This is a genomic window from Rhizobium sp. NXC24 (genome assembly GCF_002944315.1).
Classification (GTDB): Bacteria; Pseudomonadota; Alphaproteobacteria; order Rhizobiales; family Rhizobiaceae; genus Rhizobium.
Genome location: NZ_CP024311.1, coordinates 1740859 through 1856201, shown reverse-complemented (window position 1 = coordinate 1856201; position 115343 = coordinate 1740859). Strand labels below are relative to the sequence as shown.

Genomic DNA, 115343 nt, shown 5'->3' with positions numbered 1-115343 from the left:
GCCAGCCCTTCGTTTACCCGAAGAACGACCTCGATTATGCGTCGAACTTCCTGCGCATGTGCTTTGCCGTGCCCTGCGAAGAATATGTGGTCAACCCGGTGCTTGCCCGCGCCATGGACCGCATCTTCATCCTGCACGCCGATCACGAGCAGAATGCGTCGACATCGACGGTTCGCCTCGCGGGCTCTTCCGGCGCCAATCCCTTCGCTTGCGTCGCCGCCGGCATCGCCTGCCTCTGGGGTCCCGCTCACGGCGGCGCCAACGAAGCTGCGCTCAACATGCTGACGGAAATCGGCACGGTTGACCGCATTCCGGAATATATCGCCCGCGCCAAGGACAAGAACGATCCGTTCCGTCTGATGGGCTTCGGTCATCGCGTCTACAAGAACTACGATCCGCGCGCCAAGATCATGCAGAAGACGGCGCACGAGGTTCTCGGCGAACTCGGCATTAAGGACGATCCGCTGCTCGACATCGCGATCGAACTGGAGCGTATCGCGCTGACCGATGACTATTTCATCGAGAAGAAGCTTTACCCGAATGTCGACTTCTATTCCGGCATCACGCTGAAGGCTCTCGGCTTCCCCACGACCATGTTCACGGTGCTGTTTGCGCTTGCCCGCACCGTCGGCTGGATCGCCCAGTGGAACGAGATGATCGAAGATCCGGAACAGCGTATCGGCCGCCCGCGCCAGCTCTATACCGGCGAACCGCAGCGCGAATACGTTCCGGTTTCCAAGCGTTAAGCCGAAGAAGCGAGACAACAAAAAACCCGGTCAGAAATGGCCGGGTTTTTTCTTGGACAGGACATCGAGAACGATCGCCGCGGCCTTTTCGCCGGGCGGCTCCTCGGTCTGCATCCGCTGCCAGACCAGATCGTAACCCTGAAGCATGGCTGCACGCTCGGGCGTATCGCTCGACAGCCGCTCCATATAGCGCGCCAGCAGACCGGGGCGCAGCACATCGTTGATCAGTTCGGGCACGACGGCATAGTCGGCAATCAAATTCGGCAGAGCTGCCGTCCAGGTCTTGATGCGCGAGAGTACGAATCGGGCAAGCCATTCCGTCTTGTAGGCCGAGACGACGGGAACGCCCGCAAGGCCCAATTCCAGCACCACGGTGCCGGAAGCCGCCATCGCCGCATCCGCTTCCGCGAAAGCGTTCCATTTGGCATCCTGGCCGACGAAGACATCTGGCTTGACGCGCCAGTTTTCAAGGAGGGAGCGCACCAATGCCTCCTGTCGCGGAACGGTCGGCAACACGTAACGAACGCGATCGTTTCGCCGGCTAAGCTCCGTTACCGCCTGCTCGAAAACCGGCAGAAGCTGACGGATTTCCGAGGAACGCGAACCGGGAAGCAACAGGATCGTCTTTTCTCCGTCAGGCGCGCCGAAAGGGCGAAGCGCACGCCGGCGGCGGGTTTCGACCAAGCTCGAATCCACCGTCAGCCGATGGCCGACATAGGTCGTGGCCGGCCCCGCCAAGCGCTGCATCGCTGCCGGCTCGAACGGCAGGATGGCGAGGACATGATCGACATAGGCGAGCATTTTCTGCGCGCGATATTCTTTCCACGCCCACACGCTCGGGCAGACATAGTCGACGACCGGCAAGTCCGGCAGCGCCGCGCGCACCTTCTTGGCAACGCGATGGGTGAAATCCGGGCTATCGATGATCAGGAGCACGTCCGGCTTGGCTGCGATAATGGCGTCCGTCGTCTGGCGGATGCGGGCAAGCAGTTTCGGCAGTCGCTTGATGACCTGCGCAAAACCCATGATCGACAGTTCGGAATAATCAAAAAGCGAACGCAGACCCTGTGCTTCCAGGGCATCGCCACCAACGCCGATCAGTTCGACGGCGCCATCGTAACGTTGCTTCAATGCCGCGACGAGATCGCCGCCGAGCAGATCGCCGGAGACCTCGCCGGCTACGACGGCAAGCTTTAACGGCACACCGCTCACATAAAGCCCTCCGCGCTAAGGCCGCGATCGATGCCGCAGACGAACAGCCCGGCTTCGTCGGCAGCCGCAATGACCGCTTCGCGCTCCAGCACCAGCGCCCTGCCCGCCTCGACGGCGACGCCGGCAAGGCCGGCCTTCTTTGCGTTGAACACGGTCGAAACCCCGATCGACGGAAGGTCGGCGCGCACGTCCTGCTGCGGCTTGCAGAGCTTCACCAATACGCCCCGGCGACGCGCCGATATGCGCCCTTCGGCTCGCAAACCGGAGACGCGCTCGATCATCTTGTCTGTGCCCTCGGCGCCCTCCAGCGCCACGACACGGCCGCCGACGCTGACGGCACCCTGCCCGACATCCAGCAATCCAAGGGCAATGGCTGCCTTCGCTCCCTGCGCGATATCGCGCAGATCCTCTTCCGATGGCGAGAAACGGCCGAGCGGCCCGGTGGTCGCCAGCAGATCCGGCGCGATCTCATGCGCGCCGACGACGCGGACACCGCCGGCCTCGATCAAACGGATAACCATCTGCAGCACAGCATTGTCGCCGCCGGAAAGAAGGGTGCGGATGGTCGACGGCAATTCCTTGATCACGCGCCAGGTCGGACGCACATCGCGCCAGGGCGGACGACGCGCGACAGCGCCGGACATGACGACCCGGTCGACTCCATAGCGGCGAAACATGGCCTCCAGGCCGGCAAAATTGCCGACGCCGAGATTGGCATGATCGAAAGCGGACCAGTCGCGATCCGCCTCATCCGTCAGCGCAATGATAACGGGATTTTCGCCTGCCTGCCGGGCGGCATCGGCAACATAGGCCGGCAAAAAGCCGCTGCCTGCGATGATCGCCAGCCTGCCCGCATGGTTTTGACCGCTCGCGGCCACCTCAGCCCTTACCGCGATTGGGTGACGACAATGCGCGATCACTTTCGGCGGCGATGAAATCGAGGATCTCGATCACTTCCTTACAATCGGCATATTCTTCGCGGATCGCCGCCGCATTGTCGCGGATCGAGCCTTCGCCTTCGAAAATGCTCTTATAGGCGCGACGAACCGTATGGATGACCGAGCGCTCAATTCCGGCGCGCGTCATGCCGACAATATTGAGACCCGAGAGTACGCCTGGATTTCCGTTCAGCATGCCATAGGGAATGACGTCATAGCTGGCGGCCGAAAGACCGCCGATGAAGGCTTGACGGCCGATGCGGGTGAATTGATGCACCGCGCAGCCACCGCCGAGGATGGCGCGGTCTTCGACGGTGACATGCCCGGCCAGCATGACATTGTTCGACATGATGACGTTGTTGCCGACGCGGCAATCATGGGCGACGTGGGAATTGGCAAGGAACAGGTTGTTGTTGCCGATGATGGTCTTGCCGCCGTAGTCGGCGGTACCGGTATTGATCGTCACGCCTTCGCGGATCGTGCAATTCTCGCCGACGTCCAGCGTCGTCTCTTCGCCGCCGTGATGCACGCTCTGCGGATCGCCACCGACGACCGCCATCGGGAATATCTTCGTGCCCTTGCCGATCGTCGTCCGGCCGGTCACAACCACATGCGTCAAGAGCTGAACAGCATCATGCAACACGACCTTGGGGCCGACATGGCAGAACGGGCCGACGACGACATTCTCGCCGATGACCGCTCCATCCTCAACGACCGCGAGCTTATGAATGCGCGCGCTTTTTGCAATACTGCTCATGCCTGCTCTTGGTCCTTCCGTACGATCATCGCGCCGATATCGGCCTCGGCAACCAGCGAGCCATCGACCTTGGCGTCGCAATGGAACTTCCAGATCGTACCGCGCTGCTTCAGCTTGACAACGTGGAATTCAACACGATCGCCAGGTACGACCGGCTTGCGGAAGCGGGCATTGTCGATCGTCATGAAGTAGACGAGATTGCCGCCGATTCCGTCCTTGCGGGCGCAGATCGCGCCTGCCGTCTGCGCCATACCTTCGATGAGCAGAACGCCCGGCATGATTGGCGATCCCGGGAAGTGGCCGGTAAACTGCGGTTCGTTTGCGGTGACGTTCTTGATGCCGATCGCGGAATTATCGCTATCGATCTCGATGATCTTGTCGACCATCAGGAAGGGATAGCGATGCGGCAAAAGCTTCATGATCTCGATGACGTCTGCCGACGACAGCGACGTCTTGGCTTCTTCAGTCATGCTCCGCACTCCCGTCCTTCTTTTCTCTGGCTCCTGACCGTTTTGCGATCTCCGCCGACTCTCTTAGAAAATCCCACAATGGCCGTGCCGGAAGGCCCGCATAGCGCTCGCCCGCCGGAATGCTGTTCATCACGCCGCTTTTGGCACCGATCTGAACACCGTCGCCGATATGAATATGGCCGTTCAAGCCCGCCTGACCACCGATCTGCACACCGTCGCCGATCACCGTGCTGCCGGCAATGCCGACCTGGCTGACGATCGCGCAGTGGCGGCCGATGCGGACGTTATGTCCGATCTGCACCTGATTGTCGATCTTGGTGCCCTCGCCGATGACAGTGTCATCCATGGTGCCGCGATCGATCGTGGTATTGGCGCCGATCTCGACATTGTCCTGAATGATGACACGGCCGATCTGCACGATCTTCACCATACCACGCGGGCTTGGCGCATATCCAAAACCATCCTGGCCGATACGCGCGCCATTGTGAATGATGACGCCATTGCCGAGGTAGGAGCAAAGCACGCTGGCGCCGCCGCCGATCGTGCAATTGCGCCCGATCTTGACACCCGGCCCGATCATCGCGCCGGCTCCGATGCGCGTACCCTCCCCGATCTCAGCACCCGGTCCGATAACCGCGCACGGCTCAACGCCGACGTCAGCCTCAAGCTTGGCGGTCGGATCGATGAAGGCCGCCGGCGAAATCAGCGTTGGCGCAGAGGTCAGTGCAACCGGACGCATGGCTTGCGGATGCAGCAGAGCGCCCGCCAGCGCGAAATCCGTGTGCGGCTTTCTGGAAAGGAGGACCGGGATATGCGCGGGAACGAAAGACTTCAGCGCCGGCAAGCAAATGATCGCCGAAGCCCGACAGGTCTCCAGTTCCGCACGATTCTTCCGGGAGAGAATGTAGCAAACGTCGCCTTCGCCCGCCCGGTAGACGGGAGCGATGGACTTGATGACGACGCCGGCAAAGGCCTCGTCAGCAAGTTCCGCCCCAAGATACTCGGCCAGCGCACGAAGGCTGACGCCATCATGGGACGGGAAAAAATCGATATGTTCCATAAGCACCAGCTCCAGAACGGTGTTAAGCCCGCAGTTCTGGGCTGCCGATATCAGAACTGGTTGGCGATGCCAAACCGGAAATTCTCAGTCTTGTCGTAGTCTTCCTTGAGAACCGGCACGGCATAGTCAACTCGGATGACGCCGAAGGGCGACGACCAGATCAGGCCCGCACCCAACGAAGCACGGATCGAGCTGTCGTTGTGCAGTACGTCACCGAAGAGGTCAGCCTTGTTGCCGTAGAGCGTACCCGCATCGGCAAAGGCTGCGACGCGCAGACCGATATCCTGCGGAACGCCCGGCATAGGCATGCTTGCTTCAGCCGAAGCCGTGAAGTAGGTCGTGCCGCCGAGCGCATCGCCATGCGACGAACGCGGACCGATACCGGCATTCTCGAAGCCGCGGATTTCACGGCCACCGAGCGTGAACTGATCGAAGACGTTCAGGTGATCGCCTGTCGGCATGACATAACCGGCGCCAACCGTCAGCGAGCCGATGATGTCGGCTTCGTCGCTGATCATCTTGTAGTAACGCGCCTTGCCGCTCAGCTTGTAGAAGTCGGAGTCGCCGCCCAGACCCGCATATTCATGCGTGAACTTGGCGATGATACCTTCGCGCGGCAGGTTCTGATCGTCGAGCGTGTTGTAGGTAAAGGTCTGCGAAATCGTCGACTGCACCCACGGGCTGTTGTTCACGAGATTCAGATACGGAGCCGACAGATTGTTCTCCCAATCGTCGGTGCCATCATACTGAAGACGCTTGTAGTTGTAGCGCAGGGTCGTCGCCAGGTTCTCGGTGATCGGCGCGGTGACGCGCAGCGAGAAGCCTTCTTCCGAATAATCGTAGAAATCGTCGCTCGAGGTCTGGTTCCTGAAGATGTCAAAGCCGGCAGCCAGACGATAGCCGAGGAAATAGGGCTCGGTGAACGAGATGTTATAGGTACGGTTGCCTTCCGTGCCGGCACCTGCGGCGATACGGATGTACTGGCCCCGACCGAGGAAGTTCTTTTCTTCGACCGAAGCTTCGAGCAGCAGACCGCCGTTGTTGCCGACGGCGTAACCAGCACCGATACCAAACGAACCGGTCGGCTGGTCTTCGACGTTGACGATCACGACGACGCGATCCGGAGCGCTGCCCTGGGCCGTGCTAATGTCAACCTTGGTGAAGTAGCCGAGGGCGTCGAGGCGACGCTTGGCGCGGGTGATCATTTCCTGGTTGAAGGCATCGCCTTCATTGAGATCGAACTCGCGGCGAATGACGTAATCACGCGTGCGGGTGTTGCCGCGGATTTCGATGCGCTCGACATAGGCGCGTTCGCCCTGATCGACCAAATATTCAATACCTATCGTGTGGCCGGTGAGGTCACGATTGCCGCGCGGCGTGATGCGGGCGAACGGATAGCCGGCCGCAGCAACGCGCTTGGAAATGTTCTCGATCGAGGTCTGGATATCCTTGGCGCTGTAGACATCGCCCTTGTGGGTGATGACCAGGCTCTTCAGGTCGTCCGCATTGATGCCCTCGACCGTCGACACCACGTTGATGTCGCCATAGGTGTAGCGCGGACCTTCATCGACGTTGAAGTTCAGCGTGTATTCGTTGTTCTGCTCGTTCAGCGTCGCATCGGCACTGACGATGCGGAAGTCGGCATAACCGTGATTGTAGTAGAACTGACGCAGCGCATCCTGGTCCGCCTGCTGGCGCTCGGCGCTATAAACGTCCTTGCGGGTCAGGAACGACAGGAAGTTCGACTTCTTGGTGCTGATCACCGAAGCAAGACGGCCGCTGCTGTAAGCCTGGTTGCCCGAGAAATTGATCTTGTCGATCTTGGTGCGGTCACCTTCGTTGATGACGAAGGCCACGTTGATGCGGCCCTCAGCGACCGGAACGGTCTGCGTCGTCACCTGGACTTCATTACGGCCAATTGCGGCGTAAGCGTCCTTGATGGTCTTGATGTCGGCCTGGACCTGGGTTTCGCTGTAAGGACCGGCGGCATGGGTCTGAACGATGCCCTGGAGCTTGTCGTCCTTGATCTTATGGTTGCCGTTGAAAACCACGGCATTGATCAACTGGTTTTCCTTGACGGCAATGACCAGCGTGCTGCCAGAGACAGTCATGTTTACATCGGAGAAGTATCCGGTGGCATAAAGTTGCTTTACCGAATTGTCGATGTCGGCTGGCGAAAAGCTCTTGCCGGGCTTGATCGTGATATTGTCGCGAACAGCCTCTGCACCAACGCGTCCAGCTCCCCTGACATCGACCCGCTGTATGACAGCGGCTTCTGCGACTGAGGCAGAAGCAAGGGTGATAACACCAGCGCCCGACGCAACAACACCTGCAGACAGCGCTACCGCCGACACTGCGTTCAATAATCTTGAACCAGCCTTCATTTTCACTTCTTACCTTTTTATCAGTCGTCCCCAGCCCCGAGCGAACCCGATTCCGGCCACGTGTGTCGTTTTACCCGCTTTTGACATACAAGCAAGGGAGCAAGTTAATTTCTGTTTACTTCATTTCAAACCGTGGCTCATTCGCCACTACAGCTTTGAAACATCGTAAATAAATCGTAATTTCCTCTCTAAATGCCCCATCAGCCTATCCTGGAGCTGATGTCATTCCATGTCGCAAACACCATGAGTGACAGCACCATCGCAAAACCAATTCGGAAAGCGATGTCTTGTGCCCGAGCACCCAATGGTTTTCCCCTCACGGCTTCAATCGCATAGAACATCAAGTGCCCGCCATCAAGTACCGGCACCGGCATCAAATTTAATAACCCAATGGAAACAGAAAGTATGGCGGCGAATTGGAGCACCGCCGAAAAGCCCAGGGTTGCCATTTGGCCGGAAAGCTGAGCCACCCGAATGGGGCCGCCGAGCTGATCCGCCTTCATGTAACCGCCGATGACATTGCCGAGATATTCGAAGGTGCCGGACACGATGCTGCCGGTCTGCCTGACGCCTTCGCCCAGCGCCTGAAACGGGCCATATGCCTCATAACGGAGCTTGAAGGGCTTCTGGCCGTCGGTAATCCCGATGCTGTTGATCTCCATCTCGTTGCCGAAGGCATCCGGCTCTTCGGTCTTCTTCGGAGTGACCTGGACGTCAAGTGTCCCGCCGCTACGCTTGACGGACAACGTCACGGGCTTGTCCTGACGGGACGCCACATAACGCTGCACTTCGCCGATGGAATCGATCACACGCCCGTCCACGGAGAGGATACGGTCGCCAAGCGCGATGCCAGCCTCTTGCGCTGGGCTATCCGGTGCGATTGAAGCGACGAGCGGGTCGATCGGCGAAATGCCGATGCTGCCGACGTCCTTCTTCTTTCCGGAAGCGTCTGTCGCGGTCAATGTTTCCGGCACCATCGGAAAATCGCGCGTCTGGCCGTTGCGTTCGACCGTCAAAACGAGGTTTTTTCCAGCGCGATCGGTGACATAGCGGGCGATATCATAATAGGTCGCGACATTATTGCCGTCGACGGCGATCAGGCGATCGCCCGCCTGCACGCCCGCCTTCGCTGCCGGTCCGCCCGGCTCGATCGCCGTTACCAGCGGATCGACGAGCGCGATGCCGATGCGCCCCATTTCCATCTTGTTGCCGAACTGATCGGTGTCTTCCACGAGTTTCGGCACGATGCGGAAGTCGCGCTTCTGACCGTCGCGTTCGACGGTCAGAACGATATTGCGACCGGGCCGCAGGCCGACATAACGCTGCACCTCGTCGAACGTCGTCACCTTGGTGCCGTCGATCGCGACGAGACGGTCGCCGCGTTCGATCCCCGCTTCAGCGGCGGCACCGCCGCGCATGACCACGGCCACGACCGGATCGGCGACGGTACGACCATAGACGCCGAAGAGAACGGCGAAGATTGCGATGGCGAGAATGAAGTTGGCGATCGGACCTGCCGCGACAGTTGCGGCTCGCTTCCACAGCTTGGCGCCGGCGAAAGACCGGGCGCGCTCCTCTTCCGTCATGGCCGAGAGCTGATCGACATCGGTCTTGCTGGAGGCATCCTCGTCGCCGAAGAAGCGGACATAGCCGCCGAGCGGAATGACCGATAGCTTCCAGCGCGTGCCGTGGCGGTCAGTGAAGCCGGCGACTTCCGGACCGAAGCCAATCGAAAAGGCCATAATACGGATGCCGGACCAGCGCCCGACCAGATAATGACCCATTTCGTGCACGAAGACGAGCAATGACAGAACGAAAACAAACGTGATGACGTTGTTCGTCAAGAAGCCGATGATGCCTGCCACGCTACCCATGCAACGATCCTGTTCGCGTTGATTTCAGACACCGAGCAGAACGCCGCCCAATGACATAGTCTCGCCGCTCATTGTCAGTGATATTACGATAGCCAACAAAAACGCCGCAAAACAAGCAAAAATTAGTCCATCGACCCTGTCCATGACGCCGCCATGGCCGGGAATCAGATGGCTGGAGTCCTTGACGCCGAAGCGGCGCTTGATGAAAGACTCGAATAAATCGCCAATTTGACTGCAGATTGACAAAACCAGCGTAAGCGCAGGAATCCATAAACCATCTGCCGAGAAAAAGCTCCAGACGACCGCTGTTCCGGCCACCACCGCGGCGATGGCGCCGCCGATGGCGCCCGACCAGGTCTTGCCAGGCGATATGCGCGGCGCAAGCTTGGCGCCGCCGATGGCGCGACCGACGAAATAGGCAAAGATATCCGTTGCCCAAACGGTGGCGAAAATGAACAGCATCAGCACGAAGCCGCGCAGATCGTCATCCCGAATCTCGGCAAGGGCGATCGCCGTCAGTCCCGCATAGAATATTCCACCGGGCAACCACCAGCTTTTATGGCGCACGGCAACCATGATCGCCGTCACCGCCACAAAGATGACCAAAACCTCGAGGGAATAGACGGATTCCGCCATCAGCGTCGCGCCGGCTATGAGCACCAGGCCCAGCCAGCCAAGCGCATTGCCCTGCGGATCGCGGCCATGCAGGTCCGTTATCGTCGACCATTCGTAATAGACGAGCAGGCCGATCGCCGCCGCCAGAATACGAAAGCTCAGACCGCCATACCAGGTGGCAGCTAGAACGACTACGGCAAGAACGATGCCGGAAATGATGCGCAGCCTGAGTTCGCGGCTCATCAGGACCCCACGGCCGCCGCTTGTTTGGCGGAAAGACCGCCAAAGCGTCGATCACGCGCAGCGTATTTTTCCAGCGCGGAGAAGAACAGGTCGCGGCTGAAGTCCGGCCAATATTCCGGCATGAACATGAATTCCGAATAGGCGGCCTGCCAGAGCAGGAAATTCGACAGCCGTTCTTCGCCGCTGGTGCGGATGATGAGATCGGGATCGGGAATTCCGGCGGTATCCAGCCGTGCATCGATCAATTCGGGACGGATGTCCTGCGGGCGCAGGCGCCCGGTCTCGACATCCTTGGCGAGGCTGACGAAAGCACGGGTGATCTCATCGCGGGAGCCGTAATTGAAGGCGATTACCAGCGTCAGCGCCGTGTTGTCCTTGGTGGTCTCTTCAGCTTCGATCAACAACGGCAGGATATCGCTGCGCAGATTGTAGCGGTCGCCAATCACGCGGATGCGAACATTCTGGCGATGCAGTTCTGCAAGATCCCGGCGAATGAACGCCTTGAGCAGACCGAGGAGATCGCTCACCTCGGTTTCCGGACGACGCCAATTCTCCGAGGAAAAGGCAAAGAGCGTCAGATATTTTATACCGACATCGCCCGCCGCCCGTACGGTTTCGCGCACAGCCTCCACGCCCTTGCGGTGGCCCATGGTGCGCGGCAGACTGCGCGCGTTGGCCCAACGCCCGTTGCCATCCATAATAATGGCCACGTGATCAGGTATGGCAGAGAACGTGGGAACTGTCATATGGATCCGGTTTCGTTCGGCAGGAAAATGCTCTAGGGCTTCAAATCTAGCGCACCCTCGCCGCTTTCAATATTTCCCCATTGAAAGCGGGATGCTCTAGCGTGCAATCAGACCTGCATGATTTCCTTTTCTTTGTCGGCTAGCAAGCGGTCGATGTCGGAAATCGTATCGTCCGTCATCTTCTGTACACGCTCGGACTGGGCACGGCTTTCGTCCTGACCGATTACACCGTCCTTTTCGGCCTTTTTGAGACCGTCCATGCCATCGCGGCGGACATGGCGAATCGCCACCTTCGCCTTCTCGGCATATTCATGGGCGACCTTGACCAGAGAACGGCGGCGCTCCTCGTTGAGTTCCGGCAACGGAATACGCAGATTTTGGCCATCGACGATCGGGTTGAGGCCGAGATTGGATTCGCGGATCGAGCGCTCGACGGCGCCGACCATCGACTTGTCCCAAACGGAGACGGTCAGCATGCGCGGCTCGGGCACGGTGATGTTGGCAACTTGGTTCAGCGGCATGCGCGAACCATAGGCTTCAACTGTGACCGGATCGAGAATGTTGGCGGACGCGCGCCCGGTGCGCAGCGAGGCGATATCGCTCTTGAATGCCGCGATGGCGCCGTCCATGCGGCGCTTCAGTTCCTTGAGGTCGGTGCCTTCACTCATGTTTTTATACTCCCGTGTAATAGGCGGCGCCGGGAAGGCCCGGTGCCACAGGAACGTCAATTGTCGGATACGATGGTCTTACGACCGCCGCCGGTCAAGATTTCTGCGAAACCGCCCTTTTCATGAATGGAAAAGACGATGATCGGAATTGAATTTTCCCGTGCAAGCGCCACGGCGGCCACATCCATGACGGCGAGGCCCTTTTCCAGCACTTGGCTGTGGGTCAAATGTTCGAAACGCTCGGCGTCCGGGAACTTCTTCGGATCGGCGGAATAGATGCCATCGACCTGCGTTCCCTTGAAGATCGCTTCCGCACCCATTTCGGCGGCACGCAGCGCTGCGGCGGAATCGGTGGTGAAGAAGGGATTGCCGGTGCCGCCAGCAAAGATCACCACGCGGCCGAGCGACAGATGATAGAGCGTCGCACGCTGCGAGAAACTCTCGCAGATCTCCGGCATGGAAATGGCTGAGAGCACCACTGTATCGATATCCAGCTTGCGCAGCGAGGTGGCCAGCGCCAGAGCATTGATGACGGTGCCGAGCATGCCCATGTGGTCGCCGGTCACGCGGTCTCCGCCCTTGGAGGCCACGGCAACGCCACGGAAGATATTGCCGCCGCCGACGACGACGCCGACCTCGACACCCATTTCGCGCGCTGCGGCAATATCGGATGCAATGCGGTCAGCGACGGTAACGTCGATACCGAACCCCTGGCTGCCCATCAGAGCTTCGCCGGAGGCCTTGAGCAATACGCGCTTGTAGATCGGCTGGGACATTGTCGCTCCTTGAAGTGATCGCGGGGTAATAATTGTGAATGCCGGATACACGAAGGGCACCGCGTTGTCACGCGATGCCCACGGGTTTCCCCTGATATGGTTTCACCTATCTGGGATATGGTTTCGTTTCGTCAACAGACGAAATGAATTCGTTGATCAGCCCTTGGCGGCAGCGGCGACTTCGGCAGCGAAGTCGGTCTCTTCCTTCTCGACGCCTTCGCCGAGAAGCAGACGAGCCATGCCGGTGATTTCGATCGGCGCGCCGGCGGTCTTTTCAGCTTCCTTGAGGGCAGCGGCGACGGTCAGGTCCGGATTAATGACGAAAGCCTGCGACAGAAGAGCGACTTCTTCGAAGAACTTGCGCATGCGGCCTTCGACCATCTTTTCGATGATGTTGTCCGGCTTGCCGGAGGCGCGGGACTGCTCGATGAAGACGTTACGTTCGCGTTCGGCGACGGCAGCGTCAACTTCTTCCGGACGGATGGCGAGCGGGTTCGTAGCAGCAATGTGCATGGCAACCTGGCGGCCGATCGACGTCAGAACGGCCTTGTCACCGACCGACTTCAGGGCAACCAGAACGCCCAGCTTGCCGATACCGTCGCCAGCAGCGTTGTGAATGTAGGTCGCCACGACGCCGTGCTCAACTTCCAACTTGACCGCACGACGAAGCGCCATGTTTTCGCCGATGGTTGCGATCGCGTCCTTGATGGTGTCGGCGACCGGCTTGCCGGAGGCGGGATAGGTCGCAGCCGAAACGGCTTCGACAGTGCCGTTGGTGGACAGCGCAACTTCGGCGATGCCGCGAGCAAGATCCTGGAAGGCATCGTTACGGGCAACGAAGTCAGTTTCAGAGTTGAGCTCGACGACGACGGCCTTGTGACCGGCGCCGGCAATGGCGACCAAGCCTTCAGCGGCGGTGCGGCCGGACTTCTTGTCGGCCTTGGAGATGCCCTTGGCGCGCAGCCAGTCGATCGCGGCTTCGATATCCCCGTTCGTCTCCGTCAGCGCCTTCTTGCAGTCCATCATGCCTGCGCCAGACTTTTCGCGCAGTTCTTTCACCAGTGCAGCCGTAATCTCGGTCATAAGCTTCCTCTTGTCGGTTCATACGGTGCGGCAAACGGCGTTAAGCCGAAGAGGCACCGATTTGAGGGACGAAATGTACCCGTAAGTATGACAGCGTTATGAAGCAGCGTCATACTATGGAATTCTGTTTGGAACGTGCCTGGATTTTCCGCCCAGGCGAGGCGTTACCAAAAACGTGATAAGGCCGCTCGAACTCCTAGAAGTCGCAAACGGCCTTATCCCGGATATCAATACGCTCGGGCGGACAAGCTTTTGTCCGCCACAAGACGCGATCAGGCTTCGGTGCCGTCCACCAGAGTCGGCTCGACCGGAGCTTCGACGGAAGCGCCAAGGTCGCGGCCGGATGCGCTCTGCTGGCGGGCGATGCCGTCGATGGCAGCGCGCGAGATCAGGTCGCAGTAGAGAGCGATCGCGCGCGAAGCGTCGTCGTTGCCCGGGATCGGATAGTCGATCAGGTCCGGATCGCAGTTCGAGTCGATGATGGCGACGACCGGAATGCCGAGGCGCTTGGCTTCGTCGATCGCGATCTTTTCCTTGTTGGTGTCGATGATGAACATCAGGTCCGGAGTGCCGCCCATATCGCGGATACCGCCGAGAGCCTTGTCCAGCTTTTCGCGCTCGCGCTCAAGGTTCAGACGTTCCTTCTTGGTGAAGCCCTGGGCTTCGCCGTTGAGGATTTCGTCGAGCTTGCGCAGACGCTGAATGGAATTCGAAATCGTCTTCCAGTTGGTCATCATGCCGCCGAGCCAGCGGGCGTTGACGTAGTACTGAGCCGAGCGCTTGGCGCTGTCGGCGATCAGTTCGGACGCCTGGCGCTTGGTGCCGACGAACAGGACGCGGCCGCCACGGGCAACGGTGTCGCTGACAACCTGCAGAGCGCGGCTCAGCAACGGAACCGTCTGGGCGAGGTCGATGATGTGGATGTTGTTACGATCGCCGAAGATGTACGGCTTCATCTTCGGGTTCCAGCGATGCGTCTGATGGCCGAAGTGAACACCAGCTTCCAGAAGCTGACGCATAGAAAAATCAGGCAATGCCATGCCTTTGACTCCTTTTCCGGTTGAACCTCCGCAAGGCGAACAGCCTCCTCTTCGAGGAAGCCACCGGGCGGAACGATCCGGATTTCTCCCGGACAATCCCATGCCTTACGTGTGGAATGCGGCTGCCCATACATTCGATTTACCGAGAATGCAAGGCTTGCGCAGAAAAAATGCGACAGACCCCTGCCCTCAGCTCGCGACCTTATTGAGTAGCGCCAGCATGACGTTGGCGTCCGGCATGGGCAAGACCGCGTCGATTTCGTCCGGCAGCAGGCCCGCAATGGCGTCATGTGCATTTCCGGTTGCCGTGCCCAATGGCCCACGGAAACCGTGCTTGGTCCAGGCAAGTTCCTGCAGCTTCGGGCTTGTCAGCGCATCCATCAGCCGGTTGGCGGTCTCGTCGACGACGATCAGAGGATGCGAGGAATAGACGGTCGGATGCGGGTAAAGGACGACGGGCTTTGCCGTCGAGCTCGCTTGAACGCGCTTCCAACGTTCGGGATCGGCGATGATCCATTCGACCAACTGATTCTCGTAGCCGACGATCATCGGTTCGCCACCAAGACCGCCGGCCAGATATTGATCGAAAAGCTTGCCGGATGACGGCGACTTGAAGCCCATGTTGCGGAAGATCGTCTGCGCCTTGTCGCCGGACTGTGTGAGATCGGCGGCAGTCGCGACGTTGCCGGCAAATAGGCTCAGCACCAATCCGGCAAACATGAAGCCGGAATTGGAGCGATTCGGATCGGTCGATACGATGCGCGCCTGCCCGTAGAGCGAGGCGACCCCGAGCTTGGACCAGTGCGTTCCCGCAAGGACGGCATCGAGCAATGCCTTCAGATCAAGCTGATGCTGTCCCGCGGGTGTCACGGTAACCAGCCCGGATTTCATCAATCCGTCGACCACCGGCTGCCAGGTGTAGACAACCACCGGCGTATTCAGCACGACACGGTTGTTGCGGATCTTGATGCCGTTCTGCCGGGCGATATCGACCATGATCGAGGAGGATGGCCAGAGGAAAGCGGGGTTCTGCTGCAGAAGCGCCTGCTCGCGCACCATCTCGACGGAGCCGGCCACACGCGTATCTATATCCAGTCCGTAGCCCCGCAGGGCGCCGACGACATCCTCGTCAGCCAGAAAGGATTCTTTCTCCCCGCCGATGAAACCGAAGAGTTTCGTGCGGTTGCCGAGTAGCCCCTGGAACTCCGGCCTGTCCTTCGCGGCGAAATAGCCGCCGGTGCCGGCGACGCCGGCAGCAAGAAGTCCCACTCCAAAGGCGCGGCGAGAAATGGCCATCAGCGTCCGATATCCTCTTTGAGCGAAGCCTGTATGAGGCGCAGTTCCGTGTCCAACGTGTCGAGCCTGTCGTCGACGAGGCTATCCGAATAGTGCACGAAGGCGTCCTCAAGCTTGGTGAGCACCAGCTCCACATCCTGCAATCGCTTTTGGTCGGGCACGCGTTTGGCCTCGAGGGTGGCGAAACCCTCGGCGACTTCAGCCGCGCGCGGCAGATAGTAACTGAGGAACCGCCGTACGGTGCCGGCGCTTTCCGGGCTCGCCTCCACCTTGGCAAAGACATCTGCGGCGATTTCGGCCAGATGCCGCACGCGCTTTGCCGTCACCTTATTGGTAATGTGGTCCGCCGAGGCTTCCAGCCTTTGCGCCGCCGGTGCAGCCGCATTCAAGAGATCGCGCGCGAAATCGAGACGTCCCCTACCGATGGCTTTGGCATCCAGACCTTCGAAAAGCCGGCGCGGCGACAGAGTGAAGACAAGACCTGCGAAGACGAGCAGACCGATGACGGCCGCGATCCACAATGGCATCTTCGCAAAGAAGCTCAAGACGGGAACGACGATCGCAGCGGCAAGCCCCGCCACGATCCAATTCCAGTCATTGCCGAACCAGTTACGCATTGCTGTCCTAGTTGTAACCACGCACAGCGCGGAACGCGCTGACGAGATCGCCGCGGCCATCGAATACACGCCCCGATGTCGCTTTGGTCAAGGCATCAAGCTGCGACTTGTCGGCGTCGCCAAAGGTGATGCCGAAGACCGGCACATGCGGGTTGGTTGCCGTCCACTCGCTCAGAAAATCGCGGCTTGCATCCTCGGACTTTCCATCGGTCATGATGACGATCGCCGGCAGATAGGACGACAGGTTTGGGGTATCCTTCATGCGATCAAGCGCTCGGCTTGCGCAGGCGTACATATCGGTACCGCCATCGGCATGCTGCAGCGACACCTTCTCGACAAGGCTCTTCTGTTGCGCCGGGTCGCCCGTCGCCAAAAGGGTCGTCCGCACGCGGCTGTCGAAAGGAATGACCATGATGCGATCCGCCGGCGTCCATTGCGCCAGCACCTTGCCAGTTTCATTTGGATTGAACAGAAACTGCATGGCCGCCTGCAATTGCTGTTCGCCCTTGCCTCCCATCGAACCGGAGAAGTCGAGACAAAGAGCTGTTAGCGAAGGCTTACGCAAAGCGCCCTGATAGAGATCGAGCGCCTGGCGAATCACAGCCGGCTCCGGCATGCGGATCGCCGTTACCAACCGGGTCGGATCGAAATTCCAATTCGGCTCCGCTTTGGCCGCGACGTCTCCCAATGGGATGCGGCGGCCGGTATCGGCGATGCGCTTCTGCACAGGCGCGGAACGCAGATAGGCAACGAGTTCGTTGAAGAAGGTCTCGACCTCAGGACCGCGTCCATGATCGATAAAGCCGATCGGTGAATCCGCAATCGCCACACCGTCGGCCGGATAGATCGCATAGAGCGGCTCCTTGCCCATACCGACCAGCTTGTCGTTGGTCTCTTTCAGCACCGCTTCGTAATTCCACATGGCATCGTAGAGCACGCCCTTGCCAGCGGAGTCCGTGTAGAGGTCCGCGAGCCAGCCGGACGACCCGGACGAGCGTTCGACCCCGGCAAGCAACGCTCTGACGGTGCCTTGGAGGTCGGGCTTGTCGAGATCGCCCGGCTCGATAACGGGTTTATTGCCAAGCGCGCTGGAGAGCATAGCCAAATAGGCGCTCGCGCCTGAATTGGACTGGGTTGCCGAGGTCATGAGAAACTTCAGCGAGCCGCTCTTCACTGCCGCCAATATGTCCTTCATAAAGACCGGCTTGCCGATCCAGCCGAGCGCCTGCGCCTTGGATTTGCGCACGCCGAGGATGACCGGTGTCTGCGCCACCGAGGTCAGGGACTTCACCCGGCGTTTGGTGTCGAACATGTCAACCCAGACGCTCGATGCCGGCCAGACCGCGTCCTGCTCGACACCCTCATTGCTTTGCAGCGCAAGGCCGATATCCAGCGTGCCTTCGTAGGTGAAGCTGCAGGTCGCGCTCTTCTGCTTGCAGAATTCTTCGACGATCGGCTGGATAACGGTGTTTTCCGAGCCGGAGACGATCGAGAACTTCGGTCCTGCGCCGGAATTGCAGCCCGTCAGGGCTAGAGCTGCCGTCAGCGCCAGGCCGGTGAGGAGTGTGCGGATCATCATGCCGCTCATCGCGCCTCGATCATCGCTTTCTTGAGATCGATGGTCATTTTCTCCATCTGCTGCTCAGCCTGAGCGCGCTTCCTGCGGCCTTCTTCCTGCACCTTCAGGACACCGTTGATCGTATCGATCAGGTCACGGTTGGCGGCAGCGAGCGTATCGATATCGACGATACCGCGCTGCGACTGCTGTTCGATGGCAATCGCCTGGTCCTTCATCATCTCGGACGCCTGTCGGATCATGTCGTTGGTGGCGTCGGTCACGGTCTTCTGCAGCTCAAGCGCTGATTTCTGCCTCGACAGCCCAAGCAGGATCACCATCTTCTGCTTCCAGGCCGGCACCGTCAGCGCCGACGTCGCCTGCAGGTTCTCGATCAGCGTCTCGTCACCGGCCTGCACGATGCGGATCTGCGGCAATTGCTGAATGCCGAGCTGGCGCGCCTGCTGCAGGTAGAACACCCGCTTCTCCAATCGGTCGAGGGCCTGCAAGCTGTCCTGATAGGTCTGAGCCTCCAGCATACCGCCGCCGGGATTGGCAGCCGCGGCCTCGGCGGCACTTTTCAACTTCGGCAGTTCGACACTGCGAAAACGCTCTGCGAAAGTCTTGCCAGCCTGCACATAGGCGTCGAGCTGCAGGATGGACTGCTTCGTCTCCTCGTGAAGATCGTCGAGAAGTGCGATGTCGCGGCGCAGCGTATCCTTATGCCGGTCGAGCTCGAGGCCAATGCGGTCGATCTGGCCGGCCACATCCTCGAATTCCTCCTTGAAGCGCTCCAGGCGGGCCTTGAACGACGAGAATATTTTGGAAAGAAAGCCCTCATCCTTCAGCGATGCCGGGTCGAGCTTCTTCGACTTGATGATGATATCGGTCAGCAACTTGCCAACTTCGCCGAGATCCCGATTGCGGACCTCGCGGAGAATCCGGTCAGAATAGTCGGAGACAGACTGCTGGGCGCGGTCGCCATAAACAGAAATGCCGGCGCGGTCGGTCAGATCGATGGTGTCGCCGATGCGGGCGATTTCCGCCGGATCGGCGGCAACGACCGGCAAAGTGGTACTTGCGGTCGGGGCGAGATCAGTATTGGCCATAGCTCGTGCTTTCTCGTCTATCAACACGGACCTGGACTACGGAACATCTGCCGATCATTCTTCAATAACCGGCTCGGCCCGCATGGCCCGCTACAATTTCAGATCGGCACTGCGGAACTGAGACTCACTCAAGGGCGTGCCGAATGCTTCCCAGAATAGTGAAGCTTCGGACACAGTTTTATGACGAAGATTTGCCTTGTGGCCTGCGCCTCGCAAAGCCTATTGGCAGGCCTTGGTGTCGAGCACTTCAAGCTTGGAGAGCTTGCCGGTCAGAACGAAATCACCATAGTCCATGGTGAGGTCGCGGGTGATGCCGTTTTCATAGAGCTTGAACGACATGCGATAGACCGGAATGGCGTCGCCCTTGGATTTGTCGTTGAAATAGGCGACGGTAACCGGCCAGAACGGCGTTTTGGCGAAGATGCCGGCCTTTTCGGCATCGGGGTCATCGGTTGCAGGAGTCGCCTGCTTACCGACGACGGTTGTTGCGATCAACGACTTATCCCCATCATCGGAGCCGTCGAAAACCTCGGCCTCGAAGAAATTCCTGCCCAGCTTGGCATTATGGATGATGTCGAGCATATGCTCTGTCGGAAAGCGGCTCTGGATGAGTTCGATCTGCTTCGCTTTTGGCTGGGTCAGATCGACCTTAATCCCCTTCTGATCGTCGGCCGCCGCGCCGCGCACGTCCTTGTCGAGTTGATCGTCCGTATAGGATTTGGTCTCGAAGCGGAAAGTGCGCTTGACGAGATCCTCGAATGTGGTCGTCTGCTGGTCGCTGACGCGCGTTGAATCACCCGTGTCGATCTGTGTGACGAAACGGAAATTGGTAGTGAAACCGGTGCAATCGGAGCCGTCGAACTCATAGACCATACGGCCGAACATGCCGGCGATGCCCGATCGGTCTGATGCGTCCTTCAGTTCGAGATCGTAGACGGCGCGATGCGCGATCAACCCAGTCGGACCCGCCGCGGCGGCGGACACGCCCAGAGACGCGACGCCTAAACTCGAAACGATAACGGCGGCAAGACTCGAGCGGAACATTCATTATCTCCTGTTGGACTCGCACGCGATGCTATAAGAACGCTTCGGCTAGAGTGAGGCGGCCCGTCATCAATTCGTCATCTCGCTCTGCCTTTTGATTTGGCGTTATCTCGTCCAAGATCGCCTCGCGCCCGGCAAAGGGAATCTAAGCTTGATGCCGGATTTTTGAAGATTTTACAACAAAACGGGAGATGAAAATGTCCGACGCTATCGAGAGCCGTCTGAAGGAGCTTGGCATCGTCCTGCCTCAGGCCGCTGCGCCGGCCGCAAACTATGTACCCTATGTCATCAGCGGCAATCTTCTTTATTTGTCCGGGCAGTTGCCGATGGAAAACGGCAAGCTCGGCGTCACCGGCCTTCTCGGCAAGGATGTCGACGTTGCCGGCGGCCAACGCGCTGCCGAGCTTTGCGCCATCAATATCCTCGCCCAGGCGAAGGCGGCCTTGGATGGCGATCTCGGCCGCATCAAGCGCATCATCAAGCTGAACGGTTTCGTCGCTTCGGTACCCGAATTCGTCGAACAACATCTTGTGATCAACGGCGCGTCCAATCTTCTGGCAAATGTACTTGGCGACGCTGGCAAGCATGCGCGCGCCGCGGTCGGCATGGCGGCGCTGCCGCTGAACGCCGCCGTCGAGATCGATGCCATCATGGAAATCGCATAATGAGCAAGATTGCCTGGCTTACCGAACGTCCTGTCGCCCATCGCGGCTATCACGACATGAACAAGCAGGTTTGGGAAAACACGCTGTCGGCCTTTGGCCGGGCAATCGAGGCGGATTTTTCCATTGAATGCGATCTGCACTATGCAGCCGACGGCGTTCCGGTCGTCTTTCATGACGACGACCTGCAGCGCGTCTGCAATCTCCCCGGCCAGCTTCGCGACCGTACCTCTGCCGAACTCGGCCTGCTTTCGGTCGGCGGCACCAACGACAAGATCCCGACGCTGAAACAGCTCCTCAGGCTCTGCGACGGCAAGGTGCCTTTGGTGCTGGAGCTTAAGGGCCGCGAAGGCGACGATGAGGGCTTTGCGGAATCCGTGCTGGAGGTGCTGGAAGGCTACAAGGGTCATGTCGCGCTGATGAGCTTCGACCATTGGCTGCTCAAGGATCTGAAGGCGCTCAACGCACCCTACCCTGTCGGCCTGACGGCGGATGGAAACGAGCCCGAGACATTTTTTAAGCATGACGAAGCCATGCAGCTTGGGCTAGACTTCATCTCATATTTCTATGGCCACCTGCCGAACCCCTTCATCACGGCGCAGCGCCAGCGCGGCATCCCGGTCATCACCTGGACCGTGCGCGACGAAGCGGCCCGTAAACACACATTCGCCAACGCAGACCAAATGACCTTCGAAGGGTTCGACCCAAGGGAGAGCCCTGCCCTTTCTTCGTAACAGACGAATTTGATGACAGACGAATTATCCATTCGAGTCGAGCGTTCCTTCAAAAACATTGCTCCGGAGGGCTGGTCCAAGCTCGCCGGGGCATCGAGAGCGGGTACGGTGCTGCCGTATAATCCGTTTGTCTCGCATGCTTTTCTGTCCTCACTGGAGGAGTCAGGCTCCGCCACTGATAAAACCGGCTGGCTCGGCAATCACCTGCTGCTCGAAACCGATAGCGGCGAGTTGATCGGCGCCGTGCCCGGCTACCTCAAGAATCACAGCCAGGGTGAATATGTCTTCGATCACGGCTGGGCTGATGCCTTTGAGCGCGCGGGCGGTCGTTATTACCCGAAGCTGCAGTGCTCCATTCCCTTCACGCCGGCAACCGGTCCGCGCCTGCTTGTTGCCGAGGGGCAGGATCGCACTGTGATCCAGCCGGCACTCGCCGAAAGCCTGAAGGAGGTAACCCGGCAGCTTGGCGTTTCCTCCGCCCACATTACCTTCCTGCCGGAAGAAGAGATTTCCGTCTTCGAAGGCGATGGCTATCTGCATCGTACCGACCAGCAGTTCCACTTCATCAACGATGGCTATGCCGATCACGACGCCTTCCTGGAAACGCTGGCGTCGCGCAAGCGCAAGGCGCTGAAAAAGGAGCGTCGCACCGCCCTTGAAGGCGGCATCAGCATCGAGTGGCTGACCGGCAGCGATCTCACCGAGCGGATCTGGGACCAGTTCTTCACTTTCTATATGGATACCGGCAGCCGCAAATGGGGCCGGCCCTATCTCACCCGCAAGTTCTACTCGCTGATCGGCGAGCGGATGGCCGACGATATCCTGCTGGTGATGGCCAAACGCGAGGGCCGCTATATCGCCGGGGCGATCAATTTCATCGGCGGCGAAACGCTCTATGGGCGGCATTGGGGCTGCATCGAAGATCATCCCTTCCTGCACTTTGAAGTCTGCTATCATCAGGCGATCGATTTCGCGCTGGCTAAGGGGCTGAAGCGCGTCGAAGCCGGCGCACAGGGCGAACACAAGCTCGCCCGCGGCTATCTGCCGGTCATTACGCATTCGGCGCATTATATCGGCCATCAGGGCTTGCGCCGCGCGGTTGCCGACTATCTCAAGCACGAGCGCGAGCAAGTGGAGGAGATGAGTGAAATTCTGGCCGAGCACAGCCCCTTCCGCAAAGGCGAGCGGCAAGATATCTAGCTGCTCTGGACAATTGTAATCGGAAGACGAGGAGACCCTGGATGACCAGCCCCGCCTATGACGCCAACAATATTTTCGCGAAGATCCTGAAAGACGAGATCCCGTCCTATCGTGTCTACGAGGATGAACACACGGTCGCCTTTATGGATGTCATGCCACAGGCGCCCGGCCATACGCTGGTGCTGCCGAAGTCCCCTTCGCGCAATCTTCTCGACGCCGATCCGAGCACCCTGCCTCATCTGATAACCACGGTCCAGAAAGTCGCCATCGCGATTCAGGAGGCTTTCGATGCGGATGGCGTCTATATCGCCCAGTTCAACGAGCCGGCCGCCGGTCAGACGGTGTTCCACCTGCATTTCCACATCATCCCGCGCCATGAGGGCATCGCCCTGAAGCCGCATTCGGGCAAAATGGAAGATGGTGCGGTTCTAGCGGAGAATGCCAAGAAGATCATCGAACTCCTGCACTGATCGAAAGGCGCCGATCTTCTTAAATCTTTTTATGAGATATAGTTTATAAACATATGAAAATGGCTGCATTGTCGCCAATGCAGCCATTCTATTTTTTCGGTCGACCAATCGCCGGTTACTTGCGCGGCACCTTCGGCACCGTGCTGCCCTTGCGCAACGACTTGTTATCCGACTCGCCATCGCTGGCAGAGGACGGCGTCTTCGGCGAGCGGCGAGCGTCGGAAGCGCTGCCAGCCTTGCCGACGCGGCTTCTGGTCTTGACGGTGTCTCCGTCATCCTCTTCCACATCGACCACGGAGTCGACCACTTCGGCTTCCGGCTTCGGCCGGATCGGCGCGGTATCTGCGATGGAGTCGAGCAGGATGCCGGTCGTACCGTCTTCCTTCTTACCGACGGTGACCTTGACGACGCCGCCCTTCTTCAGCTTGCCGAAGAGGATTTCGTTCGCCAGCGGCTTCTTGATGTGTTCCTGGATGACGCGTGCCAGCGGGCGGGCACCCATCTTGTCGTCGTAACCCTTCTCGGACAGCCAGGCGATCGCGTCCTCGTGCAGATCGAAGGTAACGTTCCGTTCGGAAAGCTGAGCCTCGAGCTGCATGATGAACTTCTGCACGACCTTGTGGATGACCGTGGTCGGCAGCGCTGCAAACGGAATGGTCGCATCCAGACGGTTGCGGAATTCCGGGGTGAAGAGCCGGTTGAGAGCCTCTTCATCCTCGCCCGTACGCTTGGACGAACCGAAACCGATGGCGGACTTGGCCATTTCCGATGCGCCCGCATTGGTCGTCATGATCAGGATGACGTTGCGGAAGTCGATCTTCTTGCCATTGTGGTCGGTCAGCGCGCCATGGTCCATGACCTGCAGCAGGATATTGAAAATATCCGGATGCGCCTTCTCGATTTCGTCGAGCAGGACGACGCTGTGAGGATGCTGGTCGACGCCGTCGGTCAGCAGACCACCCTGATCAAAGCCGACATAGCCGGGAGGTGCGCCGAGCAGACGGGAAACCGTGTGACGCTCCATATATTCCGACATGTCGAAGCGCAGCAGCTCGACGCCGAGCGAGGAAGCAAGCTGCTTGGCGACTTCCGTCTTGCCGACACCGGTGGGGCCAGAGAAGACGTAGCAGCCGATCGGCTTGTTCGGTTCGCGCAAGCCGGCACGGGCGAGCTTGATCGAGGTCGAAAGCGCTTCGATTGCCGTATCCTGACCGTAGACGACCGAACGCAGTTCCTGCTCGAGGTTGGCGAGAACCATCTCGTCATCCTTTGAAACCGTCTTCGGCGGAATGCGGGCCATGGTCGCGATCGTCGCTTCGATCTCCTTTTCGGTGATCAGCTTGCGGCGCTTCGACGGCGGCAGCAGCATTTGCGCAGCACCCGTTTCGTCGATCACGTCGATCGCCTTGTCCGGCAGCTTGCGGTCGGAGATATAGCGAGCCGACAGCTCGACCGCCGTCTTGATGGCGTCGTTCGAGTAGCGAAGGTGATGATACTCTTCGAAATAGGGCTTCAGGCCCTTCATGATTTCGATAGCATCCTCAATGGTCGGCTCGTTGACGTCGATCTTCTGGAAGCGGCGGACGAGTGCCCGGTCCTTTTCGAAGAACTGACGGTATTCCTTATAGGTGGTCGAACCGATGCAGCGGATCGCACCGGAAGACAGGGCCGGCTTCAGCAGGTTCGATGCATCCATAGCGCCGCCGGAGGTAGCACCGGCGCCGATGACGGTATGGATCTCATCGATGAACAGCACGGCGCCCGGATATTCTTCCAGCTCCTTGACCACCTGCTTCAGGCGCTCTTCGAAGTCACCGCGATAGCGGGTACCGGCAAGCAACGTGCCCATGTCGAGCGAGAAGATGGTGGCGTCGGCCAAAGCTTCGGGCACCTTGCCCTCGACAATCCGCTTGGCAAGACCTTCGGCGATGGCGGTCTTGCCGACGCCGGGGTCGCCGACGTAGAGCGGGTTGTTCTTCGAACGGCGGCACAGCACCTGGATGGTGCGGCTGACTTCGGAGTTGCGGCCGATCAGCGGGTCGATCTTGCCGCTTTTCGCCTTCTCGTTGAGATTGACGCAATAGGCCTTCAGAGCATCCTGCTGCTTCTTGTTGTTACCTTCCTCCTGCTCGCCGCGGGAGGTCGGCTTGCTTTCGGACTCGGTATCCTCGGCGCCGCGCGGTGTCCGGGTCTGGGAGGACCCCGGCCGCTTGCCGATGCCGTGGGAGATGTAGTTGACCGCATCGTAGCGGGTCATTTCCTGCTCCTGCAGGAAGAAGGCCGCATGGCTTTCCCGTTCCGCAAAGATCGCGACGAGAACGTTGGCACCCGTTACTTCCTCGCGGCCCGAGGATTGAACATGGATGACGGCGCGCTGGATGACGCGCTGGAAACCGGACGTCGGCTTCGAATCCTCGTCATAACCGGTGATCAAATTTGAAAGTTCATTATCGACGTATTCAGTCAGCGTCTTACGGAGCGCGTCGAGATCAACATTGCACGCGCCCATGACAGCCGCGGCATCGGCGTCGTCCACCAAAGCCAAAAGCAGATGTTCCAGCGTGGCATATTCGTGATGCCGCTCGTTCGCGTAGGTCAGTGCCTGATGCAGCGCCTTCTCAAGACTAGGCGAAAATGTTGGCACGTTCAGATCCTCACTTCTTTTCCATAACACATTGCAGCGGATGCTGGTGCTGCCGGGCAAAATCCATCACCTGGCTCACCTTCGTTTCAGCTACTTCATATGTATATATCCCGCATTCGCCGACGCCGTGATTGTGGACATGAAGCATGATGCGGGTGGCACTCTCTCGATCCTTTTGGAAGAAACGCTCCAGGATATGGATCACAAATTCCATGGGCGTGTAGTCGTCGTTCAGAAGCAGCACGCGGTACAGGTTGGGTTTCTTGGTTTTGGGCTTGGTGCGCGTGATCACCGAGGTCCCGCGATTTCCGTTGTCCCCGTTCCTTTCGCTGTCGTTTTGCATCCGGATCGGCTCAGCGATCATTTCATTCATTCCTCAAATCATCCGGCAGAAGCTATCGCATTCCGACTTGGCAAACTGGATTGGGTAACTGACTCTGTCGGGCCGGATATCCGAACCCCTAACTTAGTTCATATTGGTGCGATTTTAAGCCCCCTACCGGACACTGCAATCAGAATTCGTTGCCAAAGTGGGTCATGATCAAAAAAGTCGCGGCGACGATCGGGCCAAGATCGGAAATCGGCAACGCAAAAGACCGGCCGCGGGTTGCGCAGCCGGTCTTTCGTAAATTCACTGTGCTTAAGCGAGGTGCTTATGCAGCAGGTGCAACCGAAGCGGGGGTTTTGCCGGCAGCCTTGGTGGCGGCGGCAACCGGAGCTTCGTACGGCTTGTACACGGTCTTGGCGAGATCGGCGTACATTTCGCCCAGCTTGGTCGCTTCGGCAACGAAGTTTTCATAGGAAGACTTTACGAAGCCGGTCTGCAGTTCGAAAGCAGCCTCGAAGCTCTTGACGCCGGCCAGCGTTTCGAAATGCGCAACGCCGTCCTGGAAGGACTTCTTGGAGTATTCGGCGGCTTCAGCAGCAATCGCCTGGAAACCCTTGGTGACATCGGAATAGCTCTTCAGCGCCGTGTCCATGGCTTCCTTGCCCTTCTTGTTCGCTTCATCGAAATTGAACATACTTCTCCGTCCCTTTGTTGGTTTGGCCGACGGCCGGGTTACGGGAAAAAATCTAAATGCGACGCACAAATAGTCAAGTAGTCTTGTGCGGCGCAATATCGACTCAAGATTGCATTTCCAATGACAAAGCAATGACCGTAGGAGCGCGTGGAAGGCATCCTTCTGTTTTTGCTAATATATATCAAACGAGCTACAACTTAAGGCTTAGGCAGAAATATTCGATTTCGATGAAAAAAAGAATTTCGGCAGGCAATCGACTAAATTCGATCGCAAATGAGTAGCGTTTAGCCTACTGCAGGGTTTTTTTCAAAAAAAGAACCGCATTTCAGTGAAATGCGGTTCTCTGATACCAGCTTTGTTGGAAACCGCGGGATCGACCAGAGGTCGAGCGCGCCAAACGGCCACGCTGTCGATTAGAGATCGACGTCCAGGATGGCCATGGAAAAATTGTAGGAACGGTCGCCGTCTTCGTCGTCGATGTAGACAACGCCCAAGAACTCTTCGCCAAGATAGACTTCTGCGGAATCGTTCTTGCGCGGGCGGGCTTTGACCACCATCTGCGGATTGAACGTGCGTTTGAAGTAGGTGTCGAGCTTCTTGATTTCGTCAGGCTTCACAATTCATCTCCGTGAGGATTCTCAGCTTGGCCGCTTCTTGCATAGGAAAAGCGGCGGTGTAAAGACCGGAAGCGCGCCTTCAGCCTTTGCCGGCAGCGCAAAACCCTGACATTCAGGTGGGATTTCCGTTAGATTCCGGCACCCATGATTTGGTCGACCTGCTCGGCTAGGAGTTGATCCATAGAGCGGGATGGCTCCGAACAGCCGGCTTCACCGACCACCTTGGCCGGCACGCCGGCCACCGTCGTCTTCGGCGGCACTTCCTTCAGCACCACCGAGCCGGCAGCGATGCGTGAGCAATGGCCGATCTGGATATTGCCGAGGATCTTGGCGCCGGCGCCGATCAGCACTCCATGAGCGATCTTCGGATGACGGTCGCTGCCTTCCTTGCCGGTGCCACCGAGAGTGACGCCGTGCAGGATCGAGACGTTATCGCCGATAACGGCCGTTTCGCCGACCACCAGGCCGGTCGCATGATCAAGGAAGATGCCCTTGCCGATGCGCGCAGCCGGGTTGATATCGGTCTGGAAAACGCTGGAGGAGCGGCTCTGCAGATAGAGCGCAAAATCCCGGCGACCGCGATTGAGCAGCCAATGGGCCAGACGATGCGTCTGCAGGGCGTGGAAGCCCTTGAAATAGAGGACCGGCTCCATGAAGCGCAGGCAAGCCGGATCGCGGTCGTAGACGGCCTGAATATCGACGCGCAGGATCGAGCCCCATTCCGGCCAATCGGCCAGCATTTCCTCAAAGGTCTGGCGCAGCAGGATGCCCTGCATGTCCGGATGGTCGAGACGTTCGCAGATGCGATAGATGACGCATTCTTCAAGCGACCGGTGATTGATGATCGTGGAATAGAGGAAGGCGGCCAGAAGCGGATCCCGCTCGGCGGCCGCGCGTGCTTCCTCGCGCACGCTGCCCCAGATGGGATCGACGACCTTTACCGGCCCCACGCCTTCAACCTGGCGAATGTCCGTTGCTGCGACCATTGACGGTCTCCTGATTTCCTGTCGGTGAAACATTATATAGAGTAAAACTCCGGCAACATAAATGGGTTCGGCGCGCATGAGTTTTGAGCATGATTTTGCTGGCGGTTTCCTGCGCGCTACGTGCAGCGACGCCATTGGCACTCTCACCATCGATAATCCCGACCGCAAGAACGCCCTCACTGCGGCGATGTGGCGCGCCATACCCCAGGCCATTCGCCTTTTGACCGACAAGGCACATGCGCATGTGATCGTCATCCGCGGCGCGGCGCAGGATTTTTCGACCGGCGCCGATATCAGCGAATTCGACAGCCTGCGCAAGGATGCCGAAACTGCTGTCGCCTACGAGGCGCTGAACAGCGCCGCCTTCACCGCGATCCGCCATTGCCGAGTACCGACGATCGCGGCGATCCGCGGCATCTGTTACGGCGGCGGCTTTGGCATTGCCGCCGCCTGCGATCTGCGTGTCGCCGAGGAAGGCGCGCGTTTCTCGGTGCCAGCCGTGCGCCTCGGCATCGCCTACCCTGCGGACGCGGTGCAAGACATCGTCAACGCGCTCGGACCGCAGATGGCCAAGGTCACGCTTTTCACCGGCGCACCGATGTCGGCCGGCAAGATGGTCGCGGCCGGCTTTCTGTTGGAAGAGATCGCAGTCGACGCATTCGACGGCGAAGTTTCGGCTCTCGCCCGCGCGATTGCCGCCAATGCGCCGATCGCACTGCATGCCTCGAAGCTCGCGGTTCGTGCCGTGCTCGAACAGGATAGCGACCTGCTGCGCGAGGCGGAGGTGATCGGTGCCGAGACCTTCGACAGCGCCGACTATGCCGAGGGCCGCGCAGCCTTTGCCGCGCGGCGAAAACCGCATTTCACCGGGAAGTGACTTAATCCATCAATTCGCCAGGCGTTGGTAGAATTCCAGGACAGCCTGTTTGAATACCTTGTCGCCGACGGCGAGCATGTGGTCCCGGTTCGGGATATCCAGCGCCTCGGCATGCGGCATCAGCGCCGCGAGTTCCTGCGGCGAACCGGCAATGTCATCTTTGGTGCCGACGCCGATTAGGGTCGGCGCCTTAATCTTTGCCGCATCTTCCTTGGCGACCAGATCACGCGAGCCTCTGATACAGGCGGCAAGCGCCTCACGGTCGCTCTTGTTCTGATCGGCGAAGGCGCGGAACATGCGGCCGCGCAGATGCGTGACATCGTCAACCGATGGCGCCAATAGCGCATCGGCGATCGGATCCCAATCACCGACACCATCGATCATGCCGATGCCCAACCCGCCGAATACGAGCGAGCGGACACGATCGGGATGGGCCATCGCCAGGAAAGCCGAGATGCGCGCGCCCATGGAATATCCCATGATATGGGCCTGCGGGATGCCGAGATGATCGAGCAGCGCAACCGCGTCTTCCGCCATGACCCAAGGACGATAGGCCTCGGCATCATAGGCTTTGTCGCTCAAGCCGTGGCCCCTGTTGTCGATGGCGATGACGCGGTAACCAGCCTCGCCCAGCGATTTCAGCCAGCCCGGATTGACCCAATTGGCAATCGCGGTCGAGGCAAAACCATGAATCAACAAGACCGGCGCGCCATTCGGATCGCCCTCGTCGAAATAGGCCAGCTTGAGCCCGTCATTGGTGAAATAGGAAAAGGCAGGACTATTCAAATTCATGGCAAGATCTTCGTGAACATCGTCTCTTTGCTGCGGACCTTATTTTATCGACAATATCAGGTGAACCCCGCGCTTGCGAAAATCTGTGCGCCGAGCCGGACTTTCGCACTACACAATCGGCGAGAAGGATTATAAAGAGGGGCAATCAAGTCTGGCGCAACATTCATGCCATCTAGGCAAGACGCATTCGGAGATCATCATGGCCGGCCACAATATTCCCCACTTCCAGAACGACGGCGGACACCGCGTTATCGAGATCGGCGTGAAGGAATTCATGTGCACCGGCGCCTCGGTCCCCTACGACCATCCGCATATCTTCATCGACATGGGCGATGAAAGCGAGAAGGTCTGCTCCTACTGCTCGACGCTCTATCGCTACAATCCGTCGCTGAAAGCGGACGAAACCAATCCGGCCGGCTGCGTCTTCCACTTCAAGGCCGCTTGATATCCCGAGAGCGGATCGGACATAGCTGAATGCCGATCAAGACCGCCGCGATCATCGGTGCCGGAATAGCCGGCCTTACCGCGGCGCTGGCGCTGGCGAGGCACGGCATTCGTGCCGCTATTTTCGAACAGGCCGAAGCACTGACCGAGGTCGGCGCCGGCCTGCAAATTTCTCCCAATGCATCCCGCATCCTCGACACGCTCGGCGTGCTCGATACTCTCCAGCCTGTCTGGCTGGAACCGACGGAAGTGCGGCTGGTCTCCGGCTCATCCTTGCGGCTGATCGCATCCGTACCCTGCGGCACCTTCGCCAGGAAGCGCTGGGGCTCTCCCTATGGCGCCGTTCATCGCGCGACGCTGCAAAAGGCGCTTCTCGATGCGGTGACAGCCAATCCGCTTTGCACGCTGCATCTCGGCCACGATATCGATAGGATAGACGAAAACGGATTGAACGAGATCGGTGGCATGGACGTGGATCTGATCGTCGGTGCCGATGGCGTCTGGTCGAAGACGCGCGCATTGGTGCCCGGTGGCCCTTCGCCGCATTTCTCCGGTAATATCGCCTGGCGTTTCATCATCCCCGAGGCATCCGCCCCAAGCGTACTCGACAGATCGAGCGTGACGGCGTTTCTCGGTCCTTCGGCACACCTCGTCTGCTATCCGATCAAGGAACATGCCGCCTTCAATATCGTGGCGAACATCTCCGGAAGCACTTCGGGCCATGATTGGAGCGCCGCCGGCACCAAGGCGCAACGCGAGCATCTTCTGCAGCGCTTCTCAGGCTGGAACGATGCCATCACGGCAATGCTCGAACGCCAGGAGCAAGCCACCTTTTGGCCGCTCTACGAAGCGAGCGTCGGCCGCTGGCACAATGGCAAGGATGTCATATTAATCGGCGATGCGGCGCATGCGATGATGCCCTTTGCGGCCCAAGGTGCCGCCATGGCAATCGAGGATGCCTTCGAACTTGCCGGCATGGTGGCCTCACGCCCCCTCGCCGAAGCGCTCGATCTTTTCGAAAAGCACCGTATGCCGCGCATTGCGCGCCTGCGCCAGCGCGCCGCCTTCAACCAATTTGCCTATCATGCTCGCGGACCGGTGCGACTAGCCCGTGATTTTGTTCTCTCCATGCGTCCGCCGCAAAGTCTCGCGGCGGACCTGGATTGGATCTACGGCTATCGCGCTATCGGCTGATCAGGCCTCTTTCGCTGCAGCGAGACCCTTTTCGATATCGGCCTTGATATCGGCGACATCCTCAAGACCGATCTGCAGGCGCAGGACCGGCCCTTCCGGCGGCGCCTTGCTAATGCGCCGGTCGTTGAGATTGACGTGCAGTGCGAGGCTCTCGAAGCCGCCCCAGGAATAACCCAGACCGAAAATCCGCAGCGCGTCGAGGAAGGCGTGCGCCTTGGCCCTGAATTTCTCCGGACGGTCGACGGCCAACACAAAGGAGAAGATGCCGCTCGATCCCTTGAAGTCGCGCTTCCAAAGTTCATGACTTGGGAAGCTTGGCAATGCCGGATGCAGCACGCGCGCGATGTCCTCGCGGCTCTCGAGCCACTGCGCTATGGCGAGCGCGCTTTCCTGATGCCGTTCCAGGCGCACGCCCATGGTGCGCAGGCCCCGCAGCACTTGATAGGCATCGTCCGGCGCGCCGCAGATGCCGAGCTGGATATTGGCTTCCCTCAACTGGTCCCAATGGGCCGCATTGGCGGATACCGTTCCCAGCAGAATATCGGAGTGCCCAGCCGGATATTTCGTTGCCGCATGAATGGAGATATCGACCCCATGATCCAGCGGCTTGAAATAAAGGGGCGTTGCCCAGGTATTGTCCATGGTGACGACGCAGCCATGGCGATGAGCGACGGCCGAGATCGCGGGAATATCCTGCATTTCAAAGGTATTGGAGCCCGGCGCTTCGGTGTGCACCAGCCTGGTGTTCGGCTTGATCAGTTGCTCGATGCCGGCGCCGACCAACGGGTCGTAATATTGGACCTCGACGCCGAGACGCTTCAGCATGGTATCGCAGAAGATACGCGTCGGCCCATAAACCGAATCGACGATCAGGGCGTGGTCGCCTGCGGAGAGAAAGCCAAGGAAAGGCACGGTGATCGCCGCAAGCCCGGAGGGCACCAGGATCGTTCCCGCTGATCCCTCCAGCGCATCGATAGCGTCGCAAAGCGCATCGGTCGTCGGCGTGCCGCGCGTGCCATAGGTATATTTCTGATCGCGCGTCTCCATGGTTCGCGCATTCGGAAACAGTACCGTCGAGGCATGCACGACCGGCGGATTGACGAAACCATGGAAATCGGAGGGCGAATTGCCGATGTGGGACAAACGCGTGTTGATGCCGGCGTTTTGCAGCAATGTGTCTTTGTCTTTCATGTCTGGGTATGCCTTTGGCGCTGTGGGGACTTCGATTAGTGGCTGCCAAGCCCGGCGGGGTCAACCCCGAGCGATCCAGCGAATCCTAATATTAGGTATTAGCTAAAATACCGGAATGGCGGAATAAATACGTCATTTCCGCGCAGTTTTTTGGCAAAATGCTGCCCAAATAGAAGCCAACCGCTCGCTTTCGAGCCGAAACAGATGAAAACTCCGAATTATTTCTCAATAATTTAGGCGGCGTCTTGACCGGAAATGCATTTGCGACTGTGATAGAACCACTCGCACCGGGAGAGTGAGGAACACGGTTCTCCGAGAGCCTGCTTCGGGAGCGATACGCTTTAACTATAATAGACAAAGGTTGGGAAAGATGAAAAAGATTGCTCTGTCCGTATTCCTCGGAGCGGCAGCCTTGGCATACACCGCTTCTGGCGCGTCGGCTTCGACGCTCAGCGATGTGAAGGCCAAGGGCTTTGTTCAATGCGGCGTGAATAGCGCCCTTCTTGGCTTCTCGCAGCCCGATGCCTCTGGCAACTATGCCGGTTTCGACGTCGATCTTTGCAAGGCCGTCGCTGCGGCTGTCTTTGGCGACGTAACCAAGGTAAAATACACCCCTCTTAGCGCGAAAGACCGCTTCACTGCACTGCAGTCCGGTGAAATCGACCTGCTTTCTCGCAACACCACCTGGACGATCAACCGCGATACCGCGCTCGGCCTCAACTTCCGTCCGGTTACCTACTATGACGGCCAGGGCTTCATGGTTCGTAAGGAACTTAACGTGAAGTCGGCTCTGGAACTCTCCGGCGCGGCCGTTTGCGTTCAATCCGGTACGACGACCGAGCTCAACCTCGCCGACTACTTCAAGACCAACAATCTTCAGTACAATCCGGTGGTCTTCGACAAGCTCGAAGAAGTCAACGCCGCTTACGACTCCGGCCGTTGCGACGTTTACACCACCGACCAGTCCGGCCTCTATGCCCTGCGCCTGACCCTGAAGAACCCTGACGACAACGTCGTTCTGCCGGAAATCATTTCCAAGGAGCCGCTTGGACCGGCCGTTCGCCAGGGCGACGACCAGTGGTTCGATATCGTAAGCTGGACCGCTTATGCTCTGATCAATGCCGAGGAATTCGGCATTACGCAGAAGAACGTCGACGAGATGAAGAGTTCGGCCAATCCGGATATCAAGCGCTTCCTCGGCGTCGAGCAGGGCTCGACCATCGGCACCGACCTCGGCCTGACCAACGACTGGGCCTACAACGTCATCAAGGGCGTCGGCAACTATGGCGAAGTCTTCGACCGCAACATCGGCGCCGGCAGCCCGCTGAAGATTCAGCGTGGCCTGAACGCCCTCTGGAACAAGGGCGGCATTCAGTACGCACCGCCGATTCGCTGAACCGTGATCGTATGACATTGGGAAAGGCGGCTCGCCGCCTTTCCTCCCTTAAGAAAACAAGCCCGAAACGGGCATAGAGGGGAAAAAGTCTGCATGGCAATTACAATAAATTCGCCCGAAGGCGAACGCTCGTCCGGATCAGCGATCAATAATCCCAAAGTCCGAGGTCTGGTTTACCAGGTTCTTACCGTCATCATTCTGTTGGCGCTCGTCGGATTCATTATTCACAACACCGTCGAAAATCTGCGTGCGTCGAACCAGCCTTTTGGATTTGCTTTTCTCGGCGGACGCGCCGGTTTCAATCTCGGCCAAGCGCTGATTCCATTTTCGAGCGATTCCACCAACATCCAAGCGCTCATCGTCGGCCTGCTCAATACCGTTCTCATCGCAGTATCAGGTATCATTGCGGCGACAATCATCGGCTTCATCGTCGGCATCGGCCGGCTTTCGCACAACTGGCTGATCGCGAAGCTTTGCCAGGCCTATGTCGAGCTGTTCCGCAATATCCCGCCGCTGCTCGTCATCTTCTTCTGGTATAGCGGCGTTCTGGTGCTGCTGCCGCAGGCGCGTGAGGCCGTGCATCTGCCGTTCTCCAGCTATCTCAGCAATCGCGGCCTTGCCTTTCCGAGCCCGATTTTCGCAAGCGGCATGTGGGCTGTCGGCATCGCGATTGTGGTCGCCATCGTGGCCATATTCTTCATGGCCCGCTGGGCGCACAAGCGCCAGGCGGCGACCGGTCAACAGTTTCACACCATCTGGGTGTCTGTGGCCATATTCATCGCCTTGCCGCTCCTGACCTTCTTCGCAGCCGGCATGCCGCTGTCCTTTGACTATCCGGTCGCTGGCAAGTTCAATCTGACCGGCGGCTCTGTCATTGGGCCGGAATTCATCTCGCTGTTCCTCGCGCTTTCCTTCTACACCGCCTCCTACATCGCCGAAATCGTTCGCGGCGGCATTCGCGCCGTGGCCAAGGGGCAATCGGAAGCGGCCGGCGCGCTAGGGCTTCGCGCCCCAGCCATCACCCGGCTCATCGTCATTCCGCAGGCAATGCGCATCATCATTCCGCCGTTGACGAGCCAGTATCTCAACCTGACGAAGAACTCCTCGCTCGCGATTGCGATCGGCTATGCCGATCTGGTCGCCGTCGGCGGCGTCATTCTCAACCAGTCCGGCCGCGCGATCGAAGTCTTTGTGATCTGGATGGTCATCTACCTTGCGCTGAGCATAGCGACCTCCCTGTTCATGAATTGGTTCAACGCCAAGATGGCTTTGGTGGAGAGATAAGATGTCCAACGGAAGCCAAAGCTTTGTAAGCAAAACAATCCTTCCGCAACTGCCGGCTCCATCGAGCGAAAAAGGCGTCGTTCACTGGCTCAGAAAAAATCTGCTGGCGACGCCGAAAGACGTGGTTCTGACCATCCTTGCGATAGCCTTCCTCGCTTGGGCCGTTCCGCATATTGTCAACTGGCTGTTCATCCAAGCCGCCTGGAGCGGTGCCGATCGCACCTTCTGTGCGACCACCGTGCAAGGCGGAACACAACCGGATGGCTGGAGCGGCGCTTGCTGGGCGTTCGTCCGGGCGAAGTTCACCATCTTCATGGTCGGTCTTTACCCGCCGGAAGAACGTTGGCGGCCGGCTCTCGTTGCGATTATCACCATCATCCTGTTTGTGCCGATGCTGATACCGTCGGTGCCGAGAAAAGGATTGAATGCCATCCTGGCATTCATCGTGCTGCCGATCGTCGCATTTTTCCTGCTTTACGGTGGCTTTGGCCTGGAGGTCGTGGAAACGCAGAAATGGGGCGGCCTCATGGTGACGCTGGTCCTTTCCTTTGTCGCGATCGTGGTCTCCTTTCCGCTCGGCATTATGCTTGCACTCGGACGGCGTTCGAAAATGCCCGTCATCCGCATGCTGTCAGTGCTCTACATCGAAATCATCCGTGGCATTCCGCTGATCACGGTATTGTTCATGGCCAGCGTCATGCTGCCGCTCTTCCTTCCGCAGGGCTGGACGGTGGACAAATTGCTGCGCGCCGTGGTCGGTGTCTCGATGTTTACCTCGGCCTACATCGCCGAAGTTATCCGCGGCGGTCTTCAGGCTGTGCCGAAGGGCCAATTCGAAGGTGCCGATTCGCTTGGTCTCGGCTACTGGCAGAAGATGCGCTTGATTGTTCTGCCGCAGGCGATCAAGCTGGTGATACCCGGGATCGTCAACACCTACATCGGCATGTTCAAGGACACGTCGCTGGTGTCGATCATCAGCATGTTCGATCTGCTCGGTATCGTTCGTCAGAACTTTTCCGACCCGAACTGGGCAAGCGCCGTGACGCCGATTACGGGACTGGTGTTTGCCGGTTTCATATTTTGGCTGTTCTGCTTCAGCATGTCGCGCTATTCAGGCTTCATGGAACGCCATCTCGATACTGGCCACAAACGATAAAAACCGAGGGAAAAAATATGGCTGACGCCCAACCAAAAAAACTGACCATTTCCGACACGGAAGTCGCGGTTGAAATGATCAACATGAACAAGTGGTACGGCGATTTCCACGTACTGCGCGACATCAACCTGAAGGTCATGCGCGGCGAGCGCATCGTTATTGCCGGGCCTTCCGGCTCGGGCAAGTCGACGATGATCCGCTGCATCAACCGCCTTGAGGAGCATCAGAAGGGCCAGATCATCGTCGATGGCGTGGAACTCACCAACGATCTGAAGAAGATCGACGAAGTGCGCCGCGAAGTCGGCATGGTGTTCCAGCACTTCAACCTCTTTCCGCATCTAACGATCCTGGAAAACTGCACGCTGGCGCCGATCTGGGTGCGCAAGATGCCGAAGAAGCAGGCGGAAGAAATCGCGATGCACTTCCTCACCCGCGTCAAGATCCCGGAGCAGGCGAAGAAATATCCTGGCCAGCTTTCCGGGGGTCAGCAGCAGCGTGTCGCGATTGCCCGTTCGCTCTGCATGAACCCGAAGATCATGCTGTTTGACGAGCCGACCTCGGCGCTCGACCCGGAAATGATCAAGGAAGTGCTGGATACCATGGTGGGTCTGGCCGAAGAAGGCATGACCATGCTCTGCGTCACCCACGAAATGGGCTTCGCCCGCCAGGTTGCGAACCGCGTGATCTTCATGGACCAAGGCCAGATCGTCGAACAGAACTCACCGAAGGAATTCTTCGAAAACCCGCAGCACGAACGCACCAAGCTGTTCCTGAGCCAGATCCTGCACTAAGCGGACCATGCCGATGATCAAAAACCCGTCGGCTGTGACGCAGCCGGCGGGTTTTTCAATATGTGGGTCGGAATTGCGACGGCGGTTACGATTAACCATATTGACACTCCACGCAAACCAGAACATTGTGTGAACAAATCAGGGCGAGCACAATGGCATCCGGCGAAAAGTTTATTATCCTTCCCTATAAGAAGAACCGCGGAAATCTGGTGCCGGGAGAGATGCGGCAGGCGTCAAGCGCCGCCAGCGCCGAAAAGATCGCCCTTTCCATGGCCGCGCGTTTCGTCGGCGTTGCCGCCTATGCGGTCATGGTCGACGAAGAGACCGGCGACATGACGTCCCCTCGCCTCCTGGCACGGCACGGCGAGATCGCCGACTTGAACGCCGCCTGACCGAATCATCGCCCGAAGGCGTCCTGTCTCAAGCGCGCTTAATGCAAAGGTCGGCGACCTAAATATAGCCGTAGCGCCCCACTATAAACCCGATATACTGCCGCCGGCTGCGTGGGGATGCAGTTTGTAGTCATTGGGGGGACGAGACGGGACGTGAAGAAAAGCGACAGGATAATCGCTGCGCTGGCGTTTCTCGGCGCGGCAATCATCGTCGTAAGAGTGATCGGTGCAGTGGCCGGTTATGACCTCATCGACATGGCAGTGAATGCAACCAGACCGGCGGATGCTGGCGGTTGGCCAATGGAGACGCGTTTCTAATCACGACCTGGCAGACCACTGTTAATCTTTATCTACCGTGTGCCTTACAGAACAGATTGTTACTCGTCTTAGCTCGCCGCCCGACATATTTTAGCATTCACTCCAATAGCAACCCTGTCGTTTGATTACGGATTGGCGCATATTGGTCATGAAAGTGATCTGTCGCGGGGGCGTACTGTGGATAGAAAGCTTGCAGCCATCCTTTCGGCTGACGTTGTCGGCTTCAGCCGTATGATGGCGTTTGACGAAGAGGGGACGATACGGGCGCTGGACAAGTGTCGCGAAAAGATCGACAGCCTTGTGAAAGAACACGGCGGCCGCATTTTCGGCTTGGCCGGTGACGGTATCATGGCCGAGTTTCCAAGTGCCGTTCAGGCGGTTCGCTGTTCGGTGGAAATTCAACGCAACCTCGCAGATCGAACTAACGATGTTGTAGATGACCGCCCGCTGGAATTCCGTATTGGCATCAATCTCGGCGATGTCGTGGTAGCGGGAGACGATCTGCTGGGTGACGGCGTCAATGTGGCTGCGCGATTGCAAGGGATCGCAGTCGCGTCAGGGATATACATTTCCGGATCAGTCCGAGAGCATATTGACGGCAAGGTGCCGTTTAGGCTGACTAGCCTCGGCAAGTATGCTTTGAAGAACCTTCCCAAGGCCATTCCCGTTTTTCAGGTGAATTGGGATACGGCGGGGTTGGCAAGGAGTGGCATTCCGTCTCGGTCGTCGGTCGCCAAAGATATCTCTGGGCCACCGATTATCGCCGTGCTCCCGTTCGACAATCTGAGTGCAGACGACCGATGGGAACGGCTTGCCGCCGGAATATCCGCTGACATCATTGCCGACCTCGCGCGATATCCCGACCTTGCGGTGATTTCCCGTCAAACCATGGCTTTGTACAAAGGGGGACAGAACGACTTCCGATCAATCAGGTGCGACCTGAAAGCTGACTACGTTCTTGAGGGAAACCTGCAAGCAGCCGGACAGCACGTCCGGATTTCAGTACAGCTTGTCGATGCCTGCAGTGGAGCTAGCCTCTGGACGGCTCGATACGATCAATCGGCCGATGACCTGTTTACGATGCAGGACATGGTCACCGAGAACGTGGTCAACGTTCTTGGTACCTGTTGCGGTAAACTTCTGGGATTTCGACGGGATGTTGTCCGGCGTAAGAAACCAGCCAGCCTGCAAGCATATGATTGCTACCTCCTCGGCCACGAACAACACGACCTGTTCACGCGCGCGTCTAACGCTGAAGCAATCCGTTTTCTGTCCCGCGCAGTCGAACTCGATCCAACACTCGCAAGAGCCTGGACCATCTTGGGGCTCGCATATTCCTCAGGGGTCTATAACGGTTTTGCTAGAGATAATTCAGCCTGGATACAACGCTTTGAAAGCTGCATCGAACAAGCCTTGGCGCTCGATCCGGATGACACCGCGGCTCGGCTTTGCCGCGCCAGCTTCCGAGCTTTGCAAGGGAACTTCGAAGCCGCGTTGGACGAGCATAGCCTCGTCTTACAGGCATACCCAAATGATGCCGACACCCTTGCGCTGCTGGCCGGAAACTTAGCCCTAGTGGCCGGTAGTCCGGAGCAGGCCTGCGAACTCTCGCGGAGAGCCATCCGCTTGAACCCCCACATTCCCTGGTATTACGGTATGCTCGGCCGCTGCTGCTTTATCGCCGGATTCTACAGAGAGAGTGTGGCGGCACTCCATCACGCTCCACCACAAGCGCCTGCCACACTCCTGTTTTTGTCTATGGCCTTCGCGATGTTAGAGCAGAAATCTGAATCGGCAAGGTTTTCCGCCTGTCTGCATGACAGCGCTCCCGGCTTTTCTGCCGAGATATTCATAGAGGGATATCCGGTCACCAATCCTCCGGCGCTTGCAGCAATCAGAAATGGTGCATTTCGCGCGGGATTAGCCATTCAGTAGCCGTGCCATATCGTCGCACACAGCGTCGTAAAATAGGTTGAAACCCACCAAAAATCACATAACGCATTGTTTAATGAATGCCCGACCTGAGAGATAGGTGACGTTTTGTACCGGAGACATGGGTGACACTTTTCGCTTTGGCGGGAGGTGTTGATGCCGTGGAGAGAGACTTCGGTTATGGAGGAACGTCTTCGATTTGTCGCCCGTCTGCTTGAGGGCGAAGGCATGAGCGATGTGTGCCGTGCGTTCGGCATCTCGCGCAAGACCGGTTACAAGATCTTCAACCGTTACAAGGACGAGGGGTTGGAGGCACTGACGGATCGGTCACGTCGGCCGGTGCGCTATGCCAATCAGTTGCCCGAGCCGGTCGAGGCGATGATCGTGCGGCTCAAGAAGGACAAGCCGCATTGGGGTGCGCGTAAGATCCGCGAGTTATTGGTCAGGAAGCTTGCCGGCGATATACGTGTGCCCGCCAAAAGCACGGTGCATGCCATTCTCGACCGGCACGGGCTGGTCGCTCATGCCCGCAAGCGGCAACGCCATCGAGCCGAGGGAACGGCCTTATCCCAGGCGCTCATGCCGAACGATCTGTGGTGCGCCGACTTCAAGGGCGAGTTCAAACTTGGCAATGGCGGATACTGTTACCCGCTGACGGTGACCGACCAGGCCTCGCGTTTCCTTCTTGCCTGCGAAGCCTTTGAATCAACGCGCGAGCAGGGCGTGTTCGAGGCCTTCTGCCGGCTGTTTGCCGAGCGCGGCCTGCCGCTCGCCATCCGCAGCGACAACGGCTTGCCGTTTGCCTCGCCCAACGGCCTCTACAATCTGTCCAAGCTGTCCGTTTGGTGGCTGAGACTCGGCATCGTGCTCGAACGCATCAGGCCAGGCCATCCGCAAGACAACGGCCGGCACGAGCGTATGCACCTGACGCTGAAGAAAGAGGCTACCCGTCCGCCCGGCAGAAACATCCTGCAGCAGCAGGCCCGCTTCGATGCATTCGTCAGCGAATTCAATACCGAACGGCCGCACGAGGCACTGAACATGAGAACGCCGGGCAGCCTCTATGTCTCATCATCGAGATCCTATGAGGGCCTGCCGGAGATCAATTACCCCTTCCACGACAGGGATGCGCTCGTCACCAACTGCGGCCGCATCTGCATGCACCGCAAGAAGATCAATATCTCGACCGTTATGGCAGGACAAAAACTCGGCATCAAAGAAGTCGACGACGGCATTTGGCTCGTCAGCTTCATGCATTATGATCTGGGATATATCGACCTGGAACAGAGGACCTTGCAAACCATCGACAACCCGTTCGGCACGAGGTTGTCACCCATCTCTTAGGGACAAACTGTTACCTATCTCTTCGGTATGGACAAGAAGGTTTTTGGCGACCCCTGCAGGATTCGAACCTGCGACCACCTGCTTAGAAGGCAGGTGCTCTATCCAGCTGAGCTAAGGGGCCTGAAAGCCAAGCCGCCGCGAACTGCCCGCGGCTGGCAACACATGCCTGAAACTTCCGTCAAACTCAATAGGCAGCGAATTCGACGTGTGCCGGATCAATGGGTCCAGGGCTGGATGCGATTGAAACGGAAGTTATCGGTATAGGAAACCACCTGGCGGTTGGCGTCCTTGGGAGCGAGAACGCGGTATTCGATGCTGTTGCGCTGGGCATAGGCCTCGGCCTGCTCCTGCGTCTCGAAAGTCAGCTTGAGCTGCTGGCGCGTATCGGCCGACGATGTATAGCCCATGATCGGATCGATCTTGCGCGGGATTTCCTGGTCGAATTCCAGAACCCACAGATGGGTCTTGGCCTTGCCGGATTGCATGGCGGTTTTTGCGGGACGGTAAATCTTGGCAGGCATCGCTGCAGCGCCTCCGGATAAGCGGGACAGTCCCGCCTTTGCTTCTCTCGTCTTCGCCCGGCCCCATGAAGGCTGAGCATTGTGGGATTTGCTTAGCCGCGAATCCCTTTGTTTTCAAGCAAAAAGGCGGGCTGCCCAAGCTTCACTTAGGCGACACCGTCGCGTTCGACTTGTGACCGCGGACAATCCTGCTTGGAATCGGAGATGGATCGGCATGCTGATATCAGCATGCCGATCCCAGTCTCTACAGATCTGATCAAACCGCGTTTCTCAGCGGAGATTCACGCGTCTGCTGTGTAGCGATTGCGGAAGCCGAAGCGCCGGACATGTTCTCGAAGCAGAGATCAAAACCATACATGTATTCGATCTCGACCCCAGGCCACCAGATTCCACCGCCGTCAAAGGTGCTTATGATTAGAGTTCCCCCATTATCGAGATTGCACGTCAAGACGGGTTCGTCCCCCGGGGTCAGTTGCCAAGTTCCCGACTGAGACATGTTATTGCCGTCAAGTGGATACCCGGTCATCTTTATCGTGACCGAGCAAGTTACTGGCGTTAACGAGATCTGGATGTAAATGTCGCCCGTTCCAGACCCGATAACGGGGGCTTCCCACTGAAAGCCGCCCGAGAATGTCAAGGTATCGCTGCTTAGCGAAACTGTTGGGATCGATCCATTGTCACCTTCGTTGTTGAGACTGTGCCAGGCAACGTCCCTCCAGTCGAACCGGCCGGTAGCGCCGTTCGCTAACGTCGGCACCATCGGCGGCATGTAGACTTGGGTGTTTGACGTCCAGATCACGCCCTTGGACGTGTCATAGTAAACGAGGTTAGCGTCGGCCTGCACCGCAAGGTACGCTGGTGAGGAGCTCTGCGTGTTTGGACTCCACATCACTTGGCGCGGATTAACGGATTCGTTGTAGATCACGAGATTGCCGTCGGTCTGAATAGCGAAGACAAATGGGATGTCATCGTCTGTATTCGACGACCATATCGCGTAGCCCTGGAAAGTTGAATTTGGCTTCGGCGGCGCGCCATCGACCTGGTAAAGCACCAGATTGCCGTCGGTCTGCATTATCAACACGTACAGATTATTTGGGCTTATCGCCCATTGGTTCAATTGCATGGTGGTGCCGGCAGGTATCTCACCATTGGGAGCCGCGATCTGACCCGCGACTGGAACAGTCACTGCGTTCATCGAAATATCCTCCTTTAGATGCGCGAGTGAGGAATGCACCAACGCGTTCAATTTTGGCCGCACTCACGCGCCATCCCTGGCGACTGAGCGCTTCCTTCTCTCTCCTGATTGAATGGTTGGAATCATCATCTCGACCGAGGCCGAGCATTCAAAAACACGCCTGATAAGCACTATTCATTAGCAATGCGAATACAACATAATACTAATTAGCTATTTGACAACCCAGAGTTTTTAATTTTCTCGGTTGGCATCATATCTTCTGCGAAGATAACTCATTCGAGCACGCTATGTGGAAAGCTGTTATCATTTGGCATTTACCTACAAGAAATGCAGGAAAATGATTTTCAAGGATTCGCGTCAGCGCTCATTAAGAAGGGACGCAAATCTGGACGGCGCGCCGATGCACACGGGTCGACATACAAAGAATGTCGCGTAGAAAGTGCGCATTTCGTCCTTGTACTCTCATCCGCAACAGGCATGAGATCTTGCATCACAACGGAATCGAATTCGAACCGCTGCGGCTCGCCAAACAAAGAGGCACAGGTATTTCACAGGGAAAACATGGTCGGAGTGGAGAGATTCGAACTCCCGACCCTCTGGTCCCAAACCAGATGCGCTACCAGACTGCGCTACACTCCGTACCCTCACGCATAATCTCTTTGAGGAGACCGCGTCGTCCCGCTTTGCAGAACGAGTGCGGAGATACACGGTTCATCCTCGTGCTGCAACAGCTAAAATGGCGTTGAAGCTCCGATCCCCGGGGAAAATCTACTTGCCGAGTTTTGCGGAAATCGTAGCGCTCGTCACCTTGTCGCCGACGGCAAGGCCGAGTTTTCTTGCGATGCCGCCGTTCAGCTCGATGACGTAAAGCACTGACCCGCCGGAGCTGATGATCGTTTCAGAATAGGGTACGGCGTTTTCCTGAATGTGCGTGACGACGCCACTCCTGTCCAGGAAAAGCATATCGAGCGGTAGCACGGTATTCTTCATCCACATCATGACCGGGCGCGGCGCACCGAAATCGAAAAGCATGCCGTGATCGTCCGGCATGCTCTTGCGATACATCAGGCCGAACTCGAGCTGCGGCTCGGTCAATGCCAATTCCACGGTGAACTTGTGCGTTACGCCCTTGGCCGTTTTGATCGATAGCGGCTCCGAATCGAACGCCATCGATTTTTCGCTGGCCGCTTGCGCGGCAAAGGCGGGAGCGGATGCCCCGACAAGAAAAAGCGCCACGATGGCGCTCTTCAAAACAGCAGAAAACATAACTCTGGTGGTCATATCAATGCGGCCGCGTCACCGGGCTTGGCGCATCCGGATGGATCTCTGCCGCCATCAGGCCCTTCTCACCCGGCCCGAAACGGACAAGGACTACCTGTCCCGGCCGCAACTCCGCCAGACCGAAACGACGCAGCGTTTCCATGTGCACGAAGATGTCCTCTGTGCCCTCACCGCGCGTCAGGAAACCAAAGCCCTTGGTGCGGTTGAACCACTTGACCAAGGCGCGCTCGAGGCCGCTTGTCGCAGTGACCTGGACATGGGTGCGCACCGGCGGCATCTGCGACGGGTGCACGGCGGTCGACTGGTCCATCGAGAGGATTTTGAAAGCCTGATAGCCACGTTCACGGCGCTGAATCAGCGCGACGATGCGCGTGCCCTCGAGAATGGTCTGATAACCGTCGCGGCGCAGGCATGTCACATGCAACAAAACGTCCTGCATGCCGTTATCCGGAACGATGAAGCCAAAACCCTTGGCGACATCGAACCATTTGACGACGCCGGAGATTTCGATGAGCTCGACGGCTTCGCCCGACATCTCTCCGAAGTCGACGATACCCTTCGATGAAATTCTGTCACCCATCTTAGCCAACCCTCGATTACGCGTCACACTGTTACAGTTAACTGATTCCTTGAAATCAAGATTAACATCTTGGTAACGGAAAAGCGCAAGTCCTAGTTTTCGTTTATTCCCATCCGTAGATTAGCGCGCCGAGTCTTGCCTGAAGCTGGTGTCTCGTTTCAGATCGTCTCAGCACAAACATTAGAGAGGAAACAGAATGCGTTATCTTCACACCATGGTCCGCGTTACCGATCTCGACGCCTCACTACACTTTTATAGCACTCTCTTCGGCCTCACCGAAACCCGTCGCTACGAAAACGAGAAAGGCCGTTTCACTCTCGTTTTCCTTGCTGCCAGCGAGGATGTAGACGCATCCCGAAGCAGCGGCGCGCCCAGTCTGGAACTCACCTACAACTGGGACCCTGAAGAGTATACCGGAGGACGGAACTTCGGTCACCTCGCCTATGAGGTCGATGACATCTACGCAATCTGCCAGAAACTTATGGACAATGGCATTACTATCAACCGGCCGCCCCGCGATGGTCACATGGCTTTCGTGCGGTCTCCGGACGGCATTTCCATCGAGATCCTGCAGAAGGGTGCCGACCTTGCTTCGGCCGAGCCCTGGGCTTCGATGCCCAATACCGGCGCCTGGTGAGGCGCTAGCTTTCGCGAGGCTTACGGCGCGCGCGGAGCCACCGGTTTCGCGCTTGCCGGCCGCACCCGCTCTCCGGCATGCTTGGACGACTCGAAGCATCATGCATCGGATTTCGCGCGGTCATCGTTCCCAGTAGGAAGCCGCTCGACATCATCGTCCCTCGCAAGAGGCCGTTCCGGTGCCAACTTTTAAGCGGGGAACGTCCTTTGTGCGATCGGCAGATTCTATCCGGCAATAAAAAGCTCGCAAGCACTATTGCCATCGCCATGTCATTTTTGATGCTCGCCGGCTGCGCGACGACAGGCAGCAAGCCGAAACAGGCAGCCGAGGTCGAGCCGAAGCCCAATGCTGCCGAAGAGCTCGCCGACGCTCTCAACACCAAAGCCGACGCGAAACGGCAAAAGGGCGACGCCTATCGCGATCCGCTGGTACACAGCGTTCACGGCGCGCATCCGCAGATGGTAGCTGAAGCCACGGGCAATCAATCCTTTTTCCCGCCGGCACCCGCCGGGGCAGCGCCTGTGGCAACAGACGCGCCGGCCGGCATGGCCGGCCTGGTGACGCAGCCGACCGCGGTCAATGCCAATAGAAGCAGCATCTATTCGACGCCCGCGCCGATTGCCGTCAATCCGGATGGAACGCTGGCCACCCAGCCGGGTGGCGGACAGCCGCAGGGACCTAGTCCGATCATGCGCAGCGTCTACAGTATGCCGCCCAGTGCGACGCAGAATGTCACGCCACAACAGGGCAATGGCGGCATGCCCGTCGACCAGACATCCGAGGCGGTCATCCCTCCGCCCGTCATCCGCAACGCCGCCAACGCGTCGGGAAGCCCGATGAGGCCGACAGCGGACGCCACGCCCTCGAAAATTTTGCCCGCCCGCGGCTCCAGTGCCCGCAGAATCGACAGCAAGGAAGCACTGATGCTGGCGCATATCGTTGCGTCGAAGGGCCAGGGCCAGGATGGCAAGCCGCTGATAACCCAGCCGCAGAGCGGATCGGGGTTCTAAACCGGTCCCATCTGCAAACTCCCGCAACATGCTGTTAAGGCGAGCTTATTCAAGCTTCGATGCGCCGTTACGCTTCTGTCATTTTTTCCAAGAAAAAGCGAAATAGACGCTTGCGGGAATGAAATCACCCCGCTATAAGCGCGCCACACAACAGCACGCGCCCTTCGTCTATCGGTTAGGACGACAGATTTTCATTCTGTAAAGAGGGGTTCGACTCCCCTAGGGCGTGCCACTGTTCTTCCTCTCCTACAACAATGAGCTACCTTCCGCTTGCGGTGGCTTTGCGCTATTCCTATATGGTCGCAAGCGCAGCCTGCGCCCTTCGTCTATCGGTTAGGACGACAGATTCTCATTCTGTAAAGAGGGGTTCGACTCCCCTAGGGCGTACCAATCGGACCCACCACGAACTTTTCCACAAGTACCTCGAAAAATTCGCCCTTACCCGTAGATTTTTCTCGATTTTCCGCTTGCGGGAACAAAAGGTGCTGACTATAAGGGCGCCACAGCACGCGCCCTTCGTCTATCGGTTAGGACGACAGATTTTCATTCTGTAAAGAGGGGTTCGACTCCCCTAGGGCGTGCCACTGTTTCCCTTCCCTAAAGCTCTGATTCTTCATCATTAACGCGACAGTTTCCGTGCGCAGCTCATGGCGCCTTGGCGGCATCCATGACACGCAACTGGACACGCCTTGCGCCCTGCCAATGGTCGGCGCCGAGGGTGCCGGCGATGTGGATCTGGGATCCGCGGGAGGAGAGCAGCAGCTCGCCAAGGGGCGTTTCAACGGCGCGGAAGGCGATGCCGTCGAGGCGGCCACCGTCCTGGGCCTCCAGGGTGATCTTGATATGGGATTGGCCGACCAAGCGCGAATCGCGCAGGCGGTGGCTCGGAAGAGCGAAGATCGGCTGCGGATGGCCGGAACCGTAGGGGCCGGCAGTTTCAAGCTGATCGACCAGCTCCACCGTCGCGCCGCCAGCACCGAGAGCACCGTCTATCTTCAGCGTTTCGTTGGCGACGAGGCCGGCGACTTGTCTCTCCGCCTTCTCCGTGAAGAAGGCCCGGAGTTTGCCGAGATTGGCGCGCTCGACCGTCAGACCCGCCGCCATGGCATGACCGCCGCCCTTGACGAGCAGGCCAGCATCGACGGCAGCGCGCACCATGCGGCCCATGTCGAAACCGTTGATCGAGCGACCGGAGCCAGTGCCTCGCCCCATCGAATCAAAGGCAATGGCAAAGGCGGGGCGGCGGAACTTATCCTTCAGCCGAGAGGCAATCAGGCCAACGATGCCGGGATGCCAGCTTTCCCGTGCCGTGACGATAACGGAGGCTCCGTCGCCGTTGCCGTATTCGGCCAGCGCTTCAGCTTCAGCCTCCTGCAACATGGCGGCTTCCATCGCCTGGCGTTCGCGGTTGAGCTCGTCCAGCCTCTCCGCGATCGTCTCGGCCTCGGAGGCAACGTCGAGCGTCAGCAGCCGGGCGCCAAGCGCGGCATCACCGATACGCCCGCCGGCGTTGATGCGCGGGCCGATCATGAAACCAAAGTGATACGGGCTCACAGGGCCGCCGAGCCCAGCTTTTCGAAATAGGGCGGCCAGGCCGGGATTGCCCTGATGGCGCGCGGCGATCAGGCCCTTGACGACGTAAGCACGATTCAGCCCTTTCAGCGGCACGACATCGCAGACAGTTGCCAGCGCGACGATATCGAGCCAGGCAAGCAGGTCGATGGAGCGCACACGGGCATCGCCAGCCTCGCGCAACTGCCGCAGGGCCGCGACCAGAACCATAAAGACAACGCCGGCAGCACAGAGATGTCCCTGCCCCGATAGATCGTCCTCTCGATTCGGATTGACCAGCGCATGGCAAGGCGGCAGCTCATGCGCAACCTGGTGATGATCGATGACGACGACGTCGATATTGCGGGCCTTCGCCGCTTCCAGCGATTCGAAGCTGGTGGAACCGCAATCGACGGTAACGATCAGCGTTGCGCCATTATCGATGAGCTGGTTGATGGCAGTGGGATTCGGGCCGTAGCCTTCGAAGATGCGGTCTGGGATATAGATGCTGGCCGGCACGCCGAAATGGGTGAGAAAGCGGTAGAGCAGCGCCGAGGATGCCGCGCCGTCGACGTCGTAGTCACCAAAGATCGCAACCGTCTCGCCCGCCTTAACGGCGCGCAGGAGACGTTGTGCTGCCTTCTCGCAGTCGGTCAGCAGATGGGGGTCTGGCATCAGGCTGCGGATCGTGGGGTCGAGGAAGGCCATGGCCTCTTCGAGGCCGACGCCGCGGCCGGCGAGAACGCGGGCAATCAGATCCGGCAGCCCGTGCGTTTGCGCGATGGCCAGCGCCCGATTCTGGCCGGCCTGGTCGAGCCGGGAAATCCAGCGATTGCCGGAGACGGAGCGTTCGACGCCCAGAAATGCCCGCTGCACAGGATCTGCCGGCTGTTCCACCATCTCTCCCAGAATTGGAAGACCCGTTCCGATTTACCGGAGCGGGCCTTAGTCGTCGGAATTATTCCTTCGGCCGCTCGATGCGGATGACCTGCGGCTCGCCGACAAGATAGCCCTCGGTCTTGATCGCGGCGACAGCCTTGCGCACCGAATCCTCCGTCGTCGCATGGGTGACGAGGATGATCGTCTGATGATGGGCCGGCGCCAGATGCTGCGTCGCGCGCTGCACGATCGATTCCAGCGAAATGTGGTTTTCCGCCATGCGGGTCGCGACGCTGGCGAAAACGCCGGTGCGGTCGAGAACGGTCAGGCGGATGAAATAGCCGCCTTCGTGGCTCTGCATCTGCGCCTTGCGATAGGGTTCCAGCGCCTTGGCAGGGTGACCGAGCACCGGCACGCGCTGCGCACCCGGCTGGCTCTTGGCGATGTCGGCAATATCGCCGAGTACGGAGGAAGCCGTCGCGTTGCCGCCGGCGCCGGGGCCGACCATCAGCAGTTCGCCGAGAATGTCCGATTCGATCGCGACGGCATTGGTGACGCCATCGACCTGGGCGATGACCGATTCGAGCGGCACCATGGTCGGGTGAACGCGCTGTTCGATGCCTGTTTCGGTGCGCTGGGCGACGCCGAGCAGCTTGATGCGGTAGCCAAGGTCGGCTGCGGCGCGGATGTCCTCGATGGAGATATTGGTGATCCCCTCGAGATAGATATCATCGGCCGCGATGCGGTTGCCGAAGGCAAGCGTCGTCAGGATGGCGAGCTTGTGTGCCGTGTCGTTGCCCTCGATGTCGAAGGCCGGATCAGCTTCGGCATAGCCGAGACGCTGGGCTTCCTTCAGGCAATCGGTAAAGGACAGGCCCTCCTTCTCCATCCGGGTCAGGATGTAGTTGCAGGTGCCGTTCATGATGCCGTAGACGCGCGAGATCGTGTTGCCGGTCAGGGATTCACGCAATGCCTTGATGACGGGAATGCCACCGGCGACGGCCGCTTCGAAGTTGAGCAGTGCGCCTTTCTCCTCGGCAATCTCGGCAAGTTCGACGCCGTGATAGGCGAGCAGCGCCTTATTGGCGGTGACGACATGCAGACCACGGGCAAGAGCCGCACGCACGGCGGCGTTGGCCGCGCCTTCGGCACCGCCGATCAGCTCGACAAAGACGTCGATGTCGGCCTTCTGCGCCAGGTCGACCGGGCCGCCGAACCATTCGATGCCGGTGAGGTCGATGCCACGATCCTTGGTGCGATCGCGGGCGGTTACGGCGACGATCTTGACGGGGCGGCCGCAGGTGACGGCAAGCTCGTTGGCGCGGCTCTGAATGATACGGACGAGCGAGGCACCAACGGTGCCCAAGCCCGCAATGCCGATTTTGAGGGCATCTGCCATGAACAATTCCTGATCAATGTCTTGGGACACGGCAGCCGCGGGAACGGCTGCCGTGAGAAATTAAGAGCGGTGAGCGTTCAGTGAAATCACGTTATGCATGGTCTCATCCGCTGTGGAGAGGAAGCGCTTCAGATTGCGCGCTGCCTGGCGGATGCGATGCTCGTTCTCGACCAGCGCGATGCGGACGTAGTCGTCGCCCTGCTCGCCGAAGCCGATGCCGGGCGCCACCGCGATGTCGGCCTTCTCGACGAGAAGCTTCGAGAACTCCAGCGAGCCGAGATGACGGAATTTTTCCGGGATTTTCGCCCAGGCAAACATCGTCGCTGCCGGCGGCGGCACGTCGAAGCCGGCCTTGCCGAAGCTGTCGACCAGCACGTCACGGCGGCGCTTGTAGATGTTGCGAACTTCCGCAATATCGGAGCCGTCACCGTTCAGCGCATGCGTTGCCGCCACCTGGATCGGCGTGAAGGCACCGTAATCGAGGTAGGACTTCACGCGTGTCAGCGCCGCGATCAGGCGCTCGTTGCCGACTGCAAAGCCCATGCGCCAGCCAGGCATGGAGAAGGTCTTCGACATCGAGGTGAACTCGACGGTGACATCCATCGCGCCCGGAACTTCCAGAACGGACGGCGGCGGATCGTCGTTGAAATAGATTTCCGAATAGGCCAGATCCGAGAGCACGATGATGTCGTGCTTCTTGGCGAAAGCGATGACTTCCTTGTAGAAATCGAGCGTCGCGACATAGGCCGTCGGGTTCGACGGATAGTTGAGGATCAAGGCCAGCGGCTTCGGGATAGAGTGGCGCACGGCCCGTTCCAGCGGCGGGAAGAAGCTGTCGTCCGGCTCGACCTGCATCGAGCGGATGACGCCGCCTGCCATCAGGAAGCCGAAGGCATGGATCGGATAGGTCGGGTTCGGGCAAAGGATTACATCACCCGGCGCCGTAATCGCCTGCGCCATGTTGGCGAAGCCTTCCTTGGAGCCGAGGGTGGCGACCACCTGCGTATCCGGATTGAGCTTGACGCCGAAGCGACGGGCATAATAGGCGGCCTGCGCACGGCGCAGTCCCGGAATGCCCTTGGACGAGGAATAGCGATGCGTGCGCGGGTCCTGGACCACTTCGCACAGCTTATCGACGATGGCCTTGGGGGTCGGAAGGTCCGGATTGCCCATGCCGAGGTCGATGATGTCGGCCCCGCCCGCTCGCGCGCTGGCCTTCAAACGGTTGACCTGTTCGAAGACGTAGGGCGGCAAGCGCCGGACTTTATGAAACTCTTCCATTTCTTTCCCCATGGGACAGCGGCCCTCACAACCGCAATGAAGTTCGTCAATCTCCCGGTGAGCCGCGATACGAACTCCGGAATCGCGGCGCCGCAACTATACTGACGCGAAGGATACGGTGAATCTTTGGCGGTTATAGACGCAATGCACTATCAACCCAGGAAGAAACATCGAAATTCAGCCTAGCTGAACGCTTTGCGTCCAAATCGCCTGAAACGCAAGGCTAATTCTGCGTCGGCGCGGGCGTCTGGCTGGGCTCGGCGCTCTGCTGCTGGATTTGCGACAGCGTATCCTGGCCGTGTTCGGCCGCGAGCTTGCGCATCTCGGCGACACGTTTCTGATATTCCGCTTCCGAAATCGTGCCGGCCTTGCGCTGCGCACCGAGCGCCGTCAATTGCTTGCCGATATCGGCCGCCTGCTGGTCGTTGATCTGCACATTCGCCGCCGTCGGAGGAGCGTTGAAGGAGGGGTAACCGTCCTTGTAGTGCTGCTGCGTGTTGCCTTCATCGACCGGCTTGCCTTCAGCGGACTTGACGACCACAGCTTGCGGCGCCTGCTTGCTCTTGGCAAAGGCTGCCTTTTCCGCAGGCGTCGAGCAGCCGGCAAGCGCCAGCGCGAGACAGGCGCACAAAGCACCGCAGAGTACGGAATACCGGTTGAGTCTTGCCACCATGCCGCCGCCCATATTGTCCGTCCTGCCCTATTGCCTTGCCGTGGGTTGCGACTGTTAAATTTGTCGCAGCAGCAAAGCAAGAGCAGGGTTGCGTTTCATTCGACTTGTATTCCTTTTCCCGCAAGATGTACAAATGGAAAACAAAGAGAGCTGCCGCCGGGAGGATGATGCGTGACCGACAGCAAGCGGGACCATAGTGAAGGCAACGGCGCCTTTGCCGGCTTCGACCCTAAGTCAGTCGAGCCTTACATCGTTAGGGATCCCGAGGCGATGGCCGTCAACTTTGCCCGCGCGTTGGAAAATCTCGGCAAGGCCGCTTCCGCATGGCTTGCGCCGCGCGAGCGCGGCGAGAAGGTCGACACCGTCGCCGATCCGATGACCGATATCGTCAAGACGCTTTCCAAGGTCAGCGAATACTGGCTTTCCGATCCGCGCCGGACATTGGAGGCACAGACCTATCTGCTATCCGGCTATTTCGGCCTATGGACGAAAACCATGCAGCGCCTCAGCGGTGATTCGGCACCCGAGCCTGAACCGGTCAAAGACAGGCGCTTCGCCGACGAGGATTGGCAGAAAAATCCCTTCTTCGATTTCCTGCGTCAAACCTATCTGTTGACCGCCGGTTGGGCGGACAAGATGGTCACCGACGCCGAAGGGCTGGACGAACACACACGCCACAAGGCCTCCTTCTACACCAAGCAGATCACCGCGGCGCTATCGCCGGCCAATTTCGTCGCCACCAATCCGCAGCTTTATCGCGAGACTGTCGCTTCCAACGCTGAAAACCTCGTGCGCGGCATGAAAATGTTTGCCGAGGATATCAGCGCCGGTCGCGGCGAATTGCGGTTGCGCCAGACCGACATGACGAAATTCGCTGTTGGCCGAGACATGGCATTGACGCCCGGCAAGGTGATTGCGCAGAGCGATGTCTGCCAGGTCATTCAATATGAAGCGGCAACGGATAAAGTGTTGAAGCGGCCGCTGCTGATCTGCCCGCCCTGGATCAACAAATTCTACATTCTCGATCTCAACCCGCAGAAATCCTTCATCAAATGGTGTGTCGAACAGGGGCACACGGTCTTCGTCATCTCCTGGGTGAACCCGGATAAGCGCCACGCGGCGAAGGACTGGACGTCCTATGCGCGCGAAGGCATCGATTTCGCGCTCGATAAGATTGAGAAGGCAACCGGCGAGAAAGAGGTCAATGCCGTCGGTTATTGCGTCGGCGGTACGCTGCTGGCGGCAACGCTTGCTTTGCATGCCAAGGAAAAGAACAAACGCATCCGCACCGTCACCTTCCTGACCACGCAGGTCGATTTCACCTTTGCCGGCGATCTCAAGGTTTTCGTCGATGAAGAGCAGATCTCGGCGCTGGAAGAGCAGATGAAGGCGGTCGGCTATCTCGAGGGCTCGAAAATGGCGACAGCCTTCAACATGCTGCGCGCCTCGGAGCTGATCTGGCCCTATTTCGTCAACAGCTATCTGAAGGGCCAGGAACCCCTACCCTTCGATCTTCTGTTCTGGAACGCCGATTCCACGCGAATGGCGGCCGCCAACCATTCATTTTATCTGCGCAATTGCTATCTCGACAATGCTTTGAGCCAGGGCAAGATGGTGCTCGACGGCAAAAAGCTGTCGCTGAAGGACGTCAAGATACCCGTCTATAATCTGGCAACACGTGAGGATCACATCGCACCGGCGAAATCCGTCTTCATCGGCAGTCAGTTCTTCGGCGGGCCAGTGGAATTCGTGGTGACTGGCTCCGGTCATATCGCCGGCGTCGTCAATCCGCCGGACAAGCACAAATATCAGTTCTGGACCGGCGGCCCGGTCAAGGGCGATTACGATCATTGGCTGGGCGAAGCCAAGGAGACGCCGGGCTCCTGGTGGCCGCATTGGCTTGAATGGATCAAAGGCAACGACAGCCGCATGGTTCCCGCCCGCAAGCCAGGTGGCGCGGCGCTGAACGCCATTGAGGAAGCACCCGGCAGCTTCGTCATGGAACGCGCCTAAGCGGCGACCATTCATGCTGTTCGACCCGCCCCTCGTCCCCGCACGGCTGATCGCCCGCTATAAACGCTTCCTTTTCGATGCCGAACTGGAGAGCGGCGAGATCATCACCGGCTCCTGCCCAAACACCGGCTCGATGCAGGGCCTGACAACACCCGGTTCGCGCATCTGGCTTTCAGAACACGACAGTCCGAAGCGTAAATATCGGCACGTTTTCGAATTGATCGAAGCAGATGGCACCACGGTCGGCGTCAACACCGCCATGCCGAACCGGTTGGCGGCGGAGGCAATCGCGCTCAGGCAGATTTCCGATCTCGGCGACTACACGACCGTTCGGCGTGAGCAAAATTACGGCCGCAATTCCCGCATCGACCTGCTCTTGAACGATCCCTTGAGGACAACCACCTATGTCGAAGTCAAGAATGTGCATTTCATGCGCCAGCCGGGCCTTGCCGAATTTCCCGATACGGTGACAGCCCGTGGCGCCAAGCATCTCGAAGAACTCGGCGATATGGCGCAAGCGGGATACCGCGCCGTCATGCTATTCGTGATCCAGCGGCACGACTGCCGGCGCTTTCGCGTCTGTGGCGATCTCGATACCGTCTACGCCGCGGCGTTTGAGCGAGCTTTGAAGCGCGGCGTCGAAGTCTATGCTGTCAAATGCAAGGTCTCGCCGACGGAAATAACGCCCGCAGGGTTGATCCCGATAGACGAACCCGGCATAGCTGCATTAAATACCAGTATAAAGATTTCTGCTGAAGGCTGATCATGGTGAATTACATCGAAGCGGCAACGGCGCCGTCGAAAAACACAGGCGCCATCCGCCTCTACGGCCCCGACGCTTTCGCAGGAATGCGCAAGGCATGCCAGTTGACCGCTCGTTGCCTCGACGAACTGGCCGCCATCGTCGGGCCTGGCGTACCGACTGATGTCATCGATCGCTTCGTCTTCGAATTCGGCATGGATCATGGCGCCTACCCGGCGACATTGAATTATCGCGGTTATATGAAATCCTCCTGCACGTCGATCAATCACGTCGTCTGCCACGGCATTCCCAACGACAAGCCGCTGCGCGACGGCGATATCGTCAATATCGACGTGACCTACGTGCTCGACGGCTGGCACGGCGATTCCAGCCGCATGTATCCCGTCGGCGAGATCAAGCGCTCGGCGGAGCGGCTGCTGGAAGTGACCTACGAATCGCTAATGCGCGGCATCGCCGCCGTGCGTCCCGGTGCTCGCACCGGCGCAATCGGCGAAGCGATCCAGGCCTATGCCGAAGCGGAGCGCTGCTCCGTCGTGCGCGATTTCTGCGGCCACGGCGTCGGCAGCCTCTTCCATGATTCCCCGAACATCCTGCATTACGGCCGCGCCAGCGAGGGCCCGGAACTGCGTGAAGGCATGATTTTCACCATCGAGCCGATGATCAATCTCGGACGACCGCATGTGAAAGTGCTTGGCGACGGCTGGACGGCAGTCACCCGAGATCGCTCGCTATCTGCGCAGTATGAGCACACCGTCGGTGTCACTGCCACCGGCTGCGAGATCTTCACCCTGTCGCCCGGCGGCCTCGACCGTCCCGGCCTGCCACCGCTGCAGGGGTAATGCATGGCGAAGCGCCCCGCTTCTTCCTCCGGACATGGCGACATGCCCATCGATAGCGGCGGCGCGACGGATAGCCTTGAAGAAGCTCCGCTTTTCGACGAGCGGCTGTTTTTCGCCCATCAATCCACCAAAACCGCGCTGCGCGACAAACCGGCGAAGCCGCCGAGCGTGCCGGCCAATGCCGAGGCTCATTATCACGGTCACCGGGAACGCCTGCGCAATCGCTATCGCGATGGGGGCAATGCGGCGCTTGCCGATTACGAAATCCTCGAACTCCTGCTGTTTCGGCTGATTCCGCGCCGCGACACCAAGCCGATCGCCAAGGCGCTGCTTGCTCGCTTCGGCACGCTCGGCGGCGTCTTCGGCGCGCCGGCCAATCTGCTGCAGGAAATCAGCGGCGTCGGCGAAGCCGTGGCGCTCGATCTGAAGCTGGTGGCAAGCGTGGCGCAGCGCATGCTGAAAAGCGAGCTGACGGGCAAGCCGGTGCTCTCCTCCTGGAAGGCTCTGATCGACTATTGCCACACCGCAATGGCGCATGAGACGCGCGAACAATTTCGAATCCTGTTTCTCGACAAGCGCAATGCCCTGATCGCGGATGAGGTGCAGGGTTTGGGAACGATCGACCATACGCCGGTCTATCCGCGCGAGGTGGTCAGACGTGCGCTCGAACTCTCGGCCACGGCCGTGATTCTCGTGCACAACCATCCTTCCGGCGACCCTACACCCTCGCGCGCCGATATCGACATGACAAAGACGATCATCGACACGGCCGGCCCTTTGGGTATCACCGTTCACGATCATATTATCATCGGCAAGAACGGCCATGTCAGCTTCAGGGCGTTGCGGCTAGTCTGAATCGACACCTCTGGATAGATTGCAACATCAGAATACCCGCATAATAATTTGTTTTTATTATACTTTACGACATAAGCAATACCGTTGAATTCTGACCTATCGATAGTTTCCTGCCTCAGCACCTCCCCTTGCGCTTTTCAGGTATTTGTCAGGATGTTCTGACACAAGGATAACGCCTCCAGATCGGTGCGTTTGCACACGGAAGCGATTGTTTTGTTTGCGCCTTATCCGCTCGAGCTGCGGCGTACCCCGGAGACTACATGCCGAAGACGTCATTGCTGCTTTCTGGTCGTCTGCGCCGCATCGGTCGTGGTGTCCTTCTTGCATTTTCTCCTTTTGCGCTGATTGCCGGCGGCTTCTACGCCCATATGCTGTGGACGACGAATTTCCATCCCGTCATCGCAGGCGAGGTCTACCGCTCTTCTCAGCCATCGCCGGCGACGATCGCGGAACTGCAGAAGCAATATGGTATCAAGACCATCATCAACTTGCGCGGCGACAATAGCGGCCGCACCTGGTACGACAACGAAGTCGCCCAGGCGAAGGAACTCAATATCAATCATATTGATTTTCGCATGTCCTCCGGCCACGAGCTGACCCAGGAGCAGGCAGCGCGGCTTGTTGAGATCATGCGCGATGCGCCGAAGCCGTTGTTGATCCATTGCCAGGCCGGCGCAGATCGCACGGGGCTTGCCTCGGCCCTCTATCTCGCTGCTATCGCCAAAGCCGGCGAAGCGGCCGCGGAAGATCAGATGTCGATCATCTACGGACATCTGCCGCTTTCCTTCACCCATGCCTATGCCATGGACCGGACTTTCGAAAAGCTGGAGCCTTGGCTCGGCCTTTCCAGCTCCTGATCATTTCCTGTTAGATAATCTGTAACATTGAGCCGCTACCGGTTGACGGACAGCATGTTGCGTTGCGACATTGATTCCATAAATCCAATCACCCGAGGCTTCCGATGGACCAATTCGATCTCATAGTCGTGGGCAGCGGCCCCGCAGGCCGCAGAGGCGCCATTCAGGCCGCCAAGCTCGGCAAGAGGGTGCTGGTGATCGAACAGGGCAAGCGTGTCGGGGGTGTCTCCGTCCATACCGGCACCATTCCGTCGAAGACGCTGCGCGAGACCGCGCTCAATCTCTCCGGCTGGCGCGAACGCGGCTTCTACGGCCGCGCCTATCGCGTGAAGCAGGAAATCAGCGCCGCGGACCTGCGTCGCCGCCTGTTGATCACTCTCGACCATGAAGTCGAAGTTCTGGAGCATCAATTCGCTCGCAACCGGGTACAGCATATACGCGGCAAGGCGAGCTTCGTCGATCCGCAGACCATGCAGGTGGTCAAGGACGACGGCGAAGTCGTCCATGTCACGGGCGCCAGCATTCTGCTCGCGGTCGGCACCAAGCCCTTCCGTCCCGACTATATGCCCTTCGATGGCAAGACCGTTCTCGACAGCGACGAATTGCTGGAGATCGAGGATTTGCCGCGTTCGATGGTCGTCATCGGCGCCGGCGTCATCGGAATCGAATATGCGACGATCTTCAGCGCGCTCGACACGCAGGTGACGCTGATCGATCCGAAATCGACGATGCTCGACTTCATCGACAAGGAAATCGTCGAGGATTTCATCTATCAGCTACGCGACCGCAACATGAAGCTGCTGCTGGGGCAAAAGGCCGAAAAGGTCACCCGCCAGGACGGCAAGGTGGAACTGTTGCTGGACAATGGTCGCCGCATCATCACCGACATGGTGCTGTTTGCCGCCGGCCGCATGGGTGCCACCGACACGCTCAATCTGGCTGCTGCCGGCCTCGAGGCGGACAATCGCGGCCGCCTCAGCGTCAATCCCGAAACCTTTGCCACCAACGTCCCGCATATCTTTGCGGCTGGCGACGTCGTCGGCTTTCCGAGCCTTGCTTCAACCTCGATGGAACAAGGCCGCATCGCCGCCCGCGTCGCCGTCGGTGCCATCGCCAAGGAGCCACCGAAATACTTCCCCTACGGCATCTATGCCGTGCCGGAAATCTCCACCTGCGGTCTTTCCGAAGAAGAGGTCAAGGAACGTCACATTCCCTACGAGTGCGGCATCGCCCGTTTCCGCGAGACGTCGCGCGGCCATATCATGGGCCTCGACACCGGCCTCCTGAAGATGATCTTCTCGCTGAAGACCCGCCGCCTTCTCGGCGTCCACATCGTCGGCGAAGGCGCGACCGAACTCGTCCATATCGGCCAGGCGGTATTGAACCTCAAAGGCACGGTGGAATATTTCGTCGAAAACACCTTCAACTACCCGACGCTCGCCGAAGCCTACAAAATCGCCGGCCTGGATGCATGGAACCGCATGGGCGATATCAAGTCGGAGCTTTGAGTAGAGGCTGTGCAAGCGCGACGGATCGAGGGGGAGTCCCTCTCCCCGCCTGCGAGGAGAGGGTTAGGGTGAGAGGCTTTCCGCGGGGACCGTCAATTGCGTGGCCCGAAATCTGAGATAACCCAACGTGCCCGTGTTCTGCGCCAATCGGACAATGACGCTGAAGCGTCTGACCTGCGCTTCGCGCCTGCTCCCAAATCCTAGATTTCAGTCTTCGCGGATAGTTTGTTGCCCCGCACCCCAGCCCCTCTCCCGTTTTGACGGGGAGAGGGAGTTTTTCCCTGATCTGCACAAAAAAAAGCCCCGCCGCGAACGGCAGGGCTCTGATCAGTTCCGGAGCAAATCCGAATTATTCGGCGCTGTCTTCAGCAGCCTTCTTCTTCGGAGCGGCCTTCTTCTTCGGAGCGGCGGCAGCTTCTTCGCCTTCGGTGGCGACTTCGATTGCTTCAGCCTTGGCAGCAGCCTTCTTCTTCGGAGCAGCCTTCTTGGCGGCCGGCTTGTCTTCCGTTTCAGCTTCGTCGTCAGCCAGCAGCGCTTCCTTGGAAACGGTCTTGTCGGTGACGTCGACTTCGGTTAGCAGGTGGTCGATGACCTTTTCTTCGAAGATCGGCGCGCGCAGGTTGGCGGAAGCGCCGGGGGTGTTGCGGAAGAAGTTCAGGATTTCCTTTTCCTGGCCCGGGAACTGCTGGAGCTGCGCATAGAGCGCACGCTGCATTTCGTCTTCGCTCACTTCGACGCCGGCCTTTTCGCCGATTTCGGAGAGAACGAGGCCAAGGCGGACACGGCGCTCGGCAAGCTTGCGATATTCTTCGCGTGCCTTTTCTTCGGTCGTGTCTTCGTCTTCGAAGGTCTTGCCCGATTCATCGAGATCGGTCTGGATCTGACGCCAGATGCTGGCGAATTCTGCTTCAACCAGCTTCTGAGGGGTGTCGAACTGGTACATCTCGTCGAGCTGGTCGAGGAGCTGACGCTTGACCTTCTGGCGGGTGACGGAGCCGTACTGGCTTTCGATCTGGCCGCGGACGATTTCCTTCAGGCGGTCGGCGGATTCGATGCCGAGCTTGGAGGCGAGTTCGTCGTTGATTTCGATATCGCCGGGAGCTGCGACTTCCTTCACCTTGATGTCGAAGGTGGCTTCCTTGCCGGCAAGGTTCTTGGCCGGGTAGTCGGCCGGGAACGTCACGGTAATGGTCTTTTCATCGTCCGCCTTGACGCCGACGAGCTGCTCTTCGAAGCCCGGGATGAAGCGGTTGGAGCCGAGGACGAGCTGAGCGTCTTCGTCCTTGCCGCCGTCGAAGGCTTCGCCGTCAACCTTGCCGAGGTAGTCTATGGTGACGCGGTCGCCGTTGGCGGCCTTGCCCTTCTTCGTCTCGTAGCTGCGGGCGCTTTCAGCGATCTTGAGGATCTGCTCGGTGACTTCGTCCTCGCCGATTTCGGCAACTTCGCGGGTAACCTTGATGCCCTTGACCGACTTCAGCTCGATTGCCGGGATGACTTCATAAGAGAGCGTGAATTCGAAATCGGCCTGAGCGGCGAGGATCTTTTCAGCCTCGTCCTTGTCCTCGGTCATGGCGATTTCCGGCTGGGTTGCCGACTTTTCGCCGCGCTCGGTCAGGATTGCCGGCGGCTGGTCACGAACGATCTCGTTGACGAGGTCGGCCATGATCGACTTGCCATAGACCTTCTTCAGATGCGCAACCGGCACTTTGCCCGGACGGAAACCGTTGATACGGACCTTGTCCTTGACCTCGGCCAGGCGCTCGTTCATGCGAACTTCCATGTCCTTGGCCGGGATGACCACCTTGATTTCGCGCTTCAGCCCTTCAGCGAGCGTTTCGATAACCTGCATTGTCCTACCTTCATTCATGGCGGCCGTGCCCAGACAGCCGTTCGTTTCGATGAGCACGACGCCGGAAAATCCCGAGCGTGGCTTGGATGCAATTCCTCATCATTTTGCTAGAGCGCCGCGCGTTCGAACGAATGCGCAAAGGTCGCTCTTCCTCTCGGAATCTAGGGCATCTTGTCCACTTTCCATCAGAAAGCGGGATGCTCTAGGCAAAATGGCGCGTCCACCGCGGGTCAGGAGACAGACCGTTAAGCCTCTCCCGTCCACAAGGCAGCCTTGGTGCGGGTAGAGAGACTTGAACTCCCACGCCTTGCGGCACCAGAACCTAAATCTGGCGTGTCTACCAATTTCACCATACCCGCGTTCCCAAAACCGCACGGCAATGCCTGCCCATGGGGCCTTCCGGAGCGCGGCGTCTCTATATCACCCGTTTTCAACCACGCAAAGGAAAAATGACGGTTCTACGACCGTCCATGAACCTTGTTTGGTTTTATAGGGAAACGCTGTCAGTAAAGCGGCTCTTCGTAGACGGCTTTGCCATCGAGAAGCAGGCTTCTGATATGCGCCGCGCCATCGGACGAAACGCGGGCGGCAATCGCGACGCGGTCGTGATTGCGCGCATCCTCGATGGTACGACCGTCGCCTTCAGGCACATAATAGCGTTCGATACCGTAGGTGACCCAGATCGTCGCGTGCGACGGCGCGCTATCGCTGTAAGAAAAATAGTCGAAAGGCAGGCTTTTGAGAACGACCGTGTCCGGTTTCGGCTCCAGTGCCCCGAAGGACGATTCGATGATGCCCCAATAGTCGTCATCCTGCTTCTTCAGGCGGACGGACAAAATCTGGTTTTTCCGATTTTCCGTCGGCACTCCGCCGATCACGGTCGACACCGGCACTCGCGAAATATCGTAGTTCAGCGTCACATAGTCGCCGCGCAGCAAATCGCGCGGATCGATCGGGGCGGTTTTCAACAGAACCTCGACGCCGCTCCGCAGGCCCCAAGCCCGCTCGCCAACCATATAGCCGAGGATGGCCGTCTGCAGCGCTGCGACGATCATAGCGGCAATCCACATGCGGCGGCTGACATTGCGTACAACGGTGCCCGGCTCGGCTGTCATCGTCATGCCCGCGCCCCCTGCCTGTCACTCTCAGCGCCGTCATGATGGGAAAATCGCCGCTCCAACCGGATGACCAGCCAGGCGGCGATCGCGACCAATACACCGCAGATCAGGAAGAATCCCGATGTGCCTATGATCGAACCGACCGTCTCGCCGGCGAGATAGAGGATTTCACCGGCAAAGACGACATAAGCGAGATAGCGCACAGCACCGTTATCGCGGCCGCTCAGAATGATGGCAACGATCGCACTTGCGAGCGTCGCGAAAGCGATCACGATGAGAGGCAGCTTGTTTGCAACCCATATATTATTCTCAAAAACGCCGTCGCTGATCTCTCCATGAATTGCGAAGAGACCGATGGCAGCGATGAGGAAGCTGTAGAAGGCCGGCGCTGCCCCGGCAGTGCGTGCGATCCGCGTCAATGGCGAGATCTGGAGGCTGGCGGCCAGGAAGGCAATCATGCCGGCAGTAGCAAGCAGGATAGCCGCATGCAGGCTCTCATACTGTGCGAAAATCCAAGTCAGCCAGCCAACAAGCATCAGATAGGCAAGATGCCGGGATCTTGGCGCATCGACGTATCGGACAAGGGCGATCAGCACGGCCGCCATAACCGGCGGCGCCCAGGGCATGATGCCGTACCAAACGTCGAAATGATCCCAAAGATAGAAGCCGCAAAAGCCCCAAGCGAGGAAGCCGGCAAGTGCCACCTGCCCGCTCGAGCGAAACAATACGGCAGCGACGGCGGCAACCGCGAACCAGACGATCATCATCGTCAGCTCGTCGCCGGATAGATTATACATCTGGCCGACAAGCGACATGGCGCCGCCGAAACTCATCGTACCGAGAATCAGCACCGCCGAGCCGAGAACCGGGTGGCCGCGCGCGAATGAATAGGCGCCGCCAAGATAAAAGGCCCAGATCAGCGCTATAAGCCCTAAGAGCCTGACGATCCTTGGAATCGCCTCCCAATTCGAGGCGACGAACAACAGGATCGCGGCGCCGACTAACAGCGCCGCCATGACGGCGAGCACGCGGCCAAGGCTGAAGCTTGCCGGGCGGCTGTCATATTCATTGAGAATCGCTGCCGCTGCCGGCCCATCGACCAACCCCTTATTCACCCAGACCTTAAGATCACGCTCCAGCCTAGCCCGGTACATCGCGCCCCTGACAGCGATTCCAACATCCCTGAGTGTCTTATCACAAAATGGGTGCGATCGAGGTCGCTCTTTCGCGTTTCAAAACAGGCCGAGCTTCGCGCAAGGCCGCACCGTGTTAATGCAGAGTTAAGGCTTACTTCGCATAATGGTCGTTTGCGGTATTGATGCGCGTCAACGTATGCATATGAAGCATACCTCCTATGAAATTATTGCGCTGCACAAAAATCAAAAGTCATACTATTTTATGAGCATCGAAGGACGGCGTGGCGCGCCGCTTCGGCGAAAGCCGGAAAGAGCCTGAGGATGAATTCCTCATATAGAATTCGGAGCCGCACACTCCTCCTCCCAGTGCGCTCCGATGGATTGACGACACTCCTCCTCCCAGTCGTCAATCACCACAAATGACGCCCACCGCATCCTCCTCCCGCGGTGGGCGTTATTTTTTATCTCCCATTAAATCGGTTATTGCCCTACGAATCGGCGGAGATCGTTTGCGCGCCCCTTTTAGGCGGCTCAAGGATTTGGAAGAGCGCAAAGCATGCGGCAACGGGAATTTTCTCGTGCGCTCAATCTCTAGCGATCTACAATCCGTTACGGGCTCGCAGGATGATATGGATCCGACCGCGGATGGGCGGCGCCCGATCAATTGCTCATGATTTGAGCTAAAGTTCGCAAATTCAACCAATTGCATGCCAAATGGCTGCTTTCGCGCAACTCCGTTATGCACAAAAAGCGGTCACCGCGTTAACCAACCCCCCTATTGGATTGCATCTTGCGCATAGGTGGCATGTAGCAATCGCTCTTTTTGATTTTCGCAGTGCAGCATATATTCGCATTCATCAGATCGAGGACGGAACCAATCGCGGAACCGACGAGATCTCCAAATCCTCGAAAGGGATATAAAATGAACCTGACCCGCTCTTTCAACAACTGGCGCAAGTACCGTCAGACCGTTACCGAACTCGGCCGCATGAGCACTCGCGAACTGCACGACCTCGGCATCGACCGTTCGGACATCCATCGCGTAGCTCGCGAAGCCACCGGCCGCTAACTGCCGGATTGGCTTCGCTAAAATAGCGACAGCCTACACAACGCCCGTTGCGGACAACCGCGGCGGGCGTTCTTTTTTGCGCGTCATTTGTGCACGCCGTTTGCCCTCGCAAGCAATCACTGCCACGCTTCAAGTCATACGCTCTAACATGTCATATAAAATTTGGGCAGTGATGGCTTTTTGGGCGTCATATTGCACAAATGCATAGCAGACGCTTTTTATTTGCACTGCAAAATATTCGTTCTCGCGCCTATATGAATATCAAGCGCTGAGGCGGCAATCGTGCCGCTCGCAACTAGATGACTGAGGACAAGAAAATGAACCCGCTTCGTATTGCCAAGAACTGGATTAGCTATCGCCGCACCCTGAACGAGCTCGGCAACCTCTCCAGCCAGACCCTGTCGGATATCGGCGTTAGCCGCTACGAAATCCGCAACATCGCTTCCCGCTCTTTCCGTTAATCGCAACGGACTGAGTGGACTGCTTCAAAACGGCGCTCTTCGGCGCCGTTTTTGATTCCGGCTTCCGCGTAAAGCAATTGGATCGCCGGCCTGCCCGTGGTAATGACGCGCGCATGACAAATACCAACTCCATTTCTCCCATCCATGTCATCGGCGGCGGCCTTGCCGGCTCCGAAGCCGCTTGGCAGATCGCCAGCGCCGGCGTGCCCGTCATCCTGCATGAAATGCGTGGCGTGCGTGGCACCGAGGCGCACAAGACCGACGGTCTGGCCGAACTCGTCTGTTCCAACTCCTTCCGCTCAGACGATGCGACCAGCAATGCGGTCGGCGTCATCCATGCGGAAATGCGCCTGGCCGGCTCGCTGATCATGGCTTGCGCCGATAAGCATCAGGTTCCCGCCGGCGGCGCGTTGGCGGTAGATCGCGACGGATTTTCGGAGGCGGTAACGCAGGCGATCGAAAACCACCCTCTGATCACGGTCGTTCGCGAGGAAGTCCAGGGCCTGCCCCCGACGGAGTGGGGTCGGGCGATCATCGCCACCGGGCCTCTGACCGCGCCGGGGCTTGCCAGTGCCATCCAGGCAGAGACGGGCGCGGACGCACTTGCCTTTTTCGACGCCATCGCGCCGATCGTCTACCGCGACAGCATCAACATGGACATTTGCTGGCACCAATCCCGCTACGACAAGGTGGGACCGGGCGGCACGGGCAAGGACTACATCAACTGCCCGATGGACGAAGCCCAATATAACGCCTTCGTCGACGCGCTGATCGCCGGCGACGCCGTTGGTTTCAAGGAATGGGAAGGCACGCCCTATTTCGACGGCTGCCTGCCGATCGAGGTCATGGCCGAGCGCGGGCGCGAGACGTTGCGCCACGGGCCGATGAAGCCGATGGGCCTGACAAATGCCCATAACCCCGGCGTCAAGGCCTATGCGGTCGTACAGCTACGCCAGGACAATGCGCTCGGCACGCTCTACAACATAGTCGGCTTTCAGACGAAACTGAAATATGGCGCGCAGGCCGAGATTTTCCGGCTGATCCCAGGCCTGGAGAATGCCGAATTCGCACGGCTCGGCGGCCTGCATCGCAACACCTATATCAATTCGCCGACGCTGCTCGACCGCTCGCTCTCGCTGAAATCGCGGCGGGGCCTGCGTTTTGCCGGCCAGATCACCGGTTGTGAAGGTTATGTCGAAAGCGCCAGCATCGGTCTGCTGGCCGGTCGCTTCGCGGCAGCCGAGCACAGGGGCGAGTCGCCGTCCCTGCCGCCAGACACGACGGCGCTGGGCTCGCTGCTCAACCACATTACCGGCGGCCATATCGTTTCCGATGAAGAGCCGGGCAAGCGCTCCTTCCAGCCGATGAACATCAATTTCGGGCTGTTTCCGGAATTGGAACCGGGTTCGATCGTCAAGCCGGAGGGCGTCAAGCGCTTCCGCGGCAAGGACAAGACGATCATGAAACGGCAACTGATCGCCAAGCGGGCACTGGCGGATTGCGCTGCGTGGCTGGGGGTTCAGGCACCCGCGATCATCAAAAGCGCCTGAGCCTCTTTAGGCCTTTGCCGCTGGCTTGGTAGCCGAGGACTTGGAATCATCGCTCGCAACATAATTGCCGAGCAGCCAGAGTGAGACCTCTGCTGCCTCCGCGGGCGTCGCGAATTCGAATGTGCCGTTATGGTGCGGGGCGTCCAGGAAATCGATGGTCAAGCCGCGACCGCTTCCCGAATCCTTGGCATGTGCCCTGCCCGGCTCGATCAGATGAACGGCAAAGTGATTGCGCAGGCTCCGCATGAAGCCGGCCTTGTCATCATGCAAGCGCACGAAAACCGCTTGGCCATTGGCCGTGGTCTGCAATTGCCGGATGGCTTCCGTCGGAAAAGCGCGGCCGAACTCCAGAATGGCAAGACCGGTATCGTGCAGACCATCTTCCTTGTTCTGCGACGCCATGCGCGTTGCGAAGAAGGCAAAGAAAACGACGATCGCAAAGAGTATGCACCAGACGATGATGCCCATAGCGGCTCTCCTGGGATGCGGGCAAATATTCGGCAATCTCTATAAGCTCTGAGACTTGCGCGAACGTGGTCAGTTTCAGATTTTCCTGGTCACCGAGGCCAGAGCCATGCGCATCTGCCGGCGCCATTGTGGCTGCAGGAACGATCGATCGAACAGGTCGGCGCCCAGCGCCTGCGCGCGTTTCAGCACCGGCTCTGCCAGAACCACCGGCAGGAAAGCCGGAAATACCGCCGGCGAAATATTGCCGGCAGCTCTCGCCTTCGCGAGATGCTCACGGCCGAGGCCGGCGAAAGCTTCGATGGCGGCAGAAATGCGTGCCTTGTCCTCGCCAGCGAGAAAAGCATCTCGATCGAGACCGGTTGCCGTCAAGATTTCCAACGGTAGATAGAGCTGTCCGCGATGGCGGTGCATCGGCATCAGCAACAGCAGCCCGGCAATCGCCTGTGCCACGCCGGCATGGCCGGCAGCGTCGGCCGAGCGGCGGGCATCCTCCGGCGACAGCACGAGGCTCGCAAGCTGGATCAGCGCCGACGCCGTCTCGCCGGCATAGCCTTCCAGCGTACCGCGCGTTTCCATCGGGTCGTCGTAGAGATCGAAGATGCGCGCATCGATCATATCGATCAGCGTTTGACGCGGCAGGCGATGCAGCTCGATCGCGGCGAGCAGCTCGGCAGCCACGGGATTGGCCGCGCTCGACCCATGCGCCTGTCCCTCGAGCAGATCGCGCCAATATTGCATGCGCACTTCGCCCGGCAATGGCTCGTGGACCAAATCGCGGATGCGCGCCAGCTCCGCATTGAAGGCGTAGAGTGCGGCGAGAGCGCCGCGCTTATCCTCCGGCGCCAGCAGACAGGCAAGATAGCGGTCGCGATCGGTGTCGCGAAGCGTCGCCAGGCAAAGATCCTGGTTGCTACGGGGCGCAGCTAATGTCGTCATGCCCTGCCTGATCCTCGTCAAACGGCGATCAGCGCCGCGGCAACGGCGCGCGACTCGGCCAGCATGATGTTGAATGTGCGCACCGCCGCTCCCGTATTCATCGAATCGGAAGAAATCTGCCTGGCGCGGAAAGCCGCCCTCAGCTCCGATGGCAAAGGCCGCAGTTCCAGGCCGGTGCCGACCAACAACACCTCGATCTCGGCAGCCTCATCGAGCACTTTCTGGAAATGCGCCGGCGTCAACGCATCCTCCAGCGTCATGTCCCAGCCGTAAATGCCGGAGGGCAGGCAGAGCAGCGAGCCGCGATGCGACATGTCGGCAAATCGAAAACCGCCATTGCCATAAGCGTCGATCGGTGCGCGGCCGGGAAAATGCGCGTTCCGTATTTCTATGCCTTTTGCCACTTTGTCACACCGCTGGTTTGCCTGATTGAACGTCGCCGCCTGCCTGTCCCTTGTTTTCGCCGCCAGCCTGGAATCTATCCGGGCGTAGCTTGAAGACGATCAGGACCGGGGCCGCAATATAGATCGAAGAGAAGGTGCCGACCGCGACGCCGAAGAGCAAGACGAAGGTGAAGGAGCGGATCACCTCGCCGCCGAATATACAGAGCGCGAGCAGCGCCAGCAAAGTCGTCGCCGAGGTCAGAACCGTGCGCGACAGCGTCTGATTGATGGAGGCATCAATCAGAATCGGCAACGGCATCTGCGAATAGCGTCTGAGATTCTCGCGCATCCGGTCATAGACGACGACGGTATCGTTCAGCGAATAGCCGACGATGGTCAAAAGTGCCGCAATGCCCGTCATGTTGAATTCCATGCCGGTCAGCACGAAGAGGCCCAGCGTCAGGATGACGTCATGCAGCGTGGCGACAATCGCGCCAACGGCAAACTGCCACTCGAAACGCAGCCAGATATAGATGAGGATCGCAGCCAGCGCCGCGAGAACCGCAAGCGACGCCGTCGCGCTGATTTCGCCGGAAACGGCAGGGCCGACGACCTCGACACGGGAGAAGTCGTATTCCCTGCCTAGTTCGTCGCGCACGAGGGTCACGGCGGATTGTTCGGCGTTCTCGCCGCCCTGCTGCGCATGCACTCGGATCACCGCACTTAGCCGATCGTCGAGCCGCTCGACCTGTACATCGCCCGGAACGACGTCCTGCAGACGCGATTGAATATTGGCCGGATCGACAACGCCCTGCTTGGCGCGAACTTCGATGATCGACCCGCCGGTAAAATCGATACCGAGATGCATGCCGATCGTTGCGAAGGCAAGCAGGGTTGCGACCGACAGCGCCGCCGACACCGTAAACGAATAGCGGCGGATACCCATGAAGCGAATATTGGCGCCGTCGAAGATGCCGCTTCGCACACCCGCCAGCAGCACGCGCGGCTTGCGATGCGAAATCCAGGCGTCGACGAGCGAACGCGTCACGAAGCAAGCGGTAAAGAAGGTGGTGAAAACGCCTGCTATCAAGGTCGCGGCAAAGCCGCGCACCGCGCCGCTGCTGACATAAAAGAGGATGGCCGCGACGATGAGCAGCGTGAGGTTGGCATCGGCTACGGTGGCAGCGGCTCGGTTGAAGCCGTGGCGCAACGCGTCGACGAGAAGATGGGTCTTCTTTTCTTCTTCCCGGACGCGTTCGTAGATCAACACATTGGCATCGAGCGCGATACCAATGATGAGAACGATGGCGGCAATCCCGGGCAAGGTCAGCGTGATGCCGAACAGCCCCATGATTGCCAGAACCATGATGATGTTGATGACAAGTGCAATCGTCGCGGCGACGCCGAGCAGTCCGTAGAAGCCGATCATCAGCGCGGCAACGAAAATGGCGGCAACAATGCAAGCGGTTATGCCGGAGCGCATCGTTTCATTGCCCAAACCGGGCTTGATGGTTCGCTCTTCGACCGTCGTCAGCGTCGCGGGCAATGGCCCGGACTTCAGCATGACGGCGAGATCCTGCGCGCCCTGCGCCGTGAAATCACCGGGTATATCGATATCGCCGGTGGTGATTGCGGTCTTCAAGGCGGCCGCCGAGATGACCTGGTCGTCAAGCACGACCACGACATTCTTGCCGAGATTGGCAGCCGTCGTCTGTGCAAAACGGGTGGTCGCTTCGGCCGTCAGTTTGACGGAGATATTGCCGTTATTGTTCTGGGTGTTGGACACCGCCACAGCATCGGCAAAGTCGATATTCGAGAGGAGAGGCTGCTTCTGGACGAGATAGCCAACTGGAGGGTCATCTTCGGAAAACAGCACTTCCGAACCGGCGGGCGGGCGGCCATTGATGGCATCCTGCACCGACATGGATTGATCGATCAGACGGAAGCTGAGCTGGGCTGGCTGGTTCAGGAGGTTCTTCAGGCGCTGCGGATCGGCAAGGCCCGGCACCTGAATGACGACACGATCCGCGCCTTGCCGGCGGATCAGTGGCTCACCGACGTCCAACTGAGCGATACGATTGCGGATGACTTTCAGCGAGCGCGTCATCGATGCAGAGACACGCTCATCGATGCCGGCATCGGTAATATCGACGGTCAGGGCACCATTGTCGCCCTGCGATAAGACCACTCCCGTCTTGCCGCTGGTGATCGGCTTCAAGGCAGTTACAGCAGCCTGCACCTGCGCGGGATCGTTGATGCGGAGCTGGATCTTCTGGCCAGTGCCGGTAAGACCGGAATAGCTGATATTGACCGTGCGCAGCCTGGCGCTGATATCGCCAACAACAGTCTCCAGCCGATCCCGGACGACATCGCCACGCTCGATTTTGAGCATGATATGTGAACCGCCCTCAAGATCGAGCCCGAGTCCGACTTTGCTTCGCGCAAACCAGGCCGGAAAAGAGGAGAGCTGCTGATCGCTGAGCAGATTGGGCACGGCAAGGAGAACGCTCAAGAGAACGGCGAACCAGATCAGGACGGTCTTCCACCAGGAGACGTGCAGCATCGCTCTCTCGAGTTTTGGCTTCTCACTGCGCCCCCACAATCACCGGGACACACAAAGGCGCAGTAACACTTTGAATTTGCGCACAGTTCTCTTCGAAAGTCGAATCCGATTTTCGAAACTGCACGCTGGCGTGGCAAGCTGCTCGGCCCCACCTGCCCGTCAAACCTTACGCAGCGTCAGCCTTGACCGGCTCGCCCTTGACGCGGACTTCCGTGATGGCGCTGCGCACAACGCGGATGCGGACGCCTTCGGCGATTTCGACTTCCAGTTCCTTGTCGTCGACGACCTTGGTGACCTTGCCGACGATGCCGCTCGTGACGATCTGGTCGCCGCGGCGGATATTCTTCAGGACTTCCTCACGCTTCTTCGCCTGTGCGCGTTGCGGGCGGATAAGAAGGAAATACCAAACCACCATCAGCGGCACAAACAGGATGATCATTTCAAAGCCGGAACCGCCAAAGGCGCTTGCGGCTGAATCTGTCGCGCTCTGCGCATATGCGTTGGTGATAAACATCGAGAACTCCCTTGAACTCCTTGCGGGAACGGGCCCCGCGTCAGGTGGCCGGAATATAGTTGTGATCATCGCGAATGCAACAAAAACAGCCGCGGACCGTACTGTTTTCCAGGCCTCTTAGCCTTTCGGGCCCGAAAGGAGCATGGTACCCGCCAAGACAGGGAGCATTTTACTCCTTTCCCGACTAACGTTCTGGAGGAAAAACGGTGACCGAAGATCAAAACACGCTGATCCTTGCGGAAGTCCGCCGCCTCGCCGACGCGCTTGAACGCCTCGCCGGCCCGGCACCGGCCGTCAACGATTGGGACGCTGCCGATTGCTTCGTCTGGGCCCCTACCCGGCTCTATCTGCAGCCCGTTGCCCGGCCGAACCGCGTGGCGCTGACCCTCATCCGGGGCGTCGACCATGTGCGCGACATTTTACACGAAAATACGCTGCGCTTCACCGAAGGCTTCGCCGCCAACAATGTCTTGCTCTGGGGTGCGCGCGGCATGGGCAAGTCGTCGCTCGTCAAGGCCGTGCATGAGGATGTGCGCCGCGCCACCGGCGTCTCGCTGAAGCTGGTCGAAGTGCATCGAGAGGATATTTCCTCCTTGCCGGTACTGCTCGATATCCTGAAAGCCACGCCGCATCGGGTCATCGTCTTCTGCGACGACCTTTCCTTCGATCACGACGACACCGCCTACAAATCGCTGAAGGCGGCGCTGGACGGCGGTGTCGAAGGCCGGCCGGACAATGTGCTGTTCTACGCCACATCGAACCGCCGCCACCTGCTGCCGCGGCATATGATGGAAAACGAGCAATCGACGGCCATCAACCCTTCGGAAGCGGTGGAGGAAAAGGTATCGCTCTCCGACCGTTTCGGTCTCTGGCTCGGCTTCCACAAGTGCAGTCAGGAAGATTATCTGCAGATGATCGACGGCTATGCCGATTATTTCAAGCTCACGCTTGATCGCGCCCAGATGCATCACGAGGCGCTGGAATGGGCAACGACACGCGGCGCCCGCTCCGGGCGCGTGGCGTGGCAATATATCCAGGATCTTGCCGGTCGGCAGCGGATCGTGCTGGAGCGGGATTGACCATCGCCTTCCAAATCATGTCGCGCAGCGGCCGTGCGACAACGACATGCGCAAAATTAAGAACCTAATGCGCAAAGAGCGGATCCCAGAGATCGCGATGCGCTTTAGAACGACAAAAAGCCCGGTGGTAGCCGGGCTTTTTGCAGACTCCTTGAGACGCACTACCTATTCAAGGAACGTCATTGGGTTGACCGGGGCCGAATTCTTGCGGACTTCGAAGTGAAGCTGCGGCTGCTTGACGTCACCGCTCATGCCGGACGTGGCCAGCGTCTGGCCGCGCTGAACCTTCTGGCCACGGGCGACGCTAAGTGCATCGGCATGGCCGTAGACCGTGACCGTGCCGTCGTCGTGACGGACGAGGACGGTGTTTCCGAGTTCCTTCAGGCCGTTGCCGGCATAGATGACGACACCGTTTTCAGCGGCCTTGATCGGGGTGCCTTCCGGAACCGAGATGTCGATACCGTCGTTGCGGCTGCCGTTGACGTTGGAGCCATAGCCGGCAATGACCGCGCCGCGGACTGGCCAGCGGTATTTGCCGATCCCCGTCGCTTCCGGAGCATCCGCCTGCACGTCGGCCTTGGCGGCGGCGTCGCCGACGGACTGGGTCGGCGCTGCGGCCGCGACCGCCTGGGGCTTGGCGGCATCGGCGGCCGGCGCTGCGGCGACGGCCTTGGGCGCTGCCTTTGCTGCCGGCTCTGCGGCGGCAGTCTTAGTCGCGGCGGCTTTCGCAGCCGGTTTTACGGTCGGCTCAGCAGCCGCCTGCTTCGGCTCCATGGCCGGCACTGCAACAGACTTCACGGCGGACTTTTGCGGCTCGATCGAGGCGGTTTTTACCGGATCGGGTTTCACCGGTTCGGCCTCGGCAACTGCACCGTGCGGCAGCTTCAGCGTCTGGCCGATACGGACGCCGCCGCCCGACTGTATGTGGTTTGCCTGCTTGAGCGCATCGACGCTGACGCCGGCGTTTTTCGCGATCCTGGCAAGCGAGTCACCCGGCTTGACGACATAGGTGCCATCGCCCTTCGGCTGCGGACCCTTGCCGTTACCGGCAGCGAGCTTGCTGGGATCGGCGAGGCCGGCCTGCGACTTGCCACGCATCTGACCGTTGGATGGCAGCACCACGGCATCCTGCTCCGGAGCCTTGACCGGCGCGGGCATCTTGCCACCCTTGGAAAGGTCGGTCGCTTCCGAGGCCACTTTGGCCGGGCTCGGAGCACCGGCACCGTTCATGGTCGGGATGATGATCTGCTGGCCGGGCTGAGCGCTGGCGCTGTTCTTCAAGCCGTTGGCGCGCAGGATTTCTTTTTCCGGAACGCCGTAGCGGCGCGACAGCAGGCTTATGTTTTCGCCGGGACGCAGCGTGACGCTTGGCGCGTTGACTGCCGTCCAGCCGGATGAAGGTGCTGCGGCAGTCGGCGCCTTGATCGTGCCGGTCGACATCGTATCCGGAGCCAGAGCCGGTTCTGCGCGGGATACCGCAGCTTTGCCACGCGATGCGGGGAACGGCTGGGCAAGCGCTTCGCTTTCTCCCTTGGAGGCGACATGCGAGCGAACCGGCGCTGCGGAAGCAGTCGGCGCTGCAAGCTCGGTCCGCTGGATCGCGACGGGAGCGCTTGATACGCGAGCACTCGAATAGGATGGATTATAACGGGCCGGAGAATTCGGATATGGCCTCGTCACCGGTGCGTTCTGCTGCGAATAATCCTGCTGCTGATAACCGCCGCCCTGGGCGAGATCGGCACGCGGCACGGGATCGCCATCTGCCCCATTCAAGCCGCGACGATTGATCGAGCCGGTCGTCGTCTGATCCGGAGAGCCCGCAAAGAGCCCGCCGAAGCGCGTCGTGTCCGAACTACAAGCTGTCGCGGTACTCGCCAGGAGAACGGCCACCAAGACTTTCCCTGCCGATTTACCGAAGTTTGACGAAAGACTGAAACCCATGACTCGACCCACTTGAGACGCAACCGATTATGGGTCGATTAAAGCGCGTTAATCTTACCATGCGGTTAAAGCACTGGCGTCACATGTGTTTTTTTGAGGAATTGCTAACCATAGAAGATGAAACCCCGCGTTCGCGGGATACTTCCAAGGATTTCAATCTAAATTAGGCCTCAAAGATAAGAGGCGAGCATCGGCACGATCGGCTGATAAGGAACATCGAAGAGTTCCTCGCGCTCGAAGCGACTGCCGGTCTTGGTGAGACGCACCATGCGGCAGACATTGTCTGAAAGTATCAACGGCGCAATCATCGACCCGCCGGAAACCAATTGCTCGGCAAAGAAGCGCGGCATGGTGGTGAAGGCGGAGGTCACCAGGATGCGATCGAAAGTCCCCTCGCCCGGCAAACCGACGCTGCCGTCAGCCTGGCGGATGATGACATTGCGCAGGCCGAGCGTATCCATGCGCTGCTGCGCTGCCGTCGTCAGCGTCTTGTAGCGATCGACCGTCAGCACCCGCTCGACAATGCGGCCCATGACGGCAGCAGTGAAGCCGCTGCCGGTTCCGATTTCGAGAACGCGATGGCCTGGCTTGATCTTCAGGCTATGCAGAATGCGGACGACGAGATCGATGCCTTCCATGAAGGCACCGCATTCGATCGGGATCGTTCGGCTGGAATAGGCATCATCGGCAAATTGCAGCGGCACGAAGGGTAGGCGCGGCGTCTGTTCGACGGCCGTCATCAGATCGATGTCCAATATGCCTTCGGCCCGCAGCCGCAGCACGACGGCTGCAAAGCCTTCCTTCTCGACCAGACGAGATGTCAATCCGCTACTCCGTACCCGAGCGCCCGCGCCACGCGGTCTTGCGCCGAATAATCCGTTAAATCGAGTTTCAAAGGAGTTACCGAAATACGATTTTGTTTCAAGGCATGGATATCGGTGCCGGGGCGAAAGATGCCGCTGCGTTCGCCGAAGCGCAACCAGTAATACGGGAAACCACGGCCATCGGCCCGTTCCTCGACCTGGAGATTGAAGGCGAGATTGCCCTGCGCGGTGACTTCTGTGCCCGAAACTTCGTCCGGTTGGCAGTTCGGGAAGTTCAAGTTGAGAAAGGTGCCGTCGGGCATGTCGACATCGATAAGCTTGCTGAGAAGCGCGGGCGCATGCGCCTCCACCACCTCCCAGGGAACGACCCGTGTCCCGTTCTCATGCACATAGGCTTGGCTCAGCGCGATGGAGCGCACGCCCTGCAGCGTACCCTCGATCGCGCCGGCAATCGTGCCCGAATAGGTGACATCGTCGGCAACGTTGGAGCCGGAATTGACGCCTGAGAGCACCAAGTCCGGCTTGATGTCCATGACCTGGCGGATGCCCATGATGACGCAATCCGTCGGCGTACCGCGCAGCGCATAATGCTTGTCGGAGACCTTGCGCAGACGCAACGGTTCGGAAAGGCTCAGCGAATGGGCAAGGCCGCTTTGATCCGTCTCCGGCGCCACGATCCAGACGTCATCGGACATGGTGCGGGCGATGCGCTCCAACACGGCCAGTCCTTCGGCATGAATGCCGTCGTCATTGGTCAGAAGTATCCGCATTGCCCCCACCGCTCAAAAACATGATCCCGAATAGCGCGAAGCGGTTTTCGGACAAAATCATGTCCCGTCAAATCAGGCTGCCCGCTCGATTCTCTTCAGACCACCCATATATGGCAGCAGTGCGTCCGGAACAGTGACTGAGCCGTCGTCATTCAGATAATTCTCGACAACGGCGATCAGGCAGCGGCCAACGGCAGTGCCGGAGCCGTTCAGCGTGTGGACGAATTTCGTAGCCTTGTCGTCCTTGCCGCGATAGCGGGCATTCATGCGCCGCGCCTGGAAATCGCCACAGACCGAGCAGGAGGAGATTTCGCGATAGGTGTCCTGCCCCGGCAGCCATACTTCCAGGTCGTAGGTCTTGCGGGCGCCGAAGCCCATGTCGCCGGTCGACAGCGTCATGACACGATAATGCAGGCCAAGACGCTTCAGCACTTCCTCGGCGCAGGCGGTCATCCGCTCGTGCTCGACAATCGAGCTTTCTGCGTCGGTGATGGAAACGAGTTCGCATTTCCAGAACTGGTGCTGGCGCAGCATGCCGCGCGTATCGCGACCGGCCGAACCTGCTTCCGACCGGAAAGACGGCGTCAGCGCCGTGAAGCGCAGCGGCAGCTTCTCCTGATCGAGGATTTCACCGGAGACGAGGTTGGTCAGCGTTACTTCGGCAGTCGGGATCAGCCAACGGCCATCCGTGGTCTTGAACAGGTCCTCGGCGAATTTCGGCAATTGGCCGGTGCCGAACATGGCCTCGTCGCGCACCATCAACGGAGAGCTGACTTCGGTATAGCCGTGTTCACCTGTATGAAGGTCCAGCATGAATTGGCCGAGCGCCCGTTCCAGGCGCGCAAGCTGCGAGGTCAGCACGGTGAAACGCGAGCCGGAGAGCTTGGCAGCGCGCTCGAAATCCATGTAGCCGAGCGCTTCGCCGATCTCGTAATGTTCCTTCGGCGGATGGTTCCAGGTCGGCTTGGCGCCCCAGGCATGCTTGACGACATTATCGTGCTCATCCTTGCCAACCGGCACGTCGTCGAGCGGAATATTGGGAATGCGCGACAGGGCGTCGTTGAGCTCGGCCGTCAGCACGCGCTCCTCTTCTTCCGCGGCCGGCAGCGACGTTTTGATCTCGGCGACCTCCGCCTTCAGCTTCTCGGCAAGCTCGGTGTTCTTCTGCGCCATGGCCGCGCCGATTTCCTTCGAAGCGGCGTTGCGGCGAGACTGCATATCCTGGACGGATTGGATGACGGAGCGGCGCTTCTCGTCGAGCGCAATGAGGCTTTGCGACAAAGGCTCGGCTCCGCGCTTAGCAAGCGCTGCATCCAAAGCCTCGGCATTCTCACGAATCCATCTGATATCAAGCATCGTCGTTCCAGGTCGTTGCACAAGATGATGACTCCGCCCGAGATTTCGGACGGAGATTAAACCGGCAGAACCTTATGGAAAGACGATGCGGACCTGCCGCTCAGACGCTATCCGTCTTGGCGACATCGGACGTCTCGTCACTCTCCTCGAGCGCTTGCCGGGCACGCTGGCGTTCCACGAGTCGCGCCGCGTAGATGGAAATCTCGTAGAGAAGGATCGTCGGCAGTGCAAGGCCGATCTGGGACATCGGATCCGGCGGCGTCAGCACGGCGGCGACGATGAAGGCGAAGACGATCGCGAACTTGCGCTTTTGCGCCAGCCAAGCCGATGTCAGCAGGCCGACGCGCGCCAGCAGCGTAGTGATGACCGGAAGCTGGAAGACGAGACCGAAGGAGAAGACCAGCGTCATGATGAGGCTGAGATATTCCGAGACCTTCGGCAGCAGCGCAATGCCCACCTGACCATCGGCCGGTGCCTGCTGCATCTTCAGGAAGAACCACATCACCATGGGCGTGAAGAAGAAGTAGACGAGTGCGGCGCCCATCAAAAACAGAATCGGCGATGCGATCAGGAACGGCAGGAAAGCAGAACGCTCGTTCTTGTAGAGCCCGGGCGCGACGAATTTATAGACCTGTGCAGCGATGATCGGGAAAGAGATCACCAGCGCACCGAACATGGCGACCTTCACCTGCGTGAAGAAAAACTCCTGCGGTGCGGTATAGATCAGCTCGGCCTTGGTAACATCGAGATGCGCCCAGACGACAGCCCATTTGTATGGGTAGACCAGATAGTTGAAGAGGTGCTTGGCAAAGGCGAAACAGCCGATGAAGGCAATGAAAAACGCCACCAGCGACCAGATCAGCCGCGTGCGCAATTCCATGAGGTGTTCGATAAGCGGCTGCGGCTTATCGTCGATGTCACCCGTCATGCCTCGTCCTTCTTCTTAGGCGTTGTTTTGCTCGCTGCAGGGCGCTTCCTGGGAGAGGCCGCGGCGGCTGGAGCATCGGCCGTGGCCGCTGCAACCTTGCGAGGCGCCCGCTTCGGCTTTTCCGCGACAACCGATGTGTCGACCAGCGCAGCAGCGACCTCGTCCGTCTTGCCCGGTGCTTTTGCCCGAGGCTTGCGAACAGCTTTCGGCTTAGCAGGCGCTTCCCCAGCAACGGCGGCCGGCTGCGGCATAAGCGGCGCGGACGATACGGCCGGTGCGGCCTCGTTAGCTGCCGGAACGATTGGAGGCATTTCCGGCAGCCCCATGGACGGCTCGGACACAGGTTCGGCCGGTGTCGATGTTGCCGCGACGGGCTGATCGGCGGTCGTCGAACGCTGCAAGTCGGCCTTGATCTCGTTGCCCATCTGCCGCAGCGGGTTCATTGCTTCCCGCAATGAATTGACCGGATTGAGCTTTTGCGCATCGGAGATCGTCTGGCGCACATCGTCCAGCTCCGCCTCGCGCATGGCCTCATCGAATTGCGCGCGGAACTCGCCCGCCACTTTTCGGGCCCGCGCCGTCATTTTGCCGATTGTCCGCAACGTTGCCGGCAGTTCCTTAGGGCCAATGACCACAAGCGCCACGACGGCGATAACCAGCAGCTCAGACCAGCCTACGTCGAACATGAAAAGGCTCCTGGGCCGACAGCGAGCGTCTCAACTCCCTGCGCACCCGACATGATTATTTCGATTCGTCGGCCTTGTGTTCAACCGTGCGGGACGCTGTCGTCTGAGACGGCGTCTCATCCTCGTCGCTCATGCCTTTTTTGAAGCTCTTGATGCCCTTGGCAACGTCACCCATCAGCTCCGGGATCTTTCCACGGCCGAACAACAACAGCGCGATGGCCAGGACGATAAGCCAGTGCCATATGCTTAGAGAACCCATTGCGATAACTCCCAATTTCAACGTCTTCCCGATGTAAGACGTTTACGGACGTTTTTCAAACACCAAAATGTGCTGCACCGGCGCACTTGGGGATAGCGAGCGCCAAAGCCGCAGTCGAACATCTCCAAATGAGGAGAACGGCCCACATATTAGAAGCCGCTAATGGCAAAACCGAGACTTGCTGTCACTGTCTGGAAAAAAGCTTTGCGCGGCCAATCGGCCTGCAACGACCCGCTTATTCGTCCGAAGCGCCGCCTGGCGCCAGAAGGCCGAGTTCCTCCAGATCCAGTTGCGTGATCGGATCTTCGTCCTCGGTCAATTCGTCGCTCATCAATGGCGACGGAATGTTGAAGTTGGCGGGAATACGGCCCGAAAGCAGCCCTGCCCCCTTCAATTCCTCGAGACCGGGAAGGTCTCGCAGCTCTTCCAGCCCGAAATGATCGAGAAAATCCCGCGTCGTACCCAGCGTCACCGGACGGCCGGGGGTGCGCCGGCGACCGCGAAACCGAACCCAGCCGGATTCCATCAGGACGTCCAACGTCCCCTTGGAGGTCTGCACGCCTCTGATATCTTCAATCTCGGCGCGCGTCACCGGCTGGTGATAGGCAATGATGGCCAGGACTTCGAGTGCTGCACGCGACAGTTTTCGCACCTCGTTGTCATCGCGGCGAATTACGAAGGAAAGATCGGCGGCCGTGCGAAAAGCCCAGGCGCCGTCGACCTGTATCAGATTGACGCCACGCGTCGCATAATCGGCCTTCAGACGCTGCATGATGGAGCGCACATCGATGCCGCGGGGAACGCGATCGGCGATAAAACCTTCGGACACCGGCTGAGCGGAGGCGAAGACCAAGGCCTCGGCGATGCGTTCGGCCTCGCGGATGAGGTGTTCGTCGACGGCCGGCTCTGTCGGCGCAGCCGCTTCATCGTCCATATGGTGGTCGTCGTCCGGGCCGGTCACGCTCGCTCCTGCTCTATTCCGCCGCTTCGAGTTCTATATGGTTCGGCCCGCGACGCATATAGAGCGGCTGAAACGCGCCCTCCTGGCGGATTTCCAGCTTGCCCTCGCGCACGAGTTCCAGCGAGGCGGCAAAGGCGCTGGCGATGGCGGTGACACGCTCGCTCGCGCTGGTCATATAGCGCAGCAGATAGTGTTCCAAGGCAGTCCAGTCGGTGATCTCGCCGATCATGCGGTTGAGGATCGTCCGGGCGTCGACCAGCGACCAAACGCGGCGACGCTCGATCGTTACCTGCGTGATCGCCTGGCGCTGACGCAGGCCGGCATAGGCAGTCAAGAGATCATAGAGGCTTGCGTCATAGGCCGATTGGCGCCGGTCGGGAATATGTTCGGGCGCGCCGCGGACGAAGACGTCGCGGCCGAGACGATTGCGGTTGACGAGGCCGGTTGCCGCATCCCGCATCGCCTCCAGACGCTTCAGCCGGAAGGCAAGCGTTGCGGCCATTTCCTCGCCGGTCGGACCGTCTTCCTTGCTCTGCTGCGGAATGAGCAGCTTCGACTTGAGATAGGCGAGCCAGGCGGCCATGACTAGGTAATCGGCGGCAAGCTCGATACGGATCCGGCGGGCACGCTCGATGAACAACAGATATTGCTCGGCGAGCGCCAGCACGGAGATACGCGACAGATCGACCTTCTGGTTGCGGGCAAGATGCAGCAGAAGGTCGAGCGGGCCTTCGAAACCGGCGATATCGACGACCAGGGCAGGCTCATGCATGCCGCGCTCGGCACTATTGTCCTGCCACAGCTTGTCCATCGGCGCCGCCGCCTGCAGGCTGTTTTCCGTGCCGTCCACCTTGTTCACCTTTCAGATCCCTACTGCATAATTCCTTAAATCGGTACCGATTTAAGGAATTATGCAGCATTTCAAAGCGCTACAGCGTCCTTAGCGCGTCTTAAAAGACGCGCGGCGCTGTAGAGTTCGGTCTTACGCCACCGCAAATATCGCGTCGAATTCAGCGCGGATCGAAGCCTCGTCGGCACCGTCGTTGCGGCCGAAGGCTGCCTCGACCGCTTTCGCACGCGCCAGAGAAGCTCCGGCCAGCACCGGAACATTACGCACCACCTGCTGCATCTCATCCATGACGCCATTGCAGTGCAGCACGATATCGCATCCGCCCGCAACAATATTCGCCGCCCGCTCGCCGATTGTGCCGGCTAGAGCGTTCATCGAGGTATCGTCGGAAAGCAGCAGCCCCTGGAAGCCAATATGGCCGCGAATGATCTCGTCGATGACCTTGCGCGACGTCGTCGCCGGATTGGTGGGGTCGATGTCGGTAAAGACGACGTGGCAGGTCATTGCCATCAACTCGTCCTTGAGCGCCACGAAGGGCGGAAAATCATGCGCCTCCAGCTCCGCACGCGGAACCGTGACGACCGGCAATTCATGATGCGAATCGGCAAAGCCGCGGCCATGCCCGGGCATGTGCTTCATCACCGGCAGCACGCCGCCAGCCTTCAGACCTTCGGCGGCCGCGCGCCCCATCTCCGTCACCGTCGCGGGATCGCCGCCATAGGCGCGGTTGCCGATAACATTGCTCGAACCTTCGACGGGCACGTCGAGCACCGGCAGGCAATCGACGTTGATGCCGAACTTCAGGAGATCGAAGGCATGCAGCCGCGACATCAGCCAGGCGGCGCGCAGGCCCTGTTCGCGATCTTTGCGATAGATATCGCCCAGTGCTTGGCCGGACGGATAATGCGGCAGAATCGGCGGACGGATGCGCTGCACCCTGCCCCCCTCCTGATCGATCAATACCGGTGCATCACGGCCGACGCTATCGCGTAACGAAGCGACGAGATCGGCTATCTGCGCGGGCTCGGAAATGTTGCGTCCAAACAGGATAAAGCCCCATGGCTGTTCCGACTGATAGAAGGAACGCTCTTCGGGCGTGATGGAATGGCCGCTACAGCCGAGGATCATGGATTTTGATTCGGTCATGTTCGAATCATAAAGGCCACCTCGCGAAATGCGAATAACCTCAAACCGAGATACACAAAAGAAAACGGCGAGCCTCGGCCCGCCGCTTTCAACAATCTTGGGGCCTCGATCTCCTATTTAGAGATCAGGCAGGTGCCGCCTGCGGCGCGGTAACGCTGGCAGATGTCGGCAGCTTCATCCTTGGAGCCGGCGACGACGCGGACGCGATAGTAGGTGCCCTTGCCAGCGATATCGGCCTTGCGAATTTCGAGCGGATGACCACCGATGACGCTGGCGAACTTGACCTTCAGATTGGCCTGCGACTTCTGCGCTTCCGCCTCGGAAGGCAGCGAAGCGATCTGAACGCCGTAAGCACCGCTTGCACTTGCCGACGCGGCCGGAGCAGCCTGGGCCGCAGCCGGGCTCGCCGACGCGACCTGTTGCGGTTTCGGCTGAGCCGGAGCCGGGTGCGCGGCGGCGGCGTTATTTGTGGCAGCGGCAGGGACGGCGGGGGCGGCCTTGGCCGGCTGCTGTGCCGGACGCGAGGTCGGAACCGGAGTCGTCTTCACGACACGGATCGGCGTGCTTTCGGCGCTGGCTGAGTCGCCGTCGTCGGCCTGGTCCGCAGCCGGTTGCGAGGCCTGCGTCTCTGCCGTCGAGGGGCGAAGATCGGCGGAGGCGACTTGATTGCCGACCGGCGGTTTTGCAGCCGGCGTCTTCGGTGTCGAAGCCGGAGAGGCGGCCGTCGTGGTGTTGTCGACAGCCGGCTCCTCGCGGGCAACCAGCGAGCCATCTGGCTTGACGATCATCGTGCGCACCTTGCGCGGCGATACCGACGGAACCTGCGAATCATCGTTGGCGGCCGTATTGGCATTGTTGCCGTTCTGGTTCGGCAACAGCCGCGGATCCTCAGTTTCGCCGACCGGAGTCGGAGTGACCTGATCGTCGCTGCCGTCGTCAGGCGATACAGATTCGGGGATCAGCGTCTTCTGGACGACATCCACCGGCTGCTCATTGGAGGAAACCAGTTCCTTCTGCTTCGGCGCCGCAGTGCTGTCGCCGGCCACGCGGTCGTAGACAGCCTTGTCCTGATTGGGAACAACCGTGCCGCCTGGATTTTCCGGAGCGACCTTGACCGGATCGGCATCGGCAGTGATGACGCGCGGCTCGCCGGAGAAGGTCGAAATCGGCGAACCGTGACGAACCCAGCCGTAGATACCATAGGCGCCAAGACCCAGAACTGCGATGACGGCAGCGGCGGTCGCCATGCCACGGAACGAGCGCGCCGGACGACGGCCGGCCACAGCGGCCGGGTTCAGCGTCATGCGGGCGACGTTCTCGACCGGATTGGACGCTTCACGGTAGCTGCGGCGGAAATCCTCTTCCAACGCCCGTTCGAACTCGTCGAATTCCTCTGCAGGCTGTTTGGCCACAGCAGCAGGCTTTGCTGCCGCATTCTTGGACCAGGATGCGGCCATCGCGGCGCCGCCGAGGGCGGCTGCGGCAGCCGGCTTGATCGGCTCGGGGGCCGCTTCCTTGGCGGGCGTACCGAACAGGCTCGCCATCTCCGAGTCGATGTCGAAATCATATTCCGGCGGCACTACGATCGGCTCTTCCGGCTCGACCGGCGGCAGGTTTGGAACATGCGAGCCTTCGAAGTTCTCGACACGATCTTCAGTATCGGAGATTTCGGACGGATCGAATGGCAGAGCCTGATCGGCATCAAGAACAGGCGCAGCCTTGCGGGCCATCGGAGCTGTAGCAACAGCGACGGGCTCAGCCGGGCGCTGCGGAGCCGGCTCCTGACGCGGAGGCTGCATGACGCTGGGCGCAGCAGCTGCGGCAGTCATCGCTGCCACAGTGACGACGGGAGCAGCCGGAGGCGGCGCTACCGGGGTTGCCCGAGAGACAATCGGAGCAGGCTGCTGCGCAACCACCGGAGCGGGCGCAGGCTGCGGGATCGGTGCGGACTTGTTCGTTTCGGCAAAATCGAGCTCGGCAAGTTCCATCTCGATATCTGCGAGATCGAACTCGAAGTCCTGGCCGGCGAAGGGATCTTCGGCTTCCAGAGCGATCGGCTTTGGCTCTTCGCGCTGCGGAGGCACAGCAACGGGCGCAGTCACAGCAGCGACGGGGGCATCAACAGGTGCTGCCGGCGCCTTGGGCTCCAAGCCGAAAATATCGAAGCTCGGCTCGACCTTCGCCGTCGGCGCGGCACCCCTGGAGGGAACCGGATAGCGGTCGACATCGGCCAGCAGATCGTCGATTTCGGCGGAAAGAGCCGCAGCGTCCATCTGGACGGGCTCCGGCGCCCTGGCGACCGGCGCATCCGGTTGAGCCACGGCGGGCCGAGGCTGAGGCAGGTCCTGCATCATCGGCAGATCGAAATCGAGCGCCGTTTCGATGGGCGGCTGCGCCTGAACAACCGGCGGCGCGACCGGAGCTTGAGCCAAAGGCTTTGCTTGCGTCGGAGCCGCAACGGTGAAATTAGCAAGCGGCAGCCGCACGGTGGCGGCAGCGGACTGCGGCAGCGGCGCAGGCTTCGGAGCCGGAGCTACCGCCTGCGGTGCCGGAACGGGCTGCGGAGCAGGAGCTGGCTGCAAGGCCGGCGCGATCGACATTTCCAGTTCGTCGATCAGATCGCGTGCACCGACGGTTGGCTTGGCCGGAGCCACTGGCTGCGGCAACTCGGCAAACTGAGGTTCGCTGCGCACCGGCTCGACCGGATGCGAGAGCTGGGCTTCGCCGGCAAAAGGCTGATCTTCCGGCGAGACCGGAATGTCATCAGCAGGACTCAAACGAGGCGCATCATAACGCTCGAACTCCCGCAAGAGCTCATCTTCGAGATCGAAGGCCGGCTCTTGCCGCTGGGCTGCGGGCGCCGCCTGGGCGGCAGGCCGCGGCTCGAAACCGACGATGCGGGCGAGTTCGGCAAGCGGATCATCATCCGCAAAGAACTCGTCGTTTCCGCTTGCGCGATACGCCAACTGTTTTTCTGCCATCACCCAATCCACTCGCAAACGCTACAGATAAATGCCAGCGCAATGTGGGTAAATGGTGACGTTTATCGCATTTCATCCGGTGCTGCGGTCCCGGTTATACCAAGACCTGACTTCAAAACCGACGCGACAGCGTGCACCAGCCCAAGTCTGGCAATGCTTAATTCTCGGTTCTTATCGTTAACAAATCGTAATTCAGGTAAATCTTTACCTTTATTCCAATGTCCATGGAAGGAACTTGCCAGATCGTAAAGATAAAAAGCGATGCGGTGAGGCTCCTGCGACTGGGCTGCAGCCTCAATGATTCGCGGGAATTCCGCAATCTTTGCGATGAGCTGTAATTCGGTCGGATCGGAGATCGCGCCGCTGACCGCTTTTGCCAGATCGAGCGAGGCAATATCGAGATCGGGGAAGGCTTCCTTGGCCTGCCGGAAAACCGACATGCAGCGCGCATGTGCGTATTGCACGTAGAAGACAGGATTGTCCTTGGACTGCTCGGTCACCTTGGCGAAGTCGAAGTCCAGAGGTTCGGAATTCTTCCGGTACAGCATCATGAAGCGTACAGAATCGCGGCCGACTTCTTCGACCACGTCGCGCAGCGTGACGAAGTCGCCAGAGCGCTTCGACATCTTCACCGGCTCGCCATTACGGAACAACTTGACGAGCTGGCACAGCAGCACCGTCAGTTTCGCCTGACCGTCCGAAACACCACGCGCCACGGCTTCCAGCCGCTTGACGTAGCCGCCATGGTCGGCGCCGAGAATATAGATCATCTCGTTGAAGCCTCGGTCGAACTTGTTCTTGAAGTAGGCGACGTCGGCGGCGAAATAGGTATAGGAGCCATCCGACTTGATCAGCGGACGGTCGATGTCGTCACCCACTTCCGTCGAACGGAACAGGGTCTGCTCACGATCTTCCCAATCTTCCGGCAACTGTCCCTTCGGCGGCGGCAGCGCGCCCTTGTAGACGTATCCCTTGAAGGTCAGGTCGTTGATCGCGGTACGGATCAGGGCGGCACCATTGGCATGCAGCGTCCGCTCGGAGAAGAAGACGTCATGATGGACGTTCAACGCTTCCAGATCGGCACGGATCATCGCCATCATCGCGTCGATGGCGCGTTCCTTGATAATCGGCAGCCATTGATCTTCCGGCATGCCACGCAGCTTGGTGCCGAATTCCTTCGCCAGTGCCTCACCGACCGGAACGAGATAGTCGCCGGGATAGAGACCGGCCGGGATGTCGCCGACCTGCTCGCCAAGCGCCTCGCGGTAACGGAGGAAGACCGACCGCGCCAGCACATCGATCTGCGAGCCGGCGTCGTTGATGTAATATTCCTTGGTAACGTCATAGCCGGCAAAACCGAGCAGATTCGCCAGTGCATCGCCGACGACGGCGCCGCGGCAATGGCCGACATGCATCGGCCCCGTCGGATTGGCGGAGACATATTCGACGTTGACTTTCTGGCCTGCACCAAGGGTCGAGCGTCCGAATTTTTGGCCTTCGGAGATCATCGTCGCCAGCAGGCGCTGCCAATAGCCAACCGAAAGGCGAATATTGATGAAGCCGGGGCCAGCCACCGAAACCTCGGCAACATCGGCATCTTCCTTCAGCTTGCCGATGATGATCTCAGCGAGCGCGCGGGGATTGGTGCCGAGCGGCTTCGACAGCACCATGGCCGCATTGGTGGCGACATCGCCGTGGCTGGGATCTCGCGGCGGCTCCACGCCGATGCGTCCAAAGTCGAGTTCGGATCGCTTTTCCTTCACAATATCAATTTGTTCAAGAGCGTTCTTAATTCTGACTTCGAAATCGGTGAAAAGGTTCATCATAGTGTCCACGCATAGCTTGGGCGGGCCCTGTCGGCCCGACGCCGCCGCTGCCTATCGCAAATCGGGAGTCTGGTCAAACAAACGCCTGTGGGCGCTGATGGCGTAGGTATCGGTCATCCCCGCTAGATAGTCGCCGACATGGCGAGCCTTGGCGGCAACGGCGAGGCCGGCGATATGGTCGACCCAATAATGGCTCTGCATCTCCTGGGGATTGTCCATATAGGCGCGGAACAGATCGGTGACGATCTGTGCTGCGCCGGCGCGGATGCGCATAATATCCGGATGGCGGTAGATACGTTTGAAGAGCATCTGCTTGATCTGCTTGTCCGTCTCGGCCATTTCCGGAGAGAAGGTGGCGATGATGCGGCCAGCAGCGCGGATATCGGCAACGTTGCTCGGCCTGATCTCGCCCAGCGCTTTTTGCGCAACGGAGATCACATCCTCCACCATGCGGGTGATCTGCCGGCGCATAATCTCATGCGTGAAGCGACTCGGCTCCAGATGCGGATAAAGCGCCCTCACCTCGGCCATCAGCGCCGAAAGAAATGGAATCTCCTCCAGCATCTCGAAATTCAGATAGCCGGAGCGCAGGCCGTCATCGATGTCATGGGTATTGTAAGCGATGTCGTCAGCGATTGCCGCCACCTGCGCCTCAAGGCTCGCAAAGGTCGCAATCTCCAGATCGTGGATTTCGCAATAGTCGAGGATCGGCTGCGGCACGGGGCCGCGCGTGCCCTTGCCATCTGATGTCAGCAGCGGACCGTTGTGCTTGACCAGCCCCTCCAACGTTTCCCAGGTGAGATTCAAACCATCGAATTCGGCATAACGCCGCTCGAGCTTCGTCACAATGCGCAGCGATTGCGCGTTGTGATCGAAGCCGCCATAGGGCAGCAGCACCTCATGCAGCGCGTCTTCACCGGTGTGGCCGAAGGGGGTGTGGCCGAAATCGTGGACGAGCGCCACGCCTTCGGCAAGATCCTCGTCGAGCTTCAGGGCGCGCGCCAAGGCGCGGGCGATCTGCGCCACCTCGATCGTGTGCGTCAGGCGCGTACGATAGTGATCGCCATCCTGCGCGATAAAAACCTGCGTCTTGTGCTTCAGCCGTCGGAAAGCGGTGGTATGCACGATGCGATCGCGGTCGCGTTGGAAATCGGAGCGCGTCGGGCTCGATCCCTCTTCATAAAGCCGTCCACGCGATTCCCGGGGATCGGTCGCATAGATAGCCCGCTCACCATAACCGAAACCCAATGCATGCCTGTCGATCGTCATTATCCATCCATTCCGGCGTTAGAGCGCCCGCGCTTTCGATTGAACGCGTGAAAGTCGCCCCATTCCTTCCAATCCAGAGCATCTTCTCCGCATTTTGATGATGCCATTCAAACGCGGGATGCTCTGGCCCATTGACGCCGCTTCACGGCCTTCATACCTATACCAAAGAAAAACAGCAAAATGGCACATGGCTCAACCATGAAACCATAGCTGTCAACGGCCGCACTTTCATGATAAAGGCTATGGATATCAGCCGTTTGAAAGGCGGACGGCTCATTGGTTCTCTCCGGATCTTGACCCCGGCAGGAGGAAGGCATGACTGAGACGAGTGTAACCCTATCGGATGCAGCGGCAAAGCGAATCGCCGCCATCGTCAGCGCCGAAACCGGCAAGCGAGCGCTTCGCGTCGCCGTCGAAGGCGGCGGCTGCTCCGGCTTCTCCTACAAATTCGATCTTGCCGACGGACCGCAAGAAGATGATATCGTTGTCGAAAAGGGCAACGCTACGGTACTGATCGACCAATTGTCGCTGGTCTATATGGCCGGCTCCGAGATCGATTTCGTCGATAATCTGCTCGGTCAGTCCTTTCAGATCAAGAATCCGAATGCGGTCGCAAGCTGCGGCTGCGGCACGAGTTTTTCGATCTGACTCTGCTGATTTTTCCACAGATTGATTGCCGGTCGGAAGCTGTTGCTTACGGCCGGTTTTCATTTGGACGGGTGGCCAAGGTCGTTTGCTGCGGATAAAAGAAAAACCGAAGCAGAGGAGCCGTCCCTTCATGAAGATCGCCACCTGGAACATCAACGGCGTCAAGGCGCGTATCGAGAACCTGTGCCAGTGGCTGAAGGACTCCGATCCCGATATCGTTTGCCTGCAGGAGATCAAGACGGTCGACGAAGGCTTTCCGCGCTTTGAGATTGAAGCGCTGGGCTATCACGCCGAGACGCATGGGCAGAAGGGTTTCAACGGCGTGGCGATCCTGTCCAAGATGAAGCCCGACGAAGTGACGCGCGGCCTGCCTGGCGATGACGCCGATGAGCAGTCCCGCTTCATCGAAGCGGTGTTCTCTGTGCCGGGGCATGGCGCGCTTCGTGTCTGCTGCCTGTATCTACCGAACGGCAATCCCATCGATACGGAAAAATATCCCTACAAGCTCGCGTGGATGGAACGCCTGCGGAAATTCGCCGTCGGTCGGCTGGAGCTTGAGGAGCCGATCATCCTCGCCGGCGACTACAACGTCATCCCGGAACCGCATGATTGTTTCGATCCGAAAGTCTGGGAAAACGATGCGCTGTTCCTGCCGCAAACCCGCCAGGCTTTCCGCCAGCTCGAGCATCTCGGCTTCACCGATGCGGTGCGCGCCACGACGGACGCGACCAAGCTTTATTCCTTCTGGGATTACCAGGCGGGCGCCTGGCCGAAGAACAACGGCATTCGCATCGATCACCTAATGCTTTCGCCGGAAGCGGCCGATCGCCTGACGTCGGCTGCAATCGAAAAGCACGTGCGTGCCTGGGAAAAGCCGTCGGACCACGTTCCCGTCATTGCGCATTTCGATTTTCAAGGCTGAGATCGGGGATTATTCGGCGCCGGCGACGTCCAGTTGATGCGCCATGGAAACGGCGACGCGACGGTCGTCTTCGCTGGCTATCGAGAAGGCCTGCTCCTGCAGGTCTTGCATCCATGGACAATCCTTCGGCTTGCACTTTTCGAGCGCCGCCGTCATGAAGGCGAGGCCGCGCACTGACTGGCCTTCCTGGAAGAGAATATTGCCAAAGACGGACATTGCGCCGGGATGGCCGCTCTTACGGGCCTGGTTCAGCCACTTCTTGGCCTGCTGCACATTGGCCGAGCCGCCCTCACCTGCCAGCATCATCTGCGCGAGCTGAAACTGCGCCTCGGGAACGCCGAAGGTCGATGCGACCTGGAAATAGAGCTGGCGCGCCTGATTGAGGTCGACCTTGACCGGGCTGTTTGCAATGCCGGTCTTGTAGTAATTGGCGAGCGCAAGCAGTGCGTTGATGAAGAAGCCGGTATCTTCGGAGCCGGGCTCTACACCCTGCTGGGCGATCTCGCTATAGATCTTGAAGGCTTCGAAATCGTCCTGGGTCACGCCATCGCCGTCGGCATACATATTGGCCAGCGCCCAACGCGAGCCAGTGTGCCCCTTCTCGGCGGCGTAACGATAGGCTTCGACCGCCTCTTCCTTCTGGCCATTCTTGTAGGCCCGGAAGCCGAATTTGAAGAGATCGAAGGGCCCCGATTCCTTTGTGACACCCGCATTGATATCGAATGCCAGGGCTTGGCCTGCGAGTGCCACAGAGGTGGCAAGCGACAGGCTGAGCATCATCATTCTCGCTGATATGAACTCGGACTTAAACATAACAGTCGATTTCTTTCGCTCCATTCGCATCCGCTACGGTGATCCCATCTGCACCGTAAGGCCTGCGAATGTATTCCCTACCGGCGCGCAAACCAGCGAGATCCCCTTTTGAGGAGGTCTGCAGGACACCAGCCCAACGCCGTTCGCCACATTTCCGAGCGTAGTCTGAAATTATGTCCAAACGAGCATCCACGCTGACGCGGTCACATGTCGCCCTTGAAACAGCCCGCCGCTTCGCTGTCCAAAGAGAGAGATTTACGATCGAACGGGTGTATGATTCCTTCGGGAAATAATGCGTTTCCGGCTGCGTCGTGAACGTCACCGTTCCGATCCCGAATTGCTCTTTTTTCCGAAGTGTAAACTGACCCATCAACCGTTTACGCACTTTCTACTAAGGCCTTCCCCTGTGCCCGTATAATCGCTGCTCCCCATTTGTGGCGGGAAATGGACAAATTGGGCGCCGGATACACGCCCGTAATCTGTTGAAATAAAGTGTTGCTGATTCGTCACAAAGAGTTTGCCGATCTTGAGGTTTCGTTAACCACGAAACGCTAGGTGAGACGGTTTTGCCGGTCGGATCTGAAAACGGCTTGGCGCCAAACTTGGAATTAAAACGCCGCGAGACCAAAAAGGGCTCGCGGCGCGGGAATCGCTTGAAGCGGCGAGGACGAGACCTCGAAAGCTGCTTCAGTTCAATGATTTATGCTTAGAATCTAACCTTCATCGACGTCGACAATGCCGCGACGAGATCATTGCCGTAGCTGTAGGTCGCGTCATTGCCGTAGGTGATGCCGTTGGAGGTGATGGTGCCGGATTTGCCGCTGGTCAGCAGGCCCAGCGCGCCGGCGAAGGTGAACTCGACATGTTCGGTCGGCTTGTAGGAAAGACCAGCACCGAGCGTCCAAGTATCCGAGCTCAAGCCATAACCCTGGCTTGTGCCGCGATCCCAGCTCAAGCTGAGCGCGCCGCTCCATTGGTCATTGAACTTATGACCAATGCCGCCGGTGACCGTCCAGCCATCCTGGTAAAGCAGATCGAGCGAGGTGAGCTCGGTCGCGCCGCCCGTATGGCAGGATATGCCACGCGTGGAGGTCGGGCAAAGCGCGATGCTCTGCAGAACGCTCCAGTTGGTCCACTTGACCGAACCGAAGGCCAGCCAGTCCGGCGCGATGCCGCTCTGCACCTTCCATTCCAAGGAGTCCGGTGCATCGGCCGAACCGAAGACGGACGTGGCTTTGCCGAAGAACGCGCGGACCGGCGGCAGTTCCGTCAGATCGACGGTGCCCTTGAGGTTATCGTATTTGACCCGGCTGTTGTAAACGAGGCTGGTACGGAGGGCATATTCGGGGATCTCATAGGCAAGACCGGCGCGCCAGCCCCAGCCATGACCGTCGACATCCAGCGAGCCGACACCGTCATAGACGGCGGAAAACGGAGCGGGAACGACGGAGACCAGACGGGACTTGTAGCCGCTGACTTCCTGATAGAAACCGCCGCCGATCAGGCGTAGCTGACCCGGACCCGCATCGAACTTGTAAGAGCAGGTCGCCGCATAATTGTGCGTACGCACCTTGGTCTCGATTTCATTGTTGGCGCCGGCCCAGTTCAGACCCGGATTGGTGTGTGCGCCGAACGGCTCGGAGTAATCGGCCATGCAGTCGATGTCATCGGTAATGCCGATCTTGAAGCCGATATAAGGCACCGCAAAATTCTCGCCGGCATCGACCGAATGCGGACGGCCATTGAGGTTGCCATCGGTCGGATCGATGTCCTTTGCATTCTTCAGCTTACGGTCGGGCATCACATAGGTCACGCCGGACTCGAAAACGTAACGTCCCTTATCGAAAAGTAAGTCAATATCGTAGCCGGCGCGATCAAGCCCGCCCGCAAAAGCGGCGCTGGCGAATGACGAGCCGATAATGAATGCAAATGCGCCCCTCAGCGCAATACGAAATGCCATTGTGTCTCCCCCGATTTCGTATTCATTAATCCGATTGTTGCGACGATCACCCGAATTGGCAATGCGGCGCCGGCAATCCACAATGTTGTGAGATATTGATTGACTTACGTAAGAAAGTGATCTGCACGCCCAATCATAGCCAAGTTTAGGCATTTTTTGCTTCTCTAATCTCTATAATGGGCCCCGGTTAGATTTTCATTCCACACTGCAACAATTCTGTTACAATCTGACAACAGTCCGGCTTTTCAATAAACCCTACCAATTTAGGGGTAACCTTTCTTGCCTGTGCGAAGCTGGAGTGTCTTGAAAAGCGACACATTTTTCTGACGCTTGCCATCGAATCAGCCGCGCAAAGAAAAAGGGCACGCTGCCTTCGCTGCGTACCCTTACATTCAGATTGTTACAGCTTCTTCAGCCGGCTTCGCTGACCCGGTCAAGCGCAACCTTGAGGCTCGAAAGTTGGCCTTCGAGTTCGCCCAAGCGCTCGCGCTCGGCGGCGACGACATCCGGGTTAGCATTGGCGACGAACTTCTCGTTCGAGAGCTTGCCGACGATGCGGGCCATTTCCTGTTCGTTTTTGGCGATCCCCTTTTCGAGACGCGCCTTTTCGGCAGCGAGGTCGATGAGGTTACCGAGCGGCAGGCAGGCTGTCGCTTCGCCGACGATGATCTGCGCCGCACCCTTCGGCGCGGTGTCGGAGAGCGAAATCTTCTCGACACGCGCCAGCCGCTTGATCGCCGCGTCATGGCGGAACAGGCGTTCGCGCGTCAGGCTGTTGGCGCCGACGAGCACCAGCGGCGCGGTGGCGGCCGGCGGCACGTTCATTTCCGAGCGTACGGAGCGCAAACCTGAGACGAGATCGATCAACCAGTTGATCTCATCGGCAGCGACATCGTCGGCATAGGAGGGCGCCGGCCAGTCCGCATGGCAGATCAGGCCATGGCGTTCCCTGCCCTCGCCTGCCGTATGCGCCCACAGCTCTTCGGTCATGAAGGGCATGAAGGGATGCAGCAGCTTATAGGTCTCTTCCAGAACGTAGGCGGCGCAGGATTGCGCCTCCGCCTTGGCGTTCTCGTCGTCACCGCTGAACACGGGCTTCAAGAGTTCGAGATACCAGTCGCAGAACTGGTTCCAGATGAAGCGATAGAGCGAGCCGGCGGCATCATTGAAACGATAGGCCTCCAACGCTTCGGTAACATCACGCTCAGTGCGGGCAAGCTCCGTCAGGATCCAGCGGTTGACAGTGAGTTCGGCTGCTTCCGGGACAAAATGCGGATCACTCTTCGCGCCGTTCATCTCGGCAAAGCGCGTAGCGTTCCAAAGCTTGGTGCCGAAATTACGGTAGCCGGCGATGCGGGCCGGATCGAGCTTCACGTCGCGACCCTGCGCCGCCATGATCGCCAGCGTAAAGCGCAGGGAATCGGCGCCGTACTGGTCGATCAGTTCGAGCGGATCGATGACGTTGCCCTTGGACTTCGACATCTTCTGCCCGTTCTTATCGCGCACTAGGGCGTGAACATAGACCGTGTGGAAAGGCTCGACGGGCTCGCCGTTTTCGTCCTGCATGAAATGCAGGCCCATCATCATCATGCGGGCAACCCAGAAGAAGATGATGTCGAAGCCGGTGACCAGCACATTGGTCGGATAGTAGCGCTCCAGTTCCGGCGTCTCATCCGGCCAGCCGAGCGTCGAGAACGGCCAGAGCGCCGAGGAGAACCAGGTATCGAGCACGTCTTCGTCACGCGTCAGGATTTCGCCCGGCCTGAAGTTTTCCAGCAAGTCCTCGACATAGGCCTTCATCGGCCCTTCATGCGAAAGATAATGCTGGATGGCGGCCTGCAGCGCCTCTTCTTCCGTCTTCTCGACGAAGACCTGACCGTCCGGACCATACCATGCCGGGATCTGGTGGCCCCACCAGAGCTGTCGGGAAATGCACCAGGGCTGGATGTTCTCCATCCAGTCGTAATAGGTCTTGTCCCAGCTCTTCGGAACGAGCTTGGTGCGGCCTTCGCGAACGGAGGCGATTGCCGGTTCGGCAAGCGTCTTGGCATCGACATACCATTGTTCGGTCAAGCGCGGTTCGATCGGCACACCACCACGGTCACCATGCGGGATGGTATGCTTGTGCGGCTCGATCTTATCGAGCAGACCAGCCTCTTCGAAGATGCGGACGATGATCTTGCGGGCTTCGAAACGATCCTTACCCTCAAGCTCATCCCAGGCGCCATGCAACGCCGCCGGATTGTCGACACCTTCGAGGAAATCCTCGTTATCCTTGATGGTGATATGGGCATCGGCTGTCAGGATATTGACGACGCGCAGGCCGCGACGCCGGCCGACGTCGAAGTCGTTAAAATCATGCGCCGGCGTCATCTTGACGGCGCCGGTACCCGCGGTCGGATCCGGATATTCGTCGGCAACGATCGGAATGCGCCGGCCGACGATCGGCAGGATAACATGCTTGCCGACGATCGCCTTGTAGCGCTCGTCACTCGGATGAACGGCGACGCCGGTATCGCCGAGCATGGTCTCCGGGCGGGTGGTGGCGACAACGAGATAGTCGCGCGTTTCCCATTCCGTCGGCTTGCCACTTTCATCGAAAGCGATCGGATGTTGATAGGTGACGCCTTCTTCGAGCGGATAGCGCAGATGCCAGAGATGGCCGTTGACCTCATGCTGCTCGACTTCGATATCCGAAATCGCCGTCAGCATTTTTGGATCCCAGTTGACCAGCCGCTTGTCGCGATAGATCAGTCCTTCCTTGTAGAGCGTGACGAAGACTTCGAGAACAGCCTTGGACAGGCCCTCGTCCATTGTGAAGCGTTCGCGCGACCAATCGCAGGAAGCGCCCAGGCGCTTCAACTGGTTGAAGATCAGGCCGCCCGATTCCGCCTTCCATTCCCAGACTTTTTCGATGAAGGCGTCACGACCCATGTCGCGGCGGCCGGGCTGCTGCCTCTCCATCAACTGGCGTTCGACAACCATCTGCGTGGCAATGCCGGCATGGTCCATGCCCGGCTGCCAGAGCACATCCTTGCCGCGCATGCGCTCGAACCGCACCATAATGTCCTGCAGCGTGTTGTTCAGCGCATGGCCCATGTGCAGCGAACCGGTGACATTCGGCGGCGGGATGACGATGGTGAAGCTTTCCGCGCCGGGCTTGGCGTTCGCACCAGCGCGAAAGGCGTCGGCCTCATCCCATTTCTGGGCGATCTTCGGTTCGACGGCGGCGGAATCATAGGTCTTGTCGAGCATTTGGGGACCGGATCTGGAGGGTTCGGTGATGCGGGTTGTAAATAGGATGGTCGCGGGCAAGTCAATAAAAAAGCCGCCCCGGAAGCCGGAGCGGCGGATCGTCTACCCGGGGCTCAGGCTGTCAGCGACGCGGGCCGCGGGCCACTCGTTCGATTTCCTCGCGCACGAGACGCTCGACCAGAGTCGGCAGATTATCGTCCAGCCATTCCTGCAGCATCGGCCGCAGCATCTCCTGGGCGATTTCGTCAAGCGACCGGCGCTCGCTGCCGTCGATGGCAGCCGCGAGCTCGCCGAAGGAACGGGCAACCTGCGCACCGGCCGCTTCCGACATCAACGAGGATGTAAGCTCAGCCTGCACTTGCGGCAGGTAGCGATCCGCGGCTGTCGTAGATGGCGGCTGATTGAAAACCGGCATCTCAACTGAAGCGGCCGCAGTAGGAGCAATGGCAGCAGCCTTGCGCTCTTCGATCGACTCAGGCTGTGGTTCGATCTTGGCTGGTGCAACCACAGCTTCGGCGAGAAGGGCAGCGGCGGGCGGGGCCACGACCGGCGAGGTCACTGCCGGTGCAGGCGCTTCGGCGATCGCGCTACGCAAGGGCACGTCGGCGACCGGATCGACACGCGGCTCGGCAAGACGCGCGGCCATGGCCGGCGGCAATTCGCGCGGTTGCGGCGTTTCGCGCGCCGAATTCAGTTGTGCGGCATTGCGCTCGGAAGCGGCACGAACGCGCGCGGCGACATCGGCGAGCGACATGGTGCGGGCGGGCGCTTCCGGCTCGCGCATCGGAATCTGCGAATTGGCGGCGACAAAACGCGGCTCGGGGACAGCGGCTGCGGCCGACGGCACGTCATCCATTTCGGCAGCAGCAAATTGATCATCGACCGTCAGGTGGATATCGTCATCCTGCTCATCATCGGCAAGGGTATAAACAGCAGGCAGAGACGGCGAAATGGATTTGCCGGCGCCGGGCTCGTTGTTCTCGATGATCCGGCGGATCGACGCCAGAATCTCTTCCATGGACGGTTCACGCACTACACTTGGCTGAGCCATATTCATCCCCGTTTTCCCAGACAACGACCGGATTCCCGCCAAAGCAGCGCCCGAATCAGCGCCAGCGTAGAATACTACCCTTGGGAAAAAAATCACCGCGATAGCACTAAGCCACCTGATGCACAGTTTTGTTACGGTGGCTGCGAATCACCTGATATTGTGGACTTCTCTCTCCAAATGCCCAACGAAAAACGGGCGCCCGAAGCGCCCGTCTCAAAAGGATGGTTCAACCGCTTAAGCGGTCAGAATACGAATGCCTTGGCCTTGGCAAAGCCCGGCAGCGGTTTGACCGAAGCGTTGAAGAAGACGTTTTCGGAAAGGGCGCCACGCTCGCGTATGAAGACGGTGGCGCGCGCGGCGTGGCCATAGCCGAGGACGACGATCAACCGGCCACCTTCGCCAAGCTGGTCAAGAAGCACCTGCGGCACTTCTTCGACCGAACCATCGACGAAAATCACGTCATAGGGACCGCTGCCGGCATGGCCCTTTTCCAACTCGCCGGTAACGACGGTCACGTTTGCCTGACCGAGCGCGGCGAGATTGGCCTTGGCTTCTGCAGCCAGCGCCTCATCGGATTCAAGTGCGACAACGGTGCCTGCAAGGATCGACAGGAGTGCCGAGACGTAACCCGTGCCGCAGCCGACATCGATAACCTTGTCTTCCTTGGTGATTTCACCGAGCTGCAGCAGCTTTGCCAGCGGCGAGGCTTCCATCAGGAAACGCGCCGGCTTGCCGGAAGCTGCGGGGCTGACCTCAATGTCATTGTCGATGTAGGCCAGGAGCTTCGACTTCTCCGGCACGAAATTCTCGCGCGGTACCGTCAAAAACGCGTTCAACACGGAATGGGAGGTGACATCCGTCGTGCGGATCTGGTTCTCGACCATTTTCACGCGTGCTGCTTCGAAATCCATCATATCCTCTCGCGCCCAAAGGCAAAGCCGGGGTTGCTGTATGCTCAGCGTGTCTTAATCGCGTGCGGCTACGCTTTCAAGGCATCGCAGCGTCGGGCGCAGAGATTCATGGCATGGCGTCGCGGCGCAACAACAGGCGTTCCCTATTGTGCCAGTCAAATCGATGCCTCAACCCGAAGCCAATGGACGCTAAAGCAGGAACAAACTGCCACATCTTCCAAAAGGCGGGCCGAAATCAACCAATTAGAGATGAGATAGGAGAAGGATGGAGGCCTCGCCCGGAATCGAACCGGGATTCAAGGATTTGCAGTCCTCTGCGTAACCACTCCGCCACGAGGCCATCCGATTTGTAAAGGCGAGTGATGGCGGGCGTTTAGAACGAATCTTATTGGAGCGCAAGACCTATCGCGGCTGATGATCAAATAACTTGATTTCCAGCCTATGAACTCGGCAAGGCGCGGCAAAGCTTAACGATTTATTAAGCACCAACTAAACCTCCGAAGGCCGCCAATTGGCGGATTGCGTCATTTTTGCGACAAGATTCTTTTTCGAGTAGCGTGCGAATAGTTCGTCAGTCTTAGTATCTTGTCAAATCATTGAGACGGGTTCAGGAAATAGTTCGCGAGGCTTATTACTTCGCACCTACTGATAGGGAACATGAACGGGATGGGGTTGGGCACGTCGTCTTTTCGGCGCGATATCTCATGCCCAATCAGGAAAAGATTGGAGTTATTATGAACATCAAGAGCCTTCTTCTCGGCTCCGCTGCCGCGCTTGCAGCAGCATCCGGCGCTCACGCGGCCGACGCCATTGTCGCCGCCGAGCCGGAGCCCCTCGAATACGTTCGCATCTGCGACGCATACGGTGCAGGCTACTTCTTCATTCCGGGCACCGAAACCTGCCTCAAGGTTGGCGGCAAGGTTCGTACGGAAGGTGAGTGGTACAACGCTTACAACCGTGACAGCCACCAGGGCACGCTCTGGCACACCCGCGCCGAGCTGAACGTCGATACCGCGACCGACACCGAATACGGTCCATTGAAGACAGAAACCATCGTTCGCTGGGACTGGAACGACGGCAACTCCACCAGCACCAACCTGCTGTGGTCCTACATCAGCCTCGGTGGCTTCACCGTCGGTAAGAAGGACTCGGCCTACAACCTCTACATCGGTTACGCCGGCGACGTCATCAACGACGATGTGATCTATGACGGTCCGTACGAACTGAACCAGTTGACCTACAACTATGACGCCGGCAACGGCTTCACGGCGGTCATCTCGCTCGAAGATTCCAATTCCAGCGGCTCGGGCGCTTCTTACGGCGCAAGCTGGTGGACGGATGACAAGGCCGATCACTACGCGCCGGACGTCGTGGCCGGTGCTGGTTACAAAGCCGGTGCATGGTCCTTCAAGGTTGTCGGCGGTTATGACTCGATCGTCGAAGAAGGTGCTGTCAAGGCCCGCGTCGATGCGGACTTCGGTGCATTTTCGGCTTTCTTGATGGGCGGCTGGAACACCGACGGCGACAAGCTCAACAAGTATGCCGGTACCAACCAGGATATCTCCGCTTGCACGGCGCCGAACGGCACTGTGAACGAATCCAAATGCGGTTGGGGTGATTGGGCTGTTTGGGGTGGCGTTGGCGTTCCGATCAACGACAAGCTGAAGTGGAACGTGCAGCTTGCCTACACTGACTCGAAGATCTTCGAAGCGACCTCGAACCTCAAGTTCAATCCGGTCAAGGATCTGCTGATCGAGCCGGAAGTGACTTACGTTCACTATGATTATGCCAAGGACGATACCGTCTCCGGCATCCTCCGCTTCGAGCGCAACTTCTGACCTGATCTGAATTGACCTCCGATCAGAGAAGAGAGGGGCCTAGCTTTCCCTGCTAGGCCCCTTTTCTATGCCGATCGCCTCCCGAATATATAACCTCGGCCCCACCTGATCCCCCACCGGGACAGCGGAAGACACTACTTTCGGCAGGCGGCATTCTTATTGCCACCACTATACCATACGTTGCAATTGACACTCAGGTAACTTAAAGGGGAACTTTGCGGCCATCGCAGCGTTAAGTCCTGAAGGGACGTTGGTCCAAACAAGGAGTCGATGCTTTGAGACACTTCGCTTCGATAGCCCTGGCAGCCTCACTTGCTATGGGAACAGTGCTGGCCGCCGCGGTTCCGGCAACGGCAATGCCGTTGACAAGCTCGCCCTCGCCTAGCCTTTCCAGCGTCATTCTGGTTCAGGAGCGCGGATCCCGACGAAACCAGGATTGGTACGATGGGCGATATTGGCGTGATCGCCACTACCACCACCGCTACTGGCGCGATAGCCGCTGGGATCGCCGCCGTTACTATGATGATGATGACTGGCGATATCGCCGCTACCATCACCGGCACCACGGAGGCATCTACTTCGAATTCCGGTAATCCATAGCGACAAGTGCCGAATTCGTTACGCGTCAAAGCGGCGGATGCGATTGCCGCAAAGAGCGGATGCTTGTGCCCATATCCCAAAAACATTCCGGCCGTTGCCGACGATATATGCGGCAACGGCCGGGCCTATTTTTCTGGCGCTAACGGCCGGCAGTTCGAAGCAGCGACAGGATCAACGGCAGACGCGTTCCTTGCGGACAACCCAATGGCCATGAACATGGTGCCGTACGGTCTTCACAACGCAATGATGGTGATGATGATCGTCGACATGCACGATCGTGGCCGCCTCAGACTGCGTGCTGATGCCGACGAAGGAAGCTAGGGCAACGGCGGAAGCAAGAATCAGGTTTTTCATTTCGAACCTCTAAAGCATTTGGGGGAATATGCTGCGCGATAGGCGCACGACGTTTTTGCGCCCGTTCAGATTAACGCTACATGAATGTATCCTCACATTTTCGAGAGCAGCCGAACCTGCGGGAAGAGTGCGTGAGAACGCCACGCTGGGCGCGAAGAGAAAGCCGCGACAGCCCGTTTCAGCCCAGGCTATCACCGGCCACGCGCCGCATGATTTCTTCTGATCGATGATCCTGTTCCGTCGCCTGCTTCATGGCTTCGCTACGCTCGTGATCGAGCGGTTTGGCGACAGATTGGGCGACCCGAGCGGAAAGGCCGCGCTCCATTAAAACAGAAAGGCCGAGCGATGCCTCGCGCCGGCCTTTCATGCTCCAGTTCGACACTGCCGGTACCTCCGCGGTCAGCGATCGAAATGGTCCATGAACTAGAATATGGCGCGGCTGCAAAATTCTGCAATAGGTAAATCGGAGTAGGACAACCGTCCGAGCGCTCGGCTAATACGCCTAGCTCGATAGCGATTCAGCTAAACCAGGCCGGACCTCGCTCCGCCCGTCTCGGGGCAGCGCGGAAGCTGATGACGAGGAAGCACTTAATCTTTCGAGGAAAAACAATCGCTTAGCGAAAGAACCATTAGAATAAAATTAGGAGCCGGTTCAATCAAGAACCGGCTCCTACAATAAAGTCAGCTACTAAGCTGAATAAACTGGCTCCCCGGGCCGGATTCGAACCGGCGACCTGTCGATTAACAGTCGAATGCTCTACCGCTGAGCTACCAGGGAATACCGCTTGGCGCGGTGTGAGCGGGGTAATACAAATGCTTTCCCGATTTGCCAAGCGGTTTTTTCAAAAAAATCCATTTCCCTTGTATTATTTCGTCGCCTTACCATTTCCTGTGGATGACCGATCAAGCCAGAACCAAAGAAAAGACCGATCGCAACGGCAACGGAAAGGCGCGGCGTTTCGGAATAGATCATACCACACATGAGCTCGTCCTTGGCTCAATTCGTATTCCGCTTCCGCAATCGAGGCTTGCCCGGCTTGGCATCGGCCTTGCGTTGATCCTCGGCGGCCTTCTCGGCTTCCTACCCATCCTCGGCTTTTGGATGCTGCCGCTTGGCTTCATCCTGTTGTCACATGATCTGCCGCTCGTAAGGCGGTGGCGACGACGCCTTGCCGTGTGGTGGACAAAACGGCGGCGCCCGACGGATTGATGTCCGTCGCCTATTTGGCGTGCAAAGCCCTCGCAGGATTGCCTATCACGGTCGTACCTGCCGCGACATCCTTGGTAACGACGGCGCCTGCTCCGACGATCGCTCCATCGCCGATGGTTACCCCGCCGAGGATGATGGCGCCGCCGCCGATCCAGACATCCCGGCCGATCTCAACCGGCCGCGTGATTTCCAACCCTGCGCGCCGCTGCACCGGATCCTTGTGGTGCTCGGCACAATATATGTGAACACCCGGCCCCAGCATACTGCCGCCGCCGATGCGCACCGGGGCGTTATCGAGAATAGTGCATCCGGCATTGAAATAGACGCGCGGGCCGAGCGAGATGTTCATGCCATAGGAGCAATGAAACGGCGCTTCGATGAACACGCCCTCGCCCACATCGGCAAACAGCATGGACAGCGCGGGACCAATACCGCCGCGCTCACCCGGCGGCATGGTGTTATGCTGATGCACAGCCTCCCGGGCAAGTGCGCGCAGGGCATCAAGTTCCGGATCGAGGCAGCGATACCATTCTCCCGCCGCCATCTTCTGTCGCTCGCTTCTGCCCATTGATCCGCTCCCCCGACGCCTCCGTCACCATATCGGGGTGATCATGCACACGATCCAGGCGGGCGGCAAGGGGAGCTCACGGCTCAGTCTGCGCCCCTCAATATCCTGCAATCAGCAGCGTCAAAGGGCCGAGCGCCATTAAGGTGAGCGCCGCCATGATCAGAAGCAGCTCCCTCATTATATATCGTTCCATTCTGATGAGGCGCGGGGATCTGCGACCCATGCGCGACTCCTCTCCATATCAAAATATTAGATGCACCTTATGCGATACATAAGACGCCGTCTTCCCCTCCTAAAGGATTAATCCGCGATAGCCCTTTAAAAGCGTTCGCAAAGGCGCAAAACTGCCGGCGGACGAGAGGTTTCCGCCCACAACAAACTGTCACACAGCTTGTCTATAACGCCGCTGCCGCGAACTTGCGCAAGGCCCACCGGTTCCGCGCTTTCAAAAGGAAATAGGGATATGTCCAAATTTTATAACTGCATTTCGGCGGCTGCCGCCGGCGTCATGAGCTTAGCGCTGGCCCTGCCGGCTGCTGCTGCTCCGATCAAGTTCGATTTCTGGTTCGGCCTGTCCGGCGACCTGGAGCGTGTTGTTCAGACCCTGTGCACGAACTTCAACAATTCGCAGACCGATTATCAGGTCGTCTGCACCGGCCAGGGCAACTACGACGCCGCTCTGCAAAACACCATTGCCGCCTTCCGTGCTGGCAAGCAGCCGGCCATCGTGCAGGTTTATGACGTCGGCACCGCAACCATGATGCTTTCCGGCGCCTATTATCCGGTCGGCAAGCTGATGTCGGAAAACGGCTACAAGGTTAAGTGGGACGACTATTTCCCCGGCATCGCTCGCTACTACGCCACCTCGAAGGGCGAGCTGCTTTCCTTCCCGTTCAACTCTTCGACCGCCCTGCTCTACTGGAACAAGGACGCCTTCGCAAAGATCGGCAAGACCGCCGCTCCGAAGACCTGGGAAGAAGCCGCCGACGACATGAAGGCGCTGAAGGGCGCTGGCTATGATTGCCCGATGGCCATCAACATCTCCGGCAACGAGAGCTGGCAGTTGATGGAACAGTTCTCGGCCATCCACAACGAGCCGGTCGCTACCCAGAACAACGGCTATGACGGCCTCGACGCCCGCCTGACCGTCAACAAGACAAAGTTCGTCAAGTACGTCACCGACCTCAAGAGCTGGTACGACGCCGGCCTCATCAAGATCAAGTCGAAGGATCTCGGCCAGGATATGGTCCAGGCCTTTGCAGCGGGCGATTGCCAGATGATCATGACCTCGGTCGGCGACCATGGCACGGTCGGCAAGACGCAGAAGGCCGGCATGAACTGGGATGTTGCCGAGCTTCCGGTTTACGCCGGTACTGAGCGCAAGAATTCGCTCGTCGGCGGCGCTTCGCTCTGGGTTCTCTCCGGCAAGTCGTCTGACGAATACAAGGGCGCTGCAGCGTTCCTCGACTTCATCGGCAAGCCCGAAACCGCTCTGTTCTGGTCCACCAACACCGGCTACATCCCGGTCAAGAAGTCTGGCTTCGACTTCATGAAGTCCTCCGGCTTCTACGACAAGGCTCCCTATAAGGGCCGCGAAGTCGCCATCGCCAGCTTGACCGCTTCCGAGCCAACCCCGATCACCCGCGGCGTCCGCCTCGGCAACTTCACGCAGATCCGTGCTGAATTCGGCAACCAGATGCAGGCCATCTTCGCCAACAAGGTCAGCGTCCAGGAAGGCATCGACAACCTCGTCAAGAACGGCAATGCTGTTCTCGATCGCTTCGAAGCCACCTACAAGGGCAAGCAACTGCCGTAAGCAGTTCGCCCGTGAATAGACGACGTCCGCCGGGCTTTCCCGGCGGACGTTCGTTATGACCGCGAATGGCATTAGAATATCCCGCTTTCAGTTGGAATCATCTGAAACGGACGAGGTATTCTCGATTCAAACGGTAGAGCGTCCTGTGTGCGTTCAGACGACCGCACGGCGCTCGGGGGTCCAAGCCGGAAGAAGCAATGGAAAAGCGTACGACTTTCAGCAAGTGGAGCGTCGGCATCCTGTTCGCAGTGCCGCAACTCCTCCTCATCTTCACCTTCTTCTATTGGCCCGCCGGCCAGGCGATCTTCTGGTCGCTGACGCTGCAGCAACCCTGGGGCGGCGGCAATATCTGGGTCGGACTCGACAACTTCAAATCCATTCTCGCCAATGCCGATTACTGGAATTCGGTGACGATCAGCATCATCTTCGCGGCGATCAGCACCAGCATTTCCATGGGGGTCGCGCTGATACTGGCCGCTCTCACGGACCGGCAGCTCAAAGGTTCGAAATTCTACCGCGTCGTACTTATCTGGCCCTATGGCATCGCGGCTCCCGCTTCGGCGATGGCCTTTCGCTTCATCTTGGCGCCCGAAGCCGGCTTCATGTCCGTTGTCAACCATTATTGGCCGGGCTTTTGGGACCCGGGCCTCGACGGCACTGCCGCCATGGCCTCCATCATTGCCGCCTTCTCGTGGAAATATACCGGCTACAGCTTCATCTTCTTCCTTGCCGCCTTCCAGGCCATTCCGCGCTCATTGATCGAAGCAGCGGCAATGGACGGCTCGGGCGTGATCCGGCGCTTCTGGGACATTCAGTTCCCCATGATCACGCCGACGATCTTCTTCCTGCTGGTGATCAACATCACCGAAAGTTTCCAGGACTCCTACGGCATCGTCGACATCATGACATCCGGCGGCCCGCACAATTCCACGAACCTCATGGTCTACAAAATCGTCTTCGACGGCTTCAGAGGTCTCGACTATTCCGGCGCGGCGGCGCAGAGCATCATCCTGATGCTGCTGATCATCGTGCTCACCATCTTCCAATTCCGCTTCATCGAGCGGCGCGTGCATTACCGTTGAGGCTGACATGGTCGAGCGCACCCCAATTCTCAATTTCTTCACCCATGTGATCCTGTTCCTCGGCTTCATAGTGGCGGTAGGACCGCTGGCCATCGTCGCGATTGCCGCATCTCACAACCTTTCCGAGGTTAACCAGGTGCCGATGTCGTTGGTCCCCGGCACCGATTTCTGGATCAATATCAAGACGGCGTGGACCACGGCCAATCTCGGCCCCAAGCTGCTGAACAGCCTGATCTTCGCGGGCGGCGTCGCGGCGGGCAAGGTGATCGTTTCGGCGCTGACAGCTTTTTCGCTTGTCTATTTCCGGTATCCTGGCCGCGGCTTCATCTTCTGGCTGATTTTCGTCACGCTGATGCTGCCGCTCGAAGTGCGTATCGTACCGACCTATGCGGTCGCCGCCAACGTATTGTCGCCCTACCAGGCGATCCTCGACGTTACCGGCATCACCTGGCTCATCGAAAGGATTTCTGGCATTCAGGTCTCGCTGGATCTGGGGCTGCTCAATTCCTACCCCGGCTTGATCCTGCCGCTGGTCGCGACGGCGACCGGTACTTTCCTCTACCGTCAGTTCTTCCTGACGATACCCGATGAGCTGACCGAGGCCGCGCGCATGGACGGCGCCGGATCGCTGCGCTTCTTCATCGACATCCTGCTGCCGCTGTCGCGCACCAACATGGCCGCGCTCGGCACCATCATGTTCCTCTGGGCCTGGAACCAATACCTGTGGCCGCTGCTCGTCACCACGGATCCGTCGCATGCAACCGCCGTGACCGAGCTCAAGCAGCTCATCCCGAACGTAGGCGGTCTTCCCGAGTGGCACATCGCCATGGCCGGCACGCTGATCGTCATGGTGCCGCCTCTCGCCGTCGTCGTGCTGATGCAGCGCTGGGTCGTTCGCGGAGTGATCGCCACCGAGAAGTGATTGGATTGCCTGCCGCGCTTCCCCGGGGAATGCGGCAGACTTTCGAGGCCGGATCATTGCGGCGATAGTGGCGCGTGACAGAACCGGACGTCGTCGCGATATTGCGACGTCGATGGAATGTGCTCCCGCCGATCAGGACAGAGCCAGCTTCGGGCCACAGCAACTGCCTTTGGCCCAGGCAATAAAAAGCCCGGAAATCGGTAGGGATTTCCGGGCACTCTTGCTGAAAATTGATGTCTGAAAATTAGTTTGCGGCAACCTTGAGGGGTGTGACGGAGGCAATGGTATCGAGCCGCAGGCCGGTGTCCTGGGCGAAGAGATGCGTATGCTGCTGAGGAAGCTCCAGGCCGACGCTGTCGCCCGTCTGTCCCGTGGTATGGTCCGCAACGGCAACGGCGAAGTTGGAGCCGTTGATGTCGCAATGGATGACGCGGCCGGCGCCGAGTTCTTCGACGAAATCCACCGTGGCGGGAACGGCACCCGGCGTGCCGGCCGGCACGAGACGCGCATGTTCCGGGCGGATGCCGAGCGTGACCGGCTGGCCGGCATGACGCTTGCCTATATTGGCGTCGACAGCGATCGGCAGGCCATCAAAGATAAATTGCTCGCCATTTGCCGCGAAGGAGCCCTCAAGGAAATTCATTGCCGGCGAACCGATGAAGGAACCGACGAAACGGGTGCGCGGCGTATTGTAGACCTCGAGCGGCGTGCCGACCTGCTCGACATTGCCCTTGTACATGACCACCAGCTTGTCAGCGAGCGTCATGGCCTCAACCTGATCGTGGGTGACGAAAACCGAGGTGGCCGCCAGGCGCTTGTGCAGGCGGCGAATTTCGACACGCATCTGCACGCGCAGCTTGGCATCGAGATTGGAGAGCGGTTCGTCGAAGAGGAAGACTTTCGGTTCGCGGATGATGGCGCGGCCCATGGCGACGCGCTGGCGCTGGCCGCCTGAAAGCTCTGATGGTTTGCGGGCGAGGAAATCTTCGAGACCGACGATGCGGGCCGTTTCCTTGATGCGACGGTCACGTTCCTCGCGCGGTACACCGGCCACCTTGAGCGCGTAGCCCATGTTGGCGGCGACATCCATGTGCGGATAAAGCGCGTAGTTCTGGAAGACCATGGCGCAGCCGCGCTCGCGGGGCTCGAGCTGATTGACGACCTTGCCGTCGATGATGATTTCGCCCGAGGTGATATCCTCAAGGCCGGCGATCATGCGCAGCAGGGTGGATTTGCCGCAGCCGGAAGGGCCGAGAATGACGACGAATTCGCCGGAGCGGAAGTTCAGATCGACGCCATGCACGACCTGATTGCGTCCATAGGCCTTGCGAACTTGCTCGATCCGGATCTCTGCCATCTTGCGCTTTCCTGCCTGTCAATTCTGGGGCCTTAAGTTCGCTGGACTGCTAGCGAACTTGCATTACAAAAAGGTGACAAGGGCCCCGTTATATCACAGGCGGCATCGAGATTCCCTCACAAGAGTTATGTGCGCTATTCACCATGAAATGTGCGGGTGGCGGAACTATTGTGCTGACGGCTTCGTATATTGGTTCCGGCAGCGAAGAAGCATGTAAGGAAGAGGAAGCCTGGTCAAAGGCAAGGACGATGACGACCACGAAAAATGAGCCCAATCCCGTGCTGCTGTGGTTTCGCAAGGATCTCCGCCTCGACGACAATCACGCCCTGCAAGCCGCCGCAACATCCGACCGTCCGGTCATTCCGGTCTACATTCGTGAGCGCGGAGAAAAGGCTAGCGGGCCGCTGGGCGCAGCGCAGGAGTGGTGGCTGCATCATTCGCTGGTCGCACTACAGAAAGCTCTGCATGCCCTTGGCAGCAAGCTCATCCTCCGACAAGGCGATGCGCAGACAGTACTTGAAAAACTTCTTGCGGAGACCGGGGCTGAAGCCGTCGTCTGGAACCGGCGGTATGATCCCGCCGGCATAGCGGTCGACACGCAAGTTAAACGGGCGCTGCGAGACAACGGCATCGAGGCCAATAGTTTTGCGGGCCAGTTGCTCCATGAGCCAACGCGCCTGCGCTCGGGCACCGGCAATCACTACAAGAGCTATACGCCGTTCTGGCGCGCACTGGAGCAGTCCGGCGAGCAGCCGTTTCCTATCGTGGCTCCCGAACAGCTCCCGGCTCCCGGCCATTGGCCTCATTCGAATTCGCTCGACTCCTGGTCGCTACTTCCCAGCAAGCCGAACTGGGCGTCGGATTTTCCCGACATATGGACACCGGGCGAAGCTGCCGCGCATGAGAAGCTGGAGAATTTCGTGGAGACCGCGCTCGACGGCTACGCGGTCGATCGCGATTTCCCGGACAAGCCGGCAACTTCCCTGCTTTCGCCACATCTGGCACTCGGAGAAATCTCGCCTGCCCGCATTTGGCATGCGACGCGAGCGCTGGCCGGTAAGGTGCGCACGGACGACATCGTTCGCTTTCGAAAGGAGCTTGTCTGGCGAGAATTCTGCTATCACCAGCTCTTCCACTTTCCGAAGCTGAACTCAGTCAACTGGAACGAGCGTTACGACGATTTTCCCTGGCATGCGGATGTCAAGCTTTTCGATAGCTGGCGTCGCGGCCAAACAGGATATCCGATCGTCGATGCCGGTATGCGGCAGCTTTGGCGTCACGGCTGGATGCACAATCGCGTCCGCATGATCACGGCCTCGTTCCTGATCAAGGATCTGTTGATCGACTGGCGGGAGGGCGAAGCCTGGTTTCGCGATACGCTCGTCGACGCCGATCCAGCGGCCAATGCTGCGAACTGGCAATGGGTCGCGGGCTCCGGCGCCGATGCCTCACCTTTCTTCCGCATCTTCAACCCGGTGTTACAGGGCGAGAAATTCGATCCGGATGGCGGCTATATCAGGGCGTTCGTACCCGAGCTGGCCGATCTCGACAGCCAATATACCCATCGCCCATTCGAAGCGCCGGCCGACGTGCTAAAACGTGCAGGCATACAACTCGGCAAGGACTATCCTCTCCCGATCGTCGATCATGCCGCCGCGCGGCAACGCGCGCTCGACGCGCACGCATCGCTGAAAAATGATGGATAAGACCTTATTCGGCAGGGTACGGAGTCGCACGCGTCCCCATCGACCGGCCGTTGCGGCCGCTTCCGAGAAAATATCTGAGAACGCGGAAATAGAGGCTGTAGGGCAAAAACTTCAAAAGCTTTGCCCGGAAGACCAGGCGCTTCGGGAAGCTGATCTCGAAAGCCGATGATTTCAATCCGGCTGATATCGCGTCAGCCGCCTGCTGTGCCGACACCATATCCGGCATCTCGAATTTGTTTTGCGCAGTCATTGGCGTATCGACATAACCGGGGGTGACGAGCTGGATGTGAATTCCCATGCGCTCGAGCTCGAAGTTCAGGCTTTCGGCCATGTTGATAAGGGCAGCCTTGCTCGCGCCATATGCGGCGCCACCAGGCAGGCCGCCATAGCCAGCAACGGACGACACGAAGGCAACCTGGCCATATCCCCGGGCGCGCATATGCCGGACCGCCGGCACGAGGCAGTTGACGACGCCATGGAGATTGACGGCAAAACTGCGCTCGAACACCTCATGATTGAGATCTTCGCCTCGCGCCGGCAAATAGATGCCGGCGTTCAGAACCGCCAAGGCGACGGGGCCGTGTTGATATTCGATTGCAGCAACCGTGTGCTCCATATCCTCGGCATCGGTCACGTCGCCGTCCAGCACCACGATGCTGCCGGCAAGAGCGCCTGCCTCGGCCTGTAGAGCCAAGAGTTTTTCGTGGCTGCGCGCCGTAACGGCCACCTTGTATCCTTCTTCCGCCAGTTTCAGCGCGAGAGCGCGGCCGACGCCGGAACTGGCGCCGGTGATCCAGACGACTCCATGTTCAGGACGTGCGATGAACGGGCTCATGGTTCTTCTCCTTGGCTGGCGGTCGTCTACATCAAACGCTTAGCCGCGACCGACCGTGGCATTTTAGCAATAGCGTATCATTGTGGCCGCTTTCGGCCGGTTTAGCGGCTCCGCGCGGAAAACAATGTCACCAATTGGAGACTAGGCACCCCATGAAAGACTTAGGCAAACGAATGCTGCCAAGTCGAATTTTGCGGCTTGAACAAGCAGCAAGGAACAGAATTTCTTGCCTATGCCGCCTTGTGAAGGGAAAAGACCGTTCTTACAGTAGTCCTGAACAGAAGGCAGAGATTCCATGACCGTCCATCCCTCCGTCCTAGAAGCGATCGGCAACACGCCACTGATCAAACTCAAGGGTGCCTCCGAGGCGACGGGCTCGACCATCCTCGGCAAGGCGGAGTTCCTGAACCCCGGCCAGTCGGTCAAGGATCGCGCCGCGCTCTACATCATCCGCGATGCCGAAAAGAAAGGCCTGCTGAAGCCCGGCGGCGTCATCGTCGAGGGGACTGCGGGCAATACCGGCATCGGCCTGACGGTGGTCGCCAAAGCGCTCGGCTACCGCACCGTCATCGTCATTCCCGAAACGCAGAGCCAGGAAAAGAAGGATGCCCTGAGGCTGCTCGGCGCCGAGCTCGTGGAAGTGCCGGCCGTCCCCTACAAAAATCCCAACAACTACGTGAAGGTTTCCGGCCGGCTTGCTGCGGAGTTGGCAAAGACCGATCCGAACGGAGCGATCTGGGCCAACCAGTTCGACAACGTCGCCAACCGTCAGGCGCATATTGAAACCACCGCCAAGGAAATCTGGGCCGATACCAACGGCAAGATCGACGGTTTTATCTGCTCCGTTGGTTCCGGAGGCACGCTGGCGGGTGTCGCCATGGGCCTGCATGCCTTCAACAAGGACATCAAGATCGGCATCGCTGATCCGGAAGGGGCGGCACTTTACGAATTCTACAAGAACGGCGAACTGAAATCCTCTGGCTCTTCGATCACCGAAGGTATCGGCCAGGGCCGCGTGACGGCAAATCTGGAAGGTTTTACGCCCGATTTCGCCTATCAGATCAGTGATGCCGAAGCCCTGCCCTATGTCTTCGATCTGGTCGAACACGAAGGTCTCTGCCTCGGCGGCTCGACGGCCATCAACATTGCCGGCGCCGTACGCCTTGCTAGGGATCTCGGCCCCGGCCATACGATCGTGACCATCCTCGCCGACTATGGCAACCGCTATCAATCCAAGCTTTTCAATCCGGATTTCCTGAATTCGAAGGGTCTGCCGCTGCCGGCATATCTGACGACGAATTCCGATATTCCTATTCCTTACGAAAACCTCGCGTGATCTTATGTCGGTGAATGCCCTTTATCGTGACGATTTCTATCTCTCGACCGCCGAGGCTGTCGTAACCGCAATTCACGAGGATGGGGGCATCGAGCTCAATCAAACCTGCTTCTACGCGACCTCCGGCGGGCAGCCGGGGGATACCGGTTTCTTCGAGCGCGCGGATGGTTCGAAAATCACGCTCGGCCAGACGAAGCATGGAGCGACGAAGGACATCATCGTCCATGTGCCGCTTGAGGCAGAAGCAAAGCCTGCCGTCGGTGAAAAACTGGTGCTGCATGTCGACTGGCCGCGCCGCTATAGGCTGATGCGCATGCACACGGCCTGTCATCTGCTCTCGGTCGTCTGCCAATATCCGATCACGGGTGCGGCGGTCGGCGAGGATGAAAGCCGCGTCGATTTCGACATGGGCGAGACGATCGACAAGGACGAGGTGACGGCGAAAATGATGGCGCTCGTCAATGAGAACCATCCCGTTTTCGTCCAGTGGATTACGGATGAGGAGCTTGCAGCCAATCCGGGTATCGTCAAATCGAAGAACGTGCGTCCGCCGATCGGACTCGGCCGCGTCAGCCTTGTCTGCATCGGCGAAAACTCCGCCATTGACAGCCAGCCCTGCGGCGGCACACATGTGTCGGAAACGCAGGAAGTCGGGGCAATCTACATCGCCAAGATCGAGAAGAAGGGCAAGGAGAACCGCCGCTTCCGCATCCGTTTCGGCACGCCCGCCGACGAAGTTTGACCCGGCGGTTCCTGGATTAAACAAGGCCCGATATAAATCAGGGAGAGATCATCATGACAGCGGAGAAGAGCCGTTTCGTCGTATCCGCCGACTGGCTGCAGAACGAATTGGGCGCCAAGGACCTGCGTATCCTCGACGCATCCTTCTACCTGCCGGCGCAGAAGCGCGATGCTGATGCCGAATATGCCAGCGGCCACATTCCCGGCGCCATCCGCTTCGATCAGGACAAGATCGCCGATCACTCCACCGACTTGCCGCATATGGTGCCTTCGCCGGAATTCTTCGCGGCCGAGGTCGGCAAGCTCGGGATCAGCGAGACCGATCGCATCGTGGTCTATGATGGTCCCGGCGTCTTCGCATCGCCGCGGGTCTGGTGGCTGTTTCATGTCGTCATGGGCGCCGCGAATGTCTTCGTGCTCGACGGCGGCCTGGATGGCTGGAAGGCCGAAGGACGGCCGCTGGAAACCGCCCTGCCCGCATTTGCACCGGCCACCTTCAAGCCGAATTTCAACGCAGCCCGTGTTGTCCCCTTCGAAGAGATGCGCGAGATCGTCGACAGCGGCTCGCTGCAGATCGCCGATGCCCGCAGTGCCGGTCGTTTCGCCGCCACCGAACCGGAGCCGCGCGAAGGCATGCGCTCCGGCCATATGCCGGGCGCAAAAAGCCTTCCGTCCGGCAGCTTCGCGGTGAACGGCAAGTTCAAGTCCCTGCCGGAACTGCGCGAAACGATCGAGAAGGCCGGCATCGATCTTGAAAAGCCTGTGGTGACCACCTGCGGCTCCGGGATCACTGCCGCCATTATCACGCTGGCGCTGGAATCGCTCGGCCATGGCGCTAATCGTCTCTATGACGGCTCCTGGTCGGAATGGGGCAGCCGGCCGGATACGCGCATCGTCACCGGTAAAGATTGAGCGGCGCAGACCCCGTGAAAACGCCATCGTCTCTCAAAGTCCATATCACCCGGTTGGAAATGACCGCGCCTCCCAAGGCGAGCCTGCCCGTGCCTGTCAATATCCAGACGGCAATCATGCGCTCGCCCGGCATTCCCCTGCCGTTTTACCGCTATCTCTATCGCCAGGTCGGTGCCCGCTGGCATTGGGTCGACCGGCTTCGCTTGCGTGACGAGGAACTGACGGCCGTCCTGCACGACCAGCGCAACGACATCAGCGTGCTCTATGTCAACGGCGCGCCGGCCGGCTTCTTCGAATATTTCCGCGAGGATGAGGAGACGATCGAGCTAAGCCATTTCGGCCTGATCGAGCACGCTCTCGGGCTCGGCATCGGCAAATGGTTCCTGTTGCAGGCGCTCTACGCCATGTGGACGCTGAGCCCGCAACGCATCACCACGACCACCAACAATCTCGACCATCCGCGGGCGCTTCAGCTCTACCAGATGTTCGGCTTCTCCCCCGTTTCAACCGGCGAAGGCATCGTCAGGCCGCTGAGCGACAAGGAACTGCTGGAGCTGGCAAAGAAAAGCTAGCCGCAGGAATCGGGTGGCTTCTCCCTCTATCGGGGCGCATCACATGACAAACCCTAAAAAGGAGATTTGCCATGTCTGCGATTGCTTTTGCCGCCATGCCCACGTCCGATGCCGAAGCTCTCTGGAACGGCGGCGTGGACGCCTATAGTCACCGGCCGGAGACAATGATCTCGGATGGTCCCGGCCATCCCTGTCGCCACTGCCTGCAAAATATCGATGCGGGCGAAGAGCTCTATGTCTTCGCCTATCGGCCGTTTCCGGATCTGCAGCCCTACGCCGAGACCGGGCCGGTTTTCCTGCATAAGGTGCCTTGCCGGCGTTACGAAGCCGAGGAAGTCCTGCCGCCCGTGCTGACCACCAGTCCGGATTTCATCGTGCGCGGCTATGGCGAAAACAACCGCATCGTCTACGGCACCGGTGCCGTGACACCGATCGGCGACATCGAGGCCTATGCTGGCGAACTCCTGAGCCGCGAAGGCATCGCCTATGTGCATGTCCGCTCGGCGCGCAATAATTGCTATCAGTGCCGGATCAATAAAAAAGAAGCGCCGGCATACGGTGACGCCGGCGCTTCCGTCTGACGTGAGCGCGATGGGATTTACGCCACGTTCAAGACGCTTTCCGGGGCGAAGGCCTCGTAGCCGAGCGCTTCGGCGACGGGTCTGTTGGTGACACGGCCCTTGTGGATGTTGAGGCCGTTGCGCAGGTGCTTGTCCTCGGCAATGGCGCGCAGGCCGCGATCTGCGAGCGCGAGGCCGTGATAGATGGTGGCATTGTTCAACGCTTGCGCCGAGGTGACCGGAACCGCCCCCGGCATATTGGCGACGCAATAGTGCACGATTCCGTCGACCTCATAGGTCGGTTCGGAATGGGTGGTTGCATGGGAGGTTTCGAAGCAACCGCCCTGGTCGATGGCGACATCGACGATAACGGCGCCCTTCTTCATGCCGGACAGCATTTCGCGGGTGACAAGCTTCGGCGCCGCCGCGCCGGGGATCAATACGGCGCCAATCACGAGATCGGCGGCGAAGACCTCTTCCTCCAGCGCCTGGATGCTGGAATAGCGCGTGTGAACACGGCCGTTGAAGATATCGTCCAACTGGCGCAGACGCGGCAGCGAACGATCGAGAATGCTGACATCGGCACCGAGGCCGGCCGCCATCTTGGCCGCATGCAGGCCGACGACGCCGCCGCCGATGATGGCAACCTTGGCCGGCAGAACGCCGGGCACACCGCCAAGCAGGATGCCAAGACCACCATTGGCCTTCTGCAGCGCGGTGGCGCCCGCCTGGATCGACAGACGGCCGGCAACTTCCGACATCGGCGCGAGCAGCGGCAGACCGCCACGCTCATCAGTGACGGTTTCATAAGCGATGGCGGTGACGCCGGAGGCGATCAAGCCCTTGGTCTGCTCCGGATCGGGCGCGAGATGCAGATAGGTATAGAGAAGCTGGCCATCGCGCAGTTGCGACCATTCGGAAGGCTGCGGC

Annotated in this window: 107 protein-coding genes and 8 tRNA genes (2 of these 115 only partly in view); 45 read left to right on the top strand and 70 right to left on the bottom strand. The window is 59.2% G+C overall.

Going from position 1 to position 115343, the window contains the following annotated elements; translation table 11 throughout:
• A protein-coding gene (gene gltA / locus NXC24_RS09155) for a citrate synthase (protein WP_104822989.1) crosses the window boundary here: on the top strand, positions 1-746 show its 3' portion. It extends 544 nt beyond the left edge of the window; the window shows 746 of its 1290 coding nt (coding positions 545-1290); its start codon lies off the left edge, out of view; its stop codon occupies positions 744-746.
• Between the two features lie 30 nt (positions 747-776).
• Here the strand turns inward: gltA and lpxB are convergent, their stop codons facing one another.
• The 18 genes from lpxB to NXC24_RS09065 all read right to left on the bottom strand — a co-directional run bounded on the left by lpxB (position 777) and on the right by NXC24_RS09065 (position 20233).
• Positions 777-1958 carry a lipid-A-disaccharide synthase gene (gene lpxB / locus NXC24_RS09150; protein WP_104822988.1) on the bottom strand — a complete coding sequence of 394 codons (1182 nt, stop codon included), beginning with the start codon at positions 1956-1958 and terminating at the stop codon, positions 777-779.
• Positions 1955-2836: an LpxI family protein gene (locus NXC24_RS09145; protein ID WP_104822987.1), complete on the bottom strand. Its 882-nt coding sequence runs from the start codon at positions 2834-2836 to the stop codon at positions 1955-1957. Before NXC24_RS09145 ends, lpxB begins: the two co-directional genes overlap by 4 nt.
• 1 nt (position 2837) lies before the next feature.
• Positions 2838-3653, bottom strand: a complete 816-nt coding sequence (lpxA, locus tag NXC24_RS09140) for an acyl-ACP--UDP-N-acetylglucosamine O-acyltransferase (protein ID WP_104822986.1) — start codon at positions 3651-3653, stop codon at positions 2838-2840.
• Positions 3650-4123 carry a 3-hydroxyacyl-ACP dehydratase FabZ gene (gene fabZ / locus NXC24_RS09135; protein ID WP_028755031.1) on the bottom strand — a complete coding sequence of 158 codons (474 nt, stop codon included), beginning with the start codon at positions 4121-4123 and terminating at the stop codon, positions 3650-3652. The genes lpxA and fabZ overlap by 4 nt, the downstream gene beginning before the upstream one ends.
• On the bottom strand, positions 4116-5183 hold the full coding sequence (gene lpxD, locus NXC24_RS09130) for a UDP-3-O-(3-hydroxymyristoyl)glucosamine N-acyltransferase (protein ID WP_104822985.1): 1068 nt from the start codon (positions 5181-5183) through the stop codon (positions 4116-4118). Before lpxD ends, fabZ begins: the two co-directional genes overlap by 8 nt.
• A gap of 50 nt (positions 5184-5233) precedes the next feature.
• Positions 5234-7567, bottom strand: a complete 2334-nt coding sequence (gene bamA / locus NXC24_RS09125) for an outer membrane protein assembly factor BamA (protein ID WP_104822984.1) — start codon at positions 7565-7567, stop codon at positions 5234-5236.
• A 200-nt stretch (positions 7568-7767) separates the two neighbouring features.
• Positions 7768-9441 carry an RIP metalloprotease RseP gene (rseP, locus tag NXC24_RS09120; protein ID WP_104822983.1) on the bottom strand — a complete coding sequence of 558 codons (1674 nt, stop codon included), beginning with the start codon at positions 9439-9441 and terminating at the stop codon, positions 7768-7770.
• Positions 9442-9465: 24 nt separating this feature from the next.
• Positions 9466-10299 (bottom strand): phosphatidate cytidylyltransferase, encoded by an 834-nt coding sequence (locus NXC24_RS09115; RefSeq protein ID WP_104822982.1) that lies wholly within the window; start codon positions 10297-10299, stop codon positions 9466-9468.
• Positions 10299-11045, bottom strand: coding sequence for an isoprenyl transferase (locus NXC24_RS09110; RefSeq protein ID WP_104822981.1), 747 nt, complete (start codon positions 11043-11045; stop codon positions 10299-10301). Before NXC24_RS09110 ends, NXC24_RS09115 begins: the two co-directional genes overlap by 1 nt.
• A 107-nt stretch (positions 11046-11152) precedes the next feature.
• Positions 11153-11713 carry a ribosome recycling factor gene (gene frr / locus NXC24_RS09105; protein WP_028755025.1) on the bottom strand — a complete coding sequence of 187 codons (561 nt, stop codon included), beginning with the start codon at positions 11711-11713 and terminating at the stop codon, positions 11153-11155.
• Between the two features lie 56 nt (positions 11714-11769).
• On the bottom strand, positions 11770-12489 hold the full coding sequence (pyrH, locus tag NXC24_RS09100) for a UMP kinase (RefSeq protein WP_104822980.1): 720 nt from the start codon (positions 12487-12489) through the stop codon (positions 11770-11772).
• A 156-nt stretch (positions 12490-12645) separates the two neighbouring features.
• Positions 12646-13572, bottom strand: a complete 927-nt coding sequence (tsf, locus tag NXC24_RS09095) for a translation elongation factor Ts (protein ID WP_104822979.1) — start codon at positions 13570-13572, stop codon at positions 12646-12648.
• Between the two features lie 272 nt (positions 13573-13844).
• Complete coding sequence (gene rpsB, locus NXC24_RS09090) at positions 13845-14612, bottom strand: 30S ribosomal protein S2 (RefSeq protein WP_104822978.1); 768 nt, start codon at positions 14610-14612, stop codon at positions 13845-13847.
• Between the two features lie 189 nt (positions 14613-14801).
• Positions 14802-15908 (bottom strand): substrate-binding domain-containing protein, encoded by a 1107-nt coding sequence (locus NXC24_RS09085; protein WP_104822977.1) that lies wholly within the window; start codon positions 15906-15908, stop codon positions 14802-14804.
• Positions 15908-16525, bottom strand: a complete 618-nt coding sequence (locus tag NXC24_RS09080) for a 5-bromo-4-chloroindolyl phosphate hydrolysis family protein (RefSeq protein ID WP_104822976.1) — start codon at positions 16523-16525, stop codon at positions 15908-15910. Before NXC24_RS09080 ends, NXC24_RS09085 begins: the two co-directional genes overlap by 1 nt.
• 7 nt (positions 16526-16532) lie before the next feature.
• Entirely contained in the window at positions 16533-18104 is a 1572-nt protein-coding gene (locus NXC24_RS09075; protein ID WP_104825085.1) for a substrate-binding domain-containing protein, read from the bottom strand.
• A gap of 5 nt (positions 18105-18109) precedes the next feature.
• Entirely contained in the window at positions 18110-19189 is a 1080-nt protein-coding gene (locus NXC24_RS09070) for a toxic anion resistance protein (RefSeq protein WP_104822975.1), read from the bottom strand.
• A 219-nt stretch (positions 19190-19408) separates the two neighbouring features.
• Entirely contained in the window at positions 19409-20233 is an 825-nt protein-coding gene (locus NXC24_RS09065) for a cell envelope integrity EipB family protein (protein WP_104822974.1), read from the bottom strand.
• Positions 20234-20430: 197 nt separating this feature from the next.
• On the opposite strand from NXC24_RS09065, the gene NXC24_RS09060 reads away from it, so the two are divergent.
• The 4 genes from NXC24_RS09060 to NXC24_RS09045 are packed head-to-tail and all read left to right on the top strand — an operon-like array spanning position 20431 to position 23299.
• Positions 20431-20898, top strand: coding sequence for a RidA family protein (locus tag NXC24_RS09060; RefSeq protein WP_104822973.1), 468 nt, complete (start codon positions 20431-20433; stop codon positions 20896-20898).
• Positions 20898-21629, top strand: coding sequence for a glycerophosphodiester phosphodiesterase (locus NXC24_RS09055; RefSeq protein WP_104822972.1), 732 nt, complete (start codon positions 20898-20900; stop codon positions 21627-21629). The genes NXC24_RS09060 and NXC24_RS09055 overlap by 1 nt, the downstream gene beginning before the upstream one ends.
• A 12-nt stretch (positions 21630-21641) precedes the next feature.
• A complete protein-coding gene (locus NXC24_RS09050) occupies positions 21642-22829 on the top strand; it encodes a GNAT family N-acetyltransferase (RefSeq protein WP_104822971.1) in 1188 nt (395 codons plus the stop codon).
• Between the two features lie 41 nt (positions 22830-22870).
• Complete coding sequence (locus NXC24_RS09045; RefSeq protein ID WP_104822970.1) at positions 22871-23299, top strand: HIT family protein; 429 nt, start codon at positions 22871-22873, stop codon at positions 23297-23299.
• 115 nt (positions 23300-23414) lie between these two features.
• Here the strand turns inward: NXC24_RS09045 and clpA are convergent, their stop codons facing one another.
• From clpA to cysE, 5 genes are all read right to left on the bottom strand, one after another.
• A complete protein-coding gene (gene clpA, locus NXC24_RS09040) occupies positions 23415-25943 on the bottom strand; it encodes an ATP-dependent Clp protease ATP-binding subunit ClpA (protein ID WP_104822969.1) in 2529 nt (842 codons plus the stop codon).
• Between the two features lie 10 nt (positions 25944-25953).
• Positions 25954-26307: an ATP-dependent Clp protease adapter ClpS gene (gene clpS / locus NXC24_RS09035; RefSeq protein ID WP_028755011.1), complete on the bottom strand. Its 354-nt coding sequence runs from the start codon at positions 26305-26307 to the stop codon at positions 25954-25956.
• Positions 26308-26596: 289 nt separating this feature from the next.
• Positions 26597-26965, bottom strand: coding sequence for a phasin family protein (locus NXC24_RS09030; protein ID WP_104822968.1), 369 nt, complete (start codon positions 26963-26965; stop codon positions 26597-26599).
• A 413-nt stretch (positions 26966-27378) separates the two neighbouring features.
• Complete coding sequence (locus tag NXC24_RS09025) at positions 27379-27582, bottom strand: DUF3126 family protein (protein WP_104822967.1); 204 nt, start codon at positions 27580-27582, stop codon at positions 27379-27381.
• A 128-nt stretch (positions 27583-27710) separates the two neighbouring features.
• Positions 27711-28568 (bottom strand): serine O-acetyltransferase, encoded by an 858-nt coding sequence (gene cysE, locus NXC24_RS09020; protein ID WP_104822966.1) that lies wholly within the window; start codon positions 28566-28568, stop codon positions 27711-27713.
• A gap of 76 nt (positions 28569-28644) precedes the next feature.
• Between cysE and NXC24_RS09015 the strand changes: the two genes are divergently transcribed.
• Positions 28645-29445, top strand: a complete 801-nt coding sequence (locus NXC24_RS09015) for an enoyl-CoA hydratase-related protein (protein WP_104825084.1) — start codon at positions 28645-28647, stop codon at positions 29443-29445.
• 9 nt (positions 29446-29454) lie between these two features.
• On the opposite strand, the gene NXC24_RS09010 is transcribed toward NXC24_RS09015, so the two are convergent.
• Complete coding sequence (locus NXC24_RS09010) at positions 29455-30237, bottom strand: alpha/beta hydrolase (RefSeq protein WP_104822965.1); 783 nt, start codon at positions 30235-30237, stop codon at positions 29455-29457.
• A gap of 199 nt (positions 30238-30436) precedes the next feature.
• Here NXC24_RS09010 and NXC24_RS09005 point away from each other — a divergent pair, with 199 nt between their 5' ends.
• Positions 30437-30682: a zinc-finger domain-containing protein gene (locus NXC24_RS09005; protein WP_028755005.1), complete on the top strand. Its 246-nt coding sequence runs from the start codon at positions 30437-30439 to the stop codon at positions 30680-30682.
• Positions 30683-30711: 29 nt separating this feature from the next.
• The gene (locus NXC24_RS09000) at positions 30712-31875 is read left to right on the top strand and encodes an FAD-dependent monooxygenase (RefSeq protein ID WP_104822964.1); all 1164 of its coding nucleotides are present in this window, start codon (positions 30712-30714) and stop codon (positions 31873-31875) included.
• On the opposite strand, the gene NXC24_RS08995 is transcribed toward NXC24_RS09000, so the two are convergent.
• Entirely contained in the window at positions 31876-33066 is a 1191-nt protein-coding gene (locus tag NXC24_RS08995) for a cystathionine beta-lyase (protein ID WP_104822963.1), read from the bottom strand.
• Between the two features lie 370 nt (positions 33067-33436).
• Between NXC24_RS08995 and NXC24_RS08990 the strand changes: the two genes are divergently transcribed.
• From NXC24_RS08990 to NXC24_RS08960, 8 genes are all read left to right on the top strand, one after another.
• Positions 33437-34462 (top strand): amino acid ABC transporter substrate-binding protein, encoded by a 1026-nt coding sequence (locus NXC24_RS08990; RefSeq protein WP_104822962.1) that lies wholly within the window; start codon positions 33437-33439, stop codon positions 34460-34462.
• Positions 34463-34555: 93 nt separating this feature from the next.
• Positions 34556-35746, top strand: a complete 1191-nt coding sequence (locus NXC24_RS08985; protein WP_104822961.1) for an amino acid ABC transporter permease — start codon at positions 34556-34558, stop codon at positions 35744-35746.
• 1 nt (position 35747) lies between these two features.
• Positions 35748-36902 carry an amino acid ABC transporter permease gene (locus tag NXC24_RS08980; protein ID WP_104822960.1) on the top strand — a complete coding sequence of 385 codons (1155 nt, stop codon included), beginning with the start codon at positions 35748-35750 and terminating at the stop codon, positions 36900-36902.
• Positions 36903-36919: 17 nt separating this feature from the next.
• Positions 36920-37693, top strand: a complete 774-nt coding sequence (locus NXC24_RS08975) for an amino acid ABC transporter ATP-binding protein (RefSeq protein WP_104822959.1) — start codon at positions 36920-36922, stop codon at positions 37691-37693.
• 152 nt (positions 37694-37845) lie between these two features.
• Entirely contained in the window at positions 37846-38085 is a 240-nt protein-coding gene (locus NXC24_RS08970; RefSeq protein ID WP_104822958.1) for a hypothetical protein, read from the top strand.
• Positions 38086-38238: 153 nt separating this feature from the next.
• Positions 38239-38403: a hypothetical protein gene (locus NXC24_RS35460; protein ID WP_199773544.1), complete on the top strand. Its 165-nt coding sequence runs from the start codon at positions 38239-38241 to the stop codon at positions 38401-38403.
• A gap of 177 nt (positions 38404-38580) precedes the next feature.
• Entirely contained in the window at positions 38581-40338 is a 1758-nt protein-coding gene (locus NXC24_RS08965) for an adenylate/guanylate cyclase domain-containing protein (protein ID WP_104822957.1), read from the top strand.
• Between the two features lie 153 nt (positions 40339-40491).
• A complete protein-coding gene (locus NXC24_RS08960) occupies positions 40492-41679 on the top strand; it encodes an IS481 family transposase (protein ID WP_104822956.1) in 1188 nt (395 codons plus the stop codon).
• 44 nt (positions 41680-41723) lie between these two features.
• On the opposite strand, the gene NXC24_RS08955 is transcribed toward NXC24_RS08960, so the two are convergent.
• From NXC24_RS08955 to NXC24_RS08930, 6 genes are all read right to left on the bottom strand, one after another.
• A tRNA-Arg gene (locus NXC24_RS08955) sits at positions 41724-41800 on the bottom strand.
• Positions 41801-41894: 94 nt separating this feature from the next.
• Positions 41895-42200, bottom strand: a complete 306-nt coding sequence (locus tag NXC24_RS08950; protein ID WP_104822955.1) for an ETC complex I subunit — start codon at positions 42198-42200, stop codon at positions 41895-41897.
• Positions 42201-42456: 256 nt separating this feature from the next.
• Positions 42457-43395, bottom strand: a complete 939-nt coding sequence (locus NXC24_RS08945; RefSeq protein ID WP_104822954.1) for a hypothetical protein — start codon at positions 43393-43395, stop codon at positions 42457-42459.
• Between the two features lie 562 nt (positions 43396-43957).
• Positions 43958-44034: transfer RNA gene (locus NXC24_RS08940), tRNA-Pro, on the bottom strand.
• 129 nt (positions 44035-44163) lie between these two features.
• Complete coding sequence (locus tag NXC24_RS08935) at positions 44164-44676, bottom strand: DUF192 domain-containing protein (RefSeq protein WP_104822953.1); 513 nt, start codon at positions 44674-44676, stop codon at positions 44164-44166.
• Between the two features lies 1 nt (position 44677).
• Positions 44678-45256, bottom strand: coding sequence for a cold-shock protein (locus NXC24_RS08930; RefSeq protein WP_028753855.1), 579 nt, complete (start codon positions 45254-45256; stop codon positions 44678-44680).
• Positions 45257-45452: 196 nt separating this feature from the next.
• Between NXC24_RS08930 and NXC24_RS08925 the strand changes: the two genes are divergently transcribed.
• The 5 genes from NXC24_RS08925 (at position 45453) to NXC24_RS08905 (ending at position 47487) form a co-directional block, all read left to right on the top strand.
• On the top strand, positions 45453-45893 hold the full coding sequence (locus NXC24_RS08925) for a VOC family protein (RefSeq protein WP_104822952.1): 441 nt from the start codon (positions 45453-45455) through the stop codon (positions 45891-45893).
• Between the two features lie 266 nt (positions 45894-46159).
• A complete protein-coding gene (locus NXC24_RS08920) occupies positions 46160-46903 on the top strand; it encodes a hypothetical protein (RefSeq protein ID WP_245463955.1) in 744 nt (247 codons plus the stop codon).
• A gap of 157 nt (positions 46904-47060) precedes the next feature.
• A tRNA-Glu gene (locus tag NXC24_RS08915) sits at positions 47061-47135 on the top strand.
• Between the two features lie 83 nt (positions 47136-47218).
• Positions 47219-47293, top strand: a tRNA-Glu gene (locus NXC24_RS08910).
• A gap of 119 nt (positions 47294-47412) precedes the next feature.
• Positions 47413-47487: transfer RNA gene (locus NXC24_RS08905), tRNA-Glu, on the top strand.
• 61 nt (positions 47488-47548) lie between these two features.
• On the opposite strand, the gene recJ is transcribed toward NXC24_RS08905, so the two are convergent.
• The 4 genes from recJ to NXC24_RS08885 form a co-directional block, all read right to left on the bottom strand.
• Positions 47549-49354 carry a single-stranded-DNA-specific exonuclease RecJ gene (gene recJ / locus NXC24_RS08900; protein ID WP_104822950.1) on the bottom strand — a complete coding sequence of 602 codons (1806 nt, stop codon included), beginning with the start codon at positions 49352-49354 and terminating at the stop codon, positions 47549-47551.
• A 58-nt stretch (positions 49355-49412) separates the two neighbouring features.
• Positions 49413-50732, bottom strand: coding sequence for a homoserine dehydrogenase (locus tag NXC24_RS08895; RefSeq protein ID WP_104822949.1), 1320 nt, complete (start codon positions 50730-50732; stop codon positions 49413-49415).
• A gap of 60 nt (positions 50733-50792) precedes the next feature.
• On the bottom strand, positions 50793-52013 hold the full coding sequence (locus NXC24_RS08890) for an LL-diaminopimelate aminotransferase (protein ID WP_028753861.1): 1221 nt from the start codon (positions 52011-52013) through the stop codon (positions 50793-50795).
• A gap of 223 nt (positions 52014-52236) precedes the next feature.
• On the bottom strand, positions 52237-52686 hold the full coding sequence (locus tag NXC24_RS08885) for a hypothetical protein (protein WP_245463954.1): 450 nt from the start codon (positions 52684-52686) through the stop codon (positions 52237-52239).
• Between the two features lie 171 nt (positions 52687-52857).
• On the opposite strand from NXC24_RS08885, the gene phaC reads away from it, so the two are divergent.
• From phaC to sthA, 6 genes are all read left to right on the top strand, one after another.
• Positions 52858-54699: a class I poly(R)-hydroxyalkanoic acid synthase gene (gene phaC / locus NXC24_RS08880; RefSeq protein ID WP_104822947.1), complete on the top strand. Its 1842-nt coding sequence runs from the start codon at positions 52858-52860 to the stop codon at positions 54697-54699.
• A 13-nt stretch (positions 54700-54712) separates the two neighbouring features.
• Positions 54713-55462 carry a DNA/RNA nuclease SfsA gene (sfsA, locus tag NXC24_RS08875; RefSeq protein WP_104822946.1) on the top strand — a complete coding sequence of 250 codons (750 nt, stop codon included), beginning with the start codon at positions 54713-54715 and terminating at the stop codon, positions 55460-55462.
• Between the two features lie 2 nt (positions 55463-55464).
• Complete coding sequence (map, locus tag NXC24_RS08870) at positions 55465-56301, top strand: type I methionyl aminopeptidase (RefSeq protein ID WP_104822945.1); 837 nt, start codon at positions 55465-55467, stop codon at positions 56299-56301.
• Positions 56302-56343: 42 nt separating this feature from the next.
• A complete protein-coding gene (radC, locus tag NXC24_RS08865; protein ID WP_104822944.1) occupies positions 56344-57156 on the top strand; it encodes a DNA repair protein RadC in 813 nt (270 codons plus the stop codon).
• A 260-nt stretch (positions 57157-57416) separates the two neighbouring features.
• Entirely contained in the window at positions 57417-58013 is a 597-nt protein-coding gene (locus tag NXC24_RS08860) for a dual specificity protein phosphatase family protein (RefSeq protein ID WP_104822943.1), read from the top strand.
• 104 nt (positions 58014-58117) lie between these two features.
• Positions 58118-59521, top strand: a complete 1404-nt coding sequence (gene sthA / locus NXC24_RS08855) for a Si-specific NAD(P)(+) transhydrogenase (RefSeq protein WP_104822942.1) — start codon at positions 58118-58120, stop codon at positions 59519-59521.
• A 349-nt stretch (positions 59522-59870) separates the two neighbouring features.
• On the opposite strand, the gene tig is transcribed toward sthA, so the two are convergent.
• The 4 genes from tig to NXC24_RS08835 form a co-directional block, all read right to left on the bottom strand.
• On the bottom strand, positions 59871-61370 hold the full coding sequence (gene tig, locus NXC24_RS08850; RefSeq protein ID WP_104825083.1) for a trigger factor: 1500 nt from the start codon (positions 61368-61370) through the stop codon (positions 59871-59873).
• Between the two features lie 274 nt (positions 61371-61644).
• Positions 61645-61729, bottom strand: a tRNA-Leu gene (locus NXC24_RS08845).
• 144 nt (positions 61730-61873) lie between these two features.
• Positions 61874-62491, bottom strand: a complete 618-nt coding sequence (locus NXC24_RS08840; protein ID WP_104822941.1) for a GDYXXLXY domain-containing protein — start codon at positions 62489-62491, stop codon at positions 61874-61876.
• Positions 62488-63642 (bottom strand): DUF2157 domain-containing protein, encoded by a 1155-nt coding sequence (locus NXC24_RS08835; RefSeq protein ID WP_104822940.1) that lies wholly within the window; start codon positions 63640-63642, stop codon positions 62488-62490. Before NXC24_RS08835 ends, NXC24_RS08840 begins: the two co-directional genes overlap by 4 nt.
• A gap of 904 nt (positions 63643-64546) precedes the next feature.
• On the opposite strand from NXC24_RS08835, the gene NXC24_RS08830 reads away from it, so the two are divergent.
• The 3 genes from NXC24_RS08830 (at position 64547) to trmFO (ending at position 66704) form a co-directional block, all read left to right on the top strand.
• A complete protein-coding gene (locus NXC24_RS08830) occupies positions 64547-64693 on the top strand; it encodes a DUF1127 domain-containing protein (protein ID WP_007690983.1) in 147 nt (48 codons plus the stop codon).
• 317 nt (positions 64694-65010) lie between these two features.
• Positions 65011-65154 carry a DUF1127 domain-containing protein gene (locus NXC24_RS08825; RefSeq protein WP_065091553.1) on the top strand — a complete coding sequence of 48 codons (144 nt, stop codon included), beginning with the start codon at positions 65011-65013 and terminating at the stop codon, positions 65152-65154.
• Positions 65155-65267: 113 nt separating this feature from the next.
• A complete protein-coding gene (gene trmFO, locus NXC24_RS08820) occupies positions 65268-66704 on the top strand; it encodes a methylenetetrahydrofolate--tRNA-(uracil(54)-C(5))-methyltransferase (FADH(2)-oxidizing) TrmFO (RefSeq protein ID WP_104825082.1) in 1437 nt (478 codons plus the stop codon).
• 6 nt (positions 66705-66710) lie between these two features.
• Here trmFO and NXC24_RS08815 read toward each other — a convergent pair whose 3' ends face one another.
• The 5 genes from NXC24_RS08815 to yajC form a co-directional block, all read right to left on the bottom strand.
• A complete protein-coding gene (locus NXC24_RS08815; protein WP_104822939.1) occupies positions 66711-67172 on the bottom strand; it encodes a hypothetical protein in 462 nt (153 codons plus the stop codon).
• Positions 67173-67247: 75 nt separating this feature from the next.
• Positions 67248-68108, bottom strand: coding sequence for a phytoene/squalene synthase family protein (locus NXC24_RS08810; protein ID WP_104822938.1), 861 nt, complete (start codon positions 68106-68108; stop codon positions 67248-67250).
• Between the two features lie 17 nt (positions 68109-68125).
• Positions 68126-68512, bottom strand: a complete 387-nt coding sequence (locus tag NXC24_RS08805; protein WP_104822937.1) for an Mth938-like domain-containing protein — start codon at positions 68510-68512, stop codon at positions 68126-68128.
• Positions 68513-68516: 4 nt separating this feature from the next.
• The gene (secDF, locus tag NXC24_RS08800; RefSeq protein ID WP_104822936.1) at positions 68517-71054 is read right to left on the bottom strand and encodes a protein translocase subunit SecDF; all 2538 of its coding nucleotides are present in this window, start codon (positions 71052-71054) and stop codon (positions 68517-68519) included.
• Between the two features lie 166 nt (positions 71055-71220).
• On the bottom strand, positions 71221-71568 hold the full coding sequence (gene yajC, locus NXC24_RS08795; protein WP_104822935.1) for a preprotein translocase subunit YajC: 348 nt from the start codon (positions 71566-71568) through the stop codon (positions 71221-71223).
• Between the two features lie 206 nt (positions 71569-71774).
• On the opposite strand from yajC, the gene NXC24_RS08790 reads away from it, so the two are divergent.
• Positions 71775-72647, top strand: a complete 873-nt coding sequence (locus NXC24_RS08790) for an ATP-binding protein (protein ID WP_104822934.1) — start codon at positions 71775-71777, stop codon at positions 72645-72647.
• Positions 72648-72812: 165 nt separating this feature from the next.
• On the opposite strand, the gene NXC24_RS08785 is transcribed toward NXC24_RS08790, so the two are convergent.
• The 13 genes from NXC24_RS08785 to NXC24_RS08725 all read right to left on the bottom strand — a co-directional run bounded on the left by NXC24_RS08785 (position 72813) and on the right by NXC24_RS08725 (position 88444).
• Positions 72813-74588: a peptidoglycan DD-metalloendopeptidase family protein gene (locus NXC24_RS08785; RefSeq protein WP_104822933.1), complete on the bottom strand. Its 1776-nt coding sequence runs from the start codon at positions 74586-74588 to the stop codon at positions 72813-72815.
• Between the two features lie 170 nt (positions 74589-74758).
• A complete protein-coding gene (locus tag NXC24_RS08780; protein ID WP_104822932.1) occupies positions 74759-75412 on the bottom strand; it encodes a protein-L-isoaspartate(D-aspartate) O-methyltransferase in 654 nt (217 codons plus the stop codon).
• Positions 75409-76182 (bottom strand): 5'/3'-nucleotidase SurE, encoded by a 774-nt coding sequence (gene surE / locus NXC24_RS08775; RefSeq protein ID WP_104822931.1) that lies wholly within the window; start codon positions 76180-76182, stop codon positions 75409-75411. The genes NXC24_RS08780 and surE overlap by 4 nt, the downstream gene beginning before the upstream one ends.
• Positions 76183-76254: 72 nt before the next feature.
• Positions 76255-77538: a serine--tRNA ligase gene (serS, locus tag NXC24_RS08770; protein WP_104822930.1), complete on the bottom strand. Its 1284-nt coding sequence runs from the start codon at positions 77536-77538 to the stop codon at positions 76255-76257.
• A 100-nt stretch (positions 77539-77638) separates the two neighbouring features.
• Positions 77639-78466, bottom strand: a complete 828-nt coding sequence (gene tatC / locus NXC24_RS08765; protein WP_104822929.1) for a twin-arginine translocase subunit TatC — start codon at positions 78464-78466, stop codon at positions 77639-77641.
• Entirely contained in the window at positions 78463-79152 is a 690-nt protein-coding gene (gene tatB, locus NXC24_RS08760; protein ID WP_104822928.1) for a Sec-independent protein translocase protein TatB, read from the bottom strand. The genes tatC and tatB overlap by 4 nt, the downstream gene beginning before the upstream one ends.
• Before the next feature lie 55 nt (positions 79153-79207).
• Complete coding sequence (locus NXC24_RS08755; protein ID WP_104822927.1) at positions 79208-79411, bottom strand: twin-arginine translocase TatA/TatE family subunit; 204 nt, start codon at positions 79409-79411, stop codon at positions 79208-79210.
• A gap of 235 nt (positions 79412-79646) precedes the next feature.
• Positions 79647-80345 (bottom strand): SMC-Scp complex subunit ScpB, encoded by a 699-nt coding sequence (gene scpB / locus NXC24_RS08750; RefSeq protein ID WP_104825081.1) that lies wholly within the window; start codon positions 80343-80345, stop codon positions 79647-79649.
• A gap of 40 nt (positions 80346-80385) precedes the next feature.
• Positions 80386-81231, bottom strand: a complete 846-nt coding sequence (locus NXC24_RS08745; protein ID WP_104822926.1) for a ScpA family protein — start codon at positions 81229-81231, stop codon at positions 80386-80388.
• 123 nt (positions 81232-81354) lie between these two features.
• On the bottom strand, positions 81355-82368 hold the full coding sequence (nagZ, locus tag NXC24_RS08740) for a beta-N-acetylhexosaminidase (RefSeq protein WP_104822925.1): 1014 nt from the start codon (positions 82366-82368) through the stop codon (positions 81355-81357).
• Between the two features lie 113 nt (positions 82369-82481).
• A complete protein-coding gene (locus tag NXC24_RS08735; protein ID WP_104822924.1) occupies positions 82482-85349 on the bottom strand; it encodes an SPOR domain-containing protein in 2868 nt (955 codons plus the stop codon).
• A gap of 62 nt (positions 85350-85411) precedes the next feature.
• Positions 85412-87172: an arginine--tRNA ligase gene (gene argS / locus NXC24_RS08730; protein ID WP_104822923.1), complete on the bottom strand. Its 1761-nt coding sequence runs from the start codon at positions 87170-87172 to the stop codon at positions 85412-85414.
• Positions 87173-87226: 54 nt separating this feature from the next.
• Complete coding sequence (locus NXC24_RS08725; protein WP_104822922.1) at positions 87227-88444, bottom strand: deoxyguanosinetriphosphate triphosphohydrolase; 1218 nt, start codon at positions 88442-88444, stop codon at positions 87227-87229.
• Between the two features lie 315 nt (positions 88445-88759).
• On the opposite strand from NXC24_RS08725, the gene erpA reads away from it, so the two are divergent.
• Both erpA and xth read left to right on the top strand, forming a co-directional pair.
• Positions 88760-89092, top strand: coding sequence for an iron-sulfur cluster insertion protein ErpA (gene erpA, locus NXC24_RS08720; RefSeq protein ID WP_104822921.1), 333 nt, complete (start codon positions 88760-88762; stop codon positions 89090-89092).
• 130 nt (positions 89093-89222) lie between these two features.
• A complete protein-coding gene (gene xth / locus NXC24_RS08715) occupies positions 89223-90014 on the top strand; it encodes an exodeoxyribonuclease III (RefSeq protein WP_104822920.1) in 792 nt (263 codons plus the stop codon).
• A gap of 9 nt (positions 90015-90023) precedes the next feature.
• Here xth and exoR read toward each other — a convergent pair whose 3' ends face one another.
• The 6 genes from exoR to NXC24_RS08685 all read right to left on the bottom strand — a co-directional run bounded on the left by exoR (position 90024) and on the right by NXC24_RS08685 (position 98344).
• The gene (exoR, locus tag NXC24_RS08710; protein ID WP_104822919.1) at positions 90024-90827 is read right to left on the bottom strand and encodes an exopolysaccharide production regulator ExoR; all 804 of its coding nucleotides are present in this window, start codon (positions 90825-90827) and stop codon (positions 90024-90026) included.
• 706 nt (positions 90828-91533) lie between these two features.
• The gene (locus tag NXC24_RS08705) at positions 91534-92787 is read right to left on the bottom strand and encodes an OmpP1/FadL family transporter (protein WP_104822918.1); all 1254 of its coding nucleotides are present in this window, start codon (positions 92785-92787) and stop codon (positions 91534-91536) included.
• A 411-nt stretch (positions 92788-93198) separates the two neighbouring features.
• Entirely contained in the window at positions 93199-96042 is a 2844-nt protein-coding gene (locus NXC24_RS08700) for a valine--tRNA ligase (protein WP_104822917.1), read from the bottom strand.
• Between the two features lie 121 nt (positions 96043-96163).
• A complete protein-coding gene (locus NXC24_RS08695; protein WP_104825080.1) occupies positions 96164-97093 on the bottom strand; it encodes a DUF2497 domain-containing protein in 930 nt (309 codons plus the stop codon).
• Between the two features lie 242 nt (positions 97094-97335).
• Positions 97336-98007 carry a protein-L-isoaspartate O-methyltransferase gene (locus NXC24_RS08690; protein ID WP_199773543.1) on the bottom strand — a complete coding sequence of 224 codons (672 nt, stop codon included), beginning with the start codon at positions 98005-98007 and terminating at the stop codon, positions 97336-97338.
• Positions 98008-98270: 263 nt separating this feature from the next.
• Positions 98271-98344 (bottom strand) — tRNA-Cys (locus NXC24_RS08685).
• A 394-nt stretch (positions 98345-98738) separates the two neighbouring features.
• On the opposite strand from NXC24_RS08685, the gene NXC24_RS08680 reads away from it, so the two are divergent.
• Both NXC24_RS08680 and NXC24_RS35060 read left to right on the top strand, forming a co-directional pair.
• Positions 98739-99842 carry a porin gene (locus NXC24_RS08680; protein ID WP_104822916.1) on the top strand — a complete coding sequence of 368 codons (1104 nt, stop codon included), beginning with the start codon at positions 98739-98741 and terminating at the stop codon, positions 99840-99842.
• Between the two features lie 444 nt (positions 99843-100286).
• On the top strand, positions 100287-100442 hold the full coding sequence (locus tag NXC24_RS35060; RefSeq protein ID WP_158704448.1) for a hypothetical protein: 156 nt from the start codon (positions 100287-100289) through the stop codon (positions 100440-100442).
• Positions 100443-100613: 171 nt separating this feature from the next.
• On the opposite strand, the gene NXC24_RS08670 is transcribed toward NXC24_RS35060, so the two are convergent.
• From NXC24_RS08670 to NXC24_RS08660, 3 genes are all read right to left on the bottom strand, one after another.
• Entirely contained in the window at positions 100614-100796 is a 183-nt protein-coding gene (locus NXC24_RS08670) for a hypothetical protein (RefSeq protein ID WP_104822914.1), read from the bottom strand.
• 178 nt (positions 100797-100974) lie between these two features.
• Entirely contained in the window at positions 100975-101178 is a 204-nt protein-coding gene (locus NXC24_RS08665) for a hypothetical protein (RefSeq protein WP_158704447.1), read from the bottom strand.
• 321 nt (positions 101179-101499) lie between these two features.
• A tRNA-Asn gene (locus NXC24_RS08660) sits at positions 101500-101574 on the bottom strand.
• A 117-nt stretch (positions 101575-101691) separates the two neighbouring features.
• Here NXC24_RS08660 and NXC24_RS08655 point away from each other — a divergent pair.
• Complete coding sequence (locus tag NXC24_RS08655; RefSeq protein WP_104822912.1) at positions 101692-102006, top strand: hypothetical protein; 315 nt, start codon at positions 101692-101694, stop codon at positions 102004-102006.
• A gap of 10 nt (positions 102007-102016) precedes the next feature.
• On the opposite strand, the gene NXC24_RS08650 is transcribed toward NXC24_RS08655, so the two are convergent.
• On the bottom strand, positions 102017-102574 hold the full coding sequence (locus NXC24_RS08650; protein WP_104822911.1) for a sugar O-acetyltransferase: 558 nt from the start codon (positions 102572-102574) through the stop codon (positions 102017-102019).
• A gap of 463 nt (positions 102575-103037) precedes the next feature.
• Between NXC24_RS08650 and NXC24_RS08645 the strand changes: the two genes are divergently transcribed.
• From NXC24_RS08645 to NXC24_RS08635, 3 genes are all read left to right on the top strand, one after another.
• Complete coding sequence (locus NXC24_RS08645) at positions 103038-104390, top strand: extracellular solute-binding protein (RefSeq protein ID WP_104822910.1); 1353 nt, start codon at positions 103038-103040, stop codon at positions 104388-104390.
• A 197-nt stretch (positions 104391-104587) separates the two neighbouring features.
• The gene (locus tag NXC24_RS08640; protein WP_104822909.1) at positions 104588-105472 is read left to right on the top strand and encodes a sugar ABC transporter permease; all 885 of its coding nucleotides are present in this window, start codon (positions 104588-104590) and stop codon (positions 105470-105472) included.
• A gap of 7 nt (positions 105473-105479) precedes the next feature.
• On the top strand, positions 105480-106394 hold the full coding sequence (locus NXC24_RS08635) for an ABC transporter permease subunit (protein ID WP_104822908.1): 915 nt from the start codon (positions 105480-105482) through the stop codon (positions 106392-106394).
• Between the two features lie 244 nt (positions 106395-106638).
• On the opposite strand, the gene NXC24_RS08630 is transcribed toward NXC24_RS08635, so the two are convergent.
• Positions 106639-107751, bottom strand: a complete 1113-nt coding sequence (locus tag NXC24_RS08630; protein WP_104822907.1) for a sn-glycerol-3-phosphate import ATP-binding protein UgpC — start codon at positions 107749-107751, stop codon at positions 106639-106641.
• A 248-nt stretch (positions 107752-107999) separates the two neighbouring features.
• Between NXC24_RS08630 and NXC24_RS08625 the strand changes: the two genes are divergently transcribed.
• A complete protein-coding gene (locus NXC24_RS08625; RefSeq protein ID WP_104825078.1) occupies positions 108000-109457 on the top strand; it encodes a deoxyribodipyrimidine photo-lyase in 1458 nt (485 codons plus the stop codon).
• A 4-nt stretch (positions 109458-109461) separates the two neighbouring features.
• Here the strand turns inward: NXC24_RS08625 and NXC24_RS08620 are convergent, their stop codons facing one another.
• Positions 109462-110292, bottom strand: a complete 831-nt coding sequence (locus NXC24_RS08620) for an SDR family NAD(P)-dependent oxidoreductase (protein WP_104822906.1) — start codon at positions 110290-110292, stop codon at positions 109462-109464.
• Between the two features lie 295 nt (positions 110293-110587).
• Between NXC24_RS08620 and NXC24_RS08615 the strand changes: the two genes are divergently transcribed.
• The 5 genes from NXC24_RS08615 to NXC24_RS08595 all read left to right on the top strand — a co-directional run bounded on the left by NXC24_RS08615 (position 110588) and on the right by NXC24_RS08595 (position 114434).
• Entirely contained in the window at positions 110588-111628 is a 1041-nt protein-coding gene (locus NXC24_RS08615; RefSeq protein WP_104822905.1) for a cysteine synthase A, read from the top strand.
• A gap of 4 nt (positions 111629-111632) precedes the next feature.
• Entirely contained in the window at positions 111633-112370 is a 738-nt protein-coding gene (locus NXC24_RS08610) for an alanyl-tRNA editing protein (protein WP_104822904.1), read from the top strand.
• A 53-nt stretch (positions 112371-112423) separates the two neighbouring features.
• Positions 112424-113281: a 3-mercaptopyruvate sulfurtransferase gene (sseA, locus tag NXC24_RS08605; RefSeq protein ID WP_104822903.1), complete on the top strand. Its 858-nt coding sequence runs from the start codon at positions 112424-112426 to the stop codon at positions 113279-113281.
• Positions 113282-113340: 59 nt separating this feature from the next.
• Positions 113341-113853: a GNAT family N-acetyltransferase gene (locus NXC24_RS08600; protein WP_104825077.1), complete on the top strand. Its 513-nt coding sequence runs from the start codon at positions 113341-113343 to the stop codon at positions 113851-113853.
• Positions 113854-113924: 71 nt separating this feature from the next.
• Positions 113925-114434 (top strand): DUF1203 domain-containing protein, encoded by a 510-nt coding sequence (locus tag NXC24_RS08595; RefSeq protein WP_104822902.1) that lies wholly within the window; start codon positions 113925-113927, stop codon positions 114432-114434.
• Positions 114435-114451: 17 nt separating this feature from the next.
• On the opposite strand, the gene ald is transcribed toward NXC24_RS08595, so the two are convergent.
• Positions 114452-115343, bottom strand: partial view of an alanine dehydrogenase gene (gene ald / locus NXC24_RS08590; RefSeq protein ID WP_104822901.1) — the 3' portion only. The gene runs 227 nt beyond the window's last position; only the last 892 of its 1119 coding nucleotides appear in the window; its start codon lies off the right edge, out of view — the gene reads right to left on this strand; its stop codon occupies positions 114452-114454.

What these genes read in the sequence shown, in the direction of transcription:
- lpxA (WP_104822986.1), bottom strand. Translation starts at nt 3,653, where the DNA reads ATGAGCAGTATTGCAAAAAGCGCGCGCATTCATAAGCTCGCGGTCGTT.
- fabZ (WP_028755031.1), bottom strand. Translation starts at nt 4,123, where the DNA reads ATGACTGAAGAAGCCAAGACGTCGCTGTCGTCGGCAGACGTCATCGAG.
- lpxD (WP_104822985.1), bottom strand. Translation starts at nt 5,183, where the DNA reads ATGGAACATATCGATTTTTTCCCGTCCCATGATGGCGTCAGCCTTCGT.
- bamA (WP_104822984.1), bottom strand. Translation starts at nt 7,567, where the DNA reads ATGAAGGCTGGTTCAAGATTATTGAACGCAGTGTCGGCGGTAGCGCTG.
- rseP (WP_104822983.1), bottom strand. Translation starts at nt 9,441, where the DNA reads ATGGGTAGCGTGGCAGGCATCATCGGCTTCTTGACGAACAACGTCATC.
- NXC24_RS09115 (WP_104822982.1), bottom strand. Translation starts at nt 10,299, where the DNA reads ATGAGCCGCGAACTCAGGCTGCGCATCATTTCCGGCATCGTTCTTGCC.
- NXC24_RS09110 (WP_104822981.1), bottom strand. Translation starts at nt 11,045, where the DNA reads ATGACAGTTCCCACGTTCTCTGCCATACCTGATCACGTGGCCATTATT.
- frr (WP_028755025.1), bottom strand. Translation starts at nt 11,713, where the DNA reads ATGAGTGAAGGCACCGACCTCAAGGAACTGAAGCGCCGCATGGACGGC.
- pyrH (WP_104822980.1), bottom strand. Translation starts at nt 12,489, where the DNA reads ATGTCCCAGCCGATCTACAAGCGCGTATTGCTCAAGGCCTCCGGCGAA.
- tsf (WP_104822979.1), bottom strand. Translation starts at nt 13,572, where the DNA reads ATGACCGAGATTACGGCTGCACTGGTGAAAGAACTGCGCGAAAAGTCT.
- rpsB (WP_104822978.1), bottom strand. Translation starts at nt 14,612, where the DNA reads ATGGCATTGCCTGATTTTTCTATGCGTCAGCTTCTGGAAGCTGGTGTT.
- NXC24_RS09085 (WP_104822977.1), bottom strand. Translation starts at nt 15,908, where the DNA reads ATGGCCATTTCTCGCCGCGCCTTTGGAGTGGGACTTCTTGCTGCCGGC.
- NXC24_RS09080 (WP_104822976.1), bottom strand. Translation starts at nt 16,525, where the DNA reads ATGCGTAACTGGTTCGGCAATGACTGGAATTGGATCGTGGCGGGGCTT.
- NXC24_RS09075 (WP_104825085.1), bottom strand. Translation starts at nt 18,104, where the DNA reads ATGATGATCCGCACACTCCTCACCGGCCTGGCGCTGACGGCAGCTCTA.
- NXC24_RS09070 (WP_104822975.1), bottom strand. Translation starts at nt 19,189, where the DNA reads ATGGCCAATACTGATCTCGCCCCGACCGCAAGTACCACTTTGCCGGTC.
- NXC24_RS09065 (WP_104822974.1), bottom strand. Translation starts at nt 20,233, where the DNA reads ATGTTCCGCTCGAGTCTTGCCGCCGTTATCGTTTCGAGTTTAGGCGTC.
- NXC24_RS09060 (WP_104822973.1), top strand. Translation starts at nt 20,431, where the DNA reads ATGTCCGACGCTATCGAGAGCCGTCTGAAGGAGCTTGGCATCGTCCTG.
- NXC24_RS09055 (WP_104822972.1), top strand. Translation starts at nt 20,898, where the DNA reads ATGAGCAAGATTGCCTGGCTTACCGAACGTCCTGTCGCCCATCGCGGC.
- NXC24_RS09050 (WP_104822971.1), top strand. Translation starts at nt 21,642, where the DNA reads ATGACAGACGAATTATCCATTCGAGTCGAGCGTTCCTTCAAAAACATT.
- NXC24_RS09045 (WP_104822970.1), top strand. Translation starts at nt 22,871, where the DNA reads ATGACCAGCCCCGCCTATGACGCCAACAATATTTTCGCGAAGATCCTG.
- clpS (WP_028755011.1), bottom strand. Translation starts at nt 26,307, where the DNA reads ATGATCGCTGAGCCGATCCGGATGCAAAACGACAGCGAAAGGAACGGG.
- NXC24_RS09030 (WP_104822968.1), bottom strand. Translation starts at nt 26,965, where the DNA reads ATGTTCAATTTCGATGAAGCGAACAAGAAGGGCAAGGAAGCCATGGAC.
- cysE (WP_104822966.1), bottom strand. Translation starts at nt 28,568, where the DNA reads ATGGTCGCAGCAACGGACATTCGCCAGGTTGAAGGCGTGGGGCCGGTA.
- NXC24_RS09015 (WP_104825084.1), top strand. Translation starts at nt 28,645, where the DNA reads ATGAGTTTTGAGCATGATTTTGCTGGCGGTTTCCTGCGCGCTACGTGC.
- NXC24_RS09010 (WP_104822965.1), bottom strand. Translation starts at nt 30,237, where the DNA reads ATGAATTTGAATAGTCCTGCCTTTTCCTATTTCACCAATGACGGGCTC.
- NXC24_RS09005 (WP_028755005.1), top strand. Translation starts at nt 30,437, where the DNA reads ATGGCCGGCCACAATATTCCCCACTTCCAGAACGACGGCGGACACCGC.
- NXC24_RS09000 (WP_104822964.1), top strand. Translation starts at nt 30,712, where the DNA reads ATGCCGATCAAGACCGCCGCGATCATCGGTGCCGGAATAGCCGGCCTT.
- NXC24_RS08995 (WP_104822963.1), bottom strand. Translation starts at nt 33,066, where the DNA reads ATGAAAGACAAAGACACATTGCTGCAAAACGCCGGCATCAACACGCGT.
- NXC24_RS08990 (WP_104822962.1), top strand. Translation starts at nt 33,437, where the DNA reads ATGAAAAAGATTGCTCTGTCCGTATTCCTCGGAGCGGCAGCCTTGGCA.
- NXC24_RS08985 (WP_104822961.1), top strand. Translation starts at nt 34,556, where the DNA reads ATGGCAATTACAATAAATTCGCCCGAAGGCGAACGCTCGTCCGGATCA.
- NXC24_RS08980 (WP_104822960.1), top strand. Translation starts at nt 35,748, where the DNA reads ATGTCCAACGGAAGCCAAAGCTTTGTAAGCAAAACAATCCTTCCGCAA.
- NXC24_RS08975 (WP_104822959.1), top strand. Translation starts at nt 36,920, where the DNA reads ATGGCTGACGCCCAACCAAAAAAACTGACCATTTCCGACACGGAAGTC.
- NXC24_RS08970 (WP_104822958.1), top strand. Translation starts at nt 37,846, where the DNA reads ATGGCATCCGGCGAAAAGTTTATTATCCTTCCCTATAAGAAGAACCGC.
- NXC24_RS08960 (WP_104822956.1), top strand. Translation starts at nt 40,492, where the DNA reads ATGCCGTGGAGAGAGACTTCGGTTATGGAGGAACGTCTTCGATTTGTC.
- NXC24_RS08950 (WP_104822955.1), bottom strand. Translation starts at nt 42,200, where the DNA reads ATGCCTGCCAAGATTTACCGTCCCGCAAAAACCGCCATGCAATCCGGC.
- NXC24_RS08945 (WP_104822954.1), bottom strand. Translation starts at nt 43,395, where the DNA reads ATGAACGCAGTGACTGTTCCAGTCGCGGGTCAGATCGCGGCTCCCAAT.
- NXC24_RS08935 (WP_104822953.1), bottom strand. Translation starts at nt 44,676, where the DNA reads ATGACCACCAGAGTTATGTTTTCTGCTGTTTTGAAGAGCGCCATCGTG.
- NXC24_RS08930 (WP_028753855.1), bottom strand. Translation starts at nt 45,256, where the DNA reads ATGGGTGACAGAATTTCATCGAAGGGTATCGTCGACTTCGGAGAGATG.
- NXC24_RS08925 (WP_104822952.1), top strand. Translation starts at nt 45,453, where the DNA reads ATGCGTTATCTTCACACCATGGTCCGCGTTACCGATCTCGACGCCTCA.
- NXC24_RS08920 (WP_245463955.1), top strand. Translation starts at nt 46,160, where the DNA reads ATGTCATTTTTGATGCTCGCCGGCTGCGCGACGACAGGCAGCAAGCCG.
- recJ (WP_104822950.1), bottom strand. Translation starts at nt 49,354, where the DNA reads ATGGTGGAACAGCCGGCAGATCCTGTGCAGCGGGCATTTCTGGGCGTC.
- NXC24_RS08895 (WP_104822949.1), bottom strand. Translation starts at nt 50,732, where the DNA reads ATGGCAGATGCCCTCAAAATCGGCATTGCGGGCTTGGGCACCGTTGGT.
- NXC24_RS08890 (WP_028753861.1), bottom strand. Translation starts at nt 52,013, where the DNA reads ATGGAAGAGTTTCATAAAGTCCGGCGCTTGCCGCCCTACGTCTTCGAA.
- NXC24_RS08885 (WP_245463954.1), bottom strand. Translation starts at nt 52,686, where the DNA reads ATGGTGGCAAGACTCAACCGGTATTCCGTACTCTGCGGTGCTTTGTGC.
- sfsA (WP_104822946.1), top strand. Translation starts at nt 54,713, where the DNA reads ATGCTGTTCGACCCGCCCCTCGTCCCCGCACGGCTGATCGCCCGCTAT.
- map (WP_104822945.1), top strand. Translation starts at nt 55,465, where the DNA reads ATGGTGAATTACATCGAAGCGGCAACGGCGCCGTCGAAAAACACAGGC.
- radC (WP_104822944.1), top strand. Translation starts at nt 56,344, where the DNA reads ATGCCCATCGATAGCGGCGGCGCGACGGATAGCCTTGAAGAAGCTCCG.
- NXC24_RS08860 (WP_104822943.1), top strand. Translation starts at nt 57,417, where the DNA reads ATGCCGAAGACGTCATTGCTGCTTTCTGGTCGTCTGCGCCGCATCGGT.
- sthA (WP_104822942.1), top strand. Translation starts at nt 58,118, where the DNA reads ATGGACCAATTCGATCTCATAGTCGTGGGCAGCGGCCCCGCAGGCCGC.
- tig (WP_104825083.1), bottom strand. Translation starts at nt 61,370, where the DNA reads ATGCAGGTTATCGAAACGCTCGCTGAAGGGCTGAAGCGCGAAATCAAG.
- NXC24_RS08840 (WP_104822941.1), bottom strand. Translation starts at nt 62,491, where the DNA reads ATGACGATGACAGCCGAGCCGGGCACCGTTGTACGCAATGTCAGCCGC.
- NXC24_RS08835 (WP_104822940.1), bottom strand. Translation starts at nt 63,642, where the DNA reads ATGTACCGGGCTAGGCTGGAGCGTGATCTTAAGGTCTGGGTGAATAAG.
- NXC24_RS08830 (WP_007690983.1), top strand. Translation starts at nt 64,547, where the DNA reads ATGAACCTGACCCGCTCTTTCAACAACTGGCGCAAGTACCGTCAGACC.
- NXC24_RS08825 (WP_065091553.1), top strand. Translation starts at nt 65,011, where the DNA reads ATGAACCCGCTTCGTATTGCCAAGAACTGGATTAGCTATCGCCGCACC.
- trmFO (WP_104825082.1), top strand. Translation starts at nt 65,268, where the DNA reads ATGACAAATACCAACTCCATTTCTCCCATCCATGTCATCGGCGGCGGC.
- NXC24_RS08815 (WP_104822939.1), bottom strand. Translation starts at nt 67,172, where the DNA reads ATGGGCATCATCGTCTGGTGCATACTCTTTGCGATCGTCGTTTTCTTT.
- NXC24_RS08810 (WP_104822938.1), bottom strand. Translation starts at nt 68,108, where the DNA reads ATGACGACATTAGCTGCGCCCCGTAGCAACCAGGATCTTTGCCTGGCG.
- secDF (WP_104822936.1), bottom strand. Translation starts at nt 71,054, where the DNA reads ATGCTGCACGTCTCCTGGTGGAAGACCGTCCTGATCTGGTTCGCCGTT.
- yajC (WP_104822935.1), bottom strand. Translation starts at nt 71,568, where the DNA reads ATGTTTATCACCAACGCATATGCGCAGAGCGCGACAGATTCAGCCGCA.
- NXC24_RS08785 (WP_104822933.1), bottom strand. Translation starts at nt 74,588, where the DNA reads ATGGGTTTCAGTCTTTCGTCAAACTTCGGTAAATCGGCAGGGAAAGTC.
- surE (WP_104822931.1), bottom strand. Translation starts at nt 76,182, where the DNA reads ATGCGGATACTTCTGACCAATGACGACGGCATTCATGCCGAAGGACTG.
- serS (WP_104822930.1), bottom strand. Translation starts at nt 77,538, where the DNA reads ATGCTTGATATCAGATGGATTCGTGAGAATGCCGAGGCTTTGGATGCA.
- tatC (WP_104822929.1), bottom strand. Translation starts at nt 78,466, where the DNA reads ATGACGGGTGACATCGACGATAAGCCGCAGCCGCTTATCGAACACCTC.
- tatB (WP_104822928.1), bottom strand. Translation starts at nt 79,152, where the DNA reads ATGTTCGACGTAGGCTGGTCTGAGCTGCTGGTTATCGCCGTCGTGGCG.
- NXC24_RS08755 (WP_104822927.1), bottom strand. Translation starts at nt 79,411, where the DNA reads ATGGGTTCTCTAAGCATATGGCACTGGCTTATCGTCCTGGCCATCGCG.
- scpB (WP_104825081.1), bottom strand. Translation starts at nt 80,345, where the DNA reads ATGGACGATGAAGCGGCTGCGCCGACAGAGCCGGCCGTCGACGAACAC.
- nagZ (WP_104822925.1), bottom strand. Translation starts at nt 82,368, where the DNA reads ATGACCGAATCAAAATCCATGATCCTCGGCTGTAGCGGCCATTCCATC.
- NXC24_RS08735 (WP_104822924.1), bottom strand. Translation starts at nt 85,349, where the DNA reads ATGGCAGAAAAACAGTTGGCGTATCGCGCAAGCGGAAACGACGAGTTC.
- argS (WP_104822923.1), bottom strand. Translation starts at nt 87,172, where the DNA reads ATGAACCTTTTCACCGATTTCGAAGTCAGAATTAAGAACGCTCTTGAA.
- NXC24_RS08725 (WP_104822922.1), bottom strand. Translation starts at nt 88,444, where the DNA reads ATGACGATCGACAGGCATGCATTGGGTTTCGGTTATGGTGAGCGGGCT.
- erpA (WP_104822921.1), top strand. Translation starts at nt 88,760, where the DNA reads ATGACTGAGACGAGTGTAACCCTATCGGATGCAGCGGCAAAGCGAATC.
- xth (WP_104822920.1), top strand. Translation starts at nt 89,223, where the DNA reads ATGAAGATCGCCACCTGGAACATCAACGGCGTCAAGGCGCGTATCGAG.
- exoR (WP_104822919.1), bottom strand. Translation starts at nt 90,827, where the DNA reads ATGTTTAAGTCCGAGTTCATATCAGCGAGAATGATGATGCTCAGCCTG.
- NXC24_RS08705 (WP_104822918.1), bottom strand. Translation starts at nt 92,787, where the DNA reads ATGGCATTTCGTATTGCGCTGAGGGGCGCATTTGCATTCATTATCGGC.
- NXC24_RS08700 (WP_104822917.1), bottom strand. Translation starts at nt 96,042, where the DNA reads ATGCTCGACAAGACCTATGATTCCGCCGCCGTCGAACCGAAGATCGCC.
- NXC24_RS08695 (WP_104825080.1), bottom strand. Translation starts at nt 97,093, where the DNA reads ATGGCTCAGCCAAGTGTAGTGCGTGAACCGTCCATGGAAGAGATTCTG.
- NXC24_RS08690 (WP_199773543.1), bottom strand. Translation starts at nt 98,007, where the DNA reads ATGATGGATTTCGAAGCAGCACGCGTGAAAATGGTCGAGAACCAGATC.
- NXC24_RS08680 (WP_104822916.1), top strand. Translation starts at nt 98,739, where the DNA reads ATGAACATCAAGAGCCTTCTTCTCGGCTCCGCTGCCGCGCTTGCAGCA.
- NXC24_RS35060 (WP_158704448.1), top strand. Translation starts at nt 100,287, where the DNA reads ATGGGCGATATTGGCGTGATCGCCACTACCACCACCGCTACTGGCGCG.
- NXC24_RS08670 (WP_104822914.1), bottom strand. Translation starts at nt 100,796, where the DNA reads ATGAAAAACCTGATTCTTGCTTCCGCCGTTGCCCTAGCTTCCTTCGTC.
- NXC24_RS08655 (WP_104822912.1), top strand. Translation starts at nt 101,692, where the DNA reads ATGACCGATCAAGCCAGAACCAAAGAAAAGACCGATCGCAACGGCAAC.
- NXC24_RS08650 (WP_104822911.1), bottom strand. Translation starts at nt 102,574, where the DNA reads ATGGGCAGAAGCGAGCGACAGAAGATGGCGGCGGGAGAATGGTATCGC.
- NXC24_RS08645 (WP_104822910.1), top strand. Translation starts at nt 103,038, where the DNA reads ATGTCCAAATTTTATAACTGCATTTCGGCGGCTGCCGCCGGCGTCATG.
- NXC24_RS08640 (WP_104822909.1), top strand. Translation starts at nt 104,588, where the DNA reads ATGGAAAAGCGTACGACTTTCAGCAAGTGGAGCGTCGGCATCCTGTTC.
- NXC24_RS08635 (WP_104822908.1), top strand. Translation starts at nt 105,480, where the DNA reads ATGGTCGAGCGCACCCCAATTCTCAATTTCTTCACCCATGTGATCCTG.
- NXC24_RS08630 (WP_104822907.1), bottom strand. Translation starts at nt 107,751, where the DNA reads ATGGCAGAGATCCGGATCGAGCAAGTTCGCAAGGCCTATGGACGCAAT.
- NXC24_RS08625 (WP_104825078.1), top strand. Translation starts at nt 108,000, where the DNA reads ATGACGACCACGAAAAATGAGCCCAATCCCGTGCTGCTGTGGTTTCGC.
- NXC24_RS08620 (WP_104822906.1), bottom strand. Translation starts at nt 110,292, where the DNA reads ATGAGCCCGTTCATCGCACGTCCTGAACATGGAGTCGTCTGGATCACC.
- NXC24_RS08615 (WP_104822905.1), top strand. Translation starts at nt 110,588, where the DNA reads ATGACCGTCCATCCCTCCGTCCTAGAAGCGATCGGCAACACGCCACTG.
- NXC24_RS08610 (WP_104822904.1), top strand. Translation starts at nt 111,633, where the DNA reads ATGTCGGTGAATGCCCTTTATCGTGACGATTTCTATCTCTCGACCGCC.
- sseA (WP_104822903.1), top strand. Translation starts at nt 112,424, where the DNA reads ATGACAGCGGAGAAGAGCCGTTTCGTCGTATCCGCCGACTGGCTGCAG.
- NXC24_RS08600 (WP_104825077.1), top strand. Translation starts at nt 113,341, where the DNA reads ATGACCGCGCCTCCCAAGGCGAGCCTGCCCGTGCCTGTCAATATCCAG.
- NXC24_RS08595 (WP_104822902.1), top strand. Translation starts at nt 113,925, where the DNA reads ATGTCTGCGATTGCTTTTGCCGCCATGCCCACGTCCGATGCCGAAGCT.